Annotated in this window: 82 protein-coding genes, 1 tRNA gene and 1 pseudogene (2 of these 84 only partly in view); 35 read left to right on the top strand and 49 right to left on the bottom strand. The window is 72.6% G+C overall.

Features of this window, described 5'->3' with window-relative positions; translation table 11 throughout:
- The 7 genes from AC5R91_RS11735 to AC5R91_RS11705 all read right to left on the bottom strand — a co-directional run.
- On the bottom strand, window positions 1–1,054 hold the 5' portion of the coding sequence (locus tag AC5R91_RS11735) for a glycoside hydrolase family 26 protein (RefSeq protein ID WP_495397186.1). 338 nt of this gene lie to the left of the window's left edge; only the first 1,054 of its 1,392 coding nucleotides appear in the window; the start codon lies at window positions 1,052–1,054; the stop codon falls past the left edge of the window.
- 440 nt (window positions 1,055–1,494) lie between these two features.
- On the bottom strand, window positions 1,495–2,640 hold the full coding sequence (gene nicT / locus AC5R91_RS11730) for a Nickel transporter NicT (protein ID WP_495397185.1): 1,146 nt from the start codon (window positions 2,638–2,640) through the stop codon (window positions 1,495–1,497).
- Window positions 2,641–2,804: 164 nt separating this feature from the next.
- Window positions 2,805–7,778, bottom strand: a complete 4,974-nt coding sequence (locus AC5R91_RS11725) for an alpha-(1->3)-arabinofuranosyltransferase domain-containing protein (protein ID WP_495397184.1) — start codon at window positions 7,776–7,778, stop codon at window positions 2,805–2,807.
- Window positions 7,779–7,803: 25 nt separating this feature from the next.
- Entirely contained in the window at window positions 7,804–9,162 is a 1,359-nt protein-coding gene (locus AC5R91_RS11720; RefSeq protein WP_495397183.1) for a glycosyltransferase family 4 protein, read from the bottom strand.
- A complete protein-coding gene (locus AC5R91_RS11715) occupies window positions 9,159–10,940 on the bottom strand; it encodes a hypothetical protein (RefSeq protein WP_495397182.1) in 1,782 nt (593 codons plus the stop codon). Before AC5R91_RS11715 ends, AC5R91_RS11720 begins: the two co-directional genes overlap by 4 nt.
- 121 nt (window positions 10,941–11,061) lie before the next feature.
- On the bottom strand, window positions 11,062–12,063 hold the full coding sequence (gmd, locus tag AC5R91_RS11710; protein WP_495397181.1) for a GDP-mannose 4,6-dehydratase: 1,002 nt from the start codon (window positions 12,061–12,063) through the stop codon (window positions 11,062–11,064).
- A gap of 63 nt (window positions 12,064–12,126) precedes the next feature.
- The gene (locus tag AC5R91_RS11705; protein WP_495397180.1) at window positions 12,127–14,622 is read right to left on the bottom strand and encodes a DUF459 domain-containing protein; all 2,496 of its coding nucleotides are present in this window, start codon (window positions 14,620–14,622) and stop codon (window positions 12,127–12,129) included.
- A gap of 158 nt (window positions 14,623–14,780) precedes the next feature.
- On the opposite strand from AC5R91_RS11705, the gene AC5R91_RS11700 reads away from it, so the two are divergent.
- The 3 genes from AC5R91_RS11700 to rpsA all read left to right on the top strand — a co-directional run bounded on the left by AC5R91_RS11700 (window position 14,781) and on the right by rpsA (window position 20,408).
- Window positions 14,781–16,304, top strand: coding sequence for a glycosyltransferase family 39 protein (locus AC5R91_RS11700; RefSeq protein WP_495397179.1), 1,524 nt, complete (start codon window positions 14,781–14,783; stop codon window positions 16,302–16,304).
- A gap of 114 nt (window positions 16,305–16,418) precedes the next feature.
- Window positions 16,419–18,263 carry an acyltransferase family protein gene (locus tag AC5R91_RS11695; protein WP_495397178.1) on the top strand — a complete coding sequence of 615 codons (1,845 nt, stop codon included), beginning with the start codon at window positions 16,419–16,421 and terminating at the stop codon, window positions 18,261–18,263.
- 660 nt (window positions 18,264–18,923) lie between these two features.
- Window positions 18,924–20,408 (top strand): 30S ribosomal protein S1, encoded by a 1,485-nt coding sequence (gene rpsA, locus AC5R91_RS11690; RefSeq protein WP_044886834.1) that lies wholly within the window; start codon window positions 18,924–18,926, stop codon window positions 20,406–20,408.
- A gap of 73 nt (window positions 20,409–20,481) precedes the next feature.
- Here rpsA and AC5R91_RS11685 read toward each other — a convergent pair whose 3' ends face one another.
- Window positions 20,482–20,664: a Trm112 family protein gene (locus AC5R91_RS11685; protein WP_495397177.1), complete on the bottom strand. Its 183-nt coding sequence runs from the start codon at window positions 20,662–20,664 to the stop codon at window positions 20,482–20,484.
- Between the two features lie 208 nt (window positions 20,665–20,872).
- On the opposite strand from AC5R91_RS11685, the gene AC5R91_RS11680 reads away from it, so the two are divergent.
- Window positions 20,873–21,409, top strand: a complete 537-nt coding sequence (locus tag AC5R91_RS11680; protein ID WP_495397176.1) for a glutathione peroxidase — start codon at window positions 20,873–20,875, stop codon at window positions 21,407–21,409.
- A 103-nt stretch (window positions 21,410–21,512) separates the two neighbouring features.
- Here AC5R91_RS11680 and AC5R91_RS11675 read toward each other — a convergent pair whose 3' ends face one another.
- The 3 genes from AC5R91_RS11675 to AC5R91_RS11665 are packed head-to-tail and all read right to left on the bottom strand — an operon-like array spanning window position 21,513 to window position 23,339.
- Window positions 21,513–21,758, bottom strand: coding sequence for a hypothetical protein (locus AC5R91_RS11675; RefSeq protein ID WP_011602966.1), 246 nt, complete (start codon window positions 21,756–21,758; stop codon window positions 21,513–21,515).
- 49 nt (window positions 21,759–21,807) lie between these two features.
- Window positions 21,808–22,743, bottom strand: coding sequence for a transglutaminase-like domain-containing protein (locus tag AC5R91_RS11670; protein WP_495397175.1), 936 nt, complete (start codon window positions 22,741–22,743; stop codon window positions 21,808–21,810).
- 8 nt (window positions 22,744–22,751) lie between these two features.
- On the bottom strand, window positions 22,752–23,339 hold the full coding sequence (locus AC5R91_RS11665; protein ID WP_495397174.1) for a DUF5994 family protein: 588 nt from the start codon (window positions 23,337–23,339) through the stop codon (window positions 22,752–22,754).
- 577 nt (window positions 23,340–23,916) lie between these two features.
- Between AC5R91_RS11665 and lysS the strand changes: the two genes are divergently transcribed.
- Both lysS and AC5R91_RS11655 read left to right on the top strand, forming a co-directional pair.
- Window positions 23,917–25,764, top strand: coding sequence for a lysine--tRNA ligase (lysS, locus tag AC5R91_RS11660; RefSeq protein WP_495397173.1), 1,848 nt, complete (start codon window positions 23,917–23,919; stop codon window positions 25,762–25,764).
- A gap of 106 nt (window positions 25,765–25,870) precedes the next feature.
- Window positions 25,871–28,078, top strand: a complete 2,208-nt coding sequence (locus AC5R91_RS11655) for an NACHT domain-containing protein (RefSeq protein WP_495397172.1) — start codon at window positions 25,871–25,873, stop codon at window positions 28,076–28,078.
- A gap of 22 nt (window positions 28,079–28,100) precedes the next feature.
- Here AC5R91_RS11655 and AC5R91_RS11650 read toward each other — a convergent pair whose 3' ends face one another.
- The 4 genes from AC5R91_RS11650 to AC5R91_RS11635 form a co-directional block, all read right to left on the bottom strand.
- Complete coding sequence (locus AC5R91_RS11650; protein WP_495397171.1) at window positions 28,101–29,081, bottom strand: glycoside hydrolase family 26 protein; 981 nt, start codon at window positions 29,079–29,081, stop codon at window positions 28,101–28,103.
- Window positions 29,082–29,104: 23 nt separating this feature from the next.
- Window positions 29,105–30,442 (bottom strand): hypothetical protein, encoded by a 1,338-nt coding sequence (locus AC5R91_RS11645; RefSeq protein ID WP_495397170.1) that lies wholly within the window; start codon window positions 30,440–30,442, stop codon window positions 29,105–29,107.
- A 156-nt stretch (window positions 30,443–30,598) separates the two neighbouring features.
- Entirely contained in the window at window positions 30,599–33,202 is a 2,604-nt protein-coding gene (locus tag AC5R91_RS11640; RefSeq protein WP_495397169.1) for a hypothetical protein, read from the bottom strand.
- Window positions 33,203–33,722: 520 nt separating this feature from the next.
- On the bottom strand, window positions 33,723–35,414 hold the full coding sequence (locus AC5R91_RS11635) for an ABC transporter ATP-binding protein/permease (RefSeq protein ID WP_495397168.1): 1,692 nt from the start codon (window positions 35,412–35,414) through the stop codon (window positions 33,723–33,725).
- Between the two features lie 332 nt (window positions 35,415–35,746).
- Here AC5R91_RS11635 and AC5R91_RS11630 point away from each other — a divergent pair, with 332 nt between their 5' ends.
- Window positions 35,747–36,703 carry an LLM class F420-dependent oxidoreductase gene (locus AC5R91_RS11630; protein WP_495397167.1) on the top strand — a complete coding sequence of 319 codons (957 nt, stop codon included), beginning with the start codon at window positions 35,747–35,749 and terminating at the stop codon, window positions 36,701–36,703.
- A 12-nt stretch (window positions 36,704–36,715) separates the two neighbouring features.
- Here AC5R91_RS11630 and AC5R91_RS11625 read toward each other — a convergent pair whose 3' ends face one another.
- Window positions 36,716–37,462: an AAA family ATPase gene (locus AC5R91_RS11625; RefSeq protein ID WP_495397166.1), complete on the bottom strand. Its 747-nt coding sequence runs from the start codon at window positions 37,460–37,462 to the stop codon at window positions 36,716–36,718.
- A 501-nt stretch (window positions 37,463–37,963) separates the two neighbouring features.
- On the opposite strand from AC5R91_RS11625, the gene thrS reads away from it, so the two are divergent.
- Complete coding sequence (thrS, locus tag AC5R91_RS11620) at window positions 37,964–39,190, top strand: threonine--tRNA ligase (RefSeq protein WP_495397165.1); 1,227 nt, start codon at window positions 37,964–37,966, stop codon at window positions 39,188–39,190.
- Window positions 39,191–39,516: 326 nt separating this feature from the next.
- Here thrS and AC5R91_RS11615 read toward each other — a convergent pair whose 3' ends face one another.
- Window positions 39,517–41,304, bottom strand: a complete 1,788-nt coding sequence (locus AC5R91_RS11615) for a thiamine pyrophosphate-requiring protein (protein WP_495397164.1) — start codon at window positions 41,302–41,304, stop codon at window positions 39,517–39,519.
- Window positions 41,305–41,564: 260 nt separating this feature from the next.
- Between AC5R91_RS11615 and AC5R91_RS11610 the strand changes: the two genes are divergently transcribed.
- Window positions 41,565–42,212: a DUF2461 domain-containing protein gene (locus tag AC5R91_RS11610; RefSeq protein ID WP_495397163.1), complete on the top strand. Its 648-nt coding sequence runs from the start codon at window positions 41,565–41,567 to the stop codon at window positions 42,210–42,212.
- Between the two features lie 79 nt (window positions 42,213–42,291).
- On the opposite strand, the gene AC5R91_RS11605 is transcribed toward AC5R91_RS11610, so the two are convergent.
- The 3 genes from AC5R91_RS11605 to AC5R91_RS11595 all read right to left on the bottom strand — a co-directional run bounded on the left by AC5R91_RS11605 (window position 42,292) and on the right by AC5R91_RS11595 (window position 46,432).
- Window positions 42,292–44,142, bottom strand: a complete 1,851-nt coding sequence (locus tag AC5R91_RS11605) for a choline/carnitine O-acyltransferase (protein ID WP_495397162.1) — start codon at window positions 44,140–44,142, stop codon at window positions 42,292–42,294.
- 333 nt (window positions 44,143–44,475) lie between these two features.
- Entirely contained in the window at window positions 44,476–45,486 is a 1,011-nt protein-coding gene (locus AC5R91_RS11600) for a class I SAM-dependent methyltransferase (protein ID WP_495397161.1), read from the bottom strand.
- Window positions 45,487–45,562: 76 nt separating this feature from the next.
- On the bottom strand, window positions 45,563–46,432 hold the full coding sequence (locus tag AC5R91_RS11595) for a HalD/BesD family halogenase (RefSeq protein ID WP_495397160.1): 870 nt from the start codon (window positions 46,430–46,432) through the stop codon (window positions 45,563–45,565).
- Between the two features lie 714 nt (window positions 46,433–47,146).
- Between AC5R91_RS11595 and AC5R91_RS11590 the strand changes: the two genes are divergently transcribed.
- A complete protein-coding gene (locus AC5R91_RS11590) occupies window positions 47,147–48,502 on the top strand; it encodes a cation:proton antiporter (protein ID WP_495397159.1) in 1,356 nt (451 codons plus the stop codon).
- Here the strand turns inward: AC5R91_RS11590 and AC5R91_RS11585 are convergent.
- From AC5R91_RS11585 to AC5R91_RS11565, 5 genes are all read right to left on the bottom strand, one after another.
- The gene (locus AC5R91_RS11585; protein ID WP_495397158.1) at window positions 48,484–49,710 is read right to left on the bottom strand and encodes a styrene monooxygenase/indole monooxygenase family protein; all 1,227 of its coding nucleotides are present in this window, start codon (window positions 49,708–49,710) and stop codon (window positions 48,484–48,486) included. The two genes, AC5R91_RS11590 and AC5R91_RS11585, sit on opposite strands and share 19 nt — an antisense overlap.
- A gap of 153 nt (window positions 49,711–49,863) precedes the next feature.
- Complete coding sequence (locus AC5R91_RS11580) at window positions 49,864–50,403, bottom strand: GTP-binding protein (RefSeq protein WP_495397157.1); 540 nt, start codon at window positions 50,401–50,403, stop codon at window positions 49,864–49,866.
- 47 nt (window positions 50,404–50,450) lie between these two features.
- Window positions 50,451–50,834: a DUF742 domain-containing protein gene (locus AC5R91_RS11575; protein WP_495397156.1), complete on the bottom strand. Its 384-nt coding sequence runs from the start codon at window positions 50,832–50,834 to the stop codon at window positions 50,451–50,453.
- A gap of 87 nt (window positions 50,835–50,921) precedes the next feature.
- On the bottom strand, window positions 50,922–51,359 hold the full coding sequence (locus AC5R91_RS11570) for a roadblock/LC7 domain-containing protein (protein WP_055406904.1): 438 nt from the start codon (window positions 51,357–51,359) through the stop codon (window positions 50,922–50,924).
- 4 nt (window positions 51,360–51,363) lie between these two features.
- On the bottom strand, window positions 51,364–52,761 hold the full coding sequence (locus tag AC5R91_RS11565; protein ID WP_495397155.1) for a sensor histidine kinase: 1,398 nt from the start codon (window positions 52,759–52,761) through the stop codon (window positions 51,364–51,366).
- Window positions 52,762–53,435: 674 nt separating this feature from the next.
- Here AC5R91_RS11565 and AC5R91_RS11560 point away from each other — a divergent pair.
- Window positions 53,436–53,867: a hypothetical protein gene (locus tag AC5R91_RS11560; protein WP_495397154.1), complete on the top strand. Its 432-nt coding sequence runs from the start codon at window positions 53,436–53,438 to the stop codon at window positions 53,865–53,867.
- A 39-nt stretch (window positions 53,868–53,906) separates the two neighbouring features.
- Here AC5R91_RS11560 and AC5R91_RS11555 read toward each other — a convergent pair whose 3' ends face one another.
- The gene (locus AC5R91_RS11555) at window positions 53,907–55,508 is read right to left on the bottom strand and encodes a protein kinase family protein (RefSeq protein WP_495397153.1); all 1,602 of its coding nucleotides are present in this window, start codon (window positions 55,506–55,508) and stop codon (window positions 53,907–53,909) included.
- Between the two features lie 291 nt (window positions 55,509–55,799).
- Between AC5R91_RS11555 and AC5R91_RS11550 the strand changes: the two genes are divergently transcribed.
- Window positions 55,800–56,540: a class I SAM-dependent methyltransferase gene (locus tag AC5R91_RS11550; RefSeq protein ID WP_495397151.1), complete on the top strand. Its 741-nt coding sequence runs from the start codon at window positions 55,800–55,802 to the stop codon at window positions 56,538–56,540.
- A 33-nt stretch (window positions 56,541–56,573) separates the two neighbouring features.
- Here AC5R91_RS11550 and recQ read toward each other — a convergent pair whose 3' ends face one another.
- Entirely contained in the window at window positions 56,574–58,538 is a 1,965-nt protein-coding gene (recQ, locus tag AC5R91_RS11545) for a DNA helicase RecQ (protein ID WP_495397149.1), read from the bottom strand.
- Between the two features lie 237 nt (window positions 58,539–58,775).
- Between recQ and AC5R91_RS11540 the strand changes: the two genes are divergently transcribed.
- Window positions 58,776–60,581 (top strand): serine/threonine-protein kinase, encoded by a 1,806-nt coding sequence (locus AC5R91_RS11540; RefSeq protein ID WP_495397148.1) that lies wholly within the window; start codon window positions 58,776–58,778, stop codon window positions 60,579–60,581.
- 93 nt (window positions 60,582–60,674) lie between these two features.
- Here the strand turns inward: AC5R91_RS11540 and AC5R91_RS11535 are convergent, their stop codons facing one another.
- The 10 genes from AC5R91_RS11535 to AC5R91_RS11490 form a co-directional block, all read right to left on the bottom strand.
- On the bottom strand, window positions 60,675–60,926 hold the full coding sequence (locus AC5R91_RS11535; protein WP_495397147.1) for a hypothetical protein: 252 nt from the start codon (window positions 60,924–60,926) through the stop codon (window positions 60,675–60,677).
- 217 nt (window positions 60,927–61,143) lie between these two features.
- Entirely contained in the window at window positions 61,144–62,325 is a 1,182-nt protein-coding gene (gene hypE / locus AC5R91_RS11530) for a hydrogenase expression/formation protein HypE (RefSeq protein ID WP_495397145.1), read from the bottom strand.
- Window positions 62,322–63,467 carry a hydrogenase formation protein HypD gene (hypD, locus tag AC5R91_RS11525; RefSeq protein WP_495397143.1) on the bottom strand — a complete coding sequence of 382 codons (1,146 nt, stop codon included), beginning with the start codon at window positions 63,465–63,467 and terminating at the stop codon, window positions 62,322–62,324. Before hypD ends, hypE begins: the two co-directional genes overlap by 4 nt.
- A complete protein-coding gene (locus tag AC5R91_RS11520; RefSeq protein ID WP_495397141.1) occupies window positions 63,464–63,730 on the bottom strand; it encodes a HypC/HybG/HupF family hydrogenase formation chaperone in 267 nt (88 codons plus the stop codon). Before AC5R91_RS11520 ends, hypD begins: the two co-directional genes overlap by 4 nt.
- A 15-nt stretch (window positions 63,731–63,745) precedes the next feature.
- Window positions 63,746–66,226 carry a carbamoyltransferase HypF gene (gene hypF / locus AC5R91_RS11515; protein WP_495397140.1) on the bottom strand — a complete coding sequence of 827 codons (2,481 nt, stop codon included), beginning with the start codon at window positions 66,224–66,226 and terminating at the stop codon, window positions 63,746–63,748.
- Entirely contained in the window at window positions 66,223–67,476 is a 1,254-nt protein-coding gene (locus AC5R91_RS11510) for an NHL repeat-containing protein (RefSeq protein WP_495397139.1), read from the bottom strand. Before AC5R91_RS11510 ends, hypF begins: the two co-directional genes overlap by 4 nt.
- The gene (locus AC5R91_RS11505; RefSeq protein ID WP_495397138.1) at window positions 67,473–68,735 is read right to left on the bottom strand and encodes a hypothetical protein; all 1,263 of its coding nucleotides are present in this window, start codon (window positions 68,733–68,735) and stop codon (window positions 67,473–67,475) included. Before AC5R91_RS11505 ends, AC5R91_RS11510 begins: the two co-directional genes overlap by 4 nt.
- A complete protein-coding gene (locus AC5R91_RS11500; RefSeq protein WP_495397137.1) occupies window positions 68,728–69,360 on the bottom strand; it encodes a hydrogenase maturation protease in 633 nt (210 codons plus the stop codon). Before AC5R91_RS11500 ends, AC5R91_RS11505 begins: the two co-directional genes overlap by 8 nt.
- A gap of 68 nt (window positions 69,361–69,428) precedes the next feature.
- Window positions 69,429–71,036 carry a nickel-dependent hydrogenase large subunit gene (locus tag AC5R91_RS11495; protein ID WP_495397135.1) on the bottom strand — a complete coding sequence of 536 codons (1,608 nt, stop codon included), beginning with the start codon at window positions 71,034–71,036 and terminating at the stop codon, window positions 69,429–69,431.
- A 71-nt stretch (window positions 71,037–71,107) separates the two neighbouring features.
- Entirely contained in the window at window positions 71,108–72,079 is a 972-nt protein-coding gene (locus AC5R91_RS11490) for an NADH-quinone oxidoreductase subunit B family protein (protein WP_495397134.1), read from the bottom strand.
- A 207-nt stretch (window positions 72,080–72,286) separates the two neighbouring features.
- On the opposite strand from AC5R91_RS11490, the gene AC5R91_RS11485 reads away from it, so the two are divergent.
- The 4 genes from AC5R91_RS11485 to AC5R91_RS11470 all read left to right on the top strand — a co-directional run bounded on the left by AC5R91_RS11485 (window position 72,287) and on the right by AC5R91_RS11470 (window position 76,182).
- Complete coding sequence (locus AC5R91_RS11485; protein WP_495397132.1) at window positions 72,287–72,760, top strand: hydrogenase maturation nickel metallochaperone HypA; 474 nt, start codon at window positions 72,287–72,289, stop codon at window positions 72,758–72,760.
- A 174-nt stretch (window positions 72,761–72,934) separates the two neighbouring features.
- Entirely contained in the window at window positions 72,935–73,651 is a 717-nt protein-coding gene (gene hypB / locus AC5R91_RS11480) for a hydrogenase nickel incorporation protein HypB (protein WP_495397131.1), read from the top strand.
- A gap of 789 nt (window positions 73,652–74,440) precedes the next feature.
- Complete coding sequence (locus AC5R91_RS11475) at window positions 74,441–74,809, top strand: hypothetical protein (RefSeq protein ID WP_495397130.1); 369 nt, start codon at window positions 74,441–74,443, stop codon at window positions 74,807–74,809.
- 125 nt (window positions 74,810–74,934) lie between these two features.
- A complete protein-coding gene (locus tag AC5R91_RS11470; RefSeq protein WP_495392250.1) occupies window positions 74,935–76,182 on the top strand; it encodes an IS4 family transposase in 1,248 nt (415 codons plus the stop codon).
- A 268-nt stretch (window positions 76,183–76,450) separates the two neighbouring features.
- Here AC5R91_RS11470 and AC5R91_RS11465 read toward each other — a convergent pair whose 3' ends face one another.
- Together AC5R91_RS11465 and AC5R91_RS11460 are read right to left on the bottom strand one after the other, a co-directional pair.
- On the bottom strand, window positions 76,451–76,891 hold the full coding sequence (locus AC5R91_RS11465) for a hypothetical protein (RefSeq protein WP_495397129.1): 441 nt from the start codon (window positions 76,889–76,891) through the stop codon (window positions 76,451–76,453).
- Window positions 76,892–77,414: 523 nt separating this feature from the next.
- Complete coding sequence (locus AC5R91_RS11460) at window positions 77,415–77,870, bottom strand: hypothetical protein (RefSeq protein WP_495397127.1); 456 nt, start codon at window positions 77,868–77,870, stop codon at window positions 77,415–77,417.
- 495 nt (window positions 77,871–78,365) lie between these two features.
- Here AC5R91_RS11460 and mdoC point away from each other — a divergent pair, with 495 nt between their 5' ends.
- Both mdoC and AC5R91_RS11450 read left to right on the top strand, forming a co-directional pair.
- The gene (gene mdoC, locus AC5R91_RS11455; RefSeq protein WP_495397126.1) at window positions 78,366–79,646 is read left to right on the top strand and encodes a glucans biosynthesis protein MdoC; all 1,281 of its coding nucleotides are present in this window, start codon (window positions 78,366–78,368) and stop codon (window positions 79,644–79,646) included.
- A gap of 176 nt (window positions 79,647–79,822) precedes the next feature.
- Window positions 79,823–80,026: a hypothetical protein gene (locus AC5R91_RS11450; RefSeq protein ID WP_495397125.1), complete on the top strand. Its 204-nt coding sequence runs from the start codon at window positions 79,823–79,825 to the stop codon at window positions 80,024–80,026.
- A gap of 96 nt (window positions 80,027–80,122) precedes the next feature.
- Here AC5R91_RS11450 and AC5R91_RS11445 read toward each other — a convergent pair.
- Both AC5R91_RS11445 and AC5R91_RS11440 read right to left on the bottom strand, forming a co-directional pair.
- A tRNA-Arg gene (locus AC5R91_RS11445) sits at window positions 80,123–80,195 on the bottom strand.
- Between the two features lie 224 nt (window positions 80,196–80,419).
- Window positions 80,420–81,319 carry an aldo/keto reductase gene (locus tag AC5R91_RS11440; RefSeq protein WP_495397123.1) on the bottom strand — a complete coding sequence of 300 codons (900 nt, stop codon included), beginning with the start codon at window positions 81,317–81,319 and terminating at the stop codon, window positions 80,420–80,422.
- 386 nt (window positions 81,320–81,705) lie between these two features.
- Between AC5R91_RS11440 and AC5R91_RS11435 the strand changes: the two genes are divergently transcribed.
- Together AC5R91_RS11435 and AC5R91_RS11430 are read left to right on the top strand one after the other, a co-directional pair.
- Window positions 81,706–82,443, top strand: a complete 738-nt coding sequence (locus AC5R91_RS11435; protein WP_495397122.1) for a single-stranded DNA-binding protein — start codon at window positions 81,706–81,708, stop codon at window positions 82,441–82,443.
- A 26-nt stretch (window positions 82,444–82,469) separates the two neighbouring features.
- Window positions 82,470–84,767 carry a DUF7846 domain-containing protein gene (locus AC5R91_RS11430; RefSeq protein ID WP_495397121.1) on the top strand — a complete coding sequence of 766 codons (2,298 nt, stop codon included), beginning with the start codon at window positions 82,470–82,472 and terminating at the stop codon, window positions 84,765–84,767.
- Here the strand turns inward: AC5R91_RS11430 and AC5R91_RS11425 are convergent, their stop codons facing one another.
- Entirely contained in the window at window positions 84,768–86,102 is a 1,335-nt protein-coding gene (locus AC5R91_RS11425) for a DUF1254 domain-containing protein (RefSeq protein WP_495397120.1), read from the bottom strand.
- A gap of 195 nt (window positions 86,103–86,297) precedes the next feature.
- Here AC5R91_RS11425 and ettA point away from each other — a divergent pair, with 195 nt between their 5' ends.
- Window positions 86,298–87,980, top strand: a complete 1,683-nt coding sequence (gene ettA, locus AC5R91_RS11420; protein ID WP_495397119.1) for an energy-dependent translational throttle protein EttA — start codon at window positions 86,298–86,300, stop codon at window positions 87,978–87,980.
- 137 nt (window positions 87,981–88,117) lie between these two features.
- Here the strand turns inward: ettA and AC5R91_RS11415 are convergent, their stop codons facing one another.
- Both AC5R91_RS11415 and AC5R91_RS11410 read right to left on the bottom strand, forming a co-directional pair.
- Window positions 88,118–88,552, bottom strand: coding sequence for a globin (locus AC5R91_RS11415; protein WP_495397946.1), 435 nt, complete (start codon window positions 88,550–88,552; stop codon window positions 88,118–88,120).
- Window positions 88,553–88,571: 19 nt separating this feature from the next.
- Window positions 88,572–90,332 carry a glycoside hydrolase family 13 protein gene (locus AC5R91_RS11410; protein ID WP_495397118.1) on the bottom strand — a complete coding sequence of 587 codons (1,761 nt, stop codon included), beginning with the start codon at window positions 90,330–90,332 and terminating at the stop codon, window positions 88,572–88,574.
- A gap of 485 nt (window positions 90,333–90,817) precedes the next feature.
- Between AC5R91_RS11410 and AC5R91_RS11405 the strand changes: the two genes are divergently transcribed.
- Window positions 90,818–91,876, top strand: coding sequence for a PP2C family protein-serine/threonine phosphatase (locus tag AC5R91_RS11405; protein ID WP_495397117.1), 1,059 nt, complete (start codon window positions 90,818–90,820; stop codon window positions 91,874–91,876).
- Window positions 91,877–92,092: 216 nt separating this feature from the next.
- Here the strand turns inward: AC5R91_RS11405 and AC5R91_RS11400 are convergent, their stop codons facing one another.
- Window positions 92,093–93,340 carry an IS4 family transposase gene (locus AC5R91_RS11400; RefSeq protein ID WP_495392250.1) on the bottom strand — a complete coding sequence of 416 codons (1,248 nt, stop codon included), beginning with the start codon at window positions 93,338–93,340 and terminating at the stop codon, window positions 92,093–92,095.
- An 88-nt stretch (window positions 93,341–93,428) separates the two neighbouring features.
- Between AC5R91_RS11400 and AC5R91_RS11395 the strand changes: the two are divergent.
- A pseudogene (locus AC5R91_RS11395) lies at window positions 93,429–94,658 on the top strand (SpoIIE family protein phosphatase); the annotation flags it as partial.
- Window positions 94,659–94,741: 83 nt separating this feature from the next.
- Here the strand turns inward: AC5R91_RS11395 and AC5R91_RS11390 are convergent.
- Both AC5R91_RS11390 and AC5R91_RS11385 read right to left on the bottom strand, forming a co-directional pair.
- On the bottom strand, window positions 94,742–96,370 hold the full coding sequence (locus tag AC5R91_RS11390; protein WP_495397116.1) for an SDR family oxidoreductase: 1,629 nt from the start codon (window positions 96,368–96,370) through the stop codon (window positions 94,742–94,744).
- 62 nt (window positions 96,371–96,432) lie between these two features.
- Window positions 96,433–96,948, bottom strand: a complete 516-nt coding sequence (locus AC5R91_RS11385; protein ID WP_009739884.1) for an HNH endonuclease — start codon at window positions 96,946–96,948, stop codon at window positions 96,433–96,435.
- Between the two features lie 403 nt (window positions 96,949–97,351).
- On the opposite strand from AC5R91_RS11385, the gene AC5R91_RS11380 reads away from it, so the two are divergent.
- The 8 genes from AC5R91_RS11380 to AC5R91_RS11345 all read left to right on the top strand — a co-directional run bounded on the left by AC5R91_RS11380 (window position 97,352) and on the right by AC5R91_RS11345 (window position 107,414).
- The gene (locus AC5R91_RS11380; RefSeq protein ID WP_495397115.1) at window positions 97,352–98,656 is read left to right on the top strand and encodes a mechanosensitive ion channel family protein; all 1,305 of its coding nucleotides are present in this window, start codon (window positions 97,352–97,354) and stop codon (window positions 98,654–98,656) included.
- 179 nt (window positions 98,657–98,835) lie between these two features.
- Complete coding sequence (locus AC5R91_RS11375; protein WP_495397114.1) at window positions 98,836–99,567, top strand: response regulator transcription factor; 732 nt, start codon at window positions 98,836–98,838, stop codon at window positions 99,565–99,567.
- 59 nt (window positions 99,568–99,626) lie between these two features.
- Window positions 99,627–101,495, top strand: a complete 1,869-nt coding sequence (locus tag AC5R91_RS11370) for a sensor histidine kinase (RefSeq protein ID WP_495397113.1) — start codon at window positions 99,627–99,629, stop codon at window positions 101,493–101,495.
- Window positions 101,492–104,038: a 4-alpha-glucanotransferase gene (gene malQ, locus AC5R91_RS11365; protein ID WP_495397112.1), complete on the top strand. Its 2,547-nt coding sequence runs from the start codon at window positions 101,492–101,494 to the stop codon at window positions 104,036–104,038. Before AC5R91_RS11370 ends, malQ begins: the two co-directional genes overlap by 4 nt.
- A gap of 10 nt (window positions 104,039–104,048) precedes the next feature.
- Window positions 104,049–104,489, top strand: coding sequence for a hypothetical protein (locus AC5R91_RS11360; RefSeq protein WP_495397110.1), 441 nt, complete (start codon window positions 104,049–104,051; stop codon window positions 104,487–104,489).
- The gene (locus AC5R91_RS11355) at window positions 104,476–104,910 is read left to right on the top strand and encodes a DUF5130 family protein (RefSeq protein WP_495397109.1); all 435 of its coding nucleotides are present in this window, start codon (window positions 104,476–104,478) and stop codon (window positions 104,908–104,910) included. The genes AC5R91_RS11360 and AC5R91_RS11355 overlap by 14 nt, the downstream gene beginning before the upstream one ends.
- Before the next feature lie 915 nt (window positions 104,911–105,825).
- Window positions 105,826–106,890 (top strand): alcohol dehydrogenase catalytic domain-containing protein, encoded by a 1,065-nt coding sequence (locus AC5R91_RS11350; protein ID WP_495397107.1) that lies wholly within the window; start codon window positions 105,826–105,828, stop codon window positions 106,888–106,890.
- Window positions 106,887–107,414, top strand: coding sequence for a flavin reductase family protein (locus tag AC5R91_RS11345; protein WP_495397106.1), 528 nt, complete (start codon window positions 106,887–106,889; stop codon window positions 107,412–107,414). The genes AC5R91_RS11350 and AC5R91_RS11345 overlap by 4 nt, the downstream gene beginning before the upstream one ends.
- A 58-nt stretch (window positions 107,415–107,472) precedes the next feature.
- On the opposite strand, the gene AC5R91_RS11340 is transcribed toward AC5R91_RS11345, so the two are convergent.
- Entirely contained in the window at window positions 107,473–107,826 is a 354-nt protein-coding gene (locus AC5R91_RS11340; protein WP_495397105.1) for an ArsR/SmtB family transcription factor, read from the bottom strand.
- 195 nt (window positions 107,827–108,021) lie between these two features.
- Here AC5R91_RS11340 and AC5R91_RS11335 point away from each other — a divergent pair, with 195 nt between their 5' ends.
- Together AC5R91_RS11335 and AC5R91_RS11330 are read left to right on the top strand one after the other, a co-directional pair.
- A complete protein-coding gene (locus tag AC5R91_RS11335) occupies window positions 108,022–109,506 on the top strand; it encodes an MFS transporter (protein ID WP_495397104.1) in 1,485 nt (494 codons plus the stop codon).
- Window positions 109,503–110,486, top strand: a complete 984-nt coding sequence (locus tag AC5R91_RS11330; protein WP_495397102.1) for a Gfo/Idh/MocA family protein — start codon at window positions 109,503–109,505, stop codon at window positions 110,484–110,486. The genes AC5R91_RS11335 and AC5R91_RS11330 overlap by 4 nt, the downstream gene beginning before the upstream one ends.
- 109 nt (window positions 110,487–110,595) lie before the next feature.
- Here AC5R91_RS11330 and pepN read toward each other — a convergent pair whose 3' ends face one another.
- Window positions 110,596–113,145: an aminopeptidase N gene (pepN, locus tag AC5R91_RS11325; RefSeq protein WP_495397945.1), complete on the bottom strand. Its 2,550-nt coding sequence runs from the start codon at window positions 113,143–113,145 to the stop codon at window positions 110,596–110,598.
- A gap of 1,109 nt (window positions 113,146–114,254) precedes the next feature.
- On the opposite strand from pepN, the gene AC5R91_RS11320 reads away from it, so the two are divergent.
- A protein-coding gene (locus tag AC5R91_RS11320; protein WP_495397101.1) for an AI-2E family transporter crosses the window boundary here: on the top strand, window positions 114,255–115,343 show its 5' portion. The gene runs 114 nt beyond the window's last position; 1,089 of the gene's 1,203 nt are visible here — the first part of the coding sequence; it begins with the start codon at window positions 114,255–114,257; the stop codon falls past the right edge of the window.

Here is a 115,343-nt window from a genome sequence, read left to right as displayed (position 1 = left end):
GTGGGTAGTGGTCGTAGGAGTCGATCCCGATCAGATCGACCCACTGGTCACCGGGGTACAGGTCAAGCGGGTTGTGGCTCGGCGGGTTCTGGGAGTAGTGCGCGTTGATGGACCAGTCGAGCAGCGGATCGGGATTCGCCGTCGCCCGGATGGCGTCAGCGACCTTACGCCAGCAGTTCACGTATGCGACCGGGTTCCGCCCGGACCACTGGTACCAGTCGCCGTTGCCCTCCCACGCGATCCGGATGACGGAGTTCTGCCGATGGGTCGAGTTCAGGGTGTTGCCGAACTGCCGCCAGTAGGCGTCGTACGCCCCCGTCGCGCACGTCTCCAGGGAAGCCCCGACGTTCTCCGGGAACGGTGGCACGGAGAGCACCAGCCGGCCCGGCCAGCCGGCGAAGTTCTGTTCCGCCCAGGACGGGGCGACCATGTTCTGCCAACTGTTGCGGCTCACGAAGACGTGGGAGAGGTCGCAGGGGCTGCCGCGGTCGGAGCAGAATCCGTCGACGGTGGCCGGCACCATGATCGGATCCCCGTTGACGCCCGACAGCCACGGCAGTCCGGAACGGTTCGGCTCCGTCGTCGGCGGGGTCGTCGGCGGGGTGGTGGGTGGAGCCGTCGGAGGGATCTCGCGGAACGTGTCGGCCTTGTCGAAACCGACCCAGGTACCCGTCGATCCGCCGGCGGACCGGCCGAGGTTGACGACGAAGGCGGTGTGCGGGCCATCGCTGAGCACCGACGAGCGGTAGAACAGCGCCTTGGTGGGCAGCGGAGCGAAGGTGTTGACAGCATGCGGCGCCTGCCCGTCGATGCTCACCGTGATGATCCCGCCCTGCGGCGACCGGATGCCGTAGATGTCGACCTGGGCGCCGGTGAATCGGATCCCGACCGTCGCCCCCGCGGCGACTGAGTAACGGTAGCTGCTGTTGTCGGTGGGCGGCGCGCATCCACCGCACGTGGTCCACACGTTCACATAGTTGATCTGACGGCTGTCGTCCTCAATGGATCCTGACTGCTCGAAGACCGCGAGCGCCGGGTTTATCCGCCCTCCCAACAGAAATAGCGGGGCGACGCAGAGAACGGCGAGAAGAAGCCATCGACGGATTCCCCGCCGACGAGTTCTCCGCAATCTTCCCGCCGTCGTCCCTGTCGCCCGGGCCCTACTCGGACCCCATGTTCTGGTTTTCCGCCGGTGGCGTCCCATGGGCGGCCTTGCCTGCACTTTTCGAGTCATTCCCCCGCCTGATGCAATCGGTCCTCGGAGCCGACGTATGCCGGTCCTGGCCAGTCGCTAGCAGGGGGATACTAGGCAGAAAGTAAGATCGTAATTACTCTCCGTCGCGACACGGCGGGGCTCCGCGTGTCGAGGGGGTCCGCGATCGTCGCATAAATGCCTGCGGAACGGACGGTCTCACTCGAGAAGGTGGGACACCATGGTAACCATGCGTGTGCAGGATCGGGACGGGCGTGGGCGGGTTCGCCGCGGTGACCCGCTCAGGCCGTCGGCTCGGGCCGGCCGCGCTCGGGCCCCGCCGCCGTCCACCGCTCCTCGATGCGGCCGACCTTCCACACCAGCAGGCTCACCGCCCAGGTGAGGACGAACAGGCCGACGATGAAGTAGCCGACGACGTTCAGGTCGAGTCCCGAGACCCAGTCCCAGAAACCGCCCGACAGGTGCGCCTTCTCGGCGAGGATGCCGAGCAGTTCGACGGTGCCGATGAGGAACGCGACCGCGACCGACAGGCCGGTGATGGTCATGTTGTAGTACGCCTTGCGGACCGGCTTGGAAAAAGCCCAACCGTAGGCGAAGTTCATGAACGATCCGTCGATCGTGTCCAGCAGGCTCATGCCGGCGGCGAACAGGACCGGCAGCACGAGGATGGCATACCAGGGCAGACCACTGCCGGCGGCACCCGCGGCGAGGAACAGCAGCGCGACCTCCGTCGCGGTGTCGAAACCCAGACCGAACAGCAGCCCCAGCGGATACATCTGCCATGGCCGGGTGATCGCCCGGGTGAAGCGGCCGAGGAGTCGGTTCGCGAACCCGCGGGAGTTCAGTCGCTCCTCCAGCGCCGCCTCGTCCACGAGGCCGCGGCGCATGTCGCGGAACACCGCCACGATGCCGACGAGCACGGCGAGGTTGATGCCGGCGATGAGGAAGAGGAATCCGCCGGAGACGGTGGTGCCTATCCAGCCGGTGACGTCGTGCAGGGTCGACCCGTCGTCGGAGACCTGGCCGGCCAGTGAGCGCACTCCGACGCCGAACAGGACGGCCAGCGCGAACACGATCGTCGAGTGGCCCAGAGAGAAGAAGAACCCGACGGACAGCGGCCGCCGACCGTCCGACATGAGCTTGCGGGTGGTGTTGTCGATCGCGGCGATGTGGTCGGCGTCGAAGGCGTGCCGAAGTCCGAGGGTGTAGGCGGTGACCCCGAGGCCCACGCCAAACACCTGGCCGTCGGCGCCGAACCGGTAGTGGTGCGGCGCGATGACCGCGGTCAGCAGAATCCAGCCGACCACGTGCAGGCCGACGATGACGGCGGTCATCGCGCCGATGGTCGTCCACTCTCGCCGGTCGAGCGCGCCGCCCACCCGCGCCCACAGGTTCCGTCCCGGTCCGGTGGCGACCCGCGTGGCCATGGCATGCTCCCCTGTGGCGCCCCGTCACCGGTCCCGGTGGTCGTCGTGCCGGCCGGGCAGGCACGACCATAACCGGGACGAACGTGCTCCTGCAACACAGTTGCAGGAGCACGGGGACGACAGGTGGCGGAGACAGCACGTCGGGACGTGGCGCCGCAGCCGTCTCAGCGGGGGTCGGCGGTCGGCTCCGTCCCGCTCGACCCGGCGAGGGGCTGCCCGGAAGGCCCGGACACGGCCCGGCGACGCCCCTGGAGCACCGCGACGAGCTGATCCGCGGCCAGCAGCAGCACCGTGAGCCACGACACCGTCGCGACCCGACCGAACGCCTCCACCCAGTCACCGTTCGTCGGCAGGGAATGGCGGGCCTGCACCTCCAGCACGTACAGCGCGCTGACCGCCAGGCAGACCGCCGGGCCGACCCGGGTCAGCCACCTGCCCCGCGGGGCGAGCAGCGCGATCACGGTGGCCAGGGCGACGACGATCCCGGCGGCCACCGAGACGAGGACCGTGGCGAGCAGCCCGGCCCCCACCGCCGCGTACGCCGTCGTCCGCCCGTCGATCCGCGCCGGACGGATCGACCAGGGGTCGACCGTCGGCAGGTCCGGCACCGGTTCCGGCCCTGCCGCGCCCGCCACGCGCCGCCGCGCGCGGCGGGTGGTGAGCAGCAGCAGGGCCAGGAAGAACACGACTGTCACCGCGGACAGCACCAGCGAATAGCGGACGATCTGCTGCGGCGCCCAGGTCAGGGTCACGGTGAACGCCGCGGCCGTCGGGTTGATCCGCCAGCCGTTGGCGTAACCGTCGACCAGCCGCGGCTGGCCCGCGTCGGCGCCGTTCACCGTCGCCTTCCACCCCCGCGACAGGCTCTCGCCGAGCACCAGCCAGAAGGGTGTCCCCGGCTGGGCCCCGGTGACCTGCGCGGTGAACGACGTGGCGGCCGAGGACTGGACGGTGATCCGCGGCGACGACCCGGCCGCGCCGGCCGTCCCGGCGGTCCCGGCCGTCCCGGCGACAGGGGTGCCGGTCGACGTCGCCGCGCCGGCGGCGGTGCCAGCGGCGGGAATGCTGGTGGCGGGTGTGCCAGCGGTGGGCGTGCTGGTGGTGGGTGTGCTGGTGGCAGGGGTGCCGGCGTCGCCGGCACCCAGCCAGGGGCCGCCGCCGGCGTCCGAGGCGAGCAGGAGGCGGTCGATGTCCATGCCCAGCTCGGCGCCGTCCCCGGTCCTGATCACATGCTCGCCGGGGCCGAGGGTGAGCGCCCCGCCGCAGGTGGACACCCGCAGGCCGAGGCGGTTCACCGCGTCGGAGGTGGATCCGTCGATGCGCACGCCGACCGGGTGGCCGTCGATGCTCAGCAGGTCGTCCCGGCAGGTCCCCGTTAGCTGCGCCGGGAGCAGGGCCGAGGCGGCCCCCGCGCTCTGTGCGGCCCCCGCGCTCTGTGCGGCCCCCGCGCTCTGTGCGGCGGTGGTGCTCTGTGCGGCGGTGGTGCTCTGGCCCGCACCCGGGGCCTCGGCGACTCCGCTGGCCAGGCCCGGCAGCCCGATCTCGGCGATCCCCACCGGCATCGACAGGGGCGACCGGCTGATCGGGTCGATGCTTGTGACGGTGCGCGTGTCGTCGACGACGAACCGCCAGGTGCTGCCGGTGACGGCCGGGAAGGTCAGGGTCACCTGCCGGGTACCGCCACGCTGGGTGGTGTCGGTGACCGGTGGCACCGGCACCGAGCCGACGACCCGGCCGTCCACCACCAGCCCGATCCGGGTCGGCACCGAGTGCCGGCCGTCGGCGACGAGGGACATGGTCACCGAGGAGGTGGTGATCGGGGTCGGCGAGGCGACCTGGAGCCAGCCGCCCTCGGGGTCGCCGATGCCGGGGCTCCACGCCGTGGTGACGTCGCCGTCGAAGGCGCTCGACGACCGCGCCGCGATCGACCCGGGCAGCCGGCCGGACGAGGTCACCACGGGCAGGTTCGCAGGCCGGCCGAGCAGGCGGTCGATGTGGTCGTCGGCGGCGTACGCGGAGATCCGCGCCGTGCCGGTCAGCGCGAACGTCCGCGCCGTCGGCAGCGCGAACGACCGGCTGATGACCTCCTCGGTGTCCTGCTTGAACGGCTCGGCCGGGTTGGCCCGGTCCCGCGACATCTGCAGGGCCAGGCGGTGGCCGAGGGAGGAGGCGCCGGCGGCGTCGAGGCTGTCGCTCGGCATCCGCAGCACCTCGTCGGCGGTCAGCGCCTTACCGTCCGCGCCGGGGATCTCGACCTCGGCGAAGCCGACGGCGGAGACGTTGTCGTAGCTGCGCTGGCGGCCGTAGTTCGTCGCGTCGACCCGGATGTGCAGCGTGCGGAACGTGCGGGTCGGGAAGCTGACGACCTGGCCGACCTGGGTGCGCGACGACGGGGTGAGGTCGACGGTGACGGGGGAGCCGCCGTCGAAGGTCAGCGTCGCCCGGGTGATCCACCGGTTGCGGGGCCCGGACAGCGGCTGGGTGAGCCGGACGTGATCGGTCGTGGTCGGCGCGGCCAGCGTCGTCTGCCACGCCTCACCGGTCGGGTCGGTGAAGGCGCCGACTCGCCAGGCGGTGTTGATGTCGCCGTCGATGCCGCGCACCGGCCGGTCCCACGGGCCGTAGGCGAAGGAGTTGCCGTAGGCCGACGCCGTCACCGCGGCGATCTTCGCCGGAGTGCCGGGGGCCTGCAGGGCCGCGGTCGTCTCGTCGGCGGTCGTCTCGTCGGGGAACAGTGGCAACCGGTTGTCGTTCGGGTCCTTCACCAGGGGGGCGACGCCGGGCTGCTCGACGTAGCCGAAGTTCTCCCGGACCCCCGTCCAGCGCTCGGCCCGCAGCCGGTTGGTGTCGCTGACGAGCAGGTCAGCGCCGTCGTCGAGGGCCTGCTTGAGCTCGCCCGGCTTGCTGGCCAGCTCGGGGGCGTAGAGGATCGCCCGCCCGGATGCGACGGGCTCGGCGAGCAGCCCGGAGGCGGCCGCGTCGACCAGGGCCTCCCCGTTGCCGCTGACCAGCAACGGCCGGGCGGTGGTGGCGGTGCGCACGATCGGCTGGGTGTTCGACACGGGGAAGACGGCCAGCGCCGGGGGATCGGGCACCGAGGTCTTCGTGCCGAGCGTGATCTCGTCGGTGAAGGGGATCCCCGGATCCTCGGCCACCGGCGGTCCGTAGGTCTGCGGCGCGCCGAGGCCGGCCGGCCGGGTGGAGGTGAACAGGTCCCACGTCGAGCGGGGGCGCGGGGTGCGGTAGCGCTCGTAGGCGAGGTTGCTGCGCAGCATCACGTCGCCGACGCCCATCAGCCGCGCCAGGTCCGGCACGGCGGAGGTCTCCAGCACGCCCTCCTGCATCCGGCGGTCCAGCGAGCGGACCAGGTCGACGGTGCCGGCCTCGCCGTACGGGATCAGCTCGCGCAGGACCAGCGGCCGGTCCATCAGCCCCTCGGTGACCGGGTCGAGGGTGCTGCCCCAGCGGTAGTGCGAGAAGTCGGCGCCGGGCAGCTCCAGTACCCGCGAGCCGTCGTCGCCGGCGTCGAGTGCCTTGGCGACCTGCGTCTCGTACGCCGGGACCTGTTCGGGACGCTTCAGCAGGGGCTCGACGAACTCGCCGCGGAACAGCGGCGACATGTCCGCGGCGATGAGCACCAGCACCAGTGCCATCGCGAGCTGGGGAACCCCAGGCCGCCAGCCCCGCGCGGCACCGCCGCCGACGGAGCCCGCGCGCCGCCCGCCGCCGCCTGGGCCGGACCCGGCCGCCGCGCGCAGCGCGTACCGCTCCTCCAGGGCGGCCAGGCCGCCCGCGAGCAGCACCGACAGGCCGAGGGCGACCATCGGGACCGCGCGCGGCAGCGAGCGCAGCGCGAGCCCGGCCGTCGACCCCTCCGCGAAGTCCTTGAACAACCGACCCCAGGGGGAGGGGTCGTCGTAGGGGTAGACGCCGACGGCGATCGTGGTGCCCAGCAGGATGAGCGCGACGAAGTAGCCGCGGTGCCCCCAGCGGATCGCCGAGGCCGCCGCGAGCGCGAGGATCGGCAGCGCGAAGCTGACGACGATCAGCCACAGGTCGTGCGTGTAGTGGGTGGCCGGCCCGATCCAGGGGCCGAGCGCGTCCTGACCGTAGAAGAACCAGTTGCCCAGGCCCCGCAGCACCTCGGACGCCTGCGAGCTGCTGGCGACCGTCTCGATCGTCTCGGTGAAGGCGAGCACGTTCAGCCCGTAGCCGGCCTGCGTGTACAGCCCGGCGATCCACCACGCCGAGGTGACGAGGACGGCCAGCACGGCCCGGGTGCACATGCCCGCGGCGGCGCCGAGGCGGACCTCCCGGGTGCCCCACACGGCGAACGGCACCCACAGCAGCGGCGCGAACAGGATGAAGATGAGGCTGGAGGCGTTGATGCTGCCGATCGTGGTGACGACCAGGGCGAACGCGGCGGGGAAGCGCCAGCCCGTCGGACGCCAGCCGGCGCGACCCGGCTCGGCCTCCCGCAGGCCACGCACGGTGATGCCGATCAGCCAGCCCAGCCCGGCGTAGGGCAGCAGGATCGCCGAGATCCGCGCCTCGTACTCCAGGATGTAGGGCGAGAGCATGTAGCCGGCGGCGGCCACGAACGCGAACCGGTCCGGCCAGCGGAACGAGCGCAGCAGGAACAGCACACCGGTGCCCGCGCCGAGCAGGATCGAGCCCGTCCACAGCCGCTGCGCCACCCAGTCGGGCAGGCCCGCGGTGTCCAGCAGCCAGTAGAACAGCCCCTGCGGGTACAGATAGCCGATGTTCTGGTGGGTGACGGTGCCCATGCCGATCGCGGGGTCCCACATGGAGACCGCCCGGCGCAGCATCCGGCCCGGATCGAGGTAGAGGTACGCCTTCGTGTCCGCGCCGATCTTGCCGGGCGCGGTGGCCAGCAGCGGCAGGTAGGCCACGGCGGCCAGCACCAGCGTGGGCCAGGACGGCAGCAGCCGGCGGCCCCGCGACACCGCCGCATCGGCCCGACCAGCCCGGCCCGGCCGGCCGCCGGTCCGCGGGTCCGGGCGCCGCCCGGCCGGGGTCACCGGGTCCGCGGCGCGCGGGGACGGGGCCTGGGCGGCGCCGCCCGGCGCCGACGGGCGACCCCCGTCGGCACCGGACGGTGACGTGGTCAGGGTCACCGGATCACCGGGGTGGTCGCCAGGGTCACCGGCGCTGGCCGATCACGTTCGCGGCGCGGGCCGAGGGGGAGGCGGACCCGCGCTGGCGGGCCGCCTCCCGCACGAGCGCGGCGAACGTGGCGCGGGCCGTCTCCGCCCAGGTGAACGTCGCGGCGTGGGCGAGGGCGCCGGCGGACAGCCGGGCTCGCAGGTCGTCGTCGGAGAGCACGCCGGCCAGTGTCTTGCCCAGATCGGCCGGGTCCTCCACCAACACGCCGGTCTCACCGTCGACGACCGCGTCGGTGTGCCCGGCGATGCGCGTGGCCACCGACGGCGTGCCGCACGCCGCGGCCTCCGTGATCGTCATCCCCCAGCCCTCCCGGGCGGACGCCGAGGTGAGCACCCAGGCGCGCCGGTAGAGCGAGAGCAGCTCGTCGTCGTCGACGCGCCCGACGAGGCGCAGCCACGCGCCCGCCCCGGCGGCCCGGATCTTCTTCTCCAGCTCCGGCCGCTCATAGCCGTCGCCGACAATCACCGCCTCCATCGTCGGGTGCTCGTCGTGCGCCCGCAGCAGGCCGTCGATGAGGATGTCGAAGCGCTTGACCGGCACCAGCCGGCCGACGGCGAGGACGAGCGGATGCGGGGACCGCTCACCGGCGGGGGTGAACGCCGGGTCGATCCCCGGCGGCACGACCGAGATGTTGCGCGGCGGCAGGCCGAGCAGCTCGATGATCTCGTGCCGGGACGACTGGGACAGCGTCAGGATCCGCGTGCGCCGGTAGAGCGGCGGGGCGACCTTGAACTCCACCGTCTCGCCGACCTTCGCCAGCTTGGGGGAGAGCACCATCCGCCACATCTCGGCGTGCACGTGGTGCAGGAACACCACCCGCGGGCAGCGGGCCCAGACGGGGGAGAAGAACGGCATGCCGTTCCAGATCTCCACCAGGCCGTCCCACGGACCGGTGCGGCCCAGCGCGCCGGACAGGGCGGTGCGCGGAAAGACCGAGTAGCGCCCCGCCTTGCGCACCACCGTGTAACCGTGGCGGCGGACCGACTCGGGATGGCCGGGGGCCAGCGCGGTGCGCAGGCTCACGTCGATGCCTGCCTGCGCCCAGCGCTCGGCGACCTTGTCGGCGTGCAGCTCCGAGCCGCCGGACTCGGGGTCGTCGAGGTCTCGCCAGGCCAGCACGTGCACGCGGCGCAGCCCGGAGGTCTCGACGAGCTCGGCGAGCGAGGGGCGCCGGGGGACGTCCTCGATGCCCGGCGCACCGAGCTGCGGGGCCAGGATGCCCGGCGGCACCGCGGCGCCGGCGCCGACCTGGGGCAGGATCAGGCCCTTCGGGGTCGGCGGGATCGTCGCGCCGGGGCCGGGGCCGGGGCTGCGGCCGTTGCTCGGCGCGGTCATGCCCGAGCCGTCCGGCGGGCCGCGGCGAGCACCGACAGGCCGGTGACGACGGCCAACGCCGCCTGGCAGGCGAGATCGGCCCGAGCGGTCGCCGTCGGCGAACCGTCCGCCCACAACAGCAGGGGGATCGCCGCCGCGGCGGCGAGGCCCAGGGCCAGCAGGACGCCTCGCTCTCCGAGAGCGAGCAGGTAATGGGTGAACAGCACGGTAGCTCCGAGACAGGTCATCGCTGCGGCCAGGGGGAGGAGCGCGCCGGAGGCGTCGGTGAAACGGGGGCCGAAGGCCAGGGAAAGCAGTTTCTCCGGTGCGATGAGGGCGGCGGAGAGCAACCCCATCGCCGGCACGAGGAGTATCGCGATCGTCGCGCCGAGTTGATGCAAAGCATGCTGCCCGAGATGCCGGCGGTCCGCCGCCTCCGGGAGCAGGAACCCGGCCAGCACCACCGCGGCCAGCACGATCACCTTGCTGGCGACGGAGACGGCCGCGTAGGAGCCCGAGCGGTCCGGGGCGAGCCGGCCCTGCAGCAGCACGTCGACGTTCTGTAGCAGCCCGAGCAGCGCGAGCGCGACCAGCGCGGTGCCGACCTCCACCGCCAGCCGGGTCGGCGCCTTGGCGGGTGTCGAGGTGGGTGTCGAGGGGGCTGGCGCGGGGGGCGGCTCCGCGGGCGGCGGGGCGGCCCGGTCGCGGCCTGTCGTCTCCGGTCGGCGGCCCGTCGTTTCTGGGCTGCGGCCCATGGTTTCTGGGCTGCGGTGCAGAGTCCACCGCACGTGGGCGAGAGCCGCGAGCACACCGAGCAGGACGCCGATCGCCGCGCCGGACTCGTCGAGGCCGACGAGCACCAGGCCGATCGTGAACACGGTCTTCACCACGGCGTCGACGAGCAGGTTCGTGGCCAGCGCCGGGTACTGGCGGGCGCACTGGAGCAACCCCCGGTCGACGCACAGCAGGCACCACGCGGCCCCCGCCGTGATGATCTCGGCGACGCCGCCGGGGCCGGGCAGCGACAGTTCGCGGGCCACGTACCCCCGCCCGATGATCGCGAGCACCGCGACCACCAGCACGGTCGCGACGCCCACCCGGCGGACCCGGTTCACCCAGTCGGCCATGAGGTACAACCGGCCGCTGTGCTGCCAGGTGGTGACCCGTCGGACCACCCCGACGAGCAGTGCGCTGCCCGGCATCGACACGACGAAGAAGATCGCGATGAGCTGGGCCACCGCGCCGTAGGACCGGGTGCTCATCGCGCGCGCGATGATCAGGGTGACGCCCATGTTCGCGGCGTTGGCGAGCAGGCCGGCGAGGGCCAGGGGGACGGCGCCGCGCAGCGCACCGCGCAGCCGGGTACCGCGGGTCTGCCGCAGCCGCTTGCGCAGCGTCCAGCCGTCCCCGGCCTGGTCGGGGATGGCCCGCTCCGCCGGTCCGGCGCCGGCGGGCGCCGGTCCGGTGACCATCGCCCCCGGGGCCAGCGGATTCGTCGTGAGCGGGCCCGTCGTGAGCGGGCCCGTCGTGAGCGGGCCCGTCGTGAGCGGGCCCGTCGTGAGTGGGCCCGTCGTGAGTGGGCTCACCGCGATGGGGCCGGTGGTGCCCGAGCCGACGGCGGCGGACCCGGAGCCGGTGGGGAGCGGCTCGGTGGTCGCCGGGCGGTTCATCGCCGGCCGTACCACCATCGGGCCGGTCGAGGCGGGATCCGGGGCGGTCGGACCGGGTCTCGGCCGGTGCGCCGCCGCGCGCCGTGCGGTGGGCGTGAGGTCCCCCGGCGGGACGGCGTTGCGGTTCATCAGCGTCCTCCCCGACGACACACGCAGGCGTCCTCCCCGGCGCGCGCCGGGGAATACCCGCGTGTGGCCGGTTCACCCGCGGCGGGGTGGCCGGCCGCGCGTTTCGTCCGGGGAAGGGCGTTCACCTGATCGTCAACGCCTTACCTGTTGATTCCGCCTCAAGAGCCAGGTCGGCGTCGACCATCATCGCGATCAACTCCTCGAATCCGACCCGCGGCGTCCACCCCAACACCTCGCGCGCCTTCGACGGATCCCCCACCAGCACATCCACCTCCGCCGGCCGGAAAAACCGCGGATCCTGCTTCACCAACCCCGACCAGTCCGCAATCCCCACCCGCCCGAACGCCGCATCCAACAACTCCCGAATACTGTGCGTCACACCCGTGGCCACCACATAGTCATCCGGAGTGTCCTGCTGCAACATCCGCCACATCGCCTCCACATAATCCCCCGCAAAACCCCAGTCCCGCCGCGACTCCAAATTCCCCAACGTCAACGAGTCCTGCAACCCCAACGAAATCCGCGCCACCGCCCGCGTGATCTTCCGCGTCACAAACTCGATCCCCCGCCGCGGCGACTCGTGATTAAACAGCAACCCCGAACACGCAAACGCCCCGTACGACTCCCGATAATTCACCGTCAAATAATGCCCGAACGTCTTCGCCACCCCATACGGCGACCGCGGATGAAACGGCGTCGTCTCCCGCTGTGGCGTCTCCCGCACCTTCCCGAACATCTCCGACGACGACGCCTGATAGAACCGCACCCGCGACATGTCGTTACCACCCGCGATCCGCAACGCCTCCAACACCCGCAACACCCCCATCCCCGTCGTCTCCCCCGTCAGCTCCGCCTGCTTCCACGACAGCCCGACGAACGAGATCGCCCCCAGGTTGTACACCTCGTCCGGCTGCGAGATCTCCACCGCACCGATCAACGACGAAAGATCCGTCAGATCACCCTCCAACAACACCACCCCCGGCACCACCCGCTCCACCACCGCCACCTTCGGGTTGGACTGCCCCCGAACCAACCCGAACACCTCATAACCCTTCGCGGTCAACAACTCACCCAGATACAACCCGTCCTGACCGGTAATCCCGGTAATCAGCGCACGCGGCACGTCGATCCTCCTGTAGACCACCCGGTACTGGGCGGAAGGTTAGCGTCAGGTAAACCGGGCCGGTCAGCCGGGTCCCGCTCCCACGGTCTGCGGGGCCGCAGCGTTGGCGGCCGGCCCCTGGGCGATCCGAAGAAGCTGAGGAATGATCGCGGCCCCGATGCGTCGGGCGCCGCCATCCGAGATGTGCACGCCGTCGTCGTCGCGTAGCCGGACGCCGTCCAGTTCGTCGACGTACTTGTTGCCCGGAGTGAGAATGGAGGTGATGTCGATCACGCTCGTGCCGGGGTGGCGGGCCGCGGCCTCGCGCAGGAGCACGTTGAAGCGCTCGACCCGCGTGGCCTTCGTCTCCGGGTAGATGCTGCCGTCCGGGGCCTCGGTCGGCTTGAAGATCGGGGTGGTAAGAAGTACCACTTTCGCGCCCTTGGCCCCAAGTGTGGTGATCGCGAGGTCCAGCTCGCGGCCGAGATAGGCGTCGAACGCCGGGTCCCCGATGTGCGTCCAACGGCCGTCGCGAAACTGGTCGGTGACCTCCCAGCGGCCGACGAGTAGCAGCGCGAGCGCCGGATTGACCTCGTTGACGCGCTGCGCGAAGCGCTGCGGCCACTGGTCGCAGCCGTCGGTGGTCGGTCCGGCCTCACCGAGGATGCGCCGCTCCATGCCGCGGGCGACCCCGCAGCCGAGCTTGGAGAAGTCGTGGATCTCGATGCCCTGGGCGGCGGCCATCGAGGAGAAGTCGCTGAAGCCCAGCGTGAGCGCCACCGAGTCGCCGCCGAGCAGCACCTTGATCGGCGCACCGCTGCCGGGACGCACGGTGACGGTCGGCTGCGGGGAGGCGGCCGCCCGCTTGGCCAGCGCCTCCAGCTCGGCGGGCGTGCGCACCGATGCCGACGTGCCCGCCGTGGCCACCAGGATCACCGCGAGGACCCCGCCGAACGCGGCGGGCACGGTCAGCCGCGGGTTCGGCAGCCGGATCCGGCGGCGGCGGATCGGGTCCTCCACGAGGTGGAAGGACGCGAGCGTGATCGCCAGCGTGGCGCCGAGCCGCAGCAGCAGCAGGACCACGCCGTCGGTGCCGGTACGGGTGGCCGTGAGGGTGAGAAACACCGGCCAGTGCCACAGGTACAGGCCGTAGGAGATCCGCCCGATGAACGTCAGCGGGGCCAGGGAGAGCACCTTCGACACCGGCCCCGCGGGCGCCTCGACGAGCGAGGCGACGAGCAGCATCACGACGACCGCGACGCCGAGGAACCCGCCGGCGTAGAGCGCGCGGTTCTCCCCGCTCACCGTGGTCCAGATGACGATCATCGTCGCGCCCGCCAGGCAGCCGACGACCGACATGACCGACCGGGCCCGGGCCGAGATCGGTCGTGTCCGCTGCCCCCGCCACACCGCCAGCGCGGCGCCGACCAGCAGCGCCTGGGAACGGCTGTCGGTGCCGTAGTAGATCCGGGACGGATCAGTGCCGAGCAGGAGCAGGGCGAGGCCGACCAGCGCCGACGCCTCCGCGCCGAGCACGGCCACCGTCAGCGCGAGGGACTGGGCCTTCTGGCGCTGGCGGCGCCAGCGCTCCACCGTGCGGGCGCTGTGCCGCATGAGCAGGAACACGACCAGCGGCCACAGGACGTAGAACTGCTCCTCGACCGACAGCGACCAGGTGTGCAGCAGCGGCGAAGGCGCCGAGAAGTGGTTGAAGTAGCTCTGGTCGGACAGGGCGAAGCGCCAGTTCGCCACGTACAGCAGCGTGGACAGGGCGTCCAGGCGCAGCGTGCCGACGTCGCCGGGGGAGGCGATCCACCGGGCGTACGCCGCCACCCCGATCAGCAGGACCAGCAGCGCCGGCATCAGCCGGCGGGACCGGCGGACCCAGAAGCTGCGCAGGTCGATGCGCCGGGTGTTGCGGTACTCGGTGATGAGCAACCCGGTGATCAGGAAGCCCGAGAGGACGAAGAAGGTGTCCACGCCGAGCAGGCCGCCGGGCATCCACGAGATGCCGGCGTGGTAGGCGATGACGGCCATGACGGCGAACGCGCGTAGCCCGTCCAGGGCGGGCAGGTGCCCCAGCGGGGCGAGCACGGGGCCGGTGGCGTCGAGGTCGTCCTCGGGCCGGGTCGGTGGCCGCGCCGGCTCGCGGCCGGTCGCCGGGCGCTGGGGCGTCGCGAGCGGGGCGCGTGCCTCGTCGCGGCGGACGCGGGGCTCGGGTCGCTGGACTGGGGGCTCGGGCCGGCGCTCGGCCGCGGCTCGCTCGTGGCGGCGGGGAGGCTGATCCCGGCGCCTGCGGTCGGCACCGCTCCGACCGTCACCAAAGTGCCCCTCACGCTCCGCTGTCGAGCGTCGGGGCTGCGGGCCCCCGGCCGGGCTACGCGGCCCGCCCGCGCGGGTGCTGATCGGGGTCGTGTCGGCCTGCTGCTCGGCGGACGACCGCCGCTGTCGATCCCCGGACGCCAGCGGGACGGTGTCGGCGTCGTTGCTGGTCAGCCTGGTCCCTCCTCGTCGTCGCCGGGGCGCCATCGGGCCGTGGAACCGGGCGGCGGCTGCGGTGCGGGCTCGGCGGCTCCGCATCGGGTTCGCCACCGCGGCTCGCCGACCCCGATCGCATCAGGACGTCCGAGCGGCAAGGCTAATCGCAACTGCGTCACGCCGTGCACGCGCGGTATGTTTGCGGCCTTCATGCCGGACGTGTTGTCTGCCCGGAACCAGCGGGTTGGTACTTTCCGCGCGTGTCTGAGACCACGGCGGGGCAGCCACGGACGGTGGGGTCGGCGGCGGTGCCGCCGGACGTCCCCGAATCGGCTCCCGCGCCCGCCGGGGCCCCCGTGCCGGCGGTGGAGTCCGTGCCGGCGGTGGAGTCCGTATCGGCGGTGGAGTCCGTATCGGCGGTGGAGCCTGAGCCCGCCGGGGAGCCGGCGCCCGCCTGGCTCGGGCGACCGCGACGCTGGTACCCCGGGCTGGCGGCGATCTGCCTGATCGGCCTCGGGATCCGGCTGTTCTACCTGTTCCACTGGCTGCACCCGGCGGCGGTCCAGGGTGATCCGTTCTACTACCACGAGGCGGCGAACCTGTTCGCCGACGGCCGCGGCTGGCCGGACCCGTACGAACTGCGGCTGTCCGGGCGCTACGTCGCCGACGCCCAGCACCCGCCGCTGACCAGCCTTCTGCTGGCCGTACCGTCGTTGCTGGGCTTCACCAGCTTCCTGTCCCACCAGCTTTTCTCCTGCCTGCTGGGGGTCGGTGCGATCGTGCTGGTCGCCCTCGCCGGGCGCAGGGTCGGCGGCCCCGCGACCGGACTGGTGGCCGGCGGGATCGCGGCGGTCTACCCCGGCATGTGGCTCAACGACCCGCTGGTGATGTCCGAGACGACGGGCATTCTGACCTGTGCCTGGATCATCCTGGCCGGCTACCGCTTCGTCGACCGTCGAGGGTTCGCCGAGGCCGCCTTCCTCGGGCTGGCGCTGGCGGCGGTGATGCTCGCGCGCGCCGAACTGGCGCTGCTGGCCCTCGTGCTCGTCGTGCCGCTCGTCGCGACGGCCCGCGGCGTCGCCTGGCGTCGCCGCGCCGCGCTGCTGGCCGTGGCGGCCGCGACGAGCGTGGCCGCCATCGCCCCCTGGGCGGCCTACAACCTGTCGCGGTTCCACGAGCCGGAGTACCTGTCCACCGGCCTCGGCTCCACCCTGGCCGTCACCCACTGCCCGGCGACGTACTCCGGGCGCGACCTGGGCTGGTGGTCGTTCGACTGCGTGCTGGCACTCCCGCCGCCGCCCGTGGAACGGTCTGAGCGCGACGTCTTCTACCGACATGCCGCTTACGACTACATACGGCACCATTCCGACCGGCTGCCCACGGTGGCCGCCGCCCGCCTCGGCCGCACCTGGGGCGTCTACCACCCGTGGCAGCAGGCCCGCCTCGACACGATCGAGCTGCGACCGCTGAGTCTGAGCCGGGTCGGGATGGTGACGCTGTGGGTGCTGGAAGTGGCCGCGTTCGGCGGCGTGATCGTGCTGCGCCGCCGCCGGACCCCGCTGCTGCCCCTGCTCGCGGTGCCCATCACGCTGAGTCTGGCGACGGTGGTGGTCTACGGCACCACCCGCTTCCGGGCCGCCGCCGAGCCTGCGGTGGTGCTGCTCGCCGCGGTTGCGATCACGGCCGCCGCCGGCCGGCTCGCCGGGCCGGTGCGTTCCCGGGCCAAGCGGATCCCGGGTGGGCAACCGGTGCGATCCGAAACCGACCCGGGTTACCCGACCTGACTACGCCAGCGGGTAGAAAAATCCGTTATGTTCGGGGTGTGCTAGCTCCATAATCCACCGTGCTGGTACGTTTTTCACCGTGCCGGACATTGCGTATCTCGTGGCAAACTCGCGGTGACCGGCCCCGTCCGCCCCCGTTCGGCCGCCGTCGTCGCCGACGCGTCCACCGGTTCCGCCTCGATCCCCGATCCGCGCCGTCCCCCCGGCACCCGCCCGCCCAAGGTCGTCTTTCCAGGCTTCGACGGTCTGCGCGCGATCGCGGCGCTGCTCGTCGTCGTGGTGCACACGTCGTTCCCGGCGGGGTTCACCACCAGCAGCGGGTTCGGTCCCTACACCGCGCGCGGTGAGGCCGGGGTCGCGGTGTTCTTCCTGATCTCGGGATTCCTGCTCTACCGCCCGTTCGTGGCGGCCCGGCTCGCGGGCGTTCCCGCCGCCGCCGCGCCGGGTTACCTGGTGCGCCGGTTCATGCGGATCGTCCCCCTGTACTGGGTGGCGCTCGCCGTCACCCTCAACGTGGTCAGCGACGACCGGGTCGGCGTGCACGGGGTCGCCGGGATCTTCCAGACCGCGTTCTTCCTGCAGGGCTACCAGGATCACTGGGCCATCCAGGGCCTCACCCAGGCATGGACGCTCGATATCGAGGTCGCGTTCTACCTCGCCGTGCCCGTCTACGCCTGGCTGCTCGGCCGGCGCCGTCGCTCGCCCGAGACCCAGGTTCGGGTGGAACTGGCCGCGCTGGCGGTGACCTTCCTGGCCGCGAAGGTCGTCCACTTCCTGGTCATCCCGAGCAGGCAGGCCTGGATGTCCGGCTGGAACGCCTGGTTGCCCGTCTGGTGGGACCTGTTCGCCATGGGGATGGCGCTCGCCGTGGTCTCCGCCCGGTACGCCCAGCTCGGCCGTCAGCCCCGCTGGGCGGGCCTGCCCGGCTCGGGAACGGCCTGCTGGGCCGTGGCGGCGTTGATCTACTGGGTGGCCAGCAGGCACGCCGGCCTGCCACTGGTGCCGATCTTCGATCCGGACCGGGCCCAGGACATGAACCGTCACCTGCTGTACGGGCTGTTCGGGTTCTTCCTGCTGCTGCCGGCGGTCTTCGGGCGCCAGGACCGTGGCGCGGTGCGGCCGTTGCTGGCCAGCCGGCCGCTGGCGTTCCTCGGCGCGATCTCGTACGGCATCTACCTGTGGCACTCCACCGTCATCGACCTCGTGCTGGCGCACAGCGGCTGGCGGCTGTGGAAGATCCCCTACGCGCCGTTCCTGGCGATCGTCCTCGTGCTGACGGTGGCCGTCGCCACCGCGACGCATCACCTCATCGAGCGGCCCTGCATCCGGCTGTCCCACGGCTGGGCCCGGCGCGCGGACGCCTGGGTGGCGCGCCGCCGCGGGCGGGTGAGGCCCGGCGCGGGCACCGCGCCCGGCGGCGGGGTCGCGCACCCGCAGGGCCCGATCGGCGTGTTCCCGGCGACGGTGCCGGGGGCCCGGACGGCGGTCGCGGTCGCCGGCGTGCCCGGGGATAGCCCGACGGTGCCACTGCTGACCGGGTCGGCCGCCCGGCCGGGCGGCCGGCAGCGGCCGACGGGGGTGGGCGCGGCGGAGGCCGACGCGCGGGAGGCCGCGGAGGGCTGGGTGCCGCGGGCCTGGCGTGGACAGCCCGGCGTCGCGTCCGGCGCGGACCGGCCGGCACGGCCCGACACGGCCCGGTCCAATCCCGACCGGCCGCCACGGCTCGACCCCGACCGGCCGGCCGGGCCCAATCCTGACCGACCGGCCCGGCCCAACACCGACCGGCCGGCCCGGCCCGATCCCGACCGGACGGCACGATCCAGTACCGACCGGCCGGAACGGTCCAGCCCCGACCGCTCGTCGGGGCCCGGCCCCGGTCCGGACGGGCTGGAGTGGATCGGTCCGGGCGGGCGCCCGGAGTCGGGCGGCGCCGAGCGCGGCCCGGCCGGCCGAGCCTGATCAGTCGCCCCACCTGGCACCCGCCGTCCTGACGTGCCGCCGATCGCGGCTGCCCTCCGCCGATCGCGGCCGCTCTGCCCATCGCGGCTGCTCACTGCCCATCGCGGCTGCTCACTGCCCATCGCGGGCGCCCCGCCTACCAGCCCGTGGCGGCCCGCCGTTCCGGCACCTCGCGTCCGGGGAGGGAACGCACGTACTTTCCGCCTCCGCACGACCTCCCCGCGAGATCACCCCATATGTCGGTTTGGCGGTGATTTTTTCTTTGAGCCCACCGTGCTGTGTGCGCCCGTCCGGGGGGAGCCGGCGCGGCGGAGATCGGCTCGCCGAGCGGACGGCGGACGGGCTGGCCGCGGCCAAGGTCGCACGAGCGTGGCGGGCCGGCAGCACATAGCTACATATGGACGGCTTCTGTCTGCGTAGCGTGACCGCAGTCCCGGCTCGGGAGCGTCCGTGCGCCGGCTCCCGTTGACCACTCCGGACACCCATCCCTAGACTTGGGTCTGTGCACGAGGGTCCGTGGGTCTCAGACCGAGCGGATCCACTCGAGCGTCGCTATCGGTTCTGACAGTTTCTTCGTTTTTTGCGTTGTCTCTGTCCCTCGGTCCCGGCGGTTCGATCCGGCCCTCGCGCGGACGACCACCCCTAGTCGGAGCCGACCCCTTGACGAGCACCACCGACGTACGACCCGTGGAGACCGTGACCACCGCGCAGAGCCCGACCACACCACAGGTAGCGGTCAACGACATCGGCTCGGCCGAAGACTTCCTTGCGGCAGTCGACAAGACGATCAAGTTCTTCAACGATGGGGACATCGTCGACGGCATCATCGTCAAGGTTGATCGCGACGAGGTTCTGCTCGACATCGGGTACAAGACCGAGGGCGTGATCCCGTCCCGAGAGCTGTCGATCAAGCACGATGTCGACCCGCACGAGGTCGTGAGTGTCGGCGACCACGTCGAGGCCCTTGTCCTCCAGAAGGAGGACAAGGAAGGCCGCCTGATCCTGTCCAAGAAGCGCGCCCAGTACGAGCGCGCCTGGGGCACGATCGAGAAGCTGAAGGACGAGGACGGCGTCGTCACCGGCACCGTCATCGAGGTTGTCAAGGGTGGTCTCATCCTCGACATCGGCCTCCGTGGCTTCCTGCCGGCCTCCCTCGTGGAGATGCGCCGAGTCCGCGACCTGCAGCCCTACGTGGGGCGCGAGCTCGAAGCCAAGATCATCGAGCTCGACAAGAACCGCAACAACGTTGTGCTCTCGCGGCGGGCATGGCTGGAGCAGACCCAGAGTGAGGTCCGCTCCGAGTTCCTCGCCCAACTGGCCAAGGGTCAGATCCGCAAGGGCGTCGTCAGCTCGATCGTCAACTTTGGTGCCTTCGTGGACCTGGGTGGCGTCGACGGGCTGGTGCACGTCTCGGAGCTGTCCTGGAAGCACATCGATCACCCGTCCGAGGTGGTCGAGGTCGGCCAGGAGGTCACCGTCGAGGTTCTCGACGTCGACCTGGACCGCGAGCGGGTCTCGCTGTCGCTGAAGGCGACGCAGGAGGACCCGTGGCGTCAGTTCGCCCGCACCCATGCGATCGGCCAGGTCGTGCCCGGCCGGGTCACGAAGCTGGTGCCGTTCGGTGCGTTCGTCCGGGTGGACGAGGGCATCGAGGGTCTGGTCCACATCTCCGAGCTCGCCGAGCGGCACGTGGAGATTCCGGAGCAGGTCGTCAACGTCGGTGACGAGATCCTGGTCAAGGTGATCGACATCGACCTCGACCGGCGCCGGATCAGCCTGTCGCTCAAGCAGGCGAACGAGGCGTCGGGGCTGGCCGTCGACGGCGAGGCGTTCGACCCGAGCCAGTACGGCATGGAAGCCAAGTACGACGAGCAGGGCAACTACGTCTACCCTGAGGGCTTCGACCCGGAGACCGGGGAGTGGCTGGAAGGTTACGAGGAGCAGCAGGCGGAGTGGGAGCGGCAGTACGCCGAGGCCCAGTCCCGCTTCGAGGCGCACCAGGTCCAGATTCGGGCCGCGCAGGAGGCGGACGCCGCGGCGGCCGCTCCCTCCTCCTACACCGCTTCCTCCCAGTCCGACCAGCCTGCGTCGGCTATCGACGAGGAAGCGCTGCGTCGCCTGCGGGAGCAGTTCGGCCGGGAGTAGGCGACCCTGCCGCGTAGGTGACAGCGGGGCCCGAGGAATCCTCCTCGGGCCCCGCTGTCGTGTCTGGTGCGGGTCAGCGCTGAGCGCGGGCCACTGCGGGGTCGACGTGGTCCGGCCGCAGCAGGATCGGGACCTCGTCGCGGATCTCGTAGCGGTGGCCGAGTCGCGGGTTGACCAGCCAGCCGTCGACCAGTTCCAGCGGCCCCTTGTCCACCGGGCAGGCAAGGATCTTCAGCAGGTCGGGTTCGATGTTCATATCGGGCGTTCCTGTTCGTTGGTCGCCATCGGTCGCTGCCGTCGGACCACCCGAGCATCCCAGACAGCCGCCCCCTCCGAATCGGCGCACAATTATGCACCCGACATGGTGACATAAAGGCATGGGGCGGAGTAGCGTCAGGATTGTTCAGCGGCCGAACCATCGGCCGTGAGGATCGGGATCACCCGTCACGAGAGTCAGGTTGATCATGACTGTCCACGATTTCACCGTCGACACCCCCGACGGCAGCAGCCGCTCGCTGGGCGACTACGCCGGCCAGACGCTCCTGATCGTCAATGTTGCCAGCAAGTGCGGCCTGACGCCGCAGTACGAGGGGCTCGAGTCGATCTACCAGGAGCTGCACGGCCGCGGCCTGGAGATCCTCGGCTTCCCGTGCAACCAGTTCGGTGGCCAGGAGCCGGGCACCGACGAGGAGATCCAGAACTTCTGCTCGACCAACTACAACGTCACCTTCCCGGTGCTGAGCAAGGTCGAGGTGAACGGCGACGGCGCCGCGCCGCTGTTCAAGTACCTGCGCGCCGAGGCGCCCGGGGACTTCGGGCCCGAGGCCGGTTTCCTCTACGAGCACGTCTCGAAGTCCCGGCCCGAGGCGATCGGCACCGACGAGGTGAAGTGGAACTTCACCAAGTTCCTCGTCGACGGCGAGGGCAACGTCGTGCGCCGCTACGAGCCGACGGTCACCCCCGAGGAGATCCGCAAGGACCTCGACGCCACCCTGGCGTAGCACCGCGTGGGCCCCGCTCACCGGCGTCCGGCCGGTGAGCGGTCGTTCATGCCGCCCCGGCACGGCAACGCGTCGCCGGGGCGGCCCAGCCGGTCGGGCCCGATCAGGTCCGATCGAGCTGCGCGGCAAGGTACACGATGTCCTCGGTGTTGCCGCTGGCGAGGATCGCGTGTACCTCGCGGTAGGCCGCGCGGAACTCGGCGAGGACCGCGCTGACGCCCGCCGCGTCCACCGGTTCGCCGATCTCGACGGCGGCGTTGGCGAGACGGCGGATGCCACGGCTGGCCCGCTGCGCGGTGAGCAGATGGAATGCGATCTCGTCCAGGCGGGCGGGGTCGGTGTCACTCATGGCGGCCTTCCATTCCTTCGGGTCGTTCGCAGGTCGGGGCCGCGGCGGATCAGGCGAGCACGGTCTCGGCCCGGTGGTCGTCGGCCGGCAGTAGTCCGGTCACCGTGGCGGTGACCTCGACCGACCGCAGGGTGGCGATGCCGGCCAGGATCGCGGCGAACGCGGTGTCGGCGGCATCCCGGCCGGTCGCGATCCGGACCAGGCCGTCCCGTGGAACCCGCCGGGTCGGGTCGTGGACGTGCCACGCGCCGTCGGTCCAGGCCTCGAAGACGGCGTGGAAGTCCATCGGGGTCAGCCCGGGTGCGAAGACCGCGGTGAACCTGGCCGGTATCCCCAGCGCCCGACACAGGGTGACGCCCAGGTGGGCGAAGTCGCGGCACACCCCCTGCCCGGTCAGCAGGGTGTCCTCGGCGGTGTCGTGGACCGTGCTGGCGCCGGCGACATAGCCGATCCGGTGGTGAATCCAGTCCGCGACGGCCTCGACCCTGGGCCGGCCCTGAGGCAGGGCGCCGAACTCGGCCACGGCGAGTCCGACGACATGGTCGGAGGGGCAGTAGCGGCTCGGGCGCAGGTAGGTCAGCCGCTGCAGATCGAGCGGCTCGTCGCCCGCCGTCCCGTTCGGGCGCGGCCCGGGGCGGGGGCGAGGACGGTCGAGGTGCGCCCGGTAGGACGCCGTGAACAGGCCGCGGGACACTCGCAGCAGGTGGATCCGCCCGCCGTGTGGCGCGGCCAGCTCGACCGGCGGGGCGAGGGGGGCGCCGTCGGTCGCCAGATCCAGGCGTTCCTCGTGCACGCGGCCTCCGCGCTCGGCGGGCGCGATCTGCAACGCGATGTCGGCGGGCTCCTGGACGTCGAAGGCCAGGTCACAGGTGACCACCCGGCCGCTGTCGTCCACCCGGCTCCTGTCGTCCACCCGGCCCGGATCGTCGCCACCGGCCGGCCAGGGCGCCCCCGGGCCGGCCGACGCGATGATGTCGCCCGCCATGCTCGTGATCAGGGCGACGCCGAGAGCGCCGCGGACGACTCCGGCGCCGCGGGTCCGGTCGGTCCGGCGTCGGCCGTCGGAGTCTCTGCGTCGGCTGTCGGAGTCTCGGCGCCGGCCCGCCGCAGGATCTCACCGGGCGAACCGGTCAACCCGCCGGCCGCGGCCGCCCGCAGGACCGCCCGGGCCGGCCCGGGCGCGGCCCCGGGCGGGATGACGAGCAGTCGGAGCCTGGGTCTGCCGCCGTTGCTGCCGCCGCCCGCGGTGACCACCCGCGGGTCGAGGGTTCGAAACCAGTCCACCCGCGTCCGCGGCAGCCCCGACCCCTCGGCCAGGCTGGGAATCGCCGTCCAGGCGCTGCCGCTCACCGACACCCGGCGGACGCCTTCGTGGGCGCTCGCCAGCGCGGCGAGCAGGCCGGGCAGCTCGTCGGTCAGCCCCATCGTCCGCGGCCACCAGCCGCCGTCGAAGGATCCCTGGCCGCGGGCCGACGACAATGACACGCGGGCCGCGGAGCGCTGAGGTGGCGCGCCACCGTCGTCGTCGAACCGGGCGAGATCGGCGCGATCGGTGGGAAGGACGTGCGGGCTCGTCGTCATGACGGCCGCCTAACTCCGATGACGATGACCATCGGATGGCTGCGACCGGTCGCTGGGTCGGCCTGCTGGTCGACGCTCGCAAAACACCCGGTCAACGACCATGATACGCCCGACGGCCACACCGTCCCCGCGGAAATCCGCAGCGGCCACCGGCCGTCCCCGCCCGCCGAGGGGGGTAGGTCCGGCCCCGCCGGGCTCGCTGCTCACCTGGCCGGAACCGGGAGCATCGCCGTCACGCGGTCACCGGCTCGCACCGCGGCGACGAGGACGACCGCGCCGGCCACCGAGAGCAGCGTCCGGACGTGGTTCCAGGCCGTCCAGTCGCCCGCGTGTCGCGGCCCCGCGCCGCCACGCCGGCGCGGTCCGCCCGCGGAGGCGACAGCCCTGGCACAGTGCCCGATGGTTCTGCCTGATTCTGGTCAGCGAGTGCCGGGCGATCCCGGCGAGCGATTCCCCTTCCACCGACCGCTGGGGTTCCGCCTCCTGATCGGTGGGGCCTCACACGCTGACCGTTAGGGTTGTTGTCAAGGGTTCGACGTCGGGATGTGGTGGGACTGTGGTTGATCGCCGGGACTGGATGACCAGGGCCGCGGACGAAGCGATCGAGCGGGCGCAGCGGCGCCCCGGGGGCGGGAAGGTCGTCTGCGCGTCGGGGATCAGCCCGTCGGGGCCCATTCACCTCGGCAACCTGCGGGAAATCCTCGTCCCGCATCTCGTCGCCGAGGAGATCCGCGCTCGCGGAGTGCCCTGTGAGCACATCCTGTCCTGGGACGACTACGACCGGCTGCGCAAGGTGCCCGCCGGGGTGCCCGCCGACTTCGCCGAACACGTCGGCCGGCCGCTGACGGCCGTTCCCGATCCGTGGGGCGAGTTTCCGAGCTGGGCGGAGCGGTTCAAGGCGCCGTTCCGGGACGCGTTGCGTCGCCTTGGCATCGAGGTGCGCGAGATCAGCCAGACCGAGATGTACCGCTCGGGCGCCTACGCGAACGGCATCGCTCGGGCGATCGCCGCCGCCCCCACCATCGACGGCATCCTCGGCCGCTACCGCACACTGCAACCGTCGCCCGCGGCAACACCCGCCGGTTCCGGGTCGGGTGGCCCGGGTTTCGGTGGTTCCGGCTCCGGTGGCTCCGGTGGCTCCGGTCCCGGCGGCCGGGCCGGGCGCGGCGGGCGGCGGGGAGCGGCGGCGCCGGGCGGGGCCGACGACGTCCCCCCGGCGGACGTCGACGTCGCCGCCGACGAGGGGGCCGCCGACGACGAGGGCTCGGCGTCGGCGTCGGCCTACTTCCCGTTCCGGCCCTACTGCGAGGTCTGCGGCCGCGACACGACGGTGGTGGCGTCCTTCGATCCGGCGGCTGGTCAGGGCGACTACTCCTGCTCCGCCTGCGGCAACCACGGCCGGTTCGACGTGCGGGGGCCGGCGAACGGCAAGCTGGTGTGGAAGGTCGACTGGCCGATGCGCTGGGCCTTCGAGAACGTCGCCTTCGAGGCCGGCGGGGTGGACCACTCCTCGCCCGGGTCGAGCTTCACCGTCGGCGGCAGCATCGTCCGCGAGGTGTTCGGTGGCGAGCCGCCGGTGTACCTGCCGTACTCCTTCGTCGGGGTCCGCGGCCGGGCCAAGCTTTCCGGATCGGCGGGTGGGGCCCCCACCCCGGCGGACGCCCTGCACATCCTGGAGCCGGCGATCGTGCGTTGGATCTACGCCCGCCGCCGGCCGAACCAGGCCATCACCGTCGACTTCGGGGCGGAGGTGCTGCGCGTCTACGACGAGTGGGACGCGCTGAACCGGCGGGTCGGCGACGGCGCGGCCGAGCCCGCGGAGGACACCGTGGTGGCGCGTTCGCGGGGGACCGTCGGGGGCGGCCCGGTCGACGCGCCGCGCACCGTGTTCCCGTTCCGGCTGCTGTCGTCGATCTGCGACATCACCGCCGACGACCCGACCCAGATCCTGCGGATCCTGCGCCAGGCCCGCGGCAGCGACGCGCCCGGCGGCAGCGACGCCGACGGCGCCGGGCAGGCACCGTTCTCGCTCGACGATCTCCAGCCGCGGCTGGACTGCGCCCGGGCCTGGACCCGCGAGCACGTGCCGGTCGAGCAGCGCACCATCGTGCGGACCGAGCCGGACCGGGCGGCGCTGGCGGGCTTGAGCGCCGACGAGACCAAGGCCCTCGCCATCCTCGTCGACGGCCTCGAGGAGGACTGGTCGCTGGACGGGCTCACCACACTGACCTACGCCGTGCCCAAGCTGCTGCGCGGGCTGCCCGCCGACGCGCCGGCCACCGCCGAGCTCAAGCAGGCCCAGCGCGCGTTCTTCGTCCTGATCTACCGGCTGTTGGTCGGCCGCGACACCGGCCCGCGCCTGCCCACCCTGCTGCTGGCGGTCGGCCCCGAGCGCATCCGAACCCTGCTCACCGCCGCCGAGTAACGCGCGCGGGTCCGGGCGGACAGCGGGCCGGCGTTACCGCGGGCACGGCCTGCGCCGCCCCGCGCCTCCTGCCGGAGATGACGGTCTTGGCATGATGTGACCCATCATGACGATCACGGCGGGCGGGGGACCGGGCGTCTCCGGACCCAGGCTGCCCCTCGCTCTCGACGGCCTTCTCGCCCGGCTGCTGGGGGCGTTCGCCGAGCGCCATCCACGGGGGCAGGCCGTGCCGCTGGTCAGCGCCGGCGGCCTGGGCTACCTCGAGGCCGCCGACCGGGTGGACGGCCGGACCTACCGCTGGCCGATCGGGATCGCACCGGACGGGGTGGACAAGCCGATGCTGCGCTGGTTCATGACGGAGATCCACGAGCAGTACCGGCGGGCGGATGAGGAGGTCGACTCGCTGGTCGTCCACGACGGGCCGCCGCCCGATCGGGATCTCGTCCGGTGCGCCCGCCGACTCGGGATCCAGGTGCTCAGCATCGTCGCCTACGAGACGGGCTGGGACCCGACCTCGTACCTGCAACGGCAGGCTGCCCGGCTGGCCGGCGATCCGATCTACCCCCCGGACCTCTACATCCCGCAGCGTTACGTCCTGCTCGACGAGCCGCCGGAGGTCCCGGCCCGTAAGGATGCGCTGGCCGACGTGCTCGACCTGCTCGACACCGCGCAGCCGCGGTTCGTGCTGGTCATGGCCGACTTCGGCCATGGCAAGAGCTTCCTGCTCCGCCGACTCGCGCTGCGGCTGCCCGCGGCGGTGCCCGGCCTCATCCCGATGCTCGTCGAGCTGCGCGGCCTGAAGCTGGGCGATCCCGCCGATCTCGACCTCGGCCGGCTGCTCGACGCACACCTGAAGCGGGTCGAGGAGGACGGCGTCCCCGCCGACGCCCTGCGGACGATGCTGGAACGCGGCCGGCTCGTGCTGCTGCTCGACGGCTTCGACGAGCTCGTCCAACGGCTGACCTTCGACGAGGCCGCCGAGTACCTGCAGATCATTCTCGACAGCGTGCAGGGCGCTGCCAAGGTGGTGCTCACCAGCCGGATCGCGCACTTCGCCTCGGACGACCAGTGGCGCGGCGTGCTCGGGCGGTGGGCGCGGGGCCCCAGCGCGAGCCGACAGCTTCGGCTGGAGCCCTTCGACGACACGCAGATCCGGAAGTTTCTCCACCACCGGTTTCGGTCGCTGGCCGCGGCCACGCCCCGGGACGGGGCCGCATCGCCGTCGGCGGAAGGTGCGGCCGGCGGGGCGATGGAGGGCGGCGGGACCGTGGAGGATCTGGTGGAGGCCCGCCTCGACCTCATCGCCAGGGTGCCGAACCTCGCCGACCTCAGCCGCAACCCCCGGATGCTGTCGTTCATGGCGAAGCTGACGAGATCGGAGCTGCTGGCCGTGCGCGCCGACGATGGCACGATCACCTCGGCGCGGCTCTACCGGACGCTCGTGCGGCGCTGGCTCACCATGGAGGTGCGCCGCCGCCATCCCACCCGTGGCTCGACCAGTGGGCTTCGCGTGCCGCAGCTCAGCGACGTGGTCACCGCGGTGGCCATCCGGATCTGGACGGACCCGGACGGCCTCGCCGGCGCGATCGATCTCGCCGGCCTGACCGAGATCGTCCGCGAGACGGTCACCGACCTCGACCTCGACCGCTGCCGGGTCACCGCGGAACAGGCGGCGTTCCAGGTCGGCTCGGGTAGCCTGCTCGTCCGCGGGGACGACGACCGGTTTCCCTTCGTCCACGCCTCGGTGCCGGAGTACCTGGTGGCGGCCCGGGTCGCGGAGGACCTCGACCACACCGGGGACAGCCCGCTGCTGGGTCTGGGGACGATGTCGTCGCTCATGGTGCAGTTCCTCCGCGAGGAGGTCGGGGAGCCCGTCGTAGCGGCCTGGGTCGAGGCGGTGCGCCGCGGCGAGCGGCCGGCTGATCACGCCGGACCGGCGGGCGAGGCGGCCTGGCGCAATGCGGCGGCGGTCGCCGTCCACCTCGGCCTGACCCCCCTGCCGTCGCACGCACCTCCGTCCGCGCCCTCCGCGCCGTCCGACGAGCGCCTGACCCACGACGAGGCCGACGCGCTCGTCGAGGCGTTCAGTGATCTTGCTCAGGCCCGCCTGGTGGTGACAGCCGCCGGCCTCGCGAAGAGCAGACAACTCGCCGAGCCGTCGAACCTCCGGGTGTTCTGGGCCCAGGTCGTGACGGACCTGAACGCCGGGGCGGTCCGTGACGGGCGGCGCCGGCTGCGGACCGCGGCCGCGCGGGAGCGACCCGGTCATCCGCTTCTCTCGCGGTGGGCGGCGGGCCCGCCGCGAGAAGAGTGAGACAGCGCGGCGGGATGCGTGGTCAGCCGGTGGTGCCGGGCGAGGCGAGGCCGAACAGCTTCAGGTAGCGCTTCGACGACTTGGGGTTCAGATCGGGCTTGTACAGCGACGAGCGAACGTTCTTCGCCTCGGCGTTGTTGTAGTAAGCCTCGTATGCCAGACCTGCGGCATTGGCGACGAACGTCTCATACATCTTCTGGATGTAGAAGGGGTTGTCGCCGCCGCCGCCCTCCGACCGGACCAGCCCCCACTCCGGGACCGCGAACTTCTTGCCGTGATCGTGAGCGAACTTGATCACCGTGCACAGCCCGGACCGCTGATGACACTGGCGGTTCCAGCTCTTCTCGCTGACCGACGCGGGATAGTGGTCGTAGGAGTCGATGCTCACGATGTCGACGTACTGGTCGCCGGGATAGGCGTCCCACACGTCCCGCCCGCTCCCGGGCAGCTTGTCGGTGTGGGCGTTCATGTTCCAGTCGATCTTCACGGCCGGTGCGGTCGAGCGCAGCGCGGTCACGGTCCGGCGAAAGCATGTCTTCCAGGTCTCGACATTGCGCACGTGCCAGTACATGTAATCGCCGTTGAACTCCCAGCCGAGCCGGATGTAGGCGTCCGCGCGGCCGAACTTCGTCAGCGTCACGCCGAACGTCCGCCAGTAGTTGTCGTAGGCCCCGCTCGCGCAGGTCGCCTCGTTGCCGTCGCGGGGGAACGGCGGCTGCGCGATCGACAGCTCACCCGGGAACTTGTCCCGGGTGAAGGCCGCCGTCGGCCAGTCCGCCGAGACCATGTTGTACCAGTCCTTGCGCTCGGTGAAGACGATCGCGAGCCCGACCTTGCGGCCGGTGAACGCCCCCCAGGCGTTCACGTCGGCGGGGTAGTTGCCGTTGGCGCCGGACACCCAGTGCACCCCGACGGGGCCGGGCGTGGGCTTCGACGAACCGGAGCACGCCGCGAGCCCCGCGGTCAGCAGCACTGTGACCAGCAGCAGTGGCAGCGAGACCAAACGCGACCGGCGCCGTCCCACCCTCACGCTACGGAGGGCCTGCGGAGGACCGGCGCCGCGGTGGGCGAGGTCACGCCGGCACCCGGTGCCGGCGACTGATCGGCCGCCGCCAGCGGCGACAGCCCGGCGGCCGGCGACGCGGACGTGGCCGCGCCGCCCGTGGGAACTGCCCGCGGGGCGGTGCCGGACGCCAGGACGCCCGGCGCGGACGTGCCCGCGGCCGTCCCACCCGCCGCGGCGGTCGGCGTCAGCCCTCCGGTGGCGGTCGATCCGGCGGTGGTCGATCTCCCGCCCGCCGCCGCAGTGGTGGGTCTCGCGCCAGCCGAGGAGGTCGCCCGCGCCTGGGCCGGCTGCGGTCGAGTCGACTGCGCACGGGCCGGCTGTGCTTGGGCCGGCTGCGGTTGAGTCGGCTGTGCTTGGGCCGGCTGTGCCGGGCTCGGCGCCGTCGTCGGCTCCGTCGGGCTCGCGTTGCGGGACTCCAGCCAGGCCAGGACGCCGTCGGCCTCCGCGGGCCAGTCGTGGCCGGGGACGAGCGCGGCGCCCAGCTCCATGTGCGTGGCGAGGGAGGGCGCGGGGACGAGCAGGGTCCGCCGCCGCCGCTCGGGCCGGGCCAGCGCCACCGCGTTCAGGGTGGCCCGCAGCCCGGTCAGCGCCGCCCGGCGGGCGATCCGCGCGGCGGCCGTCGAGGGCGCCACCAACGGTGGTTCACCGCCCAGTTCCGGCAGCCGGAAGGGTTGAAAACCCTGCAGCGTCAGGCACGTCGCGCGGTCGAAGGCGCCACCGACGAAGGGGATCGAGCGCAGCAGCAGCTCGTCCTCGACCAGGGTGCCGACGCGCAGACCGAAGGTGCTGGTCGTGTGGGCGGTGCGCGCCCAGGCCACCCCGTCGATCACCGGGGCGTGCTCGTGGATGCGGCCGTCGTCGGTGACCTGCGGGCGGCGCCGGGTGGAGGCGGCGGACAGCCGCGAGGTGCCGTACAGGGTGAAGTATTCGACGTCCGGGCGGGCGGTGGCGGCGGAGACCAGGGCGGACAGCGAGTTCTCCGTGTACAGATAGTCGTCTTCCGCAAGCCACACCAGATCGTCGGCGGCCCAGCGGCGAAGCCGGGGCATGCGCAGGACGTGGCGATACGACGCGCGATTACTGCCGCACGTGACCGGGACGACCTCGCCGGCCTCCGCCATCATCGAAAGACGATCCGCCGGCATCGGGCCGTCGTTGACGAAGACGATCCTCGTCGGGATCTCGACTTTCTCGACGGCGCGCAGGAGGGACGCGAGCGCCAGCCGCTTGCTGTAGAACGCCGGTCGGTTCTTCGCGTTCTCCGAGCCAACGGATCGATACAGGATGCGCAGAATCATCTCAACCCCCCCGCCTGGCCCGGGTCCAGGCGGCATTCACCGGAACGGTCTCGACGCCGGTCGAGATCCTACCTATATGGTCGCCGTCCCCCGACGGGCCGGTCGTGATCTGAAGATTTTCTTGACCCCCGTCGGTGGGGCCGGACACGATGCGGCTCATCCGGGCCCGTTCGATCCGGCGGGCTCCGTTCCGTCCGGCTGCGGACCGTCTGGCTGCGGACCGCTCGGCCCGGAACCGCCTGGCTCGGAACCGCCCGGCCCGGGAGTGGCTGTCTTCGGAGCGGCCGGCCCCGAAGTGGCGACACTCGTGGCACCGTCCAGTTCCGCCTCGCGGGCGACCCGGCGGACCAGCATGAACCAGAACGGCACCGTGATCCAGAACGCCGCGATGTAGCCGACGACCGCCCCGGTCGCGCCGCCGAGCTCCAGCCCGATGATCGGGTAGAGCAGGAGCTGCGGAGCCAGGACCGCGTTCGCGCGGAAGGTGAGTTTCGCCTGCCCCATCGCGTAGAGCATGCACGCCGGCCCCACCGTCGCCGCCGGTCCCGCCTGCTGCACGATCGACAGCGCCAGCAGATGATGGGTCTGCTCCCAGGTGTCGCCGAGCAGGGAGTGACCGATGCTCGTCGGCAGGAACAGGAAGACCGTTCCCCAGATCGCACCGACTGCGACGATCACCCCCGACAGGGCGTAGGCGGCACGCAGCCGCGCCGCGGCCGACATGTCCTTGCGGCGGGAGAACTCCGGGATCGCCCAGCTCACGATCCCGACGGCGAGGATCGTCGTCGGTCCGAGCAGCGTCTGTACGCCGCGCAGCGCGCCGACGAGGTCGATGGCCCCCAGGGTGCCGAGCAGCAGCGTGGACGCCTGCTGGGCCCCCTGGACGGTGAGGTACTCCGCGCTCATGTAGCCGTTGATGTCGCGGTGCTCGGCGATCCAGGACCGAACCTGGTCCGTCGCGGGCCGGAAGCCGGCCTGATAGATCCCGAGGATGGCTGCGACGGCCGCCGCCCCGCCCCAGGCCAGCAGCATCGCCCACGAGGTCGACACATCGCGGACGATCAGCAGGAAGATGGCGCCGAACTGGACGATCGCCCAGACTCCGTCGTTGGCCGCGGCGGCGGCCGGCCGGCCCTCGGCGAAGAACACCTGCCGCCAGGCGTCCTGGAGCAGCAGCGCCGGGAACACCAGCCCCATCGCGATCAGGGAGTCGCCGACGCTGCCGCCGAGGACGAGGCCGACGACCAGCGTCACCACCCCGGAGAACAATCCGATGGCGAAGGCGGTGCCGGTGCCCGCGGCACCCGCCGCCCGGAACACCCGGGGCGACACGTCCGCGAACTTGATGCCCAGCGGCGCGGTGCCCGCGGCCTTCGAGAAGCCGATCATCAGGGAGAAGATCGCGAACGCCACGCCGAACGCGCCGAACTCCGACGAGCTCACGCTGCGGGCGATGATGAACGACATCACGGCGTTCGTGCCGCTGGAGAGCACCTGGTCGACGAGCGTCCAGATCGCCCGGGACCGGCTCGATCCGCGGGTCGTCCGCTCGACGCGGTGCCGTCCGCCCACGCCGGCGTCCTCGCTGAGGTCCGCGAGGCCGTAGTCGACCGGTTCGAGACGGTCCGCGACGGCCGTCCCGGCGGGCGCGTCCAACGTCCCGCCGGCCGCTCCGCGCGCGCCGGCACCCCCCGGGCCGTCGATCGCCGGATCCAGCCGGTTGCGGCCGCCGAGGAAGAACTCGCCGGTCATCGTGCCGGACATCGGGATCAGACCCTCGGCCGTGGGTGCGTGGGTGGGACGGAAACTCTCCGCCCCGGGCACCCGACGCACGCGCAGCCCGCGGATGATCTGTGTCCGCTCGTGGTCGAACGGTTCGACCCGGCGCGCCGGGTTCGACTCATCCCCGCCGCGCACTCCCGGGGGTGGCTCGCCGCGTGGGTCCAGATCCCGCCCGGCGGTGCCCTCCCGGCCGGAGTCCCGGCCCCGCCCGTAGCCGTTGCCATAACCGAACTCGCGGCCGTGGCCGTATCCGTGCCCCTGACGGTGGCCGGCGGCGGCCTCCGACTCCCCGAGACGCCCGCGCCGCGGCCCGCTCTCGGCCACCCGGCCGCTCTCGGCGCCCTGGCCGCGGTCGGGGTACTGGCGACGCTCCCTGGCCCGCTGGGCCCGACCGATGGGATAGAGCGCCGGATCCCGGTCCAGATCGCGGCCACGGTGGCGATCTCGACCGGGACCGGTGCCCTCGGCCCGGCCGTCGTCGTGCCGGCCCGAGGCGTCGTCGTGCCGGCCTGAGCCGTCGTCGAGAGGGCCCGACCCGGTGTCCTGCACGGCCCGGCGTTCGCGTTCGGCCCGGCGGGCCTCGACGACCTCGGGCATGCCGAGACGCCGGCGCAACGCGGCCAGCTCGGTCGTCGCCGTGAGCTCGGTCGGGCCTACCGGACTCGCCGAACTGGACGGGGGAGGCGGGCCGGAGCGTCGCTGCTCCATCTGCCGGTCCTGCTCCATCTGCCGGTGCTGGTCTGCCGGCCGGTGCTGGTCTACCGGCCGCCTCTGGTCCGTCTGTCGCTCCTGGTCGGGCGGTTGCGCCTGGCCGGCGGGCCGGTCCTGCGCGGTGAGCTGGTCCTGGTCGCTGAGCTGATCCTGGTCGCGGGGCGCGGCGTTCGGATCCGAGGGGGGTGCGTCCGAGCGGCGCGGGCGCGGCGCGGTGAGGCGCTGCGTCGTCTGCGTGGTCGCGGGACCCGGCTCGACGCGGGTCACCGGAGGTCGCCCGCCCGGCCGCCGCGGCAGGCGGGGCTGGCGGGTGGGCGGCGGACCGCCCTGATCATCGTCGGATGGGAATCCGTGGCCGGACTCATCCATCCACCGCCGACCGTCCTCTCCATGCCGCATCAGCCCGACCTTGACCGGCGCAACCCGCCGGGGGCCACCGGGGCTCTCGCCCGGCGAACCCTGCGGGGGTCCGCCGCGGCGCCGTATGCCTGGCAGCCAGCAGGTCGATGGTAGCCCGATATGGGTGGCTCTCCCGGGCCGGGCGGGCTGTATGTGCCGCACCCGACCGTTGCGGGGGCCGATCACTGCGACCCACCACGCCCGGGCCGCGGCGACTGGAGGCGGTCGCGCCGCCCGGTGCCTGCCTGGTGGGCGGCCGGTGAGGCCTGGACCGCATCCCTCCGCATCGACGACGGCGCCGCACCGGTGAGGGCGACGGTGACGATCATAACAATTCGGGAAGGGTCGGCAGGGTGTTTACGGCGTCGTCGCCCCGTCCGCTCCGGATCTACGGGTGCCGGCGGCGCAGCGTCACCGCGGCGAGGCCGAGGGCGGCCAGGGTGCAGCCGGTGACGATCAGGATGTCACGGGACAGCCACCTGTCGACCTGCCGCGACGTCGACAGCCGGGCCATGGCGTCGACGACGTACGTCATCGGCATGACGGTGCTGATCGCGTCGAGCGCCGGCTGCATGCCGTGCCGCGGCACCAGGATGCCGCACAGCATGAACTGCGGGATCAGCACGGCCGGGATGAGCTGCACGGCCTCGAACTCGGTGCGGGCGAACACGCTCATCCACAGGCCGAGCGCGGTGCCGAGGAAGGAGCTGAGGATGGCCGCCATGAAGAGCATGGGGGCCGATCCCCGCACGGTCAGGCCGAGCGCGCCCACGGTCAGCGCGGTGGCGAACGCGGCCTGGGCCGCGGCGAGCACGGCGAACGCCAGCCCATAACCGAGGAGGAGGTCCCCGCGGCCGACCGGGCTTGTCAGCAGCCGCTCCAGCGTGCCGGACGTGCGCTCGCGCAGCATCGCGACGGAGGTGACGAAGAACATCGTCATGAGCGGGAAGATCCCGAGCAGCGCAGGGCCCACCCGGTCGAAGGTGTCGGGGGACCGCTGGAACAGCAGGCGCAACGTCAGCAGCAGCACCGGCGGCAGCAACAGGACCAGGGCGAGGGTGCGGCGGTCGCGACTGAGCTGGCGAAGCACCCGGGCGGCCGTGGCGCCGGTGCGCAGCTCGTCGATGGGCTTGCGGCGCGGGCAGGGTGCGACGCCGGGGGGATGGTCCGGCGGTGGATTCGGGGGGCGCGGCGCCTCGGCGGCGCCCCCGGTGGGAGTGGCCGGCGCGGGTCGGGCCTGCGGACCGGCCCGGTCGCCGGCCCCGGCCAGCCGGTTCGGCGCCTCGACGAGGCGTAGGAAGCCCTCCTCCAGGTCGGCGCAGTCGGTGGCGGCGAGCAGGTCCGCCGGTGCGCCCTGGGCGAGCAGCCTTCCCTCGTAGAGCAGCAGCAGGCGGTCACAGCGGATCGCCTCGTCCATCACGTGCGAGCTGACCAGGATCGTCGTGCCGTGCTCGGCGAGCTGGCGGAAGTCGGCCCACAGCCGCCGGCGCAGCAGGGGGTCGGCCCCGACGGTGGGTTCGTCGAGGACGAGCAGGTCGGTGCCGCCGATCATCGCGACGGCCAGCGACACCCGCGAGCGCTGGCCGCCCGAGAGGTGGTTGACCAGCCTGGACGCCTGCTCGGTGAGGCCGACGTGGGCCAGCAGCGCGTCGAGGTAGCCGGGCGCACGGGTGGGGTCGTCGGGGTCGTCGGCCTGGGCGAGCGCGGCGAAGTAGCGCAGGTTCTCCCGCACCGTCAGGTCGCCGTACACCGACGCGGCCTGGGTGGCGTAGCCGACCCGCCGGCGCAGGCAGGCGTCGCCGGCGGCGTAGCCGAGGACGCGCAGGTCCCCGTCCACCCCGCTCTGTACCCCGACGATCGCCCGCATCAGCGTGGTCTTGCCGCCGCCGCTTGGCCCGATCACCCCTGTCACGCTGCCGCGGGGCACGGTGAACGAGATGCCGGGGATGACAAGGTGACCGCCGCGCCCCCGCCGGCGGGCCCCGCGCCGGATCCGCACGTCGGTCGCGGAGACCGCCGCCACGTCTCTGTGCGCGCCGGGCGGGGCGCGTCGAGCGGCGGCCCCGGCCGCGTTGGTCACGCGCGGCGTCGGTTCCGGTCCGGGGTGCACCCGCCGCATCCTGCCAACGCCGCGGCCCGATCCGCGCGACCGTGCGTCCCGGCGGGTTCCGCGGCGGTCCCCGTGACCGTGTCGCGCCCGGAATCGGATGTGCGCCCGGAATTGGATGTGCGCCCGGAATTGGATGTGCGTCCGGTGTCGGATGTGGGTCCGGTGTCGGATGGCGTCCGGTGTCGCCTGTACGAGCGTCGTCGGATGTTTGACGGCCTGCGGTGGCGGCACCCCCAAGGGCGGACGAGCCGGGATGCCGACACGCAGGGATGCCAACACGCCGAGATGCCGAGGTGAGGATGATGTCGTTCGTCGGGTATGCGCTGTCATGCGAGGAGCACGGCGCCCGGGCGTTGGTCGAGCAGGCACAGGCCGCCGAGCAGGCCGGCTTCGACGGCCTGTGGATCTCCGATCACTTCCATCCCTGGAACGACGCGCAGGGGCAGTCACCGTTCGTCTGGTCGGTCATCGGCGCGATCGCGCAGGTCACCGAGCACGTTCCGCTGACCACCGCGGTGACCTGCCCGACCGTGCGGATCCATCCGGCGATCATCGCGCAGGCCGCGGCGACCTCCGCGACGATGCTGCCCGGCCGCTTCCAGCTCGGCGTGGGTTCCGGGGAGGCGCTCAACGAGCACGTGCTGGGCGACGGCTGGCCGGCCACCGAGGTCCGCCTGGAGATGCTGGAGGAGGCCGTCGCCGTCATCCGCGAGCTGTGGCGCGGCGGGATGGTCAACCACCGCGGCCGGCATTACACCGTCGACCGGGCGCGGCTGTACTCGCTGCCCGCCGACCTGCCGCCGGTGTATGTCTCCGGGTTCGGCCCGGCCGCGGTCCGCCTGGCGGGGCGGATCGGCGACGGATACTGCGGGGTGGCTCCGAACGCCGACCTGCTGCACCTGTTCGACGAGGCGGGCGGCGCCGGACGGCCCAAGCAGGGCTCGCTGAAGGTCTGCTGGGCCGAGGACGAGGCCGAGGCCCGCAAGACCGTCCACGCGCTGTGGCCGAACAGCGCGCTGCCGGGCGAACTGTCCCAGGAACTGCCCACACCGGCGCACTTCGAGCAGGCCAGCGCGCTCGTCACCGAGGAGATGTCCGCCGCGTCGGCGGTCTGCGGGCCGGACGTCGAGCGGCACGTCCGTGCGGTCCAGGAGTACTTCGACGCCGGCTACACCGAGGTCTACGTGACCCAGATCGGCCCCGACCAGGCCGGCTTCTTCGACTTCTACCGCCGCGAGGTCCTGCCCCGCTTCCGCTGACAGGTGGTCCTGTCAGGGGATCAGGTGGCGCAGGTAGCGGTCGGGGCCGTTGAGGTACTGGCGCCAGTTCGCGACCAGGTCGAGGTCGTCCCAGGCCGTCCTGCGCAGGCCGTGCGCGCCGACCTCGAGGATGTCCGCGTCGGGCGTCGCGGCGAGGATGGGGGAGTGGGTGGCGCAGACGATCTGCGCGCCGGTGGTCCCCAGCTCGTGCAGCAGGGCGACCAGGTGCAGGTTGGCCGTGAACGACAGGGCCGCCTCGGGCTCGTCGAGGACGTAGAACCCGGGGGCGTCGAACATCGACCGGAGGATGGCGAGGAATCCCTCGCCATGGCTCATCCTGCGGGTGTCCTCCTCCCAGTAGCCGGGTACGCCGGCGAGGTTCTCGGTCAGGTTGAACGCGGTTTCCGCACGCAGGAAGAAGCCCTTCTTCCGGGCGCGCGGGCCACCGAGCATCCGGGCCCCGGCCGCGGTCACGTCGAGGCGGAGCACCTCGCCGAGCGGGGTCTTTCCCGGGTTCGGCCGGCCGCGCCGCGTGCCGAGCCGGCCCCCGTGGGAATCCAGGCCGAAGCCCTCGGCGATCGCCTCCACCAGCGTCGACTTGCCCGACCCGTTGTCGCCCACCAGAAACGTCACCGGCCGGGTCAGCGCCAGCCCGCCGTCGAGGATGGCGGCGACGGCCGGCACGGTGAACGGCCACCGCCCGCGGCCCTCCGCCTGCGGGACCAGCCCGTCAGGCACGTAGACGCGGTCCACGAACATGGGCGGGCTTCCCCTCGTCGAAGCGACAGCCACCGGGTCGTCCATCGACCATACGAACCCGGCCCCGGTCGCCCGCCTCAATTAGTCGGCGAGGTGCATGAGAGCGAGGGTGTGCGTGGGAACGGTGCCACCTGTGTCCTTCTGGGGTGACTGTCCTGTCCAAGCGAAGGTGGCGAGGTCCAGATCTACATGGCGCGCCTCGGGGCGAAGTCCAGTGTTAGGCGGCGAGGCGGTCCTGCGGCCGTCCGTTCACCGCGAGGTTGCGCTTGCGGCCGGCGTCGCAGGAGGTGCCGTGAGCTGCCTCCGCGTTGCTCGGCCGAGCAGTGATCGCACGGACAGTGACCGTTTCTGCTATCGTGCTCGACGTGAAGCGCGCTGCCATGACGACGACGCCGGAGTGTGTCCCGGCGCGCTGACAGCTGTCGTAGTCCGAAGCCCCGGGGCGAGTGCCCCGGGGCTTCGGCTTGTGGTCACTCGCCCGATATCGGCGAGGAGACCGCCATGCATGACCACCGTAAGCTCGGCCGGGAGCTGGGCCTGTTCGGCACCGACCCGTTGATCGGTGCGGGGCTGCCGTACTGGCTGCCCGACGGCGCGACCGTACGGCACAGCCTGGAGGAGTACATCCGTGGCGAGGAGCGGCGGGCGGGCTACCGGCACGTGTACTCACCGGTGCTCGGCAAGCGGGAGCTGTATGAGATCTCCGGGCACTGGTCGCACTACAGCGACGACATGTTCCCTCCCATGGATCTGGGCGGTGAGCAGCTTGTCCTGCGGCCGAGCCTGTGCCCGCACCACGCGGTGATCTACCGTTCCGGTTCCCACAGCTACCGCGAGCTGCCCCTGCGCATCGCCGAGCTGGGCGGCATGTACCGCTCGGAGCTGTCGGGTGTGCTCGGCGGCCTGACCCGCGTGCGGGCCATCCAGCTCAACGACGCGCACATCTTCTGCACCCTGGACCAGGTCGCCGACGAGGCGCGCGGAGCCCTGGAAATGATCGGCCGGGCGTACCAGGCGCTGGGCATCACCTCGACCCGCTACCGGCTCTCCCTCCCGGGCCCCGGCGGCAAGTACGTCGCCGCGCCCGAGCTGTGGCAGCGGTCCACCGCCCTGCTGACCGAGGTCCTGGACCGCTCCGGCCTGCGCTACGAGGCGGTTGCAGGAGAGGCCGCCTTCTACGGACCAAAGATCGACATCCAGGTCGCCGACAGCGCCGGCCGGGAGTCCACCCTGTCCACCGTTCAGGTCGACTTCCACCAGCCCCAGCAGTTCGACCTGCACTACATCGGCGCGGACAGCGCCAAGCACCGCCCGGTCATGGTCCACCGCAGCATCATCGGCAGCGTGGAGCGGGCCGTAGCACACCTCATCGAACAGCACGGCGGGGCCTTCCCCGCCTGGCTCGCCCCCACCCAGCTGGTGATCCTCCCGATCTCCGACGCCGAGCTGTCGAACGCCTCGGCCCTCGCCCAACGCTGCCTCGGTCTTGGGCTGCGCACCGAGGTTGTGGGCCCCGAACGCGGCAGTCTCGGCGCGCGCATCCGGGCGGCTCGCCTGGTCCCCTACCAGGGGATCGTCGGCGCCAAGGAAGCCGCCGACAGCCACATCGCCCTGCGCCTGCGCGACGGACGCCGACTCGATCCGCAGCCCGCCGACGACGTCCTCACCCGCATCCGCGCTCTCGTCGAGGCCCACCGCACCGACCTGTGGGACCACGACGCCTCATAACAGCAGGGAGCACGGGCAGCACCTGTTGTCGCGGGGGCGGAAGAGACTTCGGGTTCTCCCACGCGGCGGGTAATTCTGGACAGCTCGGCATCCAGCCGTCCGGACCTGTCTGGCGAAACCCAGCTCGGCGCGCACGGTGTTCGCCACCTTCACTTGGACAGGACAGTGACAAAGCGGACGCCGAACCCACCAGAAGGACCCCTGTAGGCGCTCTCCCACGCATCCGCCGCTGACACCCGAGAGCCGCTGTTACATTCCGTGATCGGCGGAGGGCTCGCGGCCCGCCCCGCTCCTGAGGCGCTGCACCGGGGGCATGAGCCGGCGGGTCAGCCGCGGTGGGGGAGCAGTTCCTGGACCTTGGTGCGCAGGCCGGCGGAGATGATGCCCCAGCGGTTGTCGTCGCCCCTGAGCAGGGCCTCGGCGGCGTCCTTGGCCTGCTCGAAGGTGGTGTGCGGCGGAATCGGCGGGAAGTTCGGGTCGGTGCGGACGTCGAGGACGGTCGGGCGGTCGGCGGCCAGCGCGCGGTCCCAGGCGGGGCCGAGCTGGCCGGGCTCGTCGACGGCCACCCCGTGCAGGCCCACCGCGCGGGCGAAGCCGGCGTAGGACACCTCGGGCAGCGTCTGCGACTCGGTGAACTTCGGTGCGCCCTGCATCGCCCGCATCTCCCAGGTCACCTGGTTGAGATCGTTGTTGTGCAGCACGGCGATGACGAACCGGGGGTCGGACCACTCGTGCCAGTAGCGGGCGATGGTGAGCAGCTCGGCCAGGCCGTTCATCTGCATGGCGCCGTCGCCCTCGAACACGACGACCGGCCGGTCCGGGTGGGCGTACTTCGCGCCGATCCCGTACGGCACGCCGGGGCCCATCGTCGCGAGCGTCCCCGACAGCGAGCCGCGCATGTTCCCGCGCAGGCGCAGGTCGCGGGCGTACCAGTTCGCCGCCGACCCGGAGTCGGCGGCCAGGATGGCGTTGTCGGGCAGCCGGGCGGAGGCCTCCCAGAACAGCCGCATCGGGTTGATCGGCTTGCCCTCGACGTGAGCCTCTCTCTCGACGGTCTCCCACCAGCGGGCGACGTTGCGTTCGACGGTCTCCCGCCAGGAGCGATCCTCCTTGCGGTCGAGCAGGGGCAGCAGCGCCCGCAGGGTCGCCGCCGCGTCCCCGACCAGGTTGATCTCGTAGGGGTAGCGCATGCCGATATAGCGGGCGTCGATGTCGATCTGCACGCCGCGGGCCTGGTGCAGATCGGGCAGGAACTGGGTGTAGGGGAAGCTTGAACCGATGGTGAGCAGCGTGTCGCAGTCCCGCATGAGCTCGTAGCTCGGCCGGGTGCCCAGCAGGCCGATGGCGCCGGTGACGAAGGGCAGGTCGTCGGGCAGCACGTCCTTGCCGAGCAGCGCCTTCGCGACGCCGGCGCCGAGCCGGTCGGCGACCTCGATCAGTTCCGCGCGGGCGCCGCGGGCGCCCTGGCCGGCGAGGATCGCCACCTTCTTCCCTGCGTTGAGCAGCTCCGCGGCGGCCCGCACGCCAGCGTCGTCGGGGGACACCGCCGGCCAGCGCACCCCGAGGCTGGACGGCACCATCTTGAACGCGTGCGTCGGCGGGGAGTAGTCGAGTTCCTGCACGTCCGCGGGCAGGATGACGCAGGTCGGGGCCCGCTCGGCGAGGGCGACCCGCAGGGCCCGGTCCAGCACGTTGGGGAGCTGCTCGGGGACGTTGACGACCTGCACGTACTCGCTGGCCACGTCCTTGAACAGGCTGAGCAGGTCGACCTCCTGCTGGTAGGAGCCGCCCATCGCGCTGCGGTTGGTCTGGCCGACGATCGCGACCACCGGGACGTGGTCGAGCTTGGCGTCGTACAGCCCGTTGAGCAGGTGGACCGCGCCCGGCCCCGAGGTCGCCGCGCAGACCCCGACCTTCCCGGAGAACTTCGCGTACCCCACCGCCGCGAACGCGGCCATCTCCTCGTGCCGGGCCTGGATGAACCGCGGCCGGTCCTCGGCCCGCCCCCAGGCGGCGAGCAGCCCGTTGATGCCGTCGCCGGGATAGCCGAACACGTGCTCGACGCCCCAGTCGCGCAGCCGGGCCAGGATGAAGTCGCCCACGGTCTGGCTCATGCAACCGTTCCTCTCGTCGCGCGTCGCCGCTGCCCATGCCGGCCGGTGCCAACGCCCGCCGGTGCCAACGCCTGTACGCCGGGTGCTCTACCCGCGCCCGGCGCTCAAAACCGGCGCCGCTGCCGTCTGGCCGAGGGCGACGCCGGCCGCGGGGCCCCGGCCGGTTCTGTCGGTGGCCGGCCGTAGGCTGCGCCCAAGCGCGCACGTGACCGTCCCGCGGTTCCCTGCCCCGTCCGTCCGTCCCCGCGAATGGAGTACCGATGCCGGAGTTCACCGGGTTCCCCGCCGAGGCGCTGATCTTCTTCGAGGGCCTGGAGGCGGACAACAGCAAGGCGTACTGGACGGACCATCGCGACATGTACGCCAAGGCGGTCCGCGGCCCGATGCTCGCCCTGCTCGACGCCCTGGAGCCCGAGTTCGGCGAACCGCACCTGTTCCGGCCGAACCGCGACGTCCGCTTCTCGAAGGACAAGTCGCCGTACAAGACGGCGATCGGCGCGTACACCGAGGGCGGCGGCTACGTCCAGGTGTCCGCCGCCGGGCTGATGGTGGCCAGCGGCTACTGGCAGACCGCGCCGGACCAGGTGGAGCGGCTACGGGCGACGGTCGCCGATGACGTCACCGGACCGAAGCTCGAGGCCGTCGTCGCGGACCTCCGCAAGGACGGGTACGAGATCTCCGGCACCCGGCTGAAGACCCGCCCGCGCGGCTACGACGCCGACCATCCGCGCATCGAGCTGCTGCGGCACCGCACGCTCACCGTCCACCGCGAGTTCGGCGAACCGCCCTGGCTCGCCGAGCCCGAATGCGTCGACCGCGTCGCCGCCGCCTGGCGCGACATGCGCGTCCTGCGCGACTGGCTCGACCGCCACGTCGGCCCCACCCGCCTCCCCCAGGACCGCCGCTGACGGGAGGGTTGAGCCCACGCTTCCGCGGGGGTCCCGCCCGGCCCGGCAACCGAGGCGGGGCCGGGCCGGGCGGGAGGATCTACTGCGCGGGCGGCTCGTCGGCGAGGAGGTCCTGCAGCTCGCGCAGGGCGATCGTGAGCTGCTCGGCGAAGGCGTGCAGGCCGTCGGCGACCGCGCGTGGGGTGCTCAGGTAGAGGTTGAACCGGTCCGGCAGCAGCACGTAGGCGACGCCGATGCACTGACTGCTCGTCGAGCCGAAGCCGAAGAACTCGACGTTGACCGACGGCGCCGAGCTGGTGCTCAGGAAGTCGTCGCGCGTCTTCAGCCAGCCGGGGGTGTCGTAGAGCGCGATCGGCTCGCTCACCCCGAGCTCGGCGCCGCGGCGGCGGGCGATGAACTGCAGCTCCCACAGGTGCTGCTCGGGGGCGCGCCCGGCCTGGCAGTCCTTCGCGCGGCGCACGTGCGCGTCGGCGGCGGCGCGGAACGCGGCCCGCTTCGTCGCCGGGTCGGCGGCCGGGTCCTGCATCGCCGCGACGAACTGGTGGATCTGTGGGGTGATGACCCGCATCGCCTCGGTGCGTCCGCGCCGCCACTGCCGGGTCGCGATCGACTCGTAGGTGGCGCCCACGTGCCCCTTGGCCCGGACGTGCGCGAGCTGGTAGGCGAGCTGGACGAAGGCATCCGGCGAGGTCCGCAGGGCCTTGGCCCGGTTCTGGCCGAAGTCGTCGAAGGACAGCACGGTCGAGGCAGTCGCCGCGGCGAAGTCCGTGAACGACGCGCCGGCGGCGGCGATGTCCGCGCGCAGGTCGGCGTCGAGGACGAACTCGACGGGCTCGACGGCGGGCAGGCCCTGCGGCTGGGCACCGGAGCTCGCCGAGTGCTCCTGCGGCGAGGTGGACAGCAGGTCGTCGACGAAGCTGAGGATCGTCGTGCCGTCCAGGCCGCAGTGCTCCACGTTGATGCCCGCTCGGCCGTCCGGGAACACGATCAGCGAGACCGCCTTGTCGAACCAGCGGTTGCCGGCGTCGCCGTGCAGGAGCTGGTCGCAGGCGGCGAGGTTGTCGGCCGGCGTGGCCTCCTCCAGGCAGAGGCAGAACAACGCGGTCTCGATGGTGTCGAGCGCGGCGGCGTTGGCCGGGTCGAGGGTGGACAGCCGCTGCCGGCTCTGCGCCCAGGCGGCGCGCGCCTTCGTGGTGAGCTGGCCGACCGCGGCGTCGGCCGGCGTCCGGGTCGGCGCCGCCTTGAGCACGGCGGTGAGGCCCGCGGCGAGGTCGTCGAGCGTGTACGGGTGCCCGTCCGGGCCGACCACGTCGAGGCGGACGATGTTCCCCCGGTGGAAGACCACGATGTGGCGGGCCGGGGAGGGGCCAGGCCAGGCGTCGCTGTACGGAGTGCGCACGGTGTCCTGCACGGCGCCGGGGATCCGGGTGGTGGAGAACAGGTAGGTGTTCTGCGCCATCGACAGCACCTGACCGCGCTGGCGGACCGGTTCGATCCGCTCGTCGTCGAGGCGCAGCTTGTAGTCGACGGCCGCCGCGATCAGGCCCGCGGCCCGCTCGACCTGCGGCTGCTGCGCCGAGCGGGCGGCGGCGTCGTCGGCGAACAGGAAGATGTAGTTGGCGTTGAGCGCGATGCGATCCCGCCGGCCGAGGTAACGGGAGTCCCAGAAGTCGTCCAGCCAGCTCTGCACGCCCTCGGTCGCCTCGTAGCGCTCCAGCGCGGCGTGCAGGACCGGGCCTGGGCCGTCGGAGCCCTGGAAGGCGCTCACGGCCGCCGCGGTCGTCGCACGCTCGGCCGGGGTGAGCAGGGGGGCGGACCACTCGAGGAAACGTTCGCAGCTCGCCGCGAGCGTGGGCAGCGGCACCCGGGGCAGCAGGTCGTCGTAGGCGAAGGTTCCGGTGGTGAGCTGGTCGGGTGGGGTCGCGTTCATCCTGGGCCTCGGCTTGTCTCAGGGGGCTCGGCTTGTCTCAGGGGGCTCGGCTGGTCTCGGGGGCTCGGTAGGTCTCGGCGGCTCGGCTGGTCTCGGTGTCTCGACTGGGCGCGGTGTCCCGGCCTGGTGCGGGCGCGCCGCCGGGGCGCTGTTCGGATTGCGTCGGGTCCGGCGTCGCCGGGTCGGCCGGAGCTCGAGGGTCCCATGAGACGACCGGATCGTGCGGGCCGTCGTCACCCCTGGGTGGTGCCGACTCCCTCACCAACGCCCTCGGGTTCGCCGCCACGGTCCTCAGGTTCGCCGGCAGGGTCCTCAGGTTCGCCGCCACGGTCCTCAGGTTCGCCAAGCGGTCAGGGTGCCGGCCGGCTGCTGGCCGAAGACGGGCCGATTCGCCCCGCGGCCAGCGGCGCTGCGCGGCCGGGAGACATGCAACTGGGCGTAGAGCCAGCCCTCGGTCTCCAGCCCGCGGGGGTCCACACCTACCGAGGCCAGCGTGTCGAGGACCTGCTCCTGCTCCTGGGCGGAGGCGAAGCGCCGCTGCGGGAACACCCCGTCGACATGGACGGTCTCGTAGCCGAGCTCGTCGAGCGTCTCGGTGAACGGCGCGAAGGGGAACATCCGCAGCACGAAGTGGGCCATCCAGGGCCGCCGGTCGCCGGCCGCGCGGGCCACCCGGGCGAGCGTCCGTTCGCTGACGTAACCGATGCAACCCGTGGAGATGACGAGGTCGGCGCCGTCGAGGCGGGCGCGTTCGGCCTCGGTGGGGTCCCGCTGCTCCAGGTCGGCGCAGACGGCCTCGTCGAGGAAACCCGCGGCCAGCGCGTAGGAGATCGCCGGCTCGGAGGTGTCCAGGCCGACGAAGCGGGTCCCGCTCGGCCGGCGGTGGGCGCGGACGAGGTCGCGGTCGCGGTCCAGCAGGGCGGCCCGACCCGGATTGTGCTGGCCACCGTAACGCTCGAACAGGTCGTCCATCGTCAGGTCGCAGCGCAGCAGTGCGGCGTTGATCCCGTAGGAGCAACCGATGTCCAGCACGGTCGGGGGGAGCCGACGCTGTGCCCGGCACTCGTCGATGAGCCGGCTGAAGAACGGCTTGGCGAGCTGGGGGATGTGGTAGCCGAGCGTCCGCAGGGTGCTGAAGTAGGCCTGCGGGTCGGGTTGCGTGTAGATGTGGTCGAGGGCGACCTTGCCGGTGTCGTCGAACCGCAGGTCGTCGTCGAACTGGCCGGCCGGATCGGCATCGACATCGATGGCGCGGACATCGATGGGTTGGGCGTCGACGGGCCTGGCGTCGACGGGCCTGGCGTCGACGGTGTTGGCGTCGGTGGGGTCGGCGTCGGAATGCACGCGGGACGCTCCTCCTCGAACGGCGGTGCGGCTGTCGGGACCGGCGGGGGCTCGCGGGGGCTCGACGAGGGTGGTTTCAGTCCAGCAGCGCGTCGACGCGCACGGCGCTCGCCTCCGCGGCCAGGTGGCCGGGCAGGACGCGACCGAAAAGCTGGCGGGTGCGGGCGACGCTGCCGACCACTCCCGGCCGCTCGGTGTACGCGAAGATCGCCGAATGTCGGGCGATCTCGCCCTGGACGGGGCTGACCCGGTGCATGGAATAACGCCCGAGGAAGAGCTGCAGGTCGCCGGGGCGAAGGACCAGGCGCCGGACGAGGTGAGCGCCCTCGCCGGCCAGCACGGCCCGGACGGCGGGAAAGTTCTCCGCCTGCGCCGTGCGGATGTTCGGGCAGTACTCGAACTCGCCGCCGAACTCCGGCTCCTGGGTCAACATGCTGACCGCGAACTCGTTGGTGTCGAAGTGCCAGGGGTGTTCCAGCCCCGGGGTGATCACGTTCAGGCAGAGCCCGGCCAGCGGATCGGCGAGTTCATGCACCTGCACCAGCCCGAAGCAGGCCGCGACGAAGCGCTGGAACGGCTCGCTGCGGTAGAGCCGGTGGATGGCGAAGTCGGTGGGAATCTGGTCCCGGGCGACGAAGGCGTTACCCCGGCGCATGGCGATCCGACCGGGGTGGTCGGCCGGCAGCGCGGCGTCGATCGCAATGTTGTAGGCGTTGACGGTCTCGATCTCGTCGTAGGCCAGCGGGGCCACGGTGGCGCATTCTCGGGCCAGGGCGGGAAACACGGTGGGATGGATGAAGCCAGGTAGCACGCAACAACCGTCTGTGCGCAGATCGTGCCGCGCGCGGGAGACGGCGGTCCACCAGAGCGGGTTGGCCGGGTCGGCGAGGGGATAACTCGTCGTGTCGACCAACTCGCTGATTGATCGAGCGTCCGCCGCACTCATGACACTCCTCTCCACCACCCGTTCACGGCTGTTCCCGGCAACGTGAACCTTTCGTGACCGGAACGGGAATTACCCCATGTTGACCCGGAAGTCACGATGGTGAAGGTTAGTGTGAGATGCGACACGATCGGCGGTTTGGTCGGCCGGAACTGTTGGCGCGTGGCGTTGTCCGGCTGCTAGGACCAGGCTCGATCGACCGTTTCCGCCGGGATCGCAAAGGCCGGTGACCTGCACTTTTACGGTCGGCGGCGGGCGGTGGGCCGACACCGGGCCATACCGTGCCCGCCTGTGTGGACCGGGTTCACCTACCCGAACGTGCCTCCGGGTAGGCGGATCACCACGCGCCCGGCCGCTCGCCTGGCGTTACGTCGACCACCGGACCGACCCTGCGCCCGCGTAGCCGGCGCGAGAGCATGGGCCGCGGGTCCGCGGGGGCGAGCGCGGGCTGACAATCCGATCCCCGGCGTTCCGGTGCGGCTTGGTCCGTCGTCTCCTGGTCCGTCGTCTCCTGGTCCGTCGTCCGGCCGGGCCGGCCCGCAGCGGCGCGGCTCCCGTACGGTGTCCGGAGAGTGCCACGGGCGGCGATCGAGATTCTCTGAACAGGCGAATCGGCGAGCGGATCTGAATACCATCTGTGCCAGCCCGATTCCGATTCCGCTTCCGGTAACGGCCGTGGGGAATCGCGGCCGGGGGAGAATCGAGAGGACGCCCGCAGTGGCCTCAGCCCCGCACGCGGACCATGTCGTCGCCGTCGTCTTCGCGGACGCGGCGTTCATCATCGCCCTCAGCGCGCTGTTCGCGCAGGTGGCCCGCCGATGCCGACAGCCCGTGGTGATCGGCGAGATCCTCGCAGGCCTCGCGCTCGGCCCGAGCCTGCTCGGCCTGCTGCCGGGAGATCTGCCGAGGACGCTGTTCCCCCCGGACATCCGGCCGTACCTGAACATCCTGTCCCAGCTCGGCCTGGTGCTGTTCATGTTCGTCGTCGGCTACGACCATGACCTCGGTGACGTCCGCCGTAGGGGAGGGCTGACGGCCGCCCTGACGGCCGCGTCGATCCTGGTGCCGTTCGGCAGCGGCATCGGCGCCGCCGCCATTCTGCATCCGTGGCATCGGAGCGTCGACGGAAAGGCGGTCGACCTCCTGCCGTTCGCGCTGTTTCTTGGCACCGCCATGTCCATCACCGCGTTGCCGGTGCTCGCCCGCATTCTCACCGAGCGGCGCATGGCCGGCGACGCCGTCGGGAGAATGGCGCTGACCTGTGCGGTCATCGGGGATGCCGTCGGCTGGTGCACGCTCGCGGTGGTCGTCGCCGTGGTGAATGCGAGCGGCCCGTGGGGATTCCTGCGCATGGTAGGCGAGCTCGCCGGCCTCGTCGCGGTGCTGGCGGTCGTCGTGGCGCCGCTGGCCCGGGTGCTGGCGCAGCGGGCGGCGGCGCGGGCGGATCCGCGCAACGTCGGCCCGGCCCTGCTCACCTTCGCCGTCGTCGGCCTGCTGATCTGCTCGTGGGCGACCGCCGAGATCGGGCTGCACCCGGTGTTCGGGGCGTTCGCGTTCGGCGCCGCGCTGCCCCGGTCCAGCCTCGGCCGGCTCGCGCCGGACCTGGGGGTGAACATCGAGCGGTTCGGGGCGATCCTGCTGCCGGTCTTCTTCGTCGCGGCCGGCCTGTCGGTGGATCTCGGCGCCGTGCACGGGCGCGGCCTGCTGGAGATCCTGCTGATCGTGGCGGTGGCGTTCGCGGCGAAGGTCATCGGGGCGGGCGGTGCCGCCGCGCTGGCCGGGCTGGGCCGCCGAGGGGCGACGACCTTCGCCGTGCTGATGAACACCCGCGGGCTCACCGAGATCGTCGTGGCCCAGATCGGCCTGGACATGGGCGTGCTCGACGAGACGACCTTCACCGCGCTCGTCGTGATGGCGCTGCTCACCACCGCGGCCACCAGCCCGCTGCTCGACCGCCTGGGCATTCCCGTGCCGCCGGTGACTCCCATCCCGGCCTCCCGGTCACCCCTCGACGTCACCGCGCCAACGCCGATCAGCGAGGCGAGGCGGCTGCCTCAGAGGCCGGCGAGGTAGGTGGCGGTCTTCGCCGGGTCGAGGAACCAGTGCTGGAAGTCGCTGGGATCGTCGAAGCCGTTGACGAAGCGGCGGGCGACGGCGTCGTGCGCCCCCGCCGCGCCGAGGATCTGCTGGACGTGCTCCGGCGGCGGGGCGAGCAGCGCGTTGGTCCAGGTGGTGACGTGCTGGGCGTGGTCCCAGTACCGGTCGAAGGCACCCTGCATCCAGGCGCGGTCGAACGGCCTGTCGCCGTGGGCGAGGATGCTGTCCAGGTAGGAGGCGGCACACTTCGCGGCGTTGTTCGCGCCCTGCCCGGTGATCGGGTCGTTGGCGACGACGACGTCGGCCATCCCCAGCACCGCCCGGCCCGAGGGCAGCTCGCCGACCGGCCGGCGCACCACCGGGGTGTAGCCGCCGGCAAGCGTGGCATGGGTGTCGGTGAGCTCCACATCAGCGCAGCGCTCGTACTCCCACGGAACGTACGTCCGGGTCAGTTCGAGGATGCGGCGCAGGTGTTCGGCGGGCTCGGGGTGGTCGTCCCAGCAGTCCAGCGGGCCGCCGGGGATCCCCTCGAAGAACAGGATGTCGCAGTTCCCGCTGAGCGTGTACGCCGGGATGACGAACAGTTCCCCGACCCCGGGGGCGATGTTGAAGCGGACGCCGGGGGCGTCGGGGTGCTCGGGACGCGGCGCGAGTCCGTGCACGTACGCCAGCGACAGCACCCGCTGCGGCGCGGTGTACGGCGAGCGGGCGGCGTCCCGGTCGAACAGACCGACCAGCTCGCCCTTGCCCGCCGCCACGATGACGAGGTCGTACAGCTCGGCGAGGTGGTTCAGGTCGGAGGTGGTGACCCCGGAGATGATGAGTTTGCCGCCGCGTTCCTCGAGCAGCTCCGACCAGCCGGCCATCTTCACCCGCTGGTCGATGGACTGGGCGGGATGATCGAGCCGGCCGAACCAGTCCAGCGCCCGGGTGCCGTCCGGCGCGGCCAGCGACACTCCCAGCCCCTCGATCCCGACCGCGTCGGCCTCCCACAAGTTCAGCCCGTGGTCGCGCTCGTGCTGCAGCGCCGTGTGGAACATGGCCTGGGTGGACATCACCCGGCCGGCGCGGATCTCCTCGGGGGTGCGCGCCGACATCATCGTGACGTCGTAGTCGTGCTCCCGCAGGGTGAGGGCGAGCTGCAGGCCCGACTGGCCGGCGCCGACGATCAGGATCTTGCGCATGGGTGCGTCCTCCTCGGGGTCAGGCCAGGGACGGTGGGCCAGGCCAGGGACAAGTGCGTCAGGCCAGGGACAGTGCGTCAGGCCAGGGACGGTGGGTCAGGCCAGGGACGGTGGGTCAGGCCAGGGACGGTGGGTCAGGCCAGGGACGGTGGGTCAGGCCAGGGACATGGCGTAGCGGACCAGCTCGCGCAGGGCCTCGGCGGTCGACGCCGGGTCACGCGCGTCGCAGGTGATCAGTGGAATGCCCGGCCGCAACGCGAGGGCGTCCCGCACCTCGTCGAGGTCGTGCCACAGCCGGCCGTCGAACAGGTTCACCGCGACGAGGAACGGCACCGTCGAATCATGCTCGAAGTAGTTGACCGCGGCGAAGGACTGGTCGAGCCGGCGGGTGTCGGCCAGGACGATCGCGCCCAGCGCGCCGCGGGACAGGTCGTCCCACAGGAACCAGAACCGCGCCTGGCCCGGCGTGCCGAACAGGTAGAGCACCAGGTCGGAGTCCAGCGAGATCCGGCCGAAGTCCATGGCGACCGTCGTAGTGGTCTTCTCGCCGTGCGGGGGCAGGTCGTCCACGCCCTCGCTGGCCTCGGTCATCCACGCCTCGGTGTTGATCGGCGGCACCTCCGACACCGAGCCGACCAGCGTCGTCTTGCCGACGCCGAACCCGCCGGCGATCACGATCTTCGCCGAGATCATCAACTGGTCCGGGTCGGCGCCGGCGACCTGCCCCGCCGCGTTCCCGCTCAGACCGGCAGCTCCCGCAGGCCGCTAAGGATCCGCTCCAGCACACCGCGGTCGTGGGAGTAGGCGTGCGCCGTCGGATGGATGAACACCGCGCCCTGGGCGGCGAGATCGCTGATGAGCACGCGGACGACCCCGAGGGGGATCGACAGGATCGCGGACAGCTCGGCGATCGACAACTGCGCGCGGGCCCGCTCGTAGAGCGCCTTCGACTCGGGCATCAGCGACTCGCTCAGCGCCGGGTCGTAGCTGGGGACCGAGACCAGCGTCTCCACCAGCAGGTGGTGGCGGGTCCTGGTGCGGCCACCGGTGAGGGTGTACGGGCGGATGCGCCGGCTGCGCGTCCGCGCCCGCGTCGACGGTCCCGGCGCGCTGTCCAGCGACATCGTGATCACGGTCCTTGTCCGTCTCGGCACTACTTGGCCCGCCCCGCCATTACCGGGACCGTCCCGGCACCGGCATGCGTCCCGGCGTCACAGTTGCCGGCCGGCGAGGACGCGGCGCAGGTCCGCGCGGGTCTGCGGGGTTAGCGCGTGGCCGGCGTGCAGCACGAACTGGGTCATCTCGTAGGCCACGACCTTCATGTCGCAGTCGGCGTCGGTGAGCACCGCGAGGCCCGCGCCCGCATCGATGCCCATGAACAGCAGGTATCCCGACGACAGCCGGACGATGATCTGTTCGCAGGTCCCCTTGTCGAACAGTGCGGCGCTGTTGCGGGCGAGGCTCAGCATCCCGCTGGCGATCGCGGCGAGCTGCTCACCCTCGACGGTGCCGACCGTGTCCGAGGAGGTGAGCGACAGCCCGTCGGACGACAGGATCAGGGCGTGGGAGACCCCGTGCACCCTGGCGACGAAGTCGTTGATGAGCCAGGTGAAGTCGTCGTGTCCCTGGCGGTTGGTCGTGTCCGTCACGGCTTCAGGCCCCTCGCTGCTCGTCACGGGCGGCACGTTCCCCCTCGGTGAACGCACCGAGATCGGCGAGCAGCCGCTCGTGGTCCGCCGCCTGGGCCGCCCCTGCCGCGGGCGGGGCCGGCGGCGGCGGGGCCGCGAGTGGGCCGGTGCCGTTCTTCAGACTGCGTGACACCCGGCGGGGCAGGCCGCTGGCGGTGGTCTCGACGGCGGCCGGGGTCGGTGGCGGGCTCACTGGCGGGTTCGCTGGCGGGTTCGGCACGGGCCGCAGCGCCGGGGAGGCGGTCGGTCGCGCGGAGTGGGCCGTCGGCGCGGTCGGGCGCGGTCGGGCCAGGTGCGCGGACCGGCGCCCCGGCAGCCCGGCGGCCGCCGGGCCCTGCGCCGCGGACCCGGCGGTACGCACGGCGGCGACGGCGGGCGCGAGGGTGACGGTCTGGGCGCCCGACCAGCTCGCCTCGGGCAGCTCGCAGATCAGCGCCGCGGGCAGCAGCACCGAGGCGGTCGTCCCGTGCGGGTGGCGCCGGTCGAGCCAGGTGCGCATCTCGTGCCGGGCCGCGATCCGACCGACCACGGCCAACCCCATGTGCCGCACGGCGTCGTCGTCGAGGGCCGGGCCGGCGCGCAGCCGCTCGTTGAGTCGACGCATCCGCTCCGGGGGCAGGCCGATGCCCTCGTCCTCGACCCGTAGCAGCGCGCTGCCCTGCTCGGTCAGGTGCACGCCGACGCGCACCGGCGCGCTCGGCGGAGACGACTTGGTGGCATTGTCGAGCAGTTCCGCCAGCAGCCGGCCGACGTCCTCGGCGGCGAATCCGACCACACCGAGCGGGACGACCCGGCCGATGGTGATGCGGGAGTAGTGGTCGATGGAGGACATGGCCGCGCGGATCACGTCGACTATCGCCGCGGTCTCCGACGCCGTCTCGCTGGCGTCCCGCCCGGCGAGGATGCGCAGGTTCTCGGCGTTACGGCGCAGCCGGGCGGCGAGGTGGTCGAGCTGGTAGAGCTCGTCGAGCCGCTCGGCGTCCTCCTCGCGGGCCTCCATCTCCTCGAGCTGGGAGAGCAGTGAGTCCACCAGGTTCAGGTCGCGCAGGGCGACGTCGGCGCAGATCGCCGACAGCGCCTGCGCCGCGGACGCGGTCATGGCCGCGGCCGGGCCGCCGTCCGCAGGGAGAGCGGTCCCCGCTGGTAGGGCGGTGTTCACGGATGGGGAGGCCGTCGCCGGCTGGGCGGCGGTCGGCGCCGGCGTGGCTGTGGAGCCCGGCGCGGCTCTCCTCGGCGCCGCGGCGGGTGGGACCGCTGGGCGGGAGTGCGCCCCGGGCGAAGCGAGGAGCTGCGCGGCGACCTCGCGGGAGTTTCCGAGCAGCGCGCGCGATCGTTGGAACAGTTCTCGGGCTCGTGTCGTCATCCCGTCCTTACTGCTCTCTCTCGTGCGGGTCCCTCCCGCCTCCGGCACCCCCGTCAGGCTGGTATGCAATCAGACGCCCGCCGGCCTCGTCCAACCGACTTGCCCGATCCCGGGGTGACATGTCCCTAGTTGTTCCGATCGACGCCAGGAATGGGCGCGGCTAACCATCGCGGTGCCGCCGGTAACACCGGATCAACGTGGCGGGTGGGCGACTGGCCTGCGGCTACGGCGGGATCCCCGGATGTGTCGGAGTCAACCGTGCCCGGCACAACCCGTGGACAGCGCATTGCGCAGACCCGTTCCCCGTGGCGGCGGCAATGCGCCCGCCGGGATGCCCGTGGGGCCCGCAATACCGCCCGGCGCATCGAGGGCACGGCAGATTTCCCGTTACCCGGAGAACTATGTGGGACCAACAGGGTCGCTACGGCGTGGATCGGTGTGGGCGGGTCCGTGGTCCGGCCGGCACCGCCGGCCGCGGACTGCGCGCGACCGTGTCGACCGCCGACCGCCTGCCCCCCGCCTGCCCCCCGTCTGCCCCCCGCCTGCCCGCCGCCTGCCCCCCGCCTGCCCGCCGCCTGCCCCCCGCCTGCCCCCCGCCGGCACGGTGCCCGTCCGCGCCGGCTAGCCTCTGCTCCTTCCACGAGCAAGGGGAGTTCCACGAGCAAGGGGAGCCGATGAAGAACTGGCGGGCGCTCGCCCTGACCGCCCTCGTCGCCGTTCTCGCAGCCTGCGGCGGTTCCGGGGGTGCTGGCGGCGCCGGGGGATCCGGGGGGCCGCCGGCCGGGGCCACGCCCAGCGTCGGCGCGTCGGCCGCGGGCGGGGTGAGCGCCTTCGACCTGGTGCACGACTCGGAGGCGGCGGCGACGTTCGTGACGGCCTTCCGCGCGCAGTTCCCCGCTCTCGCCGCCGGCCGCAGCGACACCGCCCTGCGCGACGACGGCACCCACCTCTGCCTCGACGACCTCCCCGAGGGCGGCGACCGCCTCGCGCTGACCCGCATCCCGGCCCGGTTCGCCGACGGCGGCATCACCCCCGACCAGCCGACCTCCGGCGCCATCCTGGCCCTGGCCCGGTCGACGGTCTGCGCCGCCGCCTCGACGCCGTAGCGCCGGCACCGCCGGGGCCGTCTCGCACCGCCCAGGTCGTCAGTAGCCGCAGCGGGCGAGATGGTCGGCGCCGACCCGGAAGGCGTCGGCGAGCACGCGGATGCGGGGGGGCCGGCGCGCCGGATCCGAGTCGAGCGCCCGGACCAGCACCTCGTCGAGCGTGTCCGGCACCGGAAACGGCAGCGGGAGCCCGCGCAGCGGCGCCGGCCCGCCGCGCGCCGGCACGACGCCGGTCAGGCAGTGGTAGGCCATGGCCGCCAGCCGGAAGATGTCCGTGCGCACCCCGATCCGGGGTTTGTGCAGCCCGAGGCGCTCCTGCTCGGGGGCCCGGTACTCGGCCGGCCCCTCCTCGGCGTGGCGGGCGACCGTGGCGAGCCCCAGGTCGCGCAGCGTCGGCGGCCCCGCCTGCGGGCCGGTCCCCGGCAGGATCAGGCCGTCGGGGGTCAGGGCCCGGTGGCTGTGCCCCGCCTCGTGCAGGGTCGCGAGGACGTCACCCGCGCCCGCGGCGGCGCGCAGCAGGGCGACGGCGGTCGACGGGTCCGGCGCCCAGGTGCGGCCCAGCACCGCCCGCCCCTCACCCGGCGGCGCCGCCCAGGGCCTCGGGCCTGCCGTCGAGCGCGGGGACGGGTAGCCGGGTCCGGTCGGCCGCACCGGATGGAGGCGGGGCCGGGTCGACCCCCGGTCGGCGCGGCGCGGGGGGCCGAAGACCTCCCGCCAGGTCGGACCCGCCAGACGGCCGGCGAGCAGGCCGGCCTCCACCGGCGTCACCTGGCCCTCGATCAGGTCGGGCAGGCCGCGCCGTCCGCCGATCTCGGCGAGCAGGCGGATCTGACTGTCCACGGTCGCGAGCTTCGCGTCCGCCGCGAACCCCGGCCGGCGCACGAGGACGTGGCGGAACCACACCGGGCGCGGCGGCGGACCGGGCAGCGAGGCGGTTCCCTCCCGCAGCACCCAGGATCCGTCGCCGCCGCGCCGTTCCCGCGGATTCCCCTCCAGCAGGCAGGTGCGGGCCGCCACCCGCACCGTCTCACCGCCCGACCAGGACACGTCGGCGAGCGTGCTGCGGCGTGCGGGCGGGGGATCCGTGACCGGCGTCGGCCCGTCCGCCATGCCGGACCAGGCGTAGCCGGCCGCGCGGGGCCAGGAGTAGTAGGCGGCGCGCACGTGCGCGGCCACCGGCCGGCCGAGCCGGGCCCGCAGGCCGTTCTCGTCCCACATCTCGACGCGGATCGAGGTCGCCGCCTGCTGCTCGCGCCGCCAGCGGTCCCACCACATCGCCGTCGGCTGATCCAGCGAACCGGGAACGCAGAGAATCCACCGGTCGATCCCGTAGCCGTACTCGCGTGCATTCCGCACCGCGGCCCGGAACGAGTCCCTGATCTGCGCGCGATGGCTCTCCCGCACCAATGGCAGGAGGTATTTGGCCTCCCAAGCGATGATCCGGTCATCGAGGTGGCCGAGGAAGACATCGATCCCGGCATCCCCGGGGTTGGCACCTATCAGCCGGAAGCCCGGATGCAGCGCATCGACGAGCTGGGCGATCATCTGTACGAAATCGTCCCGTGCGCCGGCCTCGCTGTGCGTGCGCAGGCCGTGCACGCGAAAGTCGACGGGGAACGGGCCAAGGCGCGGATCCGGCATGCGAGATCGCTCTTCCCGGGGCAGCGGAGGGAGACATCGGCCGATCGATCCTAGCTGAATCGCCCTGCTCCGGCTTGCTTCCGGACGTTCCGCCCGGCTCGTCGCCGCGGCGCGCCGGGCGGAACACGGACGCCGCCGCGAGCGGCCCCGCGCGGCGCCGGCGACATTTCCCGCCGCGCCACGCCGCTCGCGACCGCCGACTTCCGTGTGGTTTCACGAATGCGAGCCGGATATCCGGGATATCTTCGCGCCCTACCCGGTCTTCCGTTCATCGCGCCCGAGGAGCAGGCCATGCAACGGTTTTCCCGCCGTGGACGGCCCGCCCGGCCCGGCCGGCCCGTGCCCCCCGCAGTGGAGGCGGCCGCACCCGAGGTTCGCGCCGCCGCCGAAACCTACGGATGGGCGGCCCTCGCGCTCTATGACATCTCGGTGACCTGGTTGAACAACCGATATGTGTGGCGTTGTCCGGCCGCCGTGATCAACCGACAGTACAATGCGTACGCGACCGTGCGGCATCTCGAGGTCGGCGTCGGTACCGGCTATCACCTGGCGCGGGCCCGCTGGCCGGGGTGGGCGGCGATCACCCTCGCCGACCTCAACGAGAACACTCTGCGTTGGACGGCCCGCCGGATCCGCCACCACGAGGTACGCACCGCCGTCGTCAACGCGCTGGAGCCCTTTCCCGACCTGCCCGGGGCGCCGTTCGCCTCGGCCGGGGTGGGCTACCTGCTGCACTGCATCCCCGGCCGGCTCGACGTGAAGGCCTCCGCCGTCCTCGGCAACATCGCCGCGGTGCTCGAACCGGGCGGGGTGGTGTTCGGCAGCACGATCCTCGCGCCGGGGCCGGGGACACCGCCGCGCGCCCGCCGGATGATTCGGCTGCTGAACCGCCGCGGCATCCTGCACAACACCGAGGACACGGCCGCCGACCTCGACCGCGCGCTCGGCGCCGTCCTCGCCGAGCACACCCTGGAACTGGTCGGCGAGGTGGCCCTGTTCACCGGCCGCACGGCGGCCCCCGACGGGCGTTGACCCGGGTCAGGCGGCTCAACCCGGGTCGGTGGTTCAGTCCGGGTCGGTGGTTCGGTCCGGGTCGGGAGGCTCGGCGGACCCGGCAAGGACGTCGAGGAGCTGCTCGCCGTACTTGGCCAGCTTGTTCTCGCCGACGCCGCTGATCGTGGCGAGGTCGGCGAGATTCGTCGGCATCCGCGTGGCGATCTCGCGCAGCGTCGCGTCGTGGAAGATCACGTAGGCGGGAATGCCCTGCTCCTTTGCGGTGGCGCCGCGCCACGCCCGCAGCTTCTCGAACACCGGCGCGGCCTGCGCCGGCAGGTCCACCGGTGCGGCGCGCCGGGCCCGGCCCGCGCCGGCCGAGGCGGCGTCGCCGGCTCTGGCACTCGACCGCGCGACCCGCTCGGGCTCGCGGCGCAGCGCCACCGTGCGCGTCCCGCGCAGCACGTCCGCGCTGGCCTCGGTGAGCGCCAGGGTGCCGTGTTCGCCCTGGACGGCAAGCAGCCCCTGGGCCAGGAGCTGGCGCACGACCCCGCGCCATTCGAGCTCGCGCAGATCCTCGCCGACGCCGAAGACCGTCAGGGTCTCGTGGCGGTGCTGGGCGACCTTGGGTGTCGACCGGCCCAGCAGGATGTCGATGACGTGGCCCGCGCCGAAGCGCTGATGGCGCTCCCGGTCGAGGCGCAGCACGGCGGAGAGCAGTTTCTGGGCGGCGACCGTGCCGTCCCAGGACTGCGGCGGCTCGAGGCAGGTGTCGCAGTTGCCGCAGGCCGCGGTGCCGCGCTGGCCGAAATAGGCGAGCAGGCCGATGCGGCGGCACTCGACCGTCTCGCACAGGGCGAGCATCGCGTCGAGGTGGGTGCCCAGCCGGCGGCGGTGCGCCGCGTCGCCGGGGGAGGCGTCGATGAGCCGGCGCTGCTGGACGACGTCCTGCAGGCCGTAGGCCAGCCAGGCGGTGGAGCGCAGGCCGTCCCGACCGGCACGCCCGGTCTCCTGGTAGTAGCCCTCGACGGACTTCGGCAGGTCGAGGTGGGCGACGAAGCGGACGTCCGGTTTGTCGATGCCCATGCCGAAGGCGATCGTCGCGACCATGACGATGCCGTCCTCGCGCAGGAAGCGGGCCTGGTTCTCGGCCCGGACGCGGTTGTCGAGCCCTGCATGGTACGGCAGCGCGGGGATCCCCTGACCGGCCAGGAACTCGGCGATCTTCTCGACCGACGCCCGGGACAGGCAGTAGACGATGCCCGCGTCGCCGGGATGCTCGGTGCGCAGCAGGTGCAGCAACTGCGCCTTCGGCTCCTTCTTCGGCACGATGCGGTACTGGATGTTCGGCCGGTCGAAGTCCGCGACGTGGTGGTAGGCGTCTGCCAGGCCCAGCCGGGTGGTGATCTCCTTGTGCGTCTCCGGCGTGGCGGTGGCGGTGAGCGCGACGCGCGGCACGCTCGGCCAGCGTTCGTGCAGCATCGACAGCATCAGATAGTCGGGCCGGAAATCGTGCCCCCACTGCGCGACGCAGTGCGCCTCGTCGATCGCGAACAGCGAGATCCTGCCCCGGTCGAGCAGGCGCAGCGTCGCCTCGACCCGCAGCCGTTCCGGCGCGAGGTAGAGCAGGTCGAGCTCGCCGGCGAGGAAGGCGGCCTCGACCGTCCGCCGCTGGTCGAGGTCCTGGCTGGAGTTGAGGAAGCCGGCCCGCACGCCCAGCGCCCGCAGCGCGTCGACCTGGTCCTGCATCAGGGCGATGAGCGGGGACACCACGACCCCGGTGCCCGGGCGGACGAGGGCGGGGATCTGGTAGCACAGCGACTTGCCGCCGCCGGTGGGCATGAGGACCAGCGCGTCGCCGCCGTCGACGACATGCTCGATGATCTCCCGCTGGCCCGACCGGAACGCCTCGTAGCCGAAGACCCGCCGCAGGACCTGCGCGGCGGCGCCGGCGGCACCCTCGGCACTCCGGGCGGCACCGGCGGAGGTGCCCGACGGGGCGGCGGGGTGCCTCTCGGGGCCGGGCGGCAAGGTCATCTTGCCACCTTACGGGCATCCGACCGGGTCGGTGGACCCGCGGTCCGCGGCTGTGGACAACCGCCGTGGTCCACAACCCGGGACGTTCGTCGAGGTCGGCAAGCCGACGACCATGGGCGGGGAAGCGTGGGCTCGCTACGATCCAGGTGATTTGTCACCGCGACGCCCAGCACCGGGGGAGTTGTCCACCCGTGGGCTCGGCGCGGCCGCGGTCCGGGCCGAGGAGAAGATCGCGTCATGCCAACCGACCCGGAGCAGGTCGCGGTCGCGGCCCTGCGCCTCACCGACCCCGTCCAGGTCGGGCCCCACCGCCTGCTCGGCCGGCTCGGCGGCGGTGGAATGGGCGTGGTCTACCTCGGCGACGGCCCGCTCGGCCAGGTCGCCGTGAAGATCATCAGATCCGAGCTGGCCGACAACCCCAGCTTCCGGGTCCGCTTCCAGCGGGAGCTGCAGGCCTGCTTCCGGGTCCGCGGCCGGCACACCGCCAAGCTGCTCGACTTCGACATCACCGCCGAGCCCCCGTGGCTGGCCACCGAGTTCTTCGCCGCGCCCACCCTGGGCCAGCACATCTCCCGCCACGGCCCCCTCGACGAGGCCGACCAGGTGCGGCTGGCGGCCGGGCTCGCCGACGCGCTCGTCTCGATCCACGCGGCCGGCCTCATCCACCGCGACCTCAAGCCGTCCAACGTGATGTGGACGGCCACGGGGCCGATCGTGATCGACTTTGGGGTCGCCGCCGTGCGCGACGCCGACCAGCTCACCGCGACCGGAGTGCTGATCGGCACGCCGGCCTGGCTCGCCCCCGAACAGGTCACCGTCGGTGAGGCCGCGGTGGCCTCCGACGTGTTCGCCTGGGGTGGTCTGGTGGGCTACGGCGCCACCGGGCAGCCGCCGTACGGGGAGGGGCCGTCCGACGCGGTGACCTACCGCATCGTCCACGAGGAACCCCGGATGGACTATGCGCGGATCGCCCCGTCGCTGCGCGAGCTCGTCCGCCGGTCGTTGTCCCGCGAGCCCGGCGAGCGACCCACGGCCGCGGACCTGCGCGCCGCCCTTGCGGACGCGGCGGGCCTCGGTGCCGTGGCGGGCCTCGGCACGTCGGCTGCCCATGCCGCGGCGGGCCTGGGTGCCGTGGCGGGTACGGACACGAAGGACGCCGGCCGGCACGACGGCTCGGCCCGCCTGGACGGAACCGCGCTGGACGTCACCCAGACCTTCCAGACGCCGACGCCGTCCAGCGGCCCACCCCCGTCGATCCCGTCGCCCCCGCCGAGCCCCGCCGGTGGCCCGCCTTCCGCCGAAGGGAGCAACGCCGCAGCCGCGGCGGCGTTCGCCGGGACCCCGCCGTGGAACCTGTCGGGCGTGGCGGGGGACAGGGCGCCCGCGGGGGACTCCGCCGGCCTGCGGGGCCGCCGGCGTCGCGTTCGGCTGCTCGGACTGGGCGCCGCGGTCGTCGTGCTCGCGGCCGCGGCCGTCATCGCCGTGCTGCTGACCGGAGGCGGGGGCGGGGGCGGGGTCGAGGACGAGGGCGGCGGCGACGCACCGACCACCTTCACCTACACCGCCACCGGTCCGTGGCGGCTGCTCGTCGCCGACCGCCAGACGGGTAATGACGTGGGCTGCACTGTGTCGCCGCACGGTGCCGGCAATCCGGCCGGGCTGACGGGGTCGGAGACCGTCTGGGGCGACAAGACGTACCAGCTCCATCAGCCCGGCGGCTACGAGCTCGACGTCACCCCGCCCTCGCCCGGCTGCCGGCTCAGCGCGCTGGCCGGTGGGGGCGACGCGACCCTGCCGTTCACCGTCCAGCAAAGCGGCGACAGCAACGCCTTCAAGGCCCCCGGCGCCGTCGAGGTCCAGGTCAAGGACTTCAACGGCAGCGAGACGTGCGAATTCGTGCTGCGCGATCTCGCCAGCGGGGAGAACGTCGACTTCGCCACCGCCACGAAGGACGCGCCGACCGTCAGACTCGACCCCGGCGGGCGCAGCCAGGTCTACCTGGCCGCCAACGACTGCGCGGTACGGATCGGCGCCGCCGGCTGAGCCCGGCCGGAGCGGCAGGCCCTTGGACGAGTAAGTCCGAATCGCTCTCGAGACGCCAGGTAGTCGCTTACCGACTCTGCTGGCGCCGCACGGTCACGGGCGTGTCTGTGGGTGCGTGTCCGTGGTCTGCGGCTTCCCTGAGTGTGCTCGCTGGCGGCAGTAGCGCTCGACGAGGAACAACAGCAGCAACAGCCCCGCGCCGACGGCAGCATAGGTGAATCCCCAGAAGACTGCCATCCACACGGTGAACACGCTGCCGATCGCTGTGCCGGCGCGACGCTTGAAGGTGCGCGCTGCCGTGTCACCGAACCGTCGGCGGACGGCTGCGGACCCCACGGTTCCCACGACAAGGTTGACCGTCGTGAACCCGAAGATCCATATCTGACCACCCGGAGTCGCTGTGTCCATGCATCAAGATAGGGCGACAGGCCGCATACGAGGATGAATTTCGGCGCGGGAAGGCTGAAGGGCGTGGGCGTAGTCGGGGGTCGCGTACGGCTCAGGCGGCAGGAGTGGGCGCCGAGCGTGTCCACCGCTCGGACGGTCGCGCTCGGTCGACGCATCAGCAGATGCGGGGGAGTTGTTCGCCGAGCGGTCGGTCGACGATGCGGGTCCCGCCGAAGGCGGTGCGGGCTACGACGACGCCCGGATGCTCCGCGGTGGCGGAGCCGATCACCACCGCGTCGCGGCCCGCCGGGTGCGCGCGCATTGCGGCGAGCACCGCGTCGGTGTCTTCGGCGGCGACGAACGCGACGAGCCGGCCCTCGTTCGCCACGTGCAGCGGGTCAAGACCGAGGAAGCCGCAGGCCGCCTCGACCACGGGCGGCACCGGCACCGCGGACTCGGTGAACTCGACGCCGGCCCCGGCCGCGGCGGCGATCTCGCACAGCGCGGTCGCCAGGCCCCCGCGGGTCGGGTCGCGCAGCGCGTGCACCCCGGGGACGGTCGCGGCCAGCATGGCGGCCACCAGCCCGTGCAGCGCCGCGGTGTCGGAGCGGACGTCCCCGCCGAACTCCAACCCCTCGCGCATGCTGAGCACCGCGATCCCGTGCTCGCCGACCGGTCCGGAGACGATGATCCGGTCCCCGGGCGCCGCCCGGTCGGGTCGGACGTCCACTCCGGGCGGGACGAGCCCGATGCCGCTGGTGTTGACGTACAGGCCGTCGGCGAGGCCGCGCTCGACGACCTTGGTGTCGCCGGTGGCCAGCCGTACCCCCGCCGCCGCGGCGGCGCGGCCCATCGCCTGCGCCACCCGGCCGAGGACGGCGAGCTCCAGCCCCTCCTCCAGGATGAACCCGGCCGACAGCGCCAGCGGGACCGCGCCGCGGCAGGCCAGGTCGTTGACGGTGCCGTGGACGGCGAGCTCGCCGATCGAACCGCCGGGGAAGAACAGCGGCCGCACGACGTAGGAGTCCGTCGTGAACGCCAGCCTGATCCCGCCGACGGCCAGGACCGCCGCGTCCGCCAGCGCCGCGTCCGCCGAGGCTGCCGACGCCGCGCCCTGCAACGCTGCGCCCTGCAACGCTGCGCCCTGCAACGCTGCGCCCTGCAACGCCGCGTCCATCAGTGCTGCAGCCGGGTCACATCGCGCTGTCGACCCGCCTGCGGCGAACGCGGGCAGGAACAGGTGTTCGATCAGCTCGCTGGTCAGCACGCCGCCGCCGCCGTGGCCCAGCACGACCCGCTGATGGTCACGCAGCGGGACCGGGCAGGCCCAGCCGGTCAGGTCCGCCAGGTTGGTCACGCCTCCACCGCCGCTGCCGGCCCGGCGGAGTCCGGGGTGTGGGCCCTGCCGGCCGGGGCGAGGCGCCGGTACTGGTAGTAGGCGGCGCACGCACCCTCCGCCGAGACCATCGTCGCCCCCAGCGGGCGGCGCGGCGTGCAGGACGTGCCGAACGCCCCGCAGTCCGGCGGCCGGAGCAGCCCCTGCAGCACCGCGCCGCTGCGGCATGCCGCCGGTTCGGCGACGGTCAGCCCGCCGACGTCGAAACGGATCTCCGCGTCGAAGTCGCGCCACGCGTCCGCGAGCCGCCAGCCCGAGTCCGGGATCGTCCCGATGCCCCGCCAGGCCCGATCGCACACCGTGAAAACCTCGGCCAGGATCGCCCGGGCGGCCGGGTTGCCCTCGGGCTGCACCGCCCGCAGATAGGCGTTGGCGAGCTCGGCCCGGCCCGCCTCGAGCTGCGCGACGGCGTGGCGCACCCCGTCGAGCAGGTCCAGCGGCTCGAACCCGGTGACGACGATCGGCATCCGGTGCGCGGCGACCAGCGGTTCGTACTGCTCGGTGCCCATCACCGTGCACACGTGCCCGGCGGCGAGGAACGCCTCCACCCGGTTGCCCGGGGCGGTGGCGACTGCACTCATCGCCGGCGGGACCAGCACGTGGCTGACGAGCATCGAGAAGTTCGCCAGCTTGCGGCGCCGCGCCGTCACCGCCGCCAGCGCGTTGGCCGGCGCGGTCGTCTCGAAGCCCACCGCGAAGAACACGACCTGCCGGTCGGGATGCGCCTCGGCGAGGCCGACGGCGTCCAGCGGCGAGTACACCACCCGGACGTCCCCGCCGCGGGCCTTCACCGTGAACAGGTCCGTGTCGCTGCCCGGCACCCGCAGCATGTCCCCGAACGAGCAGAAGATCACCTCCGGGCGGGCGGCGATCGCCAGCGCCCGGTCGATCGTCTCCAGCGGCGTCACGCAGACGGGGCAGCCGGGCCCGTGGATGAACTCGACCTGGTCGGCGAGGAGCTGGTCGAGCCCGTGCCGGATGATCGCATGCGTCTGGCCGCCACAGACCTCCATGAGCGTCCAGCGCCGGCTCGCGGTGGCGGCGATCGCGTCCAGCAGCCACCGGGCCAGCTCCGGGTCGCGGAACTCCGTCAGGTACTTCACCGGCCCACCTCGGCTTCGGCCGCGCCGAGTTCCTCGCCGAGCAGCCCGAGTTCGCGGAACATCGCCAGCGTCTGCCGCGCAGCGTCCTCGTCCACGGTCGTCAACGCGAAACCGGCATGAATGATCGTGTACTGCCCGACGGTGACATCGGGCAGGTAGGCCAGGCACACGGTCCTGGTGACGCCGCCGAAGTCGACGAGCGCCATCCGGGTGCCGCGGTCATCCCAGATCTCGGTGATCCGGCCGGGTATCCCCAGGCACATCGCGTCACACTCCCTTCAGCCCGCTACCGGCGCCGGAGCCTGGTCGCCGGCCAGCGCCGCGACGACCGCCTGGCCGAGCGCCAGCCCGCCGTCGCCCGCCGGCACCACCTGATGAACGAGCACGCCGAAACCGGCGGCGGTCAGCCGCGCCCGGCAGGCCCGCAGCAGCACGACGTTGGCGAAGACTCCGCCGGTCAACCCGACCAGGCCGACGCCGGACCGCCGCCGCGCGACCTCGGCGACGCGGGCCACCGCGTCCGCGACGGCGAGGTGGAACGCGGCGGCCAGCGCGGGCGCCGCCACGCCCGCCCGCAGGCCGTCGACGAGGCCCGCCAGCACCGGCGCCGGCTCCAGGACGCCGTCGGCCAGCCCGAAGGCAAGCGGCCGCCCGCCCGCGACGACCGCGATCGGCCCGGCGGCCTCGGGCCTGCAGTCACCGCCCCGCCGGCCGGCGCCGAGACCGTGGGCGCCGAGACCGTGGGCGCCGAGACCGTGCGCGGCGAGACCGTGGGCGGCGAGGGCCTCCAGCTCGACGGCGGCCTGCGCCTCGTAGGTGGTCCGCTGGCGTACCCCGAGCAGCGCCGCCACCGCGTCGAACAGCCGGCCCATGCTGCTGCTGGGCGTGCAGGCCACGCCCCGGTCCAGGGCGGTGCGCACCGTGCTCAACTCCGTGGCGGAGCAGGCCCGCACCGGGGCCAGGTCCGCAGACCAGGCCAGGCCCGCCGCGGCCAGATGGGCCAGCGCCACCCGGCACGGGTTGCGCACCGCGGCGTCCCCGCCGGGCAGGCCGACCGGGCGCAGGTGGGCGATGCGCTCGGCGCGGGTGACGTCGGAGCCGACGAGGAGCACCTCGCCGCCCCAGATCGTGCCGTCGTCGCCGTAGCCGGTGCCGTCGAAGGCGACGCCGAGGATGGGCTCGCCGAGCCGGCCGTGCTCGGCGAGCAGCGCCGCCACGTGCGCGTGGTGGTGCTGCACCAGCCGCAGGGGGCGGGCGGCGCCGGCGGTCCGCCGTGCCCAGGCCCGGGTGCTGTAACCGGGGTGCGGGTCGGCGGCGAGGACCGCGGGCTCGACGCCGTACAGGCGCGCCATCCGCGCGGCGGACCGTTCGAACGCCGTGATCGCCGCGAGGCTGCCCAGGTCGCCGAGATGCTGGGACAGGATGGCGCGGCGCCCGGTCGTCAGGCAGAGCGTGTTCTTCAGCTCGCCGCCGGCGGCGAGCACCGGCCCGACCGGACGGGGGAGATCCACCGGCAGCGGGACGTGGCCGCGGGAGCGGCGCAACGGCACGATCTGGTCGCCGTCGCAGCGCACCACCGAGTCGTCGCACGGCGCCAGGATCGGCCGGTCGTGGGTGAGGAAGGCGTCGGCGAGCCCGGCGAGGCGGGCGCGCGTCTCGCCGTCGTCGAAGCAGATCGGCTCGCCGGAGCGGTTGGCGCTGGTCATGACGAGCAGCCGCGGCGGCGGACCGCCGGCCGGGGCCGGCGCGAACAGCAGGTGGTGGACCGGCGTGTACGGCAGCAGCAGCCCGACGAGCGGGCTGCCCGGCGCGACCAGGGCCGACAGCGGCGCCCCCCGGGCGCGGCCGGTGAGCACGATCGGCGCGGCCGGCCCGCTCAGCAGCGCCGCCACCGTCGGCGAGACGTCTCCGGCCAGGGCGGCCGCCGCCAGGTCGCGGGCCATCACCGCGAAGGGCTGGTCCGGCCGGCTCTTGCGACCGCGCAGCCGGGCCAGGGCGTCGTCGTCCTCGGCGCGGCAGGCCAGGTGGTAGCCGCCGACGCCCTTGACCGCCACGATCGCGCCGGCCGCCAGCGCCCGCTGGGCGGCCGCGAGCGCCGCGTCGGTGCCGGTGACCTCCGGCCCGTCCGCCGGGCTGAACCACAGCCGCGGCCCGCAGTCCGGGCAGGCGATGGGTTCGGCATGGAAGCGGCGGTCGCCGGGGTCGGCGTACTGGGCCGCACAGCGTGCGCACATCGGGAAGCGGGCCATCGTCGTCGCCGCCCGGTCGTACGGCAGCGCGTCGATGATCGTGAACCGGGGGCCGCAGTTCGTGCAGGTGATGAACGGGTGGCGGTAACGCCGGTCCGCCGGGTCGAACAGCTCGCGCAGGCAGTCCGCGCACACCGCCGTGTCCGGCGGCACCAGCGTCCGCGCGCCGGCCGCGGCCGTGCTCGCCACGATCCGGAACCCGCCATGGCCTGGATGGAGGGTGCCGGGGACGTGGGTCACCGTGATCTGGTCGACGCGGGCGAGGGGCGGCGCGGACGGCGCCAACCGGCGGAGAAACTCGGCCACATCGGCAGCGTCGCCGTCGACCTCCGCGAAGACCGAGGCCGAGTCGTTGCCGACGAAGCCGGTGAGCCCGAGGCCGCTGGCCAACCGGTAGACATGGGGCCGGAACCCGACCCCCTGCACGACACCCTCGACCACGACCCGCCGGCGCACCCGCCCACCCGGCGGGCGCGTCGCGGCCCGCTCGCCGGTGCGTGGCGTGCTCATCGCCGCCGCTCCCAGATCATGACCCGGTTGTTGCCGGAGTCCGCGACGGCGAGCCGGCCGGCGCGCAGGGACAGGCCGTACGGCCAGCAGAACGTGTCGGCGGTGACGCTCGACCAGCGGTTCTCCCCGGTGCCGGCGAACGTCGGCTGGCCGAGGACGGCGGTGGCCGGGGCGCCGGTGACCTGTGGCAGGCCGTCCCAGAGCAGGATCCGGTTGTCGGCGGTGTCCGCGACGGCCAGCAGATCGCCGTCGCAGTCGGCCGCGTAGGGAAATCGCAGCGTGTCGGCCCGCGCCGGGGCGTAGGGCGATTCGCCGCAGGCAGTCAGGTCGGTCTGGCCGAGGGCCAGGTCGGCGGCGGTGTCGGAGTCCGGCGGGGGCGTCCAGCCGAGCAGCCGGTGGTTGCCGGCGTCGGCGACGAGCAGCCGCCCGGCGTTCCCGGCGACGTCGTGCGGCCAACGGAAGGTGGCGGGCCCGGCCGGGCCCCCGCGGTTGTCCTCCCGGCTGATCGGATCGGGCTGGCCCAGAATCAGGTCGGGCGCCTGATCGGGGGAGGACGGCAGACCGCCCGACCAGCCCAGCACCCGCCGGTTGCCGGTGTCGGCGACGTAGAAGCGCCCGCCGATCACGGCCACGCCGAACGGCCAGTAGAAGGTGGTCGGCCCGCACGGCCCGCCGCGGTTCTCCCGCACGCTCGCGGCGTCCGGCTGGCCGAGTACCAGGTCGGGAGGCGTGTCGGTGGCCGTCGGGATGGTGTCCCAGACGAGGATCCGGTGGTGCCAGGCGTCGGCGACGACGAGCCGACCGTCGGTGACGACGAGCCCGGTCGGCAGACGCATCCCCCGTTCGGGCCCGCGCCCGCCGGCCGCCGGGCCCTCGCTGCTCGCGTCCGCCTGGCCGAGCACGACGTCCGCGGGGGCGCCGTCGCGGGCCGGGCGACCGTGCCAGATCAGCACCCGGTGGTTGCCCGAGTCGGCCACCACGAGCAGGTCGTCGTCGAGCCACACCCCGCGTGGCGCGTACAGCCAGGACGGCGACGGCCGCGCCGCGGGCAGCGCCAGCCCCCCGGGCGCCGGCGCGCCCAGCCACACCCGAGGTTCCCACCCCGCCGTGCCGCCGGCCGTCGCGTTCTGCGGCGCTGCGCTGTCCTCCACCGCGGCCGCCGTCGGCGCGGCCCCCGGCGCGGCGTCGCCCGCGACGGTGGCGCCCGTCCCGGTGCCGGAGACGCTGGCCGTCGACCGGGGGGATCTCATGCGGGCCCGGGTCCGGGCGCGCCGCGCCGGCGGGCGATCTCGTCGAGCACGCCGCGCACCGCCAGCACCGCGTCGTCCGCCCCGGACTCCTCGAAGATCGTCCGCGCCTCGTGCAGCACTGCCGTCGCCTGGTCGTAGGCGCCGAGATGGGCCAGCGCGTTGCCCTGGTTGGCCAGTGCGCGGGCATGGCCGAGCGGATCGGTGTCCCGGTCGCGGGCGACGATGACCTGCTGGTAGCGGGCCGCCGCCTCGATCAGGTTGTCCTTCTGGTGCGCCGACGGCGCGTAGACCAGGGCGTTGGCCAGGTTGAGCTGGGTGCTGGCCCACTGCTCGGGATGGTTCTCGGGGGTGTAGACGCTGAGCGCCGTGCGCAGGCCCTGGATCGCGACGCCGATCCGCAACTGGTCGGAGGCCTGGCTCATCGGCATGGCCAGGTAGGCGGTGGCCAGGTTGACCTGCACCGCGGCGAACAGCTCCGGCGCGCTGTCCACGCTGATCAGTCGGAGCGCGGCCAGGTAGTGCTCCACCGCGGTGCGCAGGGCCGCCGCGTCGTCGCGGGCCCGCTCCTGGTGGGCCGCGCCGAGGGCCAGGCGCAGCTCGGCGCGGGCGACCACGAGGTCGGTGGCGTCGAGGGCGGCGAGCGCCGTGGTCAGGTCGGCGAGGACGTCGTCGGTCGGCCCCTCGATACTGCGGCGCAGGTCCGCCGCGGTGGAAAGCAACTGCGCGGCCAGGCCCGGGGACGCCTCCCACGCCGCGGCGACAGCCCGGCCCAGCGCCCCCGCCGCCTCCCCGGTCCGCCCGGCGGCCATGGCGTGGGCGGCGTGCGTCGAGTGCACCAGCGCCGCGATCTCGCCGGTCTCCCCGGCCAACGGCGGGGGCTCGACCAGATCACCGAGGGCGAAGCGGACCACGTCGACGAGAATCCCGAGCTCGGGGCCGAGGGCCTGGCGAAGCTGCGCGGGGTCCTCGACCGGCGGGCCTCCCGGGCGCAGGACGAACCGGTTGTACCGGTTGATCGGGTCGTCGCCGTCGAGCTGGTCGGCGGCGCCGACGATGTCCCCGCGATACGCGAGCTCCAACGCGAGCAGCCGCGCGGGCCACGTGTTCGGCCGACGCCCGGCGGCGAGCGTGCGGCGCAGCTCGGCCGTGTCGTCGCCGCCCGGCACCAGCAGGAAGCCGGCGGGCAGCGGGAACACCCCGACCGGCTGCGGCCGGGCGTGGCGCGTGGCGATGTCGGTCGCCGCGTCGCGGTCAGCCATGGGGGTCTTCCTCGCTGTGCTCGTCGGTAGCCGGGTGCTCGTCGGTAGCGGAGTGCTCGTCGGTAGCGGAGTGCTGGCTGGTTGCTGGATGCTGGCCGGGTGCGGGCTCCGGGGCTCGGGCCGCGAGATCGGCGAGGATCAGTGCCTGCATGCGTTCCATCGCGAGGCGCACGGCCGGAGTGAGATCGGCACCGGGTTCCAGGCCGCCGGCCTCGACGAGGTAGACGGCGATGTCGGCCGGGTAGTCGTCGCCGAGCAGCCAGCGGCCGAAGGCGAGCGCCTGGTCCCAGCGCACGGCGTGCGGGTGCGGCAGGTGCAGGGGGAGATCGTCGAGTTCCGCGCCCGGCACCCGGTAGACGGTGCCCGGCGCGGCGCCGGTGCGGGCGGCGTCGACGATCACGACCCGGCGTGCTCCGCGCATCGCGAATGCCGTGTCCAGCCCGGCCGTGCCGCCGTCGACCAGGCGCACCGCTGCCGGCACGCCCGCCTCGGCGAGGCGGCGGATCAGGATCGGCCCCACCCCGTCGTCGCCGCGCAACAGGTTCCCGCAGCCGATCACCACCGTGTCGCAGCGTGGCGGTGCGAAGCCGGGCGGATCGACCTGCACCCGGGGGCTGGCGGGCACCGGTCGTCCGGCGGGTACCGGCCGTCCGGCGGGTACCGGTCGTCCGGCGGGTACCGGTCGTCCGGTGGTCAAAGGTCCCCGTTGATGACGAACTTGCTCAGTTCCTTGCCGGTCCGCCCGTCGTAGGCGTGGACCGTGCAGACCAGGCAGGAGTCGAAGCTGCGGGCCACGTGGCCGAGCTCGGCCGGGTCGGCCGGGTCGGCGACCGGCGTGCCGACCAGCGCGGCCTCGATCGGGCCGGGCGTGCCGTCACCGTCGCGAGGCCCGATGTTCCAGGCCGTCGGCGTGACCACCTGATAGTTCGCGATCTTGCCGTTCTCCAGGACGATCCAGTCGGACAGCGAGCCGCGGGCCGCCTCCGTCGAGCCGAAGCCGCGCCCGTCGGCGCGTTCCACCGGCGTGGCGTGGAACGGCTCGTGCAGGTCGATCTGGTCCAGCCAGCCACGCACCCAGCGGTAGTACTTCGCCGCCTCGTGCATCCGGGCGAGCAGGCGCACCATCACCGACGGGCCGATCGCGTCGAGGATGTCCCCGAACAGCGGGTCGTCGTCCTGATGGGCGGCCGCGCCCGGGGCGGCGGCGGCGACCCGGCGGGCCAGCGGGCCGGCCTCCAGCGGCACGTACCCGAGGTTGGGTACGTCGTAGCGGGGGGACTTCGCCCAGCTGTACTTGCCCTGCTCGCGGCCGCGGACCGGGTCGATCGGGTTGGTCTCCCCGTCGAACGGGTGGCGCGCCGAGGTGCCCGCGTAGAACGAGTGGGTGACGTCCTCGCGCACCCGGGCCTGGTCGAACGCGCTGTAGGCGCCGCCGGCGTACACCCCGGAGCGGCCGATGAGCGCCGCGTTGCGGCCCTCGATCGTCGGTCGCCCGTACAGGTCGGGGGAGAAGTACGTCCCGGTTGCCAGATAGTTGCCGATGCCCTGGCCGTAGCCGTCGAGACCGATGTCGAGGCAGTAGCGCAGGAAGAAGCCGCAGTCGCTGTCGTGCTGGGCCTCGTTCTCGTACACCCAGGCGAGCACGTCCGCCCAGGTGCGGTTGGCCAGCCAGCGGTCCACCGAGCAGCCCAGCCACTGCTTCTCGAGCCACTCGGTCTTCCAGTGCTCCAGGATCGCGATGGAGCGGGTCACGTCCGTGAGCGTCGGCGCGCACATCACCCCGCCCGGCACCATGAAGCTCGAGTGCGGCCACTGCCCGCCGAAGATGGCGTACACCTCGATCGGCTTGGCGGACAGCACCACCCCGGGGCCGTAGCTGGACCCGGTGAACGGGGTGAAGCGGCGCACCGCCTCCGGGTAGAGCTGCGAGGAGGCGTACCTGGGGTTGGTCAGGTCGATGGCGAACAGCGCGTAGAAGCACCGCGGGATGCTCTGCAGCGTCTCGCACGCCTGCGCGATGTTGCGGATCAGCGTCGCGTTCGGCGGCAGCTCGGTCTGCCACGCCACGTCCAGCGCGTACGCCGACTTGTACAGGTGGCTGCCGCCGCAGATCCCGCAGATCCGCGGGGTCACGATGAGGCCGGCCTGGGGGTCCTTGCCTCGCAGGATGATCTCGAAGCCGCGGAACATCGCCGCCTCGGTCCAGGCCGAGGCCACCACCCCGTCGTCGATCGTGACCCGGACGTCGAGGTCACCCTCGACGCGCCCCATCGGGCTGACGTTGAGATCGACGGTCGTCATCGCAAATCTCTTCTTTCCTGTGCGGTTCCTCGCGGGCTCCCGGGCGGGACGCGCGCTGCCTGCCGGCGGGGTCAGACGACGAACATGTCCTTCTTCGACCACTCCGGCGCGGCCAGCCGGGCGGCCGCCGCCTGGGCCAGATAGGCGAGGTGGCCGCTGCCCTCGGGGACCTCCCGCGGGATGACTCCGGCGACCTTCTGGGTCCCGAAGACCGTGCCGGGGGCGAGGTCGAAGAACGGGAACTCCGGCTCGGTGCAGCCGATGCAGGGCATGCCGGCCCGGGTCTTCGACGACTGGCGGTTCCACAGGATCCGGTTGCACGGGGAGTGTGTCATCGGCCCGCGGCAGCCGAACTCGTAGAACAGGCAGCCCTGCCGCGTCCCGTCGCCGAAGGTCAGCGTCGACTGCTTGTACTCGAAGTACTGGTTACGGGTGCAGCCCGTGTGGGTGAACGTGGTGAAGAACGTCTGCGGCCGGTGCAGCTCGTCGAGCGCGATGTCGGCGGCCCGACCGGTGGCCAGCGCCACCAGGATCTGCGTGATCCAGTCCGGATGGGCGGGGCAGCCAGGCACGTTGATGACGGGCAGCCCGGCCCGCGAGCGGAAGTCCGGGCCGAGGAACCCGCCCGGGGTGCGCTTGTGGAACTGCAGTCCGGTGGAGTCGGTCGGGTTCGGCGCCGTCGCCGGGACCCCGCCCCAGCAGGCGCAGTCCCCGATCGCCACGACCACCTGGGCCTGGTGAGCGAGGTCGCGCACCCAGTCCTGCATCGGCCGGTCGGCGAACACGTCGAAGCGGCCGCTGCCGTCCGGGCCGCGCATCACCGAGCCCTCGAAGACGAAGACGTCGACCGGCCGCTCACCCCGGGCGCAGTTCCAGAACAGCTCCCGCGCCTGCCCGCCGGTGGCCAGGCCCAGCGACGGATGCCAGAGCAGGTCCAGGCCGAAGTCGGTGATCAGGTCGATGACGGTGGGTTCCTCGGCGTTCAGGAACGACATCGTGTTGCCGCTGCACGCCCCGCCCTGAAACCAGAGCACGGATGACATCGGTGGTCCCTTCGTCGGATGGCCGGCAACCGGTGGGGCGGCGGGTCGCGACCGGTCGCCGCGCGCCTCGCGTCGCATGGCTCAGCCGCACGAGGACTGCCGGCACAGCGACGCTACGTGCCCGGGAAGGGGACGCCGATGCGTCGTGTGCGGAGGCTGCCACCAATGCGTGGTGGCGTTTGCCGCTGTGTGCGCGGCAGGACCACAGTGAGCCCGGCGGACGTCAGTGAGTCCGGCGGACGTCAAGGAGCCCGGCTGGACGTCAAGAAGCCGGCTGGACGTCAGGGAGCCCGGCTGGACGTCAGGGAGGGCGGCGCGGTGCACGAGCTGTCGATCTGCCGATCCGTCGCGGGCATCGTCGCCCGGCACGCGGCCGGCCGGCGGGTGACCCGGGTGCATCTGCGGGTGGGGGCGCTGCGGCAGGTGGTGCCGGACACCCTCGTCTACTGCTGGGAGCTGGCGCACGCCGACGCGGCCGGGGCCGAGGTACTGGCCGGGTCGGTGCTGGTTGTCGACGCTGTCCCGGCCGGGGTGCGCTGCCGGCGGTGCGGCGCGTACAGCGAGCTCGCCGTGCCGATCCTGCGTTGCGCCGCCTGTGGCACCACCGACGTCGTCCTGGTCAGCGGCGAGGAGTTTCTCGTCACCTCTTTCGAGGTGGCGACCGACGCCGTGGAGGCGTGACGAACCATGGGTCGATTTCATCCACACCCACACAGCAATCCGCACCCACACAGCAATCCGCACCCACACAGCAATCCACACTCAAACAGCCATCCGCACGACCATCCGCACGAGGACGGTCATCCGCACGAGGACGGTCATCCGCACGAGGACGGTCATGCGCACCCCGGATCGGTGGGGGACCATTCCGGCTACCGCACCGGCGCGGAACGGGTCGAGGTGCTGGAGCGGATTCTCGGGGAGAACGAGCGGGTTGCGCGGGCCAACCGGGCGGCTTTCGACGCGGCCGGCGTCACCGTGGTGAACCTGATGTCCGCGCCCGGTGCCGGGAAGACGACCCTGCTCGCCGAGACGCTGCGCCGCCTCGCGCCGCACCGGCGGATCGGCGTCATCGAGGGGGACATCGAGACCAGCCTGGACGCCGATCGCCTCGACGGGTTCGGCGCGTCGATCGCCCTGGTAAACACCGGCAACGGCTTCGGCGGGGAATGCCACCTGGATGCGCCGATGATCGCCTCGGCGCTGCCCCGGCTGCCGCTCGCCGAACTCGACCTCGTCATCATCGAGAACGTCGGCAATCTGGTGTGCCCCGCCGAGTTCGCCGTCGGTGAGGACCGGCGCGCCATGGTGTTCGCCGTGACCGAGGGCGAGGAGAAACCGCTCAAGTATCCGGTGATGTTCCGCTCCGCGGATCTCGTGCTCGTCAACAAGACGGATCTGCTGCCCCATCTCGACTTCGACGCCGAGGCGTTCCGGCGCAACCTCGACGCCGTGCATCCGGGGGTGGAGGTGCTTGCCGTCAGCGCTCGCACCGGGGAGGGCGTCAACGCCTGGTGCGACTGGCTGGCAGACCCGCTCGGAGCACCTGGTGCAGCCCCTACCCGGCGTTAGGTTGTGCCGTGATTTAATTGACATTTCGGCGTCGGTGGGAAATCCGATGGTGCGTCTCCGGGGGGTCGGCGATCCGGAGAAGATCGAACATTGGGTGGGGGAGCGCTCGGCGCGTCGCGTTCAGTTATTGAGACCGATCCGATAGAAAGCCTGTGATCGGGATTGCGGAACGCGGAAAGGTCGGAGACATGCGCCCATCCAGCGGCGATCGCAGGCATTCACGTAATGCGGGTAAACGCCGGGTACTGGCCGCCGTCGCGGTGGCGGCCGCCTTCGGCTTCCTCACCACGGGCGCCGGCTGCCCGCCGCCCGGAGGGCCCCCCTGCCAGCCCTACCCCCCGTCGTCGGCTGTCTGCTGATCCCTGCCGGAGCGGGAGTCGACCGAAGCGTCCCGCGGAACCCCACTCCCGCCGCCGGCGCACCGCCGATTCGGCCGCCGACGGTCGCCGTGGCCGGGATGAGCCGGTCCTGCAGGTGCCGTCCGGCCGCGGTCTGGTCGCCGCTCCGGCCAAGGTCAAGCAGCTCCTGCGGGTTCGGCGGGGCACCGCTGTGTTCGCCGGGCCGTGGGCTGTAGACCGCCCGGGCCAGTGCGGTCATCAGCGGGGTCGACAGGGCCCCGCAGGGTGGCGGCAGCCCTGCCGCCAGCAGGGTCCGGTTCGTCGGCCGGATCGGCGGCGAGGATTGGTGTCGGGGGCTGCGTTCAGCTCCGTCGGCGGGGTGCGCCGCTGGGGCGTCAGGCCGCCCGCGCGGCGGCGCCCGTCGCCGACCGGCCGGTCGGCGACCGGAACCGTGGGCGATGATCCGCGGACTTCGCTGCGCCAGGACCGGCGTTTTGCGCTCTACGTCGCCCTGCCCGTCGGGGCCCTCCTCGCCGGGTGGAGTGGCGGCGTCGCCCTCCTGTTCACCTCCATCCATGGGTCGGTAGCAGTCCTGCTGGTCGGCTTGGCCGGTGACGGAATCGCGGCGGCGCTGGAAACCCCCTGGAGCCAGCTCGTACTCGCGCGCTACTGGCTCGCCTGGCGTCACGCGTTGCCGGTTGGCATTCTCGGCTTCCTTGAGGATGCCTGCGATCGCAGAGTGCTGATCCAGACTGGCGGCGTATGGGAGTTCCGCCATCTCGATGTCGCGGCCTACCTGGTGCGCTCACCGGAGGACTGAGCCGAGCCCGAGGCGCGGCGCAGGTCGGAGACTTGTCCCAATGCCACTTCCACTATTTGGATCTTGACTGGTTGCGGTGTGTCGGTTCGGGTGGTTCTGCCTGGTTGGCGGCATGATCGTGGGCTGTGACGGACACGGGTAGCCAGCTGATGGACTGGATCTCGTTGGGGGTCCTGACGTCGTTCGTGTCGCGGGATGCGGTCGACGAGGCGATCGAGGCGACCGGGACGGGTGCCCGGCGCAGCGACACGACGATCCCGCCGCGGGTCGCGGTCTACTTCGTGATGGCGCTCGCGTTGTTCGCGGACGACGACTACGAGGCGGTCGCGCGCCGGCTCGCTACCACGCTTGACGATCTCGACGTGGTCGGGCCGCGATGGGAACCGACCTCGGGCGGGCTGACCAAAGCCCGCCAGCGGCTCGGTGCGGCACCGCTGGCGGAACTGTTCTCGCAGGTCGCCGGGCCGGTCGCGGACCTCGACACGGTCGGGGCGTTCCTCGGCCCGTGGCGGCTGATGAGTATCGACGGACTGGAGTGGGACGCGCCCGCCTCGGCGGAGAACATCGCCGCGTTCGGCCTGCCCGCGGGCCGCGACGGCGCGCCGGGGGCGCTGCCGAAGGTCCGCGCCCTCACCGTGTCCGAGTGCGCCTCGCACGCGCCGGTGCTGGCCGTGCTCGGCCCGGCCGGCGGCGCGAAGCCCGCCAGCGAGCAGGCCCTGGCCCGCACCCTGTACCCACGGCTGGCCGAACGCTGGCTTCTGCTCGCGGACCGCAACTTCTACTCCTGGACCGACTGGTGCACGGCCGCGGACACCGGCGCGGCACTGCTGTGGCGGGTCAAGGCCAGCCTGCGGCTGCCGCCGCTGCGCGCGTTGTCCGACGGCTCGTACCTGACGGTCCTGGTCAACCCGAAGATCACCGGGAAGGCGCGGGACGCCCTGGTCGCCGCGGCCCGCGCCGGTGAGGTACTCGACCCGGCGAAGGCCCGCTACGCCCGTCTCGTCGAGTACGACGTGCCCGACCGGGACGGCGACGGGAAACACGAGGTCATCGCCCTGCTCACCACGATCCTCAACCCACGCGACGCGACCGCGTCCGCGCTGGCCGGGGCCTACCGGCAGCGCTGGGAACACGAGACCGGTAACAGGCAGCTCAAGACCTACCTACGCGGCCCGGGGAAGGTCCTGCGCTCGAAGCACCCCGACACCGTCTACCAGGAGATCTACGGCTACCTGCTCACCCACCACGCGATCAGCGCGCTGACCTGCCAGGCCGCGACCGCCGCCGGGATCGACCCCGACCGGATCAAGTTCAAGCGCACTGTCAGGATCATCCGGGACCGGGTCGCCACCGACCCGGCTTTTTCCCCCTGACCAGCGGGCACGCACCCAAGGCGAGATCGCCACCGACATCACCCGACCGACCCGGCTCAACACCCGCCGCGAACGCACCTACCCCCACGTCGTCCGCCGAGCCCGCCACAACCAGTACCCGGTCAAGAAACCCGGCCAGCACGGCATCCGCCACCATGCCCCGCCCACGATCAGACTCGCCAACCCGGTGAAACCCCAGGTCACAGCTTGATCAACTTAGCGGAAGTGGCATTGAGACTTGTCCGCACCGCGACGTCTGGGCGGTCAGTCAGAAATCATGTACTCCAGAATCCGGCGTGGCGGTGGGAGTCTCACCGCTGGTCACGGCAGCCGGTGCGCCGGTGAGCTCCGGCCTGCCCGGCAGGTTCGGTCTCGGCCCGGACCAGGTGCCCCGTAGGACGGCCACGGCGTGGTCGTAGGCGTCGTGGGTGGGCAGCAGCCGGCGGATGTTCAGGGGCAGCAGATCCTCGCGGTTCGTCCGGCCGCACCGGGGGCAGGTCTGCTGGTTCAGCGGAAGCAGCACGCCGCAGCCGCCCTCCTCCGCCCCGCAGCGCCGCCAGTCCCGGCCGACCTCGATGTGTCCGATCGGCTGCCAGCGGCGCGGTGCCGTGGCGGGCCCGATCGTGGTGGTCGCGCCGGTTTCCGCCAGGGCGGACGCCCCCAGGCGGAACCTTCGTGCGCTCCTCCTCGCGGTCCATCGCGATGACAAGGCGCAGCGCCTCCCTAATTGTCCGGGTACTACCTATCTTGCGGTGGTTCCCTGGCCTCTCCGAGGGAATCGCCTGGCGACGCTGGAGGCAAGCGAATGGCACTTTCGGGTGATGCGTGGCCTCCGCGTGCCTACGCAATCTGGCGGGGTCGCCGAAACCCGACGACCCCTGTGATCTGCGCGATCTCCGCCGCGGCCTCGCGGGCGAGGCGCGCGTCGCCGCCGGGGCCGTCGACGGACTGCGCTTTCGGCTTACCCCGGTGCTGCGCCCGGGCAGGCGCTCGTCATCCAGCAGTTCGGACGCTCGCCGCACCGAAATCCTCGGCGATCAGCCGTGGAATGTCGATCCCCCCGGGCGTGCCGTCCCTGTGGTCGGCACCCGGAGCGCCACGCCGCGACCGGACGAGGGTTCGTCCGGTCGAAACGCCGATACCCGACCCTTCGCCGGGACGCTGCGAACCGGGGCCGAGCGGGTGATTGCCGGGCGGAGCCACCGAGCCGCGATGGTTCCCGACCCTGACTGCTATTGCCACTGAGCAGAAGGCTGCACGGGTGGATCTCCCGCCAGCTCGGCTGCATACTCCTTGGCGGCGTGAGTCAGCGATTGCAATCGGCTAAGTGAGCGATTGCTCACATCCTGCCAGGCATCGACGCTGTGCCAGCCCTTTCCGTCCAGTGCTGCAATCGGTTCGATCATCTCGACGTCGGTGGGCGGCTGCGGCAGACGGAGGAGCAGCCAGCCTGTGCCCGTCGCGAAGGCCGCGGCAATGCCGTTCGCGACCACCACCGGAACTCCAAAGACCGGCGTGATGGCCTCGCGCGACGGAGAGATCAGATCAAATCGTTCAACGAGGTCGGGGTGCGTGTGAAGCTCCCAGCCGTCCAGGACATACCGTTCGGACTCGCGGCGTGGACGCACGGCCTGATCGCGCAGATAGGTAAGCACGTCGCGGTTGGCGGGTAGGTCCGAGAGGGGCATCCAAGAAATGTAGTGCCTCGGGCGGCCACGAATAGATCTTGTCGGGATTGCGACGTGCCTGTTGATGCCGTGGCATGGTGGCGAGCGCGCCATGCCGGCCGCCCTGGGGGCTCGGCCCGCCCGGCGAGCAATGGCGAGGGGAGGACGACGCTAGTGAACGCGTTGCGGCAGGATCGACGCCGTGGCTCGCGCAGGGGGTCGGCGTGAGCGCTCTCAGGCCGCGTGCAAGCATCCACTCTGCCGATCCGCCGCAACCAGCAACATCGTCGGATCTTCGTTGACGCAACAGAGGAACAACATCGAGAAAACGCCGAGCTCCGAGTCGGAGTCGATCGGCCGACTGGTCGTATCCCTTCGACGCTCGCGCCCCCGGCGTCAGGGACGGTCGTCGCTTTCCATACGATATGGACTCAAGTGTGTCCGCCTACGTCTTCAGTGGAGGGCGTTGGCCGTAGGGGGATGCCGGAGCGGTCCGGTGGTCTTGGTGGAGGCATCGTGGGGGGAAAGGCGGCACCGTCCGCGCCGGACGCACATTACCATCACCTGGACGCGTTACGCGGCATCTTCATGCTGGGCGGAGTCTTCGTACACGCCTCGACGCTCGGTGACGACCCGGTCTTCCACGGGATCGCCTATGCCTCCGGCCTTTTCCGGATGGCGGACTTCTTTCTGATCTCGGGATTTCTCTCCGCGATGCTCGTCGGGAAATACGGGCCCGCGCGCACCGTGCGCCGCAGGCTCGCCAGCGTGGGAATTCCCTTCGTGTGCACCCTGGTCCTGTTCAACCCCACCGCACTATGGCTGAGTTACAACTTCCACAACCCGGACGTCTCGTTCCTGGACTTCCTGGAGGGGCACACCGTCCCCGAGCCGGCGGGGGAGCTGCGCTGGCTTCTGCAGCTCTGGTTTCTTGTGGCGTTGCTCGTCTACGCGCTGTGCACCCCGGCGGCCGTGACCGTGCTGTCCCGCGTCGTCTCCAGCCCCGTCTACCGGCGGGCAACCACCGGCCGACCACGCGTCATGGGCACGATCATCGCGTCGGTCATGGCTACCACCATCCTCATTCGCGGGGGATACCGGGCCGCCGTCGTTCCCGCCATCGGTTCCGACCCCCTCGATCTCCCGATCGAGGAGACGCTGGACTTCCTGCCGTTCTTCCTCCTCGGAGTGCTTCTCTACCTGGATCGGCGGCGACTCCTGTCGGCCTTCCAGCGGCCCGCGCCGATCCTGCTTGCCGTGGCCGGCGTCCTGCTGCTGGCGTCCACCCGAGGCTGGGTGGGCGGGCTGGCCTCGTCCACCGGCCTGGTACTCAGCCGGACCCTGTTCACCGTCGCGATCACCGCCAACCTGTTCGCCGTGGCGAGCCGGCTCGTTCCCGGCCCTCGGCCGGCCATCCGCTACCTTTCCGACGCTTCATACACGGTCTATCTCTTCCACTACTTCTGGATCTACGCCATCGCCACGCTTCTGTCGTTCGACCCGAGCCTGCGTTGGCCGCAGATGCTCCTGGTCACGGCCCTCACCTTCGGCGTGACTCTCGCCCTCCACCATTTCGTCATCCTGCGGTCGCCCTTTCTCCGCAAGATCTTCAACGGAAAGTTCCCAGCCGGTGGCCGCCATGGCGACCGCCGGCCCGTCGCGGCGACCGCGACCAGGATTCCGACCGTGACGGCGGCCGCCGGGCCGGAATCCGAGCGAACCCAGCCGCTGCGCTGGCTTCCCCCAGCCGGCCACCTGGACCCGGAACGGACCCAGCAGCTCCACTGGATCCTGTAGTGCCGCGTCTCGCGAGGTGTACCGCCCGGACCCCTTCGGTGACCGCGACGACGGATGCACCGGCGGTGCCCAGCGGTGGGCTCGCCCTATGCGCGTCGGATGATGCAGTGGATCGAGGCTGAAGGGTGGCAGAGCATCCGGCAGAACATCGAGATGGGGCTCGGGATCGCTGGACCGTGTACCACTTCTCCCAAGCAAATCCCCTGGGTCCCGATCAGGACGACGTCGGTGCTCTGCTTCGACGGGTCGCCGACTCGATCGATGCGTTGGGTGATGTCGAGATTCAGGACTTGGTGATGCATACAGAGGTCACGGCCGACGGTGCCTGGCATTCCGTCTCTGTCTATTACCAGCGCGATGGCGGCGATCTCGAGGGCTAGAAGGTGAACCTTCAGCGCGCGAAATTGCGACCTTGATCGACGTCGGCGATACTCGAACCCGAAACCGCAGGTCAGGGGTGCTGTCACCCTGCTGGGTGCGCCCGGCAGGGATCGAACCTGCGACCTGGTGCTTAGAAGGCACTCGCTCTATCCACTGAGCTACGGGCGCGTTGGTACAGGATGGGCCTACCGGGAAGCTCCACCCAGGGTAGCAAGCCCTGACCAGGTACTGGACACGCGGGGACACGTCGCCGGCCGGTGAGTCGGGGCGACCGCGTGGGGGGTGCGGGGGAACGGCGCAGGAGTGGCCGCGCCCCGGTCAGCTGGTCCGATCGGGCCATGCCGGGGACGGAGACCGGGGCGCGAGATGTTGCGGTGCGGGTCGCCGGGGGGTCAGGAGGCCAGGCGGGACAGGTCGGCGAACTCGTCGTCAGTGAGCTCGACTCCGGCCGCTGCGATGTTCTCCTCCAGATGGGCCACCGACGACGTGCCCGGAATCGGCAGCACGACGGGGGACCGGCGCAGCAGCCAGGCGAGGGCAAGCTGGGCGGGGCCGGCGCTGTGGTGCTTGGCGGCGGCGTCGAGGACGCTGCCGGGAAGGGCGAGCCGGCCGGTGTCGACCGGGTTCCACGGGATGAAGCCGATGCCCTCGCGGTCGGAGTAGTCGAGGACGTCCTCGGCGGTCCGGTAGGCGAGGTTGTAGCGGTTCTGCACGCTGACGACCGGAACGAGGGAGCGGGCGTGGGCCAGTTCGGCGACGCTGACCTCGGACAGGCCGATGTGGCGAATCTTCCCCTCCTGCTGCAGCGCCCGCAGCTCACCGAGGGAGTCCTCGACGGGGGTGCCGGGGTCGATGCGGTGGAGCTGGTAGAGGTCGATCCGCTCCAGCTTCAGCCGGCGCAGCGACATCTCCACCTGCTGGCGAAGGTAGGCGGGGCGGGCGACGGGGGCCCACCGGTTCGGGCCCTGCCGGGTCAGGCCGCCCTTGGTCGCGATGACCAGCCCCTCGGGGTAAGGGTGCAGCGCCTCGGCGATCAGTTCCTCGCTGACGTGGGGGCCGTAGGAGTCGGCGGTGTCGATGAAGTCCACGCCGAGCTCCACCGCCCGCCGCAGCACGGCGCGGGCCTCGGCCGGATCGGCGGGGGGACCCCAGATGCCGGGGCCGGTGATGCGCATGGCGCCGAACCCGAGCCGGGTGATCGGCAGGTCGCCGCCGAGCAGGAAGGTGCCGCTGCCGGCGGCCGTGGGGGTGCCGTCTGGGCTGGTGGTCGAGCTGGTCGTGGTCGTCGACATCGCTGTCCTCCGGGTACGACGGTGCTGGTGGGGAACCACGTCGGCGGGACCTGATCGCCGGGCCTCAGGTGGACGCCGGGCCGGGCGCCGCATCGTCCGATCGGGCCATCGGGCATCTCGCCGACTCAAGGATCGGCAACCGGGCGTCCGGGGATGGTGTTCCCGCTCCGGTCGTCGGTATTGCTCGCCTGGCCCGGACGGGTCCGGACGAGTTCGGGCGGGGTGGTCCGAAGCGGGGATGCCTGGGATGGGGAGGGTGTGGACGGACGGCGGTTATCCACAGCCCGATGGTCGGGGCTTCCGGGTCCGCCCCTGGCGGCCCACAGTGGAACGACGCCGGCGCAACGCCGCGCCGGCACCTTCCTCCCTGACCCGAGGAGCACGCGATGCTCGACACGACCATCACCCTCGTCGGCAACCTCGTCGAGGATCCGGAGCACCGGACGACGACGAACGGTGCCTCGGTGTGCAGTTTCCGCCTGGCCTCCACGCCGCGCCGCTTCGACCGATCCGAGAATCGGTGGGTCGACGGCGCGACCCTGTTTCTTCGCGTGTCCTGCTGGCGGCAGCTTGCCGACAACGTCGCTGCGAGCCTCGTGCGCGGGGACCGGGCGCTGGTCTACGGCCGGCTGCGGCAGCGCTCGTTCGAGACGAGCGAGGGGGAGCGGCGCGTCAGCTACGAGATCGACGCCGACGCCGTCGGCACGGAGCTGACCTGGCACGCGGCGCGCTCCCAGCGGCTTACTCGGCGGCCCGCCGCGCCCGAAGCCGCACCGGTCGCGGCCACCGGGCTCAACCTGCCCGGCGGCGGGCCGCTGGTCGACCTGCGCGAGCCGGCCGAGGTCGGCCTGTCGCAGCCGGAGCCCGTCGCGTCGGTCGCGGTTACCGGCGGAGGGGAGGAGCTGGTCCACGCCCTGACGAGGGACGTGCAGCCGATCGGAGTCGCCGCGATCGGATCGTCGGCGGCCGGCCTGGTGCCGGGGATGTCCGCGCCGCTGGCTACGGCGGCACCGCGGGCCGACGCCCTGGGCGTAGAGGGAGTGGGGGCGATGCCCTTCCCGTCCGGCTCGGGAGGAGACGGCTCGCCCTGGCGCGCGTTCGCCGCCGCCACTGAGCAGCACTGATCACCTCATGTCCGGTGGTGACTGCAATGCGTGAAGGTGGGGGGGCCCTGTCGCCGTCGCCGTCGGCGGCGCTGGGTAGCGTGCCGGGGGTGAGCAGCCGGCACGAGAGCAGGCGGCGCGCACCCGCGCCCGCCGAGCCGGACTCCGGTCCGGCGCTGCCGGCCGTCCCGGCGCAGCGGGCAGTTCGGGGAACGGCCCCCACGGGCAGTGGCGGGGGGCCGGGCGGGGATGCCCTGGGCCGACGCCTGCGGGGGCGCCTCGCCGCTGCTCCGGCGGCAGCGCGGTACGTCGCGATGCTCGCCGTGCTGAGCGCCGCCGCCGCCGTCGTGCTGCGGCACACCGTCTTCCCCCTGCTGTCGGTCAACAACGACGAGGGCATCTACCTGTTGCACGCTCGGACGCTGGCCGAGGGCAGGCTGTTCCCGCCCGCGCCGCATCCCGCGCAGTCCTACCTGCCGTGGCTCGGCACCGTGATCGACGACCACTACGTCCTGAAGTACACGCCCTTCGTGCCCGCGATCTTCGCGGCCAGCCTGTTCGTCGCCGGCAGCATCGATCCGGCGCTCGCCGTCATCGCGGCGGCGGCGGTCGTCGTCACCTACCTGCTCGGCGTCGAACTGTCGGGCAGCCGCAGGGTCGCGGCGCTGGCCGCGACCCTGCTCGCCCTGTCCCCGCTGGTGCTTCTGCAGAGCGCCATGGTGCTCAGCTACCTGCCGGCGCTGGTCCTGCTCCAGGCGACCGTGCTCGGGGTGCTCCGAGGCCGGCGGACACACCGCGCGCCGCCCGTGGTGGGTGCCGGGGTCGCGCTCGGCGTCGCCGCGGCGGTGCGGCCGTACGACGTCGTGCTGCTGCTGGCACCCCTCGCGGTCTGGCTGCTGGTGACCTCGGCCAGGCGGCGCTGGTGGCTGGCGCGCTGGCTGGTGTGCGGCCTGGCCGCGCCGGCGGTGGTCGTGCTGTTCACGAACGCGGCGGCGACTGGGAACCCGCTGCGCCTGCCGTTCGCGCTGCTCGAACCCGACGATCGGATCGGTTTCGGGCTGCGCAGGCTCTACCCGGCCGACGGGCGGCACGACTTCGGTCTCACCGACGGCCTGAGCTCCGTCGGGGACCACCTCTGGCTGCTCGGCGGCTGGGCCTTCGGCGGCGCCGTGCTTGCGGCGGCGTCGCTCGCCGCCGCGGTGCGGCGGCGGCTGTCCGCGCCCGCCGCGATGCTGGGCCTCGGCGGCCTGCTGTTCCTGATCGGGTATGTCGGCTTCTGGGGAGCGTGGAACGCCGCCGAGCTGTGGGGCGGCATCCGCTACGTCGGCCCCTTCTACATGGTCGCCGTCCTCATCCCGCTCGTGCACCTCGGCGCGACCGGATGCGCGTGGGGCGCGGCTGCCCTGGTCGCCCGTGGACGCCGGCTCGGGTTCGCCGTGCTCGTGCCGGTCGTGGCGGCCGTCGTCACCCTCACGATCGTGGTCCTCACCGGGGCGGTGCGCGACAACCTCGCGTTGACCGGCAACGACCGGGATCTGCGGGCCATGCTGCGCCGGCTGCCGGACCGGCCGCTGGTGTTCGTCGCGGCGAACCCGGCGTTCCTCGGCCATCCCACCCCCGTGACGGCCAACGGCCCGGATCTCGACGACCCGGTGCTGTACGCGATCGCCCGCGGTGTCGACGACCTCACCGTGGTCGCGGACCACCCCGGGCGGCCGGCCTACCTGCTGCGCCTCGCCCCCGCGTACGACCGATCGCCCGGGTCGCCGTCCACGGCGCGGGTCGAGCGACTCGCGGTCCGCACCGGGGACCGGGTGGCGGCGACGGTCGCCGTTCCGGCCGGCGCCACGCCGCCCCGGAGCCGGTCCGCCCGGCTCGTGCTCACCGCCGGCCGCGACCGGCTGTCCATCCCGGTCGACCCGCGGGCGGCGACGTCGCTCACGTTCACCGTCGACGACGACGGCCTTGACGTGAACGACCTTGCCCTCGACGACCCTGCCCTCGACGACGGCACGGGGTCGGCCCGCCCGCGCGCGGCGCGTAGACCGCCCGCCCGCCCGACGGCGACGGTGGTCCGCGGCGGCCGTGGAACCTCCGTCACCGTGACGCTCTACGCGACGGACCGCCAGGGGCACGAGCGCACCGTCGACCAGCAGATCCTGCCCGTGCGGCTCGCTGCGGGCCGCGCCGCGCCGGACCGGGGCGAGCCCGCGGTCACGGTGCTCGGGTCGGTGGGGCAGGTCGACGAGGTCGGCACGGGTGCCCGGCCGCCGCTGCGGGTCACCCTCGCCGACGTCGATGCCGCCCAGGGGGCGAAGCCGCGGACAGCCGAGGGGGCCAGGTGATCAATCGACGCGGCGGATCGGTGGCGGCGCGTACGTGCCGTCGAGCACGTCCTCGCCAGGGCCGTAGATCCGCAGCGTGGGACGGAAGTCGCCGGTCGCCGCCGGCAGCCAGTTGGCCTGCTCGACCTCGTCGGACGGGGGATCGCTCTGGATGAGGACACGGACCGAGCCGTCCGGCCCGCGGCGCAGGTCGCGGGATCGACTGCCCAGGGCGAACCGGTGCAGGGGATTGTCCACCAGGTAGTACTCGGGGGCGTCGTACATCGTCACCGACCATTCCGCCGTCGGGGGCGGTGGCGCGAGGTCGAGGGTGTAGCGGTGGGCGCCCGTCAGACGGCGGCCCTCGACGTCCACCAGGCAGGTCGCCTCGATGCTCTCGTAGCCGTGGGTCGCGCCGATCGGTTGACGGGCCGCCATCGCCCGGGCCAGCCGGGCCTGCTCGCGGTCGGTCATCCGCCAGGCCGGCTCGTCGCGGGTTCCCGGCCCCAGGCGGTCGATGTTGAAGTCGAGGGCGTGCGGGGTGCTCGACCAGCCGTTGCTCAGTGCCCGCCCGACGTGGGCGACGCGCTCGAGCCCGTCGCGGCCGGCGCGCAGCCCGCCGCGCAGCGACCAGGTGAGCGCCGGATCGGGATCGACGTACGGCGAGGGGTCGTCGAAGATCCCGAGCGGCGCGAAGCGGCGGGCGTAGTCGGCCTCGGCCGGCGGCGGGGGACAGGCCCGCAGCCAGATCCGCAGCTCCTCCCAGAACCGCAGGTCGTCGCAGACGCTCTTCGAATGCTCCGGCGGTCCCTCCGCTCGGCGCGCGCCGGGGTCGAGGGGACGCAGCCGGAGCTCGTCCTGGAGCCGGTGGACCGGGCGGGCATCGGCCGGGTCGTCGAGGCCGAAGCGGACGATCATGGTCAGCAGTCGGCTCGGCGCCTCGATGCGGATCAGGTCCGGTGGCGTCGGCTCCCCCCAGCCGGGCGGAACGAGCACGTACGACCCGCCGCGCCCGGAGCCGGTCCGTCGCCCCGCGTAGGCGAAGTTGTTGCGCCAGGCGTCGACGAACAGCAGCAGGCTGTACCGGTCGCCGCAGTCCGGGACGGACAGGACCAGCGGGCCTGGTGCGAGGTCGACCTGCGCCACCGAGTGCAGCACGCCCGCGTTGACGCTCACGAACGCCGAGCGTGGGCCCGGAAGATCACGCATATGGGCGAAGGCGTTGAACCCGGCGGGTGCGAGCAGCCCGATCCCCTCGCCCGCGAACCGCCCGCTCAGCCGGACGTTGCTCACCAGCGGGTAGCCGAAGACGTACGCCTCGGCCGCCAGCCCGAACCGGTGGTCATTCGCCCGCATACCTGCCCGCCCGCCGCCTCTCGCCGTCCGGTGTCGGTTCTCGTACCGTCCGTGCCCGCGATCCGGTGGAGGTATCCCACCGAGGCCGTGAGGGCCGGTGCGGCCGGCGGGAACGGGCTGCGAAAGGGCGGTGGGCGGTCACGCCACCGATCACCGCCGCGAGGGTGGTCGCCGCGATGCCCTAGGGTTGACGACATGGCGCAGTACGTCTTCCAGTTGCGCAAAGCGCGCAAGGCCCACGGTGACAAGGTCATCCTCGATGACGTGACCCTGGCATTCCTGCCCGGAGCGAAGATCGGGGTGGTCGGTCCGAACGGGGCGGGGAAGTCGACCCTGCTCAAGATCATGGCTGGGCTCGACCAGCCCAGCAACGGCGAGGCGATCCTCAGCCCCGGCTACTCCGTGGGCATGCTCGCCCAGGAGCCGACGCTCGACGAGACCAAGGACGTCCGCGGCAACGTCGAGGACGGCGTGCGCGAGATCCGCCGGGTGCTCGCCCGCTACGAGGAGATCAACGAGAAGATGTCCGCGCCCGACGCGGACTTCGACTCGCTGCTCACCGAGCAGGCCGAGCTCATCGACAAGATCGAGGCCGGCAACGCCTGGGAGCTCGACAGCCAGCTCGACCAGGCGATGGACGCGCTGCGACTGCCCCCGGGCGACGCCGACGTGTCGCTGCTGTCCGGCGGCGAGCGGCGCCGGGTCGCCCTGTGCAAGCTGCTGCTCGAGGCGCCCGACCTGCTGCTGCTCGACGAGCCGACCAACCACCTCGACGCGGAGAGCGTCGCCTGGCTCGAGCAGCACCTGGCCCGCTACGCCGGCGCCGTGCTCGCCGTCACCCACGACCGGTACTTCCTCGACAACGTCGCCGGCTGGATTCTCGAGCTCGACCGGGGTCGCGCCCACGCCTACGAGGGCAACTACACCACCTACCTGGAGGCCAAGGCGGCCCGGCTCAAGGTCGAGGGCCAGAAGGACGCCAAGCGGCGCCGGGTCCTCGCCCAGGAGCTCGAGTGGGTCCGCTCCAACCCGAAGGCCCGCCAGACCAAGAGCAAGTCACGCCTGTCCCGCTACGAGGAGCTGGCCGCCGAGGCGGACCGGGCTCGCCCGCGCGACTTCGAGGACATCCAGATCCCGCCCGGCCCGAGGCTGGGCAACCAGGTCATCGAGGCCAAGGGCCTGGCCAAGGGGTTCGACGGCCGTCCGCTCATCGACGAGCTGTCGTTCACCCTGCCGCGTGGCGGCATCGTCGGCGTGATCGGCCCCAACGGGGTCGGCAAGACCACGCTGTTCACGATGCTCACCGGGCAGGCGACCCCCGACGCGGGCAGCCTTGTCATCGGGGACACCGTCGACATCGCCTACGTCGACCAGTCCCGGGCCGGCCTCGACCCGAAGAAGAACGTCTGGCAGGTCGTCTCCGACGGCCTCGACCACATCGTCGTCGGCAAGGTCGACTTCCCCAGCCGGGCGTACGTGTCGTCGTTCGGGTTCAAGGGTCCCGACCAGCAGAAGCCCGTCGGCGTGCTGTCCGGCGGCGAGCGCAACCGGCTCAACCTCGCCCTGACCCTCAAGCGCGGCGGCAATGTCCTACTCCTCGACGAGCCCACCAACGACCTCGACGTGGAGACCCTGCGGTCGCTGGAGGACGCGCTGCTGGAGTTCGCCGGCTGCGCCGTGGTCGTCTCCCACGACCGCTGGTTCCTCGACCGGGTCGCCACCCACATCCTCGCCTGGGAAGGCACCGACGAGGACCCGGCCCGCTGGTTCTGGTTCGAGGGCAACTTCGCCGACTACGAGGCCAACAAGATCGAGCGGCTCGGCCAGGAGGCCGCCCGCCCGCACCGCGTCACCTACCGCAAGCTCACGCGCGACTGACGTTCCGCCGCCGCCCGGGCCGGGAAGCCAGCACGGGCGGCGGCGGCGTCGGCGGGCGACCGTGTCGGCGGGTCCAGACGGCGGGCCCAGACGGCGGGCCCTGTCGGCGGCTCACACGGTGAGCTCGGTCGGCGGGCTCAGTCGGCGCGGTTCTGCAGCGAGTTCGCCGCCATCTGCAGGTAGTCCCAGAGCGTCTTGTACTGATCGGGCGGCAGGTTCAGGGAGTCGACCGCCGCGCGCATCACGACGAGCCAGGCGTCGCGCTGTGCCGGGCCGATCGCGAACGGCACGTGCCGCATCCGCAGCCGCGGGTGCCCCCGCAGCTCCTGGTAGTCGCTCGGGCCGCCCCAGTACTGGATGAGGAACAGGCGCAAGCGATCTTCCGCCCCGGCCAGATCCTCCTCCGGGTACAGCGGACGCAACACCGGATCGTTCGCCACCCCCTGGTAGAACCGCGCGACCAGCGTGCGGAACGTCGGCTCTCCGCCGACCGCATCGAAGAAGGTCGTCGTGGGCTGGGCCGGTGTGCGGGGCTGGCTCACGCCTCCATTGTGCGTCACATTGGCATGCATCCGGCCCGCCGATACGCTCTCAGCCCGCACGGGGTGCGATCCATGCCGTGGTGTCCGGCGGCAGGGTCAGCGTCGCGCCGTCGTAACCCACAGGTCCGCTCGCGAGCACCAGCCGGCCGCTCAGGACGATCGTCACCTCGCGTCCCATCGCCGTCACGCACGTCATACGCGCCGTCCCCACCGAGGTGGGCGCCCCCGGGGTCGCCCGTTCGGTGGTCGTCTGTTCGGCGGTCGTCCGGTCGAAGGCGAGACAGCCCGCGGGTGCGTCGTCGCGCCAGCGCAGCTCGTCGCCGCGCAGGTGCGGCAGGGCCCGGCGCAGCGCGAGCGCCCCGCGGATGAGCAGCCACGTCGACATCGGATCTTCGGCCTGGGTGAGCATCGCGAACCCGGCCCAGTCGGCCGGCTGCGGCAGCCACGGCTCGACGCCGCCCGTGGTGAACCCGTACGGCGGCGCGTCGCCGGACCAGGGCAGCGGCACGCGGGCGCCGTCCCGGCCCGCCACCGTGCCTCTCGAACGGGTCCACGCCGGGTCCTGGCGCGCCGCCGGCGGCACGTCGGCCTGCGGCAGCGCCAGCTCGTCGCCCTGGTAGAGCACGGCGACGCCGGGTAGCGCGAGCAGGGTCAGCAGCGCCGCCCGGGCGCGGCGGGTGCCGACCTCCCCGCCCCCGTAGCGGGTCACCGGACGCACCACGTCGTGGTTGGCCAGCACCCAGGTGGCCGGCGCGCCGACCGCCGCGAGCGCCGCGCGTTCGGCGTCGATCACCGTCCGCCAGTCCGGCGCCGACCACGGGATGGTCAGCAGGGAGAACGAGAACGTCAGGTGCAGCTCGTCGGGGCGGACGTACCGGGCCAGGCGCGCCGGGTCGCGTACCCAGGTCTCCCCGATCAGCACCCGGGGCCGGCCGTCCCGGAGGGTGTACTCGTCGGTGATCGCCCGCCAGGTCCGGTAGATCTCGTGCACGCCGTCCTGGTCCCAGACCCGCGGTTCGCCATCCTCCCGAAACCCGCTGTCGTCGATCGCCGGCCCGGGTGGGTTGTCGCGCAGCTCGCCGTCCTTGACCAGGCCGTGGCTGACGTCGATGCGGAAGCCGTCGACGCCCCGGTCGAGCCAGAAGCGCAGGGTCGCCTCGTGATCGGCCCGTACCGCGGGATGGTCCCAGTTCCAGTCGGGTTGCTCGGCGTCGAACAGGTGCAGGTACCACTGGCCGTCGGCGACCCGGGTCCAGGCCGGACCGCCGAAGACGGACACCCAGTTGTTCGGGGGCTCGCCGCCGTCCGGTCCCCGCCCGTCCCGGAAGATGTACAACTCCCGCTCGGGTCCGCCCGCCGGGGCCGCCAGCGCCGCGCGGAAGGCCGGATGCGCCGAGCTGGAATGGTTCGGGACCAGATCGACGAGGACGGCGAGACCGGCGTCGGCGGCGTCGGTGAGCAGCGCGTCGACATCGGCGAGGCTGCCGAACAGGGGGTCGACCTCGCGGTGGTCGGCGACGTCGTAGCCGTGGTCGGCCATCGGCGACGGGTAGAAGGGGGTGATCCACAGGGCGTCCACGCCCAGCTCGGCGAGGGCCGGCAGGTGCTGGCGCAGACCGGTGAGGTCACCGACGCCGTCGCCGTCGGAGTCGGCGAAGCTGCGCAGATACACCTCGTACAGCACGGCCCGCCGCCACCATCCGGCGTCCCGGTTGCCAACGCCGGCCGGAGACGAACGGGGGGTTTCCCCCCTGTTACCAGAACTCGATCCAATCGTGGAATAGTCAGTGCTGGAATGATGTATCCCCATGTGATCCTTTCTGATGCCCCTGGTCCTGCTAGGACCGATACCCACCCGGGCGCCGTCGCCGACGCCGGGACGCCGACAGCTCCGCCGGCCGTCCCGGCCTGCGGCGGCGCACCGAGCACCTCGACCCCGCCCGGTCCACCCTGTCCGGACCCACCGCCCCGACCGGACTCGATGCCCCGGGTTGCCTCACCGCCGCCACCCTCCGGACGCGGACGGTCGGACGGCTGCACCGTTGCGACACATGCTCCTCCGGCGACGGTTCGGCGGCGGCAAACCCGGCTTGAGTGCGCGAAGGGATGGCGATGGGGTACCGCTCCCGGCTCGGGTCGACATTCTCGCGATGCGCGATATCCGGTTACCGAACTAGACTTCCGCGGGTGGACCAGGTGACTGGCCGTTACGGCGCAGTCCCGGGAGTCGGATTCGGTCGGGGGCGGGGGGATCCAGCCCCGACGTCCGAACCCGTCACCGGGAGTTCGACCGGCATGTCCGCGATCGTCGCCGCGGCGGACGCCGGAATTGCCCTGAGTTCGCAGGCGGCCGCCCGGATGTCGCAGCAGGTGCGCCGCTCGGCGTCCGCGGGGCTGCGCGGTGCCCGGGGGATCGCCCGCGTGCTGTGGGGTGGCCCGGGCGGCGATGGCCGGGGCGGGTCGGACGGCTCGCCGGCGTCGTTCCTCGCCGACGCCGGGCTCGTCCTCGGCGGGACCCTCGATCCGGAACACGTCCCCGACCTGCTCGCCGGGCTGGCGGTGCCCCGCTTCGGCACTGGGGCGATGGTCTGGGTGCGTGAAGGCGACGACGTGCGGTTGGGGGCCACCGTTTTCGTCGACCCGAAAGTCGACAAGATTATGCGGGCGATCGTCGCCACCCGCCCGCCCACGCTCGCCGACGAGTTCCCGCCCGGCGTCGTGCTGCGCAACGGGCAGACCTACTGCCTGCCCGACTTCGACAAACTGCGAGCCACGCTGTCGTTCCCGCACGAGCTCGCGTACCAGCAGTTCCGCCGCATCCAGGGCGGACCGACGGTGAACGTGCCGCTGTCGACGCACGGGCGGATCCTCGGCGCCATCACCGTCGGCCGCCGCGAGGGCTTCTACAGCAACGCCGAGGTCGCTCTGCTGGAGGACCTGGCCCGCCGCGGCGCCCTCGCGCTGGAGAACGCCCAGCGATTCAAGGAGGCCCAGGAGTCCGCGTTGACCCTGCAGCGCTCGCTGCTGCCCGCCCATCCGCCCGCCCTCGAGGGCGTCGAGATCGCCATGGAGTACCGGCCGGGGACGGCGGGTACCGAGGTCGGCGGCGACCTCTACGACGTGATCCCGCTGTCCGGCGGCCGGGTGGGGGTCGCCATCGGCGACGTGATGGGCCGCGGGCTGCGGGCCGCCGCGGTGATGGGCCAGCTCCGCGCGGCGCTGCGGGCCTACGCGCTGGAGGACTGGTGCCCCGCGGAGGTCCTCACCCGGCTGGATCGGGTCGTCGGCCTGCTGCCCGGCCTGCAGCTCGCGACCTGCATCTATGCGGTCTACGACCAATGCCACTTCCGCTAAGTTGATCAAGCTGTGACCTGGGGTTTCACCGGGTTGGCGAGTCTGATCGTGGGCGGGGCATGGTGGCGGATGCCGTGCTGGCCGGGTTTCTTGACCGGGTACTGGTTGTGGCGGGCTCGGCGGACGACGTGGGGGTAGGTGCGTTCGCGGCGGGTGTTGAGCCGGGTCGGTCGGGTGATGTCGGTGGCGATCTCGCCTTGGGTGCGTGCCCGCTGGTCAGGGGGAAAAAGCCGGGTCGGTGGCGACCCGGTCCCGGATGATCCTGACAGTGCGCTTGAACTTGATCCGGTCGGGGTCGATCCCGGCGGCGGTCGCGGCCTGGCAGGTCAGCGCGCTGATCGCGTGGTGGGTGAGCAGGTAGCCGTAGATCTCCTGGTAGACGGTGTCGGGGTGCTTCGAGCGCAGGACCTTCCCCGGGCCGCGTAGGTAGGTCTTGAGCTGCCTGTTACCGGTCTCGTGTTCCCAGCGCTGCCGGTAGGCCCCGGCCAGCGCGGACGCGGTCGCGTCGCGTGGGTTGAGGATCGTGGTGAGCAGGGCGATGACCTCGTGTTTCCCGTCGCCGTCCCGGTCGGGCACGTCGTACTCGACGAGACGGGCGTAGCGGGCCTTCGCCGGGTCGAGTACCTCACCGGCGCGGGCCGCGGCGACCAGGGCGTCCCGCGCCTTCCCGGTGATCTTCGGGTTGACCAGGACCGTCAGGTACGAGCCGTCGGACAACGCGCGCAGCGGCGGCAGCCGCAGGCTGGCCTTGACCCGCCACAGCAGTGCCGCGCCGGTGTCCGCGGCCGTGCACCAGTCGGTCCAGGAGTAGAAGTTGCGGTCCGCGAGCAGAAGCCAGCGTTCGGCCAGCCGTGGGTACAGGGTGCGGGCCAGGGCCTGCTCGCTGGCGGGCTTCGCGCCGCCGGCCGGGCCGAGCACGGCCAGCACCGGCGCGTGCGAGGCGCACTCGGACACGGTGAGGGCGCGGACCTTCGGCAGCGCCCCCGGCGCGCCGTCGCGGCCCGCGGGCAGGCCGAACGCGGCGATGTTCTCCGCCGAGGCGGGCGCGTCCCACTCCAGTCCGTCGATACTCATCAGCCGCCACGGGCCGAGGAACGCCCCGACCGTGTCGAGGTCCGCGACCGGCCCGGCGACCTGCGAGAACAGTTCCGCCAGCGGTGCCGCACCGAGCCGCTGGCGGGCTTTGGTCAGCCCGCCCGAGGTCGGTTCCCATCGCGGCCCGACCACGTCGAGATCGTCAAGCGTGGTAGCGAGCCGGCGCGCGACCGCCTCGTAGTCGTCGTCCGCGAACAACGCGAGCGCCATCACGAAGTAGACCGCGACCCGCGGCGGGATCGTCGTGTCGCTGCGCCGGGCACCCGTCCCGGTCGCCTCGATCGCCTCGTCGACCGCATCCCGCGACACGAACGACGTCAGGACCCCCAACGAGATCCAGTCCATCAGCTGGCTACCCGTGTCCGTCACAGCCCACGATCATGCCGCCAACCAGGCAGAACCACCCGAACCGACACACCGCAACCAGTCAAGATCCAAATAGTGGAAGTGGCATTGGGTCTACGACCGACACACCGGCCGGGTGACCATCGCCAACGCCGGGCACCCCGCCCCGCTGGTGATCCTGCCCGACGAGGACCCGGACTACCTCGTGCTCGACCCCGGCCTGCCGCTCGGCGTCGGCGAGGGCGGCGGCTTCAGCGAGACGACGGTGACGCTGCCGCCGGGCTCGGCGCTGGTCATGTTCACCGACGGCCTGGTGGAATCGCGGCGCCGGCCGCTGGTCGACGGCCTGGAGAACCTGCGCCGCGGGTTGACCGAGCAGCGCGCCCGGGTCGCCGCCGCGCGGGCCGGCCAGGCCGCGGCGAGCGGCAACCCCGGCGACGCTGCCCAGGGGGGCGCGGCGGACGGCAGCCCGGCCGGCGGCTCCGACAGGCCCGGCGAGGCGTCGACCGGCGCCTGGGTCGATCGGCGGGCGCCCGGGCCCTCCCTCGGCCCGCCGCGGGGCATGGCCGACCGCCGCAGCGGCCGGGACCGGCGCACCGGCCCGGACCGGCGTACCGGGGGCGAACGTCGCGCCGGGGCCGACCGGCGCCGCCGGGCCCGCGGTGACAGCTTCGCCGCGCGGAGCTGGTTCGGTCCGGACACGGTCGCCGGCACCGGCGAGGGCCCGGCCGAGGAGACGGCCCGTTCGCTGCTCGAACGGTGCCTGATCGCCGCCGACCTGCCGGCCCGCACCGACGACGACACAGCCATGGTGGTGCTGACCACCCAGGCGGTGAACCCGCCGCTGCTCGAACTGGCGCTGCCCGCGGTGGCCGCCTCGGCGGGGCAGGCCCGGATGGCCATGCGCGACGTCATGCTCGACTACGGCATCACCTCGGTCGAGGACGCGACCCTGCTGGTCAGCGAGGTGGTGACGAACGCGGTCCTGCACGCGCGCAGCGACCTGGTGCTGCGGGCGTCGTTGGAGCCGGGTCGGCTGCGGATCAGCGTCGAGGACCGCGAAGGCGGCCACCTGCCGCGTCCGGGCGCGGCGGCGGCGAACAAGCCCGATCCCGAGTCGGGCTGGGGCCTGCTGCTGGTGGAGGCGCTGTCGCTGGCCTGGGGAGTCGAGACCACCCCGGGCGGCAAGCGGGTCTGGTTCGACATCGAGATCCCCGACCTGCCGGGACGTGGCGTCGGGGGCCGGCTGCCGGCCGGATCCGAACCGCCGCCGCTGATGGATCCCCCGGGGCACGGGCCGTTTCCCCCCGACCCGCCGGCCCAGGGCCGGGGCTGGACCTGACCACCCGGCCCCTTGCTGCCACCCGGCCCCTTGCTGCCGTGCGGGTCCTCGCTGCCGTCCGGGTCCTCGCTCCAGTCCGGGCCTCAGCGGCGGGCGGTCGCTGCGGGGGACACCTGCGTCGCCTCGGCGGTGCGCACGATGTTGCGCAGCATGCCGCCGAACACGGCCGCGTGGAAGGGACTGACCGCCCACCAGTAGAGCTGGCCGGGCAGCCCGCGAGGCAGGAAGATCGCCCGCTGCCGGTAGACCGTGCCGCCGTCGTCGCCGACGGCGGCACGCAGCTCCAGCCAGCCGTCGCCGGGCATCTTCATCTCCGCGCGCAACCGCAGCAGCCGGCCGGGCTCGATCTCCTCGACGCGCCAGAAGTCCAGCGCCTCCCCGACGTGCACCCGCTGCGGGTCCCGCCGGCCGCGACGCAGGCCGACGCCGCCCAGCACGATGTCCAGCCAGCCGCGGGCCGACCAGGCCAGCGGCCACGAGTACCAGCCGTTCTCGCCGCCGATGCCCTCGATGACCCGCCAGAGCCGATTCGGTGGGGCGGCCACCGGCATGCTGCGCTCGTCGACGTAGAGCGCCCCGCCCGTCCAGTGCGGGTCCGTGAAGGTCGGCTCGCCGGGCGGTCGGGGAGCGCAGGTCACGCCGCCGCGCCCCGCCGCGGTCCCCAGGCTCGACGGCGGCAGGGTCCCGGCCGTCAAGGCGGTCCCGGCCGGCTTCGGCGAGACGGCCCGCCGCAGGATTCGGGCGGGGGAGCGGGTCGGCCAGACCGCCGTCGACCAGCGGGTCTCGACGCCGCGTTCACGGACGCGGGCGAGGGCATAGGCGGCCGCGGTGTCGAAGGGCATCAGCCCGTCCGGCGGGTCCGGGATCCACCGGCGGACCGCGTGCTCGTCGCGGACGACGACCTCGGTACGCAGCGACCGGACCAGGGGCTTCGCGATGGCCTTGGGTACCGGGGTGACCACGCCGACCCACAGCGAGGACAACCCGGGGGACAGCACCGGCACCGGGATGATGGCCCGCCTGCGCAGCCCCTCCACCGCCGCGAAACGCTGCATCATCTCCGCATAGGTCAGGATGTCCGGGCCGCCCACGTCGAAGGACTGGTTGACCTCCGCGGGCACCCTGAGCGCCCCGATCAGGTAGTACAGCACGTCCCGGACCGCGATCGGCTGGATGCGGGTGCGCACCCAGCGGGGGGTCAGCATCACCGGCAGCCGTTCGGTGAGGTAGCGCAGCATCTCGAACGACGCGCTGCCGCTGCCGATGATGACCGCCGCCCGTAGCACGATGGTGGGGATCCCGGAGTCCAGCAGGATCCTCGCGACCTCCTGGCGGGAGCTCAGGTGCGCGGACAGGCCCTCCTCGCCACCCGCCGGGCTCAGCCCGCCGAGGTAGACGATGCGCCGTACCCCGGCCACGTGGGCGGCGGCGGCGAAGGCGCTCGCCGCCTGGCGATCCACCGCGGAGAAGTCGCCACCGGAGTCGATGGAGTGGATGAGGTAGTAGGCGACCTCGACACCCGCCATCGCCGCCGGCAGGGAGGCCGGGTCGCGGGCGTCGGCCTGGACCACCTGCGCCCGGGCAGCCCAGGGAACGCCGCGCAACCGCGCCGGGTCGCGGGTCATCGCCCGCACGTCGTGCCCCTGGTCGAGCAGGCGGGGGGCCAGCCGGCCGCCGATGTAGCCGGTCGCCCCCGTCACGAGGATGCGCACACCGGCTACCTGCCCAGCGCCGACGACGCGTACCCGGGACCGGTCGGGTGGGGTCGGGTGCCTCAGGCCGAGGCGGCCTCGGTCACATCCGTGCTCAGGTAGGCCGACCAGCGCGGATCCATCCGCCGGGACCCCAGAATGCGCCAAGCGGCTCCGCTCGGCGCTCGGGGAGCCGTGCGGAGCCGCCAGCCAAGATCAGCCACGGCGCGGTCGGCTTTGACATGGTTGCAGCGACCGCAGGCCGCCACGACGTTCTCCCACACGTGAGCGCCCCCTCGGGAGCGCGGAATGACATGGTCCAACGATGTTGCCGGCGCATTGCAGTACACGCACCGGTGATGATCGCGCGCCAGGACCCCCTTGCGGGTCAGCGGGACCTGCGAGCGGTATGGCACCCGGACGAAACGCGCTAACCGGACCACGATCGGGACGTCGACGGACGTCGTCGAGGACCGAAGTACCTGGCCCGCCGATTCGACCATCACGGCCTTGTCGGTCAGGACCAGCACGAGCGCGCGTCTTTGCGACACCACGCACAGAGGCTCGTACGTGGCATTGAGAACCAGCGCCTCTGCCACGCGCCGACCTCCTGCCCACCGAGGGCCCTTTACGGGCCGTTCTGCCCAAGCGTCTCCGGTGACAATGGACAGTCAACCGTCTTCGGCGGCAGAACGCGAGCCTGTTTGCATGGTCATCGGCTTTCGTGCCGTGGCGCTGCACATATCTGGTGGCCTTTGTCACTCTCTGCCCATCAATCGGTGAGCTTTTGGCCACTCTCCGTCGATCTGATGTGAGCGGGGTCATCATGGCCGCGCGTGGTCGCCCGCCGGGTCCGTCCGGGGGCGGGCACCGATGGGCCGTTCCCATGGGCGAGACTGATCTCCGATCGTCGCCCCCGGGGTCGTGGGCGCGCCACCGGCCGCCGAATCGGCCGCCGCGGGGATGTCACGACCGCCATGACCGACGGAATTGACAGGAAGGATGACCGACGTCGTGACGCCCGCCCCGTCCCTGCTGGCCCAACCGCTCATCCCCGGCCTGGGGATGCTGCTGTCCGCCTCGCCGTCGCCCACCGTGTCGTCGGGCCCGCTGTCCGCCGCCGCGGCGACCACCCCGCTGCCCTCGCCGAGTCCGTCGGCGACCACGGATCCGCTGGTCTCGTTCGAGGGGGTCGCGAACGCCCTGCGCGACGCCTGCGGGACCAGCCCCGGGCTGCTCTGCCGCACCGTCTACAACGCTACGCACAGTAACTATCTTGCCGCCGGCGCGGAGGTGTTCCTGGGTACCCCGATCAGGATCATCCTCATCCTGCTGATCGCCCTCGTGGTGCGGGCGCTGCTGCACAGGTTCATCCGGCGAACCACGGAACGAGCCGGTTCCGGCGGCGGCGGTGGGCTCTTCCGCGGTTCCCGCGCCGGGACGCTGCTGGGCGCGTTCGGGGATCCGACGGTGCTGATGGAAAGGCGCCGGCAGCGGGCCGCGACGGTCGGTTCGCTGCTGCGCAGCGTGACGTCCATCTTCGTCTTCGGGTTGGCATTCCTGAGCATCCTGGGCGAGCTGGGCATCAATCTCGCGCCCATCGTCGCCAGTGCGGGCGTACTGGGAATCGCCGTCGGTTTCGGCGCGCAGAACCTCGTCCGCGACTTCCTGTCCGGGATGTTCATGCTGCTCGAAGACCAGTACGGCGTGGGTGACGTCATCGATGTCGGCGCCGTCTCGGGCACGGTCGAGGCGGTGAGCCTGCGGATGACGAGGTTGCGTGATGTCGAGGGCACCGTCTGGTATGTCCGTAATGGCGAGATCACTCGGATCGGCAACAAGAGCCAGCAATGGGCAAGGACCGTGCTCGACGTCCCGCTCGACTACGACACCGAGGTCAGCGAGGCCAAGCGGGTGCTCGGCCGCACCGCCGACGAGCTGTGGGCGGACCCCCGGTGGAGCAGCGTCATCCTCGCCGAGCCGGAGGTGTGGGGCATGGAGACCATGACCGCCGACGGCTACTCCCTGCGCCTCGCGATCAAGACTCAGCCGCTGAAGCAGTGGGAGGTGGCCCGCGAGCTGCGGGAGCGGGTGCGCACGGCGCTCGGCGACGCCGGCATCGCTCTCGGCACCGTCCAGCGCAGCGAGGTGACGGTGGTCGACGACGACGAGGAGGAGCGCAACGACGACGAGGCCGAGGACGACGGCTCGGGGACGGGGCAGGCGGGTGGTGGCCCGGGCGGCTCGATCACCGAGGACCTGCCGCGGCCGCGGCTGGACCCGCCGAGCCCGTCGCGCTCCGGGTGAGCCCGTCCGGGGTCCTCGCCGCGCGCCGCCGCCCCGCCGCGCCACCAGGCGGATCCCCGTCGTAGCCGGGGATCCGGGGCCGGCGGCCTGGCTGAAGCCGGCCTGAAGATCGCGGTAGGTGTTCCTGAGACGGCCCGGCGGCCATCCACCTGTCCACCGCGCACAGGCAGACTGGAGCCGTGCGGGTACTGGTGGTGGACGACGACGCGGCTGTCCGGGAGTCCCTGGAACGCTCGCTCCGGTTCGAGGGCTACGAGGTGAGGACCGCGGTCGACGGCGTGGAAGCCCTCGACGCGGTGTGCCGCGACCAACCGGACATCGTGGTCCTCGACGTGATGATGCCTCGCATCGACGGGCTGGAGACCTGCCGCCAGTTGCGGGCCCGCGGCGACGACGTCCCGGTGCTCATGCTGACCGCGCGTGACGGTCTGGCCGATCGGGTCAGCGGTCTCGACGTCGGCGCCGACGACTACCTGGTCAAGCCGTTCGCCCTGGAGGAGCTGTTCGCCCGGCTGCGGGCGCTGACCCGCCGGGCGGCGCTCGCCGCCCGGGCCGCCGGAGCGGGCGGCGCCGGCGGGTCGGGCGCGGTCGCCGACTCGGTGCTGCGCTACGGCGGCGTGAGCCTGGATCAGGCCAGCCGGCAGGTGACCCGGGGCGAGCGCGAACTGACCCTGACCAAGACCGAGTTCGAACTGCTGGAGCTGTTCCTCGGCCATCCGCGGCAGGTGCTGTCCCGCTCCATGATCATGGAAAGGGTCTGGGGCTATGACTTCGGCCCCACCTCCAACTCGCTGGAGGTCTTCGTGAGCTACCTGCGACGCAAACTCGAAGCGGGCGGCGAACCCCGGCTGCTGCACACCGTGCGCGGCGTCGGCTACGTGCTGCGTGAGCCGGCGGGGGACCGCGGGTGACGCGAGCCGGCGCAGGACCGCCGGCACGCGGTGCGGCGCCGCCGTCCTGGGGGCGGCCGATGCCGGCCTATCCGGCGCCCGCCGGTGCCGGTGCCGGCGCTGCTGGCGCTGTCGGTGGCGGTGGCGCTGTCGGTGGTGGTGGCGCTGTCGGTGGTGGTGGCGCTGTCGGTGGTGGCGGCGCCCCTGCCGGCGGCGAGTCCGGCCCGCCGGGGGGCGCCGCCCGGCGCGACGGATTCGTCCGCCGGGTCGGGCCGAGGCAGCGGGCCCGGCTCAGGTTCTCCTCGCCGTTGGGCCGGCTCACCCTGCGGGCGCGGCTCGCGCTGCTCGTCGGCATGGCGGTGGCCGCCGCCGTCGCGGTGGTCGCCGGGGTCTCCCTCGGCGCCACCAGCATCGTTCTCAACCAGGCCATCGACGACCAGCTCATCGAGCAGGCGGAGGCGTCCGCGGACACCATCCAGACCAACTCGCTGGGCCTGGGACTCGGCCTGCAGGCGTTCAGCTTCGGACTGGAGGGTCAGTTCCTCGACGCCACCGGCAACCCGCTGCAGAACGCCGTGTCGTCCTGGAACAGCGTGCGGATCCCGGTCGACGCCGCCGACGCCGAGGTCGCCCGCCGGGAACGGACCCAGAACCTGCGCACGATCACCGTCGACGGCCAGTCCTACCGGCTGGTCACGGTCCCGCTGCAGCGTCCGGCGTCCGGCGGGGCGCTCCAGCTCGCCCGGCCGACCACCGACGTCGACCGGACTCTGCGCGACCTCGGGCTGGTGCTGCTCGTCGTCGGGGTCGTCGGGGTCGTCGGCTCGGCGCTGGCCGGGCGGATCGTGGCCCGGGCGGCACTGAAGCCCGTCGACGCCGCCGCCGCGGCCGCCGAGGAGGTGGCCCGCACTCAGGACCTCTCGGCGCTGATTCCCGTCACCGGGGCCGACGAGATCACCCGGCTCGCGGAGAGCCTCAACAGCATGCTGCGCGCGCTGGAGGCATCCAGAGCCCGCCAGCGCCAGCTCGTCGACGACGCCAGCCACGAGCTGCGCACCCCCCTGACCAGCCTGCGGACCAACATCGAGCTGTTGCTGCGCGCCGAGGCGAACCCGCACCGCGCGCTGCCCGCGGCCGACCGCGAGGCCCTGCTGCGCGACGTGGACGCCCAGATGCGCGAGCTGTCCGGGCTGGTCAGCGAGCTCGTCGAGCTCGCCCGGGACGAACTGCCCACTGAGGACGTGGAGCGGCTCGACCTGGCCGAGATCGTCTCCGCCGCCGCGGAACGGGTGCGTCGACGCGCCACCGGAAAGGGCATCCGGATCGAGGTCGACGCCGCGGGCTCCCCGGTCGACGGCCGGGCGAACATGCTCGAACGAGCCGTCACCAATCTGCTCGACAACGCGGTGAAGTTCTCCCCGCCGACGTCGGTCGTGCGGGTGCGCACCCGCGACGGCGAGGTCACCGTCGCCGACGACGGGCCGGGCATCGCCCCGCAGGAGCGGGCCCAGGTCTTCGATCGGTTCTACCGGGCCACGTCGGCGCGTGGGCTGCCGGGATCCGGGCTCGGCCTCGCGATCGTCGCCGACGCCGTGCAGACCCACGGCGGCACCGTGACCGCGGAGGGTTCACCGAGCGGCGGGGCGCTGCTGCGGATGCGGCTGCCGCTGGCGACTCCCGACCCCTCGGACCCCCGGGACGCGTTGACCTTTGCGGGCGGCGCGCCGGGCACGGACGCCGACCTGGTGTGGCGGCCGCCGCCGGCCCTCGACCCGGGCCCCTCGCCCTGGAGCCGGGCTGAGCCATCCGTGGCCGGGCCGTCCCCGGCCGAGCCGCGGGCAGTGGCTGCGCCGCCGGCCGGCGGGGCTCCTACCACAGGCTCGCCTGCCTCCGCGCCGGCGGACGGTGTGTCGCCGGCCGGGTCTCGCGGTGAGAATCCGAGAGCGTGAGCCCAGACGATTCCGCCCGGTCCCTGCCGCCCGACCATTCCGTCAGCGCGGCGGTCTCCAGCGATCCGGCCGCGCCGCCCAGCGGCGTGCCGTCCGAACCGACCAGCCCTGAGTCCGGCGGCCCTGAGTCCGGCATCGCTGAGTCCGGCATCGCTGAGTCCGGCATCGTTGAGGCGACCGGCGTCGGGGCCGCCGGCGGCGCTTTGACGGAGGTGGAGCTCGCGGACCCGGCCGGGGCGTGGCCGGCCGACCGGGAGCTCGCCGAGCTTGCCGAGGTGTCCGGAGTAGCGACCGCGTACCGCGACGCCGAGGGGGCGCTCGTGCGGGTCGCGCCGCAGACCGTGCGGGCGGCCCTGCGCCTGCTGGGGATCGACCCGAGCGACCCCGCGGCGGCCCTCACCGCGGCCCGGGAGGCGCCCTGGCGGCGCCGGCTGCCGGCCTGCGCCGTGGTGTCGGCCGCCGCGCCGCGCCCGGTCCTCGTGCACCTGCCGGTGGGCGCGGTGGCGCAGGCCGAACTGGAACTCGACACCGGCCGGCGGATCCCCCTCGACCCGCCGGGCGAGCCCGCCGAACGCCGTACCCTCGACGGCGAGCCGTGGGAGGCCCGGCCGCTCGCCCTGCCCGCCGGGCTGCCGCTGGGCGACCACGTGCTGCATGTCGAGGTGGGGGCGCAGCGCTTTCGCTGCGCGCTCGTCGCCGTGCCGGACGCGGTGCCCGGGCCCCCGCCGCTCGCCGAACCGGCGCGGGCCTGGGGCTGGATGATCCAGCTTTATGCGCTGCGGTCGGCGTCCTCCTGGGGCATGGGCGACTACGCCGACCTCGCCGATCTCGCGGACTGGTCCGGCCGGGCGGGTGCGGACGTGCTGCTCGTCAATCCCCTGCATGCCGCCGCCCCCACGCTGCCAGTCGCCGCGTCGCCCTACTCGCCGGTCAGCCGCCGCTTCGCCGCGCCGCTCTACCTGCGGCCCGAGGCGACGCCCGAGTACGCGCGGGCCGACGAGCGGACGCGGGCCGCCGTCGACGAGCTCGCCCGCGAGGCCCGCCAGGACGGCCTGCTCGACCGCGACGCCGTGTGGCGGGCGAAGTCCGCCGCGCTCGAGCTGCTGTTCCGGGCCGCGCGCGGCGTCGGCGACCCCGAGGCCGGTGGCCCCGAGGCCGGTGGGCCCGACGGCGGTGGGCCCGACGGCGGTGGCCCGGACGGCAGTGGCGGCGGACCTGGCGGTGACGCGGCCATCCCGGGGCTGGCCGACTTCGCGACCTGGTGCGCGCTGGCCGAGCGGCACGGGCCGGACTGGCGGGCGTGGCCCGCCCAGCTCGCGCATCCCGGCACACCCGCCGTCGCGGCCGCCCGCGTCGAGCTGGCCGACCGCATCGCGTTTCACACCTGGCTGCAGCGGCGCTGCGACGACCAGCTCGCCGAGGCGCAGGCCGCCGCCCGCGGAGCCGGGATGGCCGCGGGGATCGTGCACGATCTCGCGGTCGGGGTCGATCCGGGTGGGGCGGACGCGTGGGCCTTGCAGGACGTCCTCGCCGTCGACGCCACGGTGGGGGCCCCACCCGACACGTTCAACCAGCAGGGCCAGGACTGGGGACTGCCGCCGTGGCGACCGCAGGCGCTGGCCGACACCGGGTACGCGCCGTTCCGGCAGATGGTGGCCGCAGTGCTGCGCCGCGGCGGGGGCCTGCGGGTCGACCACATCCTCGGTCTGTTCCGGCTGTGGTGGATCCCACGGGGGGCCGGGGCGGCGAACGGGACCTACGTCCGCTATGACGCCGAGGCGATGCTCGGGCTCGTCGCCCTGGAGGCCGCGCGGACCGGTGCCGTCGTCGTGGGCGAGGACCTGGGCACCGTCGAGCCGTCCGTCGCGACGACGCTGGCGCGGACGGGGGTGCTCGGGTCCACGGTGCTGTGGTTCGAGCAGGACGACTCCGGCCGCCCGCTGCCGCCGGCGCGGTACCGGGCGGCGACGATGGCCAGCGTCACCACGCACGACCTGCCCACCGCGGCGGGTTATCTCGAAGGTGAGCACGTGCGGCTGCGGGCCGGGCTGGGCCTTCTCGGGCGGTCCGAGGAGGCGGAGACCGCCGGCTGGCGGGCCGAGCGGGACGCGCTGCTCGACCTGCTGCGAGCCGAGGGCCTGCTGGCCGGGCCGGTCGAGGTGTCCGGGGACGGCGCGCAGTTCACGCCGGCGACCCGCACCGAACTCGCCTTCGCCCTGCACCGACTGCTGGTGCGCTCGCCGTGCCGCATCGTGCTGGCCGCCCCCGGCGACGCCCTCGGCGACCTGCACCAGCCCAACCTGCCCGGGACGGTCGACGCCTATCCCAACTGGCGGCTGCCCGTGCGCGACGCCGAGGGCAAGGAGGTCACGGTGGAACGCCTGCGCACCGACCCCGCGGTGGCGCGCCTCGGCGCGCTGCTCGACGAGGTGCGTGGCGTCGACGAGGTGCGTGGTGCATCCGTTGCCGGTGGGGTCTTTCTCACCCCCTCGCGGGGACCGTCGGCACCCCTGAAAGAGGACCCTAGACCCACTTCCCGGTAACCTTCGCTGCGTGACTCCTCGTCAACCGCGCTGGTCCCGCTGGCTGCCCCTCGCCGGTATGATCCATTCGTCGCGAGGGCCGGGCGGGCGCCCGGCGTCGCGGCGCGGCACCTTCCTGCGCCGGGCGCTGACCGTCGGCGGCCTCACGCTCTTCGCGCTGCCGGTGTTCGCGGCGGCCGCCTCCGCAGGGGAGATCGGGACCAAGTACAACCCCGATCCGCTCTCGGCCCTGCAGACCTGGGGGATCTACGGCGGCACGATCGTCGGCGGGTTCCTGATCGCGATCCTGCTCGCCGCCTGGTCCAGCCGCAGGACCGGGCCGACGCGCTACCGGCCGGGTCAGGCCTGGGAGCACGACGAGGTCTGGATCGGCACCAAGCCGGAGGAGATCGAGGGCGAGCGGGCTCAGAAGGCCGTCCCCGGCGCGGGCGGTGCCAGTGGCAACTGGTGAGGCGTTCACCTCGGAGCAGCTTGAGCGGCTGAACCGGGCGTTGGAACTCGCCCAGAAGCACAGCGGCGTCCGCTTCGGTGTCCGGCTCGGGTCGGTGCGCGGCGACGTGCGGCTCGCCGCGGAGCGGATCCTGTCGACCCTCGTCGAGGACCCCGCCCGGGATCCCGCCGTGCTCATTCTCGTCTCGCCGGGGCAGTGCTTCGTGCGGGTCGCCACCACGCCGGCCGCCCGCAAACGGATCAGTGACTCCGCGTCCGGGCTCGCCGCGCTCACGATGACGTCCAGCTTCTCGCTGGGCGATCTGGTCGGCGGCCTCACGACCGGCATCCGCCAGCTCGGCGAGGCGGCCGGCCCCGCGGCCCCCGGTCACGCAGCCCTCCCCGTCTCGTCCCCCGCCGCCGGTAGCCCGACGGCCCACTGACGCGGCGAGTCGCGCCGGGCCCATCGGCCCCGGCGACTCGCTCGTCCGCGCCTGACGCGCGCGACGACCGGCCTGCCGGCCACGCGCCGCGGGCGCCGCGTCGGTTTTGTGCCCGTCCCGGGCCGCTGCGTCCCGGGCCGCTGCGCCACCGCGGGCTCCTCGCGTCCGCTGGATCGGTTTCCCCTCCACAGGGTCGCTCGGCGTCCCGCTGTCCGGGGCGGTCGACCCGTGGGACCCGTGGGACCCGACGGTACCTTTTGAACTATCTGTTCTTTTTCGGCGCTACGCCAGTTTTGCTTCCGCGCTCGTGATCGGGTTCGCCGAGACCTCCGGATCGTGGTGCAAGGCATCGGCTCCTTTCTGCGCCGAGGTCGCCGCAGGTGCGGCCCGAATCCTGAGCTCCGGCTACCGTATCCGGATGAAGCAGCGGTGAATGACGTCTTAAGACGTCATTCGCATGGTCTGTGAGTGATGCCACAGTGCGCCCGAGATTAACGGCTTGCCGATCCACCACGTAGAACTCGTACTTGTTTTGTACGACAGTTCGCATACGTACTTACGTCAATTTCGACCGACCGTAGGAGCTGGGTCGAAGTTGTCGAAAATCGGCGAGGAGTCCTTGGATGATTGCCGGAACAATTAATCCGTCGGGCGAGGCCACGTCCTGGACCATGCGGGTGGACAAGATTGCCTCTCTGATTGCGGAGAACAGGGAGCGGGCCGAGCGGGAGCGGGTGACGCCCGCGGTCGTGATGGACGCCCTGCGTGAGCATGGTTTCCATCGTATGTGGGTCTCTGAGGCATTCGGGGGAGGTCAGGTCAGCCCGGTACTGCTCCGTCGCGTCCCGTCGCGCCGCCCGGATCGGCGGGTGGACCGCCGGGGTCGAGGTCAACGAGAGGATCACCATGAAGACAATGAAAGCGCTGCAGCTCATCGCTCCCTGCAAGACGATCCTGGTCGAGGTGCCGGTTCCCGAGACGCCCGTCGACGGGGTGCTGCTCAAGACGAGGTGCGTCTCGATCTGCTCCACCGACGTCTCCTTCTTCGAAGGGCACCTCTTTTCATCCGAATACCCGGTGATACTCGGGCACGAATATCTCGGTGAGATCGTGGACGTCGGAGAGGAGCTGCTGGACGACGGCCTGGATCTCCAGCTCGGTGACCGCGTCGTGTACTGGGGGCAGACGGATTTTGGAGGTTTCGCCGAATATCGGAGCCTGCGTCCGATCTTTGCCGATCAGCGAAAGGAGGACGCTTTCCCTGCCGACCGGAACTTCGTCGACGACCGGCGGGCGGCGGCCATCAGGATCCCCCGGCAGATGGATGACCTGGAGTCTTCGTTCGTGGAGCCGACGACCGGCGCCCTGCGTTCGGTGCTGAGTAGTCCACCCCGAATCGGGGATCGTATCCTGGTGCCGGGCACCGGGCCGATCGGTGTCATCGCCGGGCGGGTTATGAAACGTCTGTTCGCCCCCGGCGAGGTGGCCTCGATGGATATCAACGTCACCCGGAACGCGCTTGCTGAGGACAATTTCGCCGACCGAGCCTATCTTCCGTCCGAGCTCGACGAGGCGGTGCCGGACAGCTCGTTCGACTACGTCTTCGACACGCTGCCGACCGTACAGGGCGACGAGGACAGCGATCCGCGACGCCTCGCGATGCGCAAGCTCGCGCCGTGTGGGCGATACATTCTGTACGGCGCCTCCCAGGAGATGCAGAAGTTCGACACCTGGCTGATATTGGCGAAGGGTCTGAACATCGTCTCTGCGCCGTTCGATGTTCGCGGCCTGCCGATGTACAACACGGCGAACGTCATCGCCTCCGCGACACAGATGCTGCTCTCCGGGATCGTGGACGGGAAGAAGCTGCTGTCGGAGGTCTGCCACTTCGACGACTACCCGGGCCTGGTCGACATTCTCGAGAACTACCGGGGAACCTCCGGCCTGAAGACGGTGGTGGACTTCCGGTCGCTCCCGTGAGCGCCGGAGACCGCCGCGGCGAGGCGGGACAGGCGTCCGCCCGGTTCCGGGACGCGATGGCCGCCTTCCCGAGCGGGGTGACCATCGTGACCACCGTCGACGCCGGCGGTACTCCCTGGGGCTTCACCGCCAGTTCCTTCTGCTCGCTGTCCGCCGATCCGCCGCTGGCGCTGGTCTGCCTGGCCAGGACCGCACAGTGCCACGTCGCCTTCGCCACCTCGACCCAGTGGGCCATCCAGGTGCTGGCGGACCGGCACGCCGGCCTGCTTCGGCGGTTCGCGACCCGGGGCGCGGACAAGTTCGCCGGCGGCGAGTTCCGGCTGGACGGACGCGGGGTGCCGGTTCTGCCGGACGCCGTGGTCCTGCTGCGCTGCTCGGCGTTCGCCCGGCATGAGGCCGGCGATCACACCATCCTCATCGCCCGGGTCGACGAGGCGGAGGTGCGGGACGGCGCGCCCGCGCTCTACTTCCGCCGGGCGCTGCGGTCGCTGCCGGCCGACGCGGAGGTCGGCCGGCTCGCGTGAATCCGTCGCCACCTCCTGAGGTGGCGGGCCGGGTCGGTGCCGGGGCGCACCGGCCCGGCTACGGGCTGCCGTGCCCGGACCGGGAGGGGATGAGCCCGGTGGCGGCGTCGGAGCGCAACACGGCCTCGAGCAGACCTGGGAACCTGACGGCGAGATCCTCCCGGCGCAGGGAGAGCAGGTTCTCCCTGCCGGCGGGGCGCTGCCAGATCACGCCGCTGTCGCGGAGCACCCGCCAGTGATGGGTCAGGGTGGACTTGGAGATCTCGGTGCTGAGGCTCGCTCCGACGGTGCCGCAGGAACGCTCGCCCTCCTCGTCGAGGATGCGGACGATCTCCAGCCTGATCGAGTTGCCCAGCGCCGTCAGGACGCTCTCCAGCCGGATCTGCTCACGGAGCGGGTGCTGGCTCAGCATGACGGCCAGCGTAGCCGAACCTTACGACCGTACGCGAACGGCGGAAGCGCAGGGGAGCAACCGCGACGCGGGTCGTCCACCGCCCGCGGACACTCCGTCGACATCGTCGACCTGCGTCACGTTCCATAACACTGTACGCTTGCACTCGTACAGTCGTACAGATCATGGATCTCGTCGAACAGGGGTGCCCGCGACATGTCCACGCCATCGACCGTGCTGGCCGGCCCGCCCACGACCGGTCATCGTCATCTTGGACTAAGCCTCGCGCTGTTGGCCCTCGCGCAACTGATCTTCTCGCTGGACCTGAACATCGTTTTCGTGGCACTGCCCGACATCAAGGAGTCCCTGCACTTCTCCGGGCAGACGGAGCAGTGGGTGGTCAGCGCCTATGCCGTGTTCGCCGGTGGGTTCCTGCTGCTGGGGGGTCGGGCGGCCGACCTGCTGGGCCGGCGTCGCATGTTCGTGCTGGCCCTGGGCATCTATGCCGTCTCCTCCTTCGTCGGCGGCCTGGCGGGCGCGCCGGCGGTGCTCGTCGTCGCCCGCGCGGTGCAGGGCGTCGGCGCCGCGCTGCTGCTTCCGTCGACGCTGTCCCTCATCAACACGCTGTTCGAGGAGGGTCCGCGTCGCAACCGGGCGCTCGCGGTCTGGGGCGGCGCCGGAGCCAGCGGCCTGACGGTCGGCGCGCTGCTCGGCGGCGTCCTCACCCAGGCGTTCGGGTGGTCCGCCGTCTTCTTCGTCAACGTGCCGCTCGCCGTCCTCGTCGCCCTGGCGGCTCTCGCCGTCATCCCCGCCGATGCGCCGCGCCACGCCGCTCGGCGCTTCGATCTGCCGGGGGCGCTGACGGTGACGGCGGGTGCGACGATGCTGGTCTTCGTGCTCGTCCAGGGCCCGGAGTCGGGCTGGACCTCGGGCGGCGTCATCGCCGGCATCGCCGCCGCCGCGATCCTGTTGCCCGCGTTCGTCGTGCTGGAGTCCCGCACAGCGGATCCGCTGCTTCCGCTCCGGTTGCTGCGCAACCGCCCGCTGACGGTCGCCATCACGGTGACCTTCATCTACATGGCTACGTTCGGCACGTTGCCCTATTTCCTGACGTTGCTGCTGCAGGAAGTGCACGGCTACAGCGCGCTGCGCACCGGCCTGGCCTTCCTCATCCCGTCCGTCGCGATCGCCACGGGCACCCAGGTGGGCGAGCGGATGACGAACGCCCTCGGCGCACGCCTCACCCTGCTGGCCGGGTTCGCCCTCGGCGCGGTGGGAACGGCCGTGCTCGCGCTGGGATTCGACAGCGAGCGGTCGTTCTCCGTCCTGCTGCCCGGGCTGATCCTCTCCGGTGTTGCCCAGGGCGTCGTCTGGACGGCGATGTGGATCGCGGCCGCCTCGGGGGTGGCCGCGCGGGAACAGGGGGTCGCCTCTGGCATGGCATCCACGACCCTGAACATCGGCAACGCCGTCGGGCTCGCCCTCCTCGTCGCCGTCGCCACCGCGGACATCACCGACCAGCGGGGAGATCGCCTGCGTGCCGATCTCGCCGACGGTGCGTTCACCGCGGTCCTGCTCGCGGCCGCCGCCATGATCATCGGCCTGCTTCTGGTCGCGTTCGCCCTGCCGCGGACACCGGCGGTGGCGACCGTGCCGGCGCTCGACCTCGACGAGCCGGTCCCGGTCACGGAGGCGAGGTGACCCCAGCGGTGCGACGCGCCAGCGGGGCAGACACCCCGACCCTGCGTATCACCCTCCTTGGTACCTCGCACGTCCATCTGACCGACCACCTCGCCGTCATTGCCGCCGACCCGCACCTCGAACTCGCCGGCGTGCACGATCCGGCTGGAAGCGGAGTCCGGATACCCGCCCGAGGCGCTCGGGAGCTCGACGACACGCTCGCCGAGGCCGACCTCGCACTCGTCTGCTCGACCACCGACGACCATCGGATGCTCGTCCCTGCCGCGCTCGCCGCGGGCGTGCCGACTCTGATCGAAAAGCCGCTGGCGGGGACGCTCGCGCAGACCGCCGCGCTGGCGGCGATCCTGGACCGGGCGACGGTTCCGGCCACGACGGCGATGTTCCTGCGCTGCTCCGTCGCGTTGCGCGAGGTCCGCGGCCTGCTCGCGGCGGGTGTCTGCGGTCGGCTCTCGGCCGCGACTGTCCGATTCAGCCACGCGGGCCTGCTCGACGATGCCTTCGCCGGTCCGGCGGCGTGGATGGCACAGGGTACGCACGGCGCCGCCGGGGGTTTCGCCGATCTCGGCATCCACCTGTTCGACCTGCTGCGCTGGCTGCGGCCTGGAGCCCCGATCGTCGTCCGGGCCACCCGCGCGCACCGTCGCGCCGGTCATCCGGGCGATGTCGGGGGCACGGCCCTGCTCGACTGGGCGGATGTTCCCACGGTGCTCCAGGTCGGGTGGGCGTCCCGGCCGGGCGGGTTCCACCTGGACCTGGAGGGCGAACGGGCGTCGGTGGCGGTGCGAGGCGGAGACCTGTCGGTCGCCGGTTCGAGCAGGAGGACGCGGCGGCTCGCACCGCCCGCCGCCGGCGATGCGCTCATGGCCTTCGTGGCGCAGCTTCGCGGGCGGCGATCCTGGGAACCCGCGCTGCCGGCCGACATGGTCGCCTGCGCCCGGCACCTCGACGCCGCCCGGCGTGTCCGGGTGGCCGGCGGGTGAGAGCGGTGCCGTCCGGCTTCCCCACGCCCGTTCGGCCTCCGGCCCGATCGACGTCGGCCGAGGCGCCTGACGTGGCGCCTCGGCCGACGTCGGACCGAGTCGCGCTCGCCTAGGCCGCCGCGGCGGCGTCCTTGGCGCGAGCTGCCAGCGCGCGGACGAGGCCGTCGCGGCCCTCGAGCAGCGCGCGACGCAGCGGCGGCGTCGGGTTGCGGTCGGCGAGGTACGCGTCGACGGCGGCCACCGTCTCCGGCTCGATGACGGAGGACGGGAAGAGCATCTGGGTGACGGTCGAGGCCGTGTCGAAGCTGCGGGTCTCCCAGATCCCGCCGATCTCGTCGAAGTAGCGGGCGACGTAGGGCCGGGTCAGCTCGATCTGGTCGGAGATCCAGAAGCCGCTCATCGTCGCGACGGCCAGGTGGTTGGACAGCTCGTCGGAGTCCATCACCGCGGACCACGCGGCGGCCTTCGCCTCGGCGCTCGGGCGGGCGGCCCGGGCGGTGGCCGCACGCTTCTCGCCGGTGGCGGTGCGGTCGCGGGCGAGCTCGGCGTCGATCTCGGCGTCGCCGTAGACGCCCCGCGCCACGAGCTGGGTCAGCAGCGTCCAGCGCAGTTCGGTGTCCAGGACGAGACCCTCGATGACGTCGGTGCCCTCGAACAGCGCTCGCACCCGGGCCACCTGGTCGGCGTCCTCGGCCCGGGCGAACGTGGTCGTGTAGACGAGCTGCACGTCGCTGCCGGGCGGCGCGGACCGGGCCAGCTCCTCGGCGCGCTCGGTCAGCGCCCGCAGCGCCGGGGTGCGGTTCGCCGGCTCGCCGTAGGCGTCGATGGTGAGGTCGGCCTTGGCCAGCAGCGACTGCACCACGCCGATGTCGTCCTCGGCGGTCACCCCGGACAGCACGAGCCGGACGTACTCCCGCGCGGCGAGCTCCGCGTCGCGGGTCATGTCCCACGCCGCCGCCCAGCACAGCGTCCGCGGCAGCGACTGGGAGATCGCGCCGATCGACTCGACGAGGGTGGCCAGCGACCGTTCGTCGAGGCGGACCTTGGCGTAGGTGAGGTCGTCGTCGTTGAGCAGGATGAGGTCCGGCTGACGGGCGCCGACGAGCTTCGGCACCTCGGTGAGCTCGCCGGTCACGTCGAGCTCGACCCGCTCGCGGCGGACCAGCGCGCCGGTGGTGTCGCGGTCGTACAGGCCGATCGCGAGCCGGTGCGGGCGCAGCGCCTTCGACGCGGTCGGCGGGGCGCTCGGCGGCTCCTGCACCACGTCGAACGAGGTGAACAGGCCGGAGGAGTCGGTGAAGAAACGCGGGCGCAGCGTGTTGACGCCCGTGGTCTCCAGCCACTCGGCGGACCAGCTCGTCAGCTCCCGGCCGCTGGCGTTCTCCAGCTCGTCGAGCAGGTCACGCAGGGAGGTGTTCGCGTACTCGTAGCGGCGGAAGTACGTCCGCAGCCCGGACAGGAACTCCTCCTGCCCGACCCAGGCGACGAGCTGCTTGAGCACCGACGCGCCCTTGGCGTAGGTGATGCCGTCGAAGTTCGTGCGCACCGCGTCCATGTCCGGCGCGTCGGCGACGATCGGATGGGTGGAGGAGAGCTGGTCCTGACGGTAGGCCCAACCCTTCTCCGCGTTGGCGAAGGTCGTCCAGCCGTTGGTGAACCGCGTGGAGCTCACCTGCGCCAGCACCGACATGTAGGTGGCGAACGACTCGTTGAGCCACAGGTCGTCCCACCAGCGCATGGTGACCAGGTCGCCGAACCACATGTGCGCCATCTCGTGCAGGATCGTCTCGGCGCGGCGCTCGCGGCGGGCCTCGGTGACCTTGGCCCGGAAGACGTACTCCTCCAGGAAGGTCACGCAGCCGGCGTTCTCCATCGCGCCGGCGTTGAACTCCGGCACGAAGAGCTGGTCGTACTTGCCGAACGGGTACCGGTAGTCGAACACGCGGTGGTAGAAGTCGAACCCCGCCTTGGTGATCTCGAAGATCTCCGCCGGGTCGAGGAACTCGGCCAGCGAGCGCCGGCAGTACAGCCCCAGGTCGATCCCGTCGTGCTGGTCACGGACCTCGTGGTAAGGACCGGCGACGAGCGCGGTGATGTAGGTGGACATCACGGGTGTGGTGAGGAACCGGATCGTGCGCACGCCGATCGCGGCCTCCGCGACGGCCGCGACCGCACTGTTGGAGATGGCCGACCAGTCGGCCGGCACCGTCACCGTCAGCGTGAACGTCGCCTTCAGATCGGGCTGGTCGAAGCAGGCGTACATCCGGTGCGCGTCGTACGTCTCGAACTGAGTGTACAGGTAGACGGCCTCGTCGACCGGGTCGACGAAGCGGTGCAGCCCCTCGCCGGTGCGCGAGTACACGCCGTCGCCCACCACGGTGAGCCGGTTGGACTCGGCGAGGTCGTCGAGCCGGATGCGCTCGCCGTCGAACACGGCGGCGGGGTCCAGCGACCTGCCGTTGAGCACGACCTCGTCGACCTTGGCGGCGGCGAGCTCGATGAACGTCGTCGCCCCCGGCTCGCGGGCGGTGAACGTGACCGCGGTCGACGTGCGGAAGGTCCCGGGGCCGGTCGTCAGGTCGAGTTCGACGTCGTAGGACGCCACGTTGAGCAGGCGGGCGCGCTCGCGCGCCTCGTCGCGGGTGAGGTTGTTGGGCACCCGGTTCCTCTCGGCAGGCACGGACTTCTCGGCTGGCACTGCATTCCCGCGAAACGTACCCGGGAACGGGTGCGTTCGGCGTGTTGTCGGGCACGCGACCGCACTGGCCTGGGCCGCGACCCGGCGGCCCGCAGCCGGGACCCGCACTCCCGCGATGCGCCGCCGGGCGGAACCCGCCGCCGCACGGACTCGCCGCCGCACGGACTCATCGGCGCCGGTCGACCAGGGTGGCCGCGGCACGGTCGTTGCCGTCGGCCCAGTCTCCCACGTGACGGGCGGGCTCTCCCACGTGACGGGCGGGGTCCCGCACGTGCCGGGCGGGCCCGGACGCCGTCGTTGGAGGTGGTCAGACCGGGCCACGCCGGGCGGCCCTTCACCGAGGCAAGCTCCGGATTGTGGCGATTCGCGCGGGGTAGGTCCTCCGTCCGCAGGGCCGGTGCGGCACGATGGCGACATGTCCCGCACGCGTGGGCGGCGACGTCCGGGCGGCCCGGCGTAGGCGCGGCCGTCAGGCCGCGTTGGCCGTGGTCGATGTTGGCTGTGGTCGATGTTGGCCGTGGTGGGGTGTGGGGGCGTCGGGATGTGCCGGCGTTCGAAGTGTCGGCAGTCGGGGCGCCGTGGGTGTCCGGGACGTCTGGGTGTCGGAGGCGGAGGGGGCGCGGGTGAGGCGGGTGGCCGGGCTGGGCCGCGTGCCCGTGCGTCGGCGTTCGGGCGGGTCCGGGACGGGTGCCGCGGGAGCGCCGGCCGGCCGGCCGGACCAGGGTGCCGGGGGTGCGCCACCGGACCCGGGTGGGAACGCGGGCGCCGGAAAGGGCGCCGGTCCTGGGACCGGCGGCGCGGCCGGCTCCGCTGCCGGTGGTGGTTCGGAGGTCGGCGGCAGTCCTGGAGTCGGCGCGCGTTCGGGTACCGGCGCGCGTTCGGGTACCGGCGGGGGTTCGGGCGCCAGCGGGGCGGCGGCGCATCAGGACGGTGAGTCGGGCCGTCCCGCGGTGCATCCCGCCCATCCCACGACGCACCCGGCGAGCCCTGGAGCACACCCGGCGAGCCCTGGAGCGCACCCGGCGACCGAGGCCGCGGGCGATCCCGGGTCCGGGGCGACCGTGGCCGGGGTGGGCAGGGGCCTGCGGCAAGGGATCGTCCCGCGCCGGCTGCGGATGCTGCGGGCCGCGCGGGCGGCCGGGCTGGACGAGCCGGGCGGGACCGTACCGCCGCCCGCCCGCGACGCCGCCGACCCGGGGCAGTCGCCCGCGGCCCGCGCCGAGGAGCACATCCCGGTCTCGTTGCGGGTGTCGGCTGGCTGGTCCTGGCGCCTGATCATCATCGGCGCGGCGGTCTACATCCTGCTGATGGCAATCGGCCGGGTCCGGGTGGTGGTCATCCCGATCATCGCCGGGCTGCTCATCTCCGCGCTCATCCACCCGCTGGCCCATCGGTTCCAGCGGCTCGGCCTGCCGCGGCTCGGGGCGGCGTTCGCCGCGCTGTTCGTCTTCTTCGCCGTGCTCGCGGGGGCCGCCGTCGCCGTCGGGTTCAACGCCGCCAACGAGATCCCGACGGTCAGCGACCAGGTCAGCGAGGGCGTCGAGCAGATCCGCGGCTACCTGACCAACGGGCCGTTCCACCTGTCGCAGAGCCAGATCGACGATCTCGTCGACGACATCCGACGCAATCTGGCGAACAACCGGGGGCGGCTGGTCTCCGGGGTGATCTCCGGCGCGTCGGTCGCTGCCGAGGTGATCACCGGTCTGCTCGTCGCGCTGTTCTCGACGTTCTTCTTCCTCTACGACGGCGACCGGATCTGGGACTGGATAGTCACCCGCTTCCCCGAGGGCGCGGAGGACCGGGTGCGCGGCGCTGGCCGGGAGGCCTGGCTCACGATCACCGGCTACATCCGGGGGACCGTCTTCGTCGCCGCCGTCGACGCCTTCGGCATCGCGATGGGGCTGGTCGGTGTCGGTGTGCCGCTCGTCGCGCCGCTGGCGTTGCTGACCTTCTTCGGCGGGTTCGTGCCGATCATCGGGGCGACGGTGGCCGGTGTGGCGGCGGTCCTGGTCACGCTCGTCTCCGGCGGGGTGACCGACGCGCTGATCATTCTGGCCGTCGTGCTGGCCGTGCAGCAGATCGAGGGGCACCTGCTGCAGCCGCTGGTCATGCGCCGGGCCGTGCGGCTGCACCCGCTCGCGATCGTGATCGCGCTGTCC

The organism is Frankia sp. BMG5.60, from assembly GCF_059428125.1.
This window is presented reverse-complemented; position numbering and strand designations above follow the sequence as displayed.

Bases quoted from the DNA above. Each gene is read 5' to 3' on its own strand.
- thrS (WP_495397165.1), top strand. From the start codon at position 37,964: ATGCATGACCACCGTAAGCTCGGCCGGGAGCTGGGCCTGTTCGGCACC.
- AC5R91_RS11580 (WP_495397157.1), bottom strand. From the start codon at position 50,403: ATGATCTCGGCGAAGATCGTGATCGCCGGCGGGTTCGGCGTCGGCAAG.
- AC5R91_RS11510 (WP_495397139.1), bottom strand. From the start codon at position 67,476: ATGAGATCCCCCCGGTCGACGGCCAGCGTCTCCGGCACCGGGACGGGC.
- recQ (WP_495397149.1), bottom strand. From the start codon at position 58,538: ATGACCTTGCCGCCCGGCCCCGAGAGGCACCCCGCCGCCCCGTCGGGC.
- AC5R91_RS11415 (WP_495397946.1), bottom strand. From the start codon at position 88,552: ATGCATGCCAATGTGACGCACAATGGAGGCGTGAGCCAGCCCCGCACA.
- AC5R91_RS11520 (WP_495397141.1), bottom strand. From the start codon at position 63,730: ATGTGCCTGGGGATACCCGGCCGGATCACCGAGATCTGGGATGACCGC.
- AC5R91_RS11435 (WP_495397122.1), top strand. From the start codon at position 81,706: ATGCTCGACACGACCATCACCCTCGTCGGCAACCTCGTCGAGGATCCG.
- AC5R91_RS11505 (WP_495397138.1), bottom strand. From the start codon at position 68,735: ATGGCTGACCGCGACGCGGCGACCGACATCGCCACGCGCCACGCCCGG.
- AC5R91_RS11440 (WP_495397123.1), bottom strand. From the start codon at position 81,319: ATGTCGACGACCACGACCAGCTCGACCACCAGCCCAGACGGCACCCCC.
- AC5R91_RS11680 (WP_495397176.1), top strand. From the start codon at position 20,873: ATGACTGTCCACGATTTCACCGTCGACACCCCCGACGGCAGCAGCCGC.
- AC5R91_RS11540 (WP_495397148.1), top strand. From the start codon at position 58,776: ATGCCAACCGACCCGGAGCAGGTCGCGGTCGCGGCCCTGCGCCTCACC.
- AC5R91_RS11430 (WP_495397121.1), top strand. From the start codon at position 82,470: ATGCGTGAAGGTGGGGGGGCCCTGTCGCCGTCGCCGTCGGCGGCGCTG.
- AC5R91_RS11685 (WP_495397177.1), bottom strand. From the start codon at position 20,664: ATGAACATCGAACCCGACCTGCTGAAGATCCTTGCCTGCCCGGTGGAC.
- AC5R91_RS11615 (WP_495397164.1), bottom strand. From the start codon at position 41,304: ATGAGCCAGACCGTGGGCGACTTCATCCTGGCCCGGCTGCGCGACTGG.
- AC5R91_RS11675 (WP_011602966.1), bottom strand. From the start codon at position 21,758: ATGAGTGACACCGACCCCGCCCGCCTGGACGAGATCGCATTCCATCTG.
- AC5R91_RS11460 (WP_495397127.1), bottom strand. From the start codon at position 77,870: ATGCCCCTCTCGGACCTACCCGCCAACCGCGACGTGCTTACCTATCTG.
- ettA (WP_495397119.1), top strand. From the start codon at position 86,298: ATGGCGCAGTACGTCTTCCAGTTGCGCAAAGCGCGCAAGGCCCACGGT.
- AC5R91_RS11595 (WP_495397160.1), bottom strand. From the start codon at position 46,432: ATGAGTGCGGCGGACGCTCGATCAATCAGCGAGTTGGTCGACACGACG.
- AC5R91_RS11555 (WP_495397153.1), bottom strand. From the start codon at position 55,508: ATGCCGGATCCGCGCCTTGGCCCGTTCCCCGTCGACTTTCGCGTGCAC.
- AC5R91_RS11575 (WP_495397156.1), bottom strand. From the start codon at position 50,834: ATGTCGCTGGACAGCGCGCCGGGACCGTCGACGCGGGCGCGGACGCGC.
- AC5R91_RS11630 (WP_495397167.1), top strand. From the start codon at position 35,747: ATGTCGTTCGTCGGGTATGCGCTGTCATGCGAGGAGCACGGCGCCCGG.
- hypF (WP_495397140.1), bottom strand. From the start codon at position 66,226: ATGAGCACGCCACGCACCGGCGAGCGGGCCGCGACGCGCCCGCCGGGT.
- AC5R91_RS11605 (WP_495397162.1), bottom strand. From the start codon at position 44,142: ATGAACGCGACCCCACCCGACCAGCTCACCACCGGAACCTTCGCCTAC.
- AC5R91_RS11720 (WP_495397183.1), bottom strand. From the start codon at position 9,162: ATGACCGCGCCGAGCAACGGCCGCAGCCCCGGCCCCGGCCCCGGCGCG.
- AC5R91_RS11550 (WP_495397151.1), top strand. From the start codon at position 55,800: ATGCAACGGTTTTCCCGCCGTGGACGGCCCGCCCGGCCCGGCCGGCCC.
- AC5R91_RS11670 (WP_495397175.1), bottom strand. From the start codon at position 22,743: ATGGCGGGCGACATCATCGCGTCGGCCGGCCCGGGGGCGCCCTGGCCG.
- AC5R91_RS11610 (WP_495397163.1), top strand. From the start codon at position 41,565: ATGCCGGAGTTCACCGGGTTCCCCGCCGAGGCGCTGATCTTCTTCGAG.
- AC5R91_RS11715 (WP_495397182.1), bottom strand. From the start codon at position 10,940: ATGAACCGCAACGCCGTCCCGCCGGGGGACCTCACGCCCACCGCACGG.
- AC5R91_RS11705 (WP_495397180.1), bottom strand. From the start codon at position 14,622: ATGCGGAGCCGCCGAGCCCGCACCGCAGCCGCCGCCCGGTTCCACGGC.
- AC5R91_RS11585 (WP_495397158.1), bottom strand. From the start codon at position 49,710: ATGCGCAAGATCCTGATCGTCGGCGCCGGCCAGTCGGGCCTGCAGCTC.
- AC5R91_RS11370 (WP_495397113.1), top strand. From the start codon at position 99,627: ATGCCGGCCTATCCGGCGCCCGCCGGTGCCGGTGCCGGCGCTGCTGGC.
- AC5R91_RS11335 (WP_495397104.1), top strand. From the start codon at position 108,022: ATGTCCACGCCATCGACCGTGCTGGCCGGCCCGCCCACGACCGGTCAT.
- lysS (WP_495397173.1), top strand. From the start codon at position 23,917: ATGACCAGGGCCGCGGACGAAGCGATCGAGCGGGCGCAGCGGCGCCCC.
- nicT (WP_495397185.1), bottom strand. From the start codon at position 2,640: ATGGCCACGCGGGTCGCCACCGGACCGGGACGGAACCTGTGGGCGCGG.
- AC5R91_RS11560 (WP_495397154.1), top strand. From the start codon at position 53,436: ATGAAGAACTGGCGGGCGCTCGCCCTGACCGCCCTCGTCGCCGTTCTC.
- AC5R91_RS11645 (WP_495397170.1), bottom strand. From the start codon at position 30,442: ATGATTCTGCGCATCCTGTATCGATCCGTTGGCTCGGAGAACGCGAAG.
- AC5R91_RS11425 (WP_495397120.1), bottom strand. From the start codon at position 86,102: ATGCGGGCGAATGACCACCGGTTCGGGCTGGCGGCCGAGGCGTACGTC.
- AC5R91_RS11565 (WP_495397155.1), bottom strand. From the start codon at position 52,761: ATGACGACACGAGCCCGAGAACTGTTCCAACGATCGCGCGCGCTGCTC.
- AC5R91_RS11380 (WP_495397115.1), top strand. From the start codon at position 97,352: ATGACCGACGTCGTGACGCCCGCCCCGTCCCTGCTGGCCCAACCGCTC.
- AC5R91_RS11410 (WP_495397118.1), bottom strand. From the start codon at position 90,332: ATGGGGATACATCATTCCAGCACTGACTATTCCACGATTGGATCGAGT.
- AC5R91_RS11625 (WP_495397166.1), bottom strand. From the start codon at position 37,462: ATGTTCGTGGACCGCGTCTACGTGCCTGACGGGCTGGTCCCGCAGGCG.
- AC5R91_RS11350 (WP_495397107.1), top strand. From the start codon at position 105,826: ATGAAAGCGCTGCAGCTCATCGCTCCCTGCAAGACGATCCTGGTCGAG.
- AC5R91_RS11490 (WP_495397134.1), bottom strand. From the start codon at position 72,079: ATGTCATCCGTGCTCTGGTTTCAGGGCGGGGCGTGCAGCGGCAACACG.
- AC5R91_RS11495 (WP_495397135.1), bottom strand. From the start codon at position 71,036: ATGACGACCGTCGATCTCAACGTCAGCCCGATGGGGCGCGTCGAGGGT.
- AC5R91_RS11665 (WP_495397174.1), bottom strand. From the start codon at position 23,339: ATGACGACGAGCCCGCACGTCCTTCCCACCGATCGCGCCGATCTCGCC.
- AC5R91_RS11405 (WP_495397117.1), top strand. From the start codon at position 90,818: ATGTCCGCGATCGTCGCCGCGGCGGACGCCGGAATTGCCCTGAGTTCG.
- AC5R91_RS11655 (WP_495397172.1), top strand. From the start codon at position 25,871: ATGACGATCACGGCGGGCGGGGGACCGGGCGTCTCCGGACCCAGGCTG.
- AC5R91_RS11340 (WP_495397105.1), bottom strand. From the start codon at position 107,826: ATGCTGAGCCAGCACCCGCTCCGTGAGCAGATCCGGCTGGAGAGCGTC.